96 protein-coding genes (2 of these 96 only partly in view) are annotated in these 115,343 nt (G+C 71.7%); 49 read left to right on the top strand and 47 right to left on the bottom strand.

The window, feature by feature from the left end; genetic code table 11:
* The 9 genes from PVK74_RS05655 to PVK74_RS05615 form a co-directional block, all read left to right on the top strand.
* Window positions 1-903 carry the 3' portion of a pyridoxal phosphate-dependent decarboxylase family protein gene (locus PVK74_RS05655; RefSeq protein WP_274478393.1) on the top strand. It extends 489 nt beyond the left edge of the window, so the window shows 903 of its 1,392 coding nt (coding positions 490-1,392); the start codon falls outside the window, past its left edge; its stop codon occupies window positions 901-903.
* A gap of 123 nt (window positions 904-1,026) precedes the next feature.
* Window positions 1,027-1,428: a YbaB/EbfC family nucleoid-associated protein gene (locus PVK74_RS05650; RefSeq protein WP_274478392.1), complete on the top strand. Its 402-nt coding sequence runs from the start codon at window positions 1,027-1,029 to the stop codon at window positions 1,426-1,428.
* A complete protein-coding gene (locus tag PVK74_RS05645) occupies window positions 1,415-1,735 on the top strand; it encodes a type VII secretion target (protein ID WP_274478391.1) in 321 nt (106 codons plus the stop codon). Before PVK74_RS05650 ends, PVK74_RS05645 begins: the two co-directional genes overlap by 14 nt.
* A 131-nt stretch (window positions 1,736-1,866) precedes the next feature.
* Entirely contained in the window at window positions 1,867-3,030 is a 1,164-nt protein-coding gene (locus tag PVK74_RS05640; RefSeq protein WP_274478390.1) for a WXG100-like domain-containing protein, read from the top strand.
* A 13-nt stretch (window positions 3,031-3,043) separates the two neighbouring features.
* On the top strand, window positions 3,044-3,517 hold the full coding sequence (locus tag PVK74_RS05635; RefSeq protein WP_158560004.1) for a hypothetical protein: 474 nt from the start codon (window positions 3,044-3,046) through the stop codon (window positions 3,515-3,517).
* Between the two features lie 2 nt (window positions 3,518-3,519).
* Complete coding sequence (locus PVK74_RS05630) at window positions 3,520-3,744, top strand: DUF4926 domain-containing protein (protein WP_210883055.1); 225 nt, start codon at window positions 3,520-3,522, stop codon at window positions 3,742-3,744.
* 68 nt (window positions 3,745-3,812) lie between these two features.
* Window positions 3,813-4,064, top strand: a complete 252-nt coding sequence (locus tag PVK74_RS05625; protein WP_233514759.1) for a hypothetical protein — start codon at window positions 3,813-3,815, stop codon at window positions 4,062-4,064.
* A gap of 2 nt (window positions 4,065-4,066) precedes the next feature.
* Window positions 4,067-4,315, top strand: coding sequence for a hypothetical protein (locus PVK74_RS05620; RefSeq protein WP_240638222.1), 249 nt, complete (start codon window positions 4,067-4,069; stop codon window positions 4,313-4,315).
* 37 nt (window positions 4,316-4,352) lie between these two features.
* Complete coding sequence (locus PVK74_RS05615; protein ID WP_123111791.1) at window positions 4,353-4,637, top strand: hypothetical protein; 285 nt, start codon at window positions 4,353-4,355, stop codon at window positions 4,635-4,637.
* A gap of 24 nt (window positions 4,638-4,661) precedes the next feature.
* Here PVK74_RS05615 and PVK74_RS05610 read toward each other — a convergent pair whose 3' ends face one another.
* A complete protein-coding gene (locus tag PVK74_RS05610; RefSeq protein WP_274478389.1) occupies window positions 4,662-5,453 on the bottom strand; it encodes a class I SAM-dependent methyltransferase in 792 nt (263 codons plus the stop codon).
* Between the two features lie 203 nt (window positions 5,454-5,656).
* Between PVK74_RS05610 and PVK74_RS05605 the strand changes: the two genes are divergently transcribed.
* From PVK74_RS05605 to PVK74_RS05595, 3 genes are read left to right on the top strand one after another with little or no spacing between them, the layout of a single operon-like run.
* A complete protein-coding gene (locus tag PVK74_RS05605) occupies window positions 5,657-6,493 on the top strand; it encodes a CPBP family intramembrane glutamic endopeptidase (protein ID WP_274478388.1) in 837 nt (278 codons plus the stop codon).
* A complete protein-coding gene (locus PVK74_RS05600) occupies window positions 6,493-7,647 on the top strand; it encodes a sensor histidine kinase (RefSeq protein ID WP_274478387.1) in 1,155 nt (384 codons plus the stop codon). Before PVK74_RS05605 ends, PVK74_RS05600 begins: the two co-directional genes overlap by 1 nt.
* Complete coding sequence (locus tag PVK74_RS05595) at window positions 7,644-8,303, top strand: response regulator (protein ID WP_274478385.1); 660 nt, start codon at window positions 7,644-7,646, stop codon at window positions 8,301-8,303. The genes PVK74_RS05600 and PVK74_RS05595 overlap by 4 nt, the downstream gene beginning before the upstream one ends.
* Before the next feature lie 30 nt (window positions 8,304-8,333).
* Here PVK74_RS05595 and PVK74_RS05590 read toward each other — a convergent pair whose 3' ends face one another.
* The 4 genes from PVK74_RS05590 to PVK74_RS05575 all read right to left on the bottom strand — a co-directional run bounded on the left by PVK74_RS05590 (window position 8,334) and on the right by PVK74_RS05575 (window position 20,438).
* A complete protein-coding gene (locus tag PVK74_RS05590) occupies window positions 8,334-9,557 on the bottom strand; it encodes a serine/threonine-protein kinase (protein WP_274478382.1) in 1,224 nt (407 codons plus the stop codon).
* Between the two features lie 53 nt (window positions 9,558-9,610).
* The gene (locus PVK74_RS05585; protein WP_209961800.1) at window positions 9,611-11,779 is read right to left on the bottom strand and encodes a UvrD-helicase domain-containing protein; all 2,169 of its coding nucleotides are present in this window, start codon (window positions 11,777-11,779) and stop codon (window positions 9,611-9,613) included.
* Window positions 11,779-18,204 carry a DEAD/DEAH box helicase gene (locus PVK74_RS05580; RefSeq protein ID WP_209961797.1) on the bottom strand — a complete coding sequence of 2,142 codons (6,426 nt, stop codon included), beginning with the start codon at window positions 18,202-18,204 and terminating at the stop codon, window positions 11,779-11,781. The genes PVK74_RS05585 and PVK74_RS05580 overlap by 1 nt, the downstream gene beginning before the upstream one ends.
* 161 nt (window positions 18,205-18,365) lie before the next feature.
* On the bottom strand, window positions 18,366-20,438 hold the full coding sequence (locus tag PVK74_RS05575; RefSeq protein WP_069089725.1) for a GmrSD restriction endonuclease domain-containing protein: 2,073 nt from the start codon (window positions 20,436-20,438) through the stop codon (window positions 18,366-18,368).
* A 378-nt stretch (window positions 20,439-20,816) separates the two neighbouring features.
* On the opposite strand from PVK74_RS05575, the gene PVK74_RS05570 reads away from it, so the two are divergent.
* The gene (locus PVK74_RS05570; protein WP_209961794.1) at window positions 20,817-22,229 is read left to right on the top strand and encodes a hypothetical protein; all 1,413 of its coding nucleotides are present in this window, start codon (window positions 20,817-20,819) and stop codon (window positions 22,227-22,229) included.
* A gap of 1,490 nt (window positions 22,230-23,719) precedes the next feature.
* On the top strand, window positions 23,720-24,406 hold the full coding sequence (locus PVK74_RS05565) for a hypothetical protein (RefSeq protein WP_274478379.1): 687 nt from the start codon (window positions 23,720-23,722) through the stop codon (window positions 24,404-24,406).
* Window positions 24,407-24,424: 18 nt separating this feature from the next.
* Here PVK74_RS05565 and PVK74_RS05560 read toward each other — a convergent pair whose 3' ends face one another.
* From PVK74_RS05560 to PVK74_RS05550, 3 genes are all read right to left on the bottom strand, one after another.
* Window positions 24,425-25,015 carry a hypothetical protein gene (locus tag PVK74_RS05560; RefSeq protein WP_210883105.1) on the bottom strand — a complete coding sequence of 197 codons (591 nt, stop codon included), beginning with the start codon at window positions 25,013-25,015 and terminating at the stop codon, window positions 24,425-24,427.
* Window positions 25,016-25,471: 456 nt separating this feature from the next.
* On the bottom strand, window positions 25,472-25,723 hold the full coding sequence (locus PVK74_RS05555; RefSeq protein WP_123111931.1) for a hypothetical protein: 252 nt from the start codon (window positions 25,721-25,723) through the stop codon (window positions 25,472-25,474).
* On the bottom strand, window positions 25,720-26,007 hold the full coding sequence (locus PVK74_RS05550; RefSeq protein ID WP_210883106.1) for a DivIVA domain-containing protein: 288 nt from the start codon (window positions 26,005-26,007) through the stop codon (window positions 25,720-25,722). The genes PVK74_RS05555 and PVK74_RS05550 overlap by 4 nt, the downstream gene beginning before the upstream one ends.
* 483 nt (window positions 26,008-26,490) lie before the next feature.
* Between PVK74_RS05550 and PVK74_RS05545 the strand changes: the two genes are divergently transcribed.
* Both PVK74_RS05545 and PVK74_RS05540 read left to right on the top strand, forming a co-directional pair.
* Window positions 26,491-27,372, top strand: coding sequence for a helix-turn-helix domain-containing protein (locus tag PVK74_RS05545; RefSeq protein WP_210883109.1), 882 nt, complete (start codon window positions 26,491-26,493; stop codon window positions 27,370-27,372).
* The gene (locus tag PVK74_RS05540) at window positions 27,365-27,562 is read left to right on the top strand and encodes a DUF397 domain-containing protein (protein WP_210883117.1); all 198 of its coding nucleotides are present in this window, start codon (window positions 27,365-27,367) and stop codon (window positions 27,560-27,562) included. Before PVK74_RS05545 ends, PVK74_RS05540 begins: the two co-directional genes overlap by 8 nt.
* A gap of 62 nt (window positions 27,563-27,624) precedes the next feature.
* Here PVK74_RS05540 and PVK74_RS05535 read toward each other — a convergent pair whose 3' ends face one another.
* From PVK74_RS05535 to PVK74_RS05515, 5 genes are all read right to left on the bottom strand, one after another.
* Window positions 27,625-28,068, bottom strand: coding sequence for a hypothetical protein (locus PVK74_RS05535; protein ID WP_210883119.1), 444 nt, complete (start codon window positions 28,066-28,068; stop codon window positions 27,625-27,627).
* A 29-nt stretch (window positions 28,069-28,097) separates the two neighbouring features.
* Entirely contained in the window at window positions 28,098-33,008 is a 4,911-nt protein-coding gene (locus tag PVK74_RS05530) for a class I SAM-dependent DNA methyltransferase (RefSeq protein WP_210883121.1), read from the bottom strand.
* Complete coding sequence (locus PVK74_RS05525; protein ID WP_274478375.1) at window positions 33,005-35,806, bottom strand: SNF2-related protein; 2,802 nt, start codon at window positions 35,804-35,806, stop codon at window positions 33,005-33,007. The genes PVK74_RS05530 and PVK74_RS05525 overlap by 4 nt, the downstream gene beginning before the upstream one ends.
* 13 nt (window positions 35,807-35,819) lie before the next feature.
* Window positions 35,820-36,887: a serine/threonine-protein kinase gene (locus tag PVK74_RS05520; RefSeq protein WP_274478374.1), complete on the bottom strand. Its 1,068-nt coding sequence runs from the start codon at window positions 36,885-36,887 to the stop codon at window positions 35,820-35,822.
* Window positions 36,888-36,980: 93 nt separating this feature from the next.
* Window positions 36,981-38,912, bottom strand: coding sequence for an N-6 DNA methylase (locus PVK74_RS05515; RefSeq protein WP_274478372.1), 1,932 nt, complete (start codon window positions 38,910-38,912; stop codon window positions 36,981-36,983).
* A gap of 99 nt (window positions 38,913-39,011) precedes the next feature.
* Here PVK74_RS05515 and PVK74_RS05510 point away from each other — a divergent pair, with 99 nt between their 5' ends.
* From PVK74_RS05510 to PVK74_RS05500, 3 genes are all read left to right on the top strand, one after another.
* Window positions 39,012-39,584 carry a DUF4352 domain-containing protein gene (locus tag PVK74_RS05510; RefSeq protein WP_274478371.1) on the top strand — a complete coding sequence of 191 codons (573 nt, stop codon included), beginning with the start codon at window positions 39,012-39,014 and terminating at the stop codon, window positions 39,582-39,584.
* Window positions 39,585-39,682: 98 nt separating this feature from the next.
* Window positions 39,683-41,368, top strand: a complete 1,686-nt coding sequence (locus PVK74_RS05505) for a DUF6119 family protein (RefSeq protein WP_274478370.1) — start codon at window positions 39,683-39,685, stop codon at window positions 41,366-41,368.
* A 98-nt stretch (window positions 41,369-41,466) separates the two neighbouring features.
* The gene (locus PVK74_RS05500; RefSeq protein WP_274478369.1) at window positions 41,467-41,898 is read left to right on the top strand and encodes a hypothetical protein; all 432 of its coding nucleotides are present in this window, start codon (window positions 41,467-41,469) and stop codon (window positions 41,896-41,898) included.
* Here the strand turns inward: PVK74_RS05500 and PVK74_RS05495 are convergent.
* Window positions 41,840-42,307, bottom strand: coding sequence for a hypothetical protein (locus PVK74_RS05495; RefSeq protein WP_274478368.1), 468 nt, complete (start codon window positions 42,305-42,307; stop codon window positions 41,840-41,842). The two genes, PVK74_RS05500 and PVK74_RS05495, sit on opposite strands and share 59 nt — an antisense overlap.
* A gap of 79 nt (window positions 42,308-42,386) precedes the next feature.
* On the opposite strand from PVK74_RS05495, the gene PVK74_RS05490 reads away from it, so the two are divergent.
* Window positions 42,387-43,118 (top strand): class I SAM-dependent methyltransferase, encoded by a 732-nt coding sequence (locus PVK74_RS05490; protein WP_064446040.1) that lies wholly within the window; start codon window positions 42,387-42,389, stop codon window positions 43,116-43,118.
* Window positions 43,119-43,140: 22 nt separating this feature from the next.
* On the top strand, window positions 43,141-44,037 hold the full coding sequence (locus PVK74_RS05485) for an arginase family protein (RefSeq protein WP_274478366.1): 897 nt from the start codon (window positions 43,141-43,143) through the stop codon (window positions 44,035-44,037).
* Here the strand turns inward: PVK74_RS05485 and PVK74_RS05480 are convergent.
* On the bottom strand, window positions 44,034-44,447 hold the full coding sequence (locus PVK74_RS05480; RefSeq protein WP_043324225.1) for an NUDIX hydrolase: 414 nt from the start codon (window positions 44,445-44,447) through the stop codon (window positions 44,034-44,036). The two genes, PVK74_RS05485 and PVK74_RS05480, sit on opposite strands and share 4 nt — an antisense overlap.
* Before the next feature lie 147 nt (window positions 44,448-44,594).
* On the opposite strand from PVK74_RS05480, the gene PVK74_RS05475 reads away from it, so the two are divergent.
* Entirely contained in the window at window positions 44,595-45,536 is a 942-nt protein-coding gene (locus PVK74_RS05475) for a sugar phosphate isomerase/epimerase family protein (RefSeq protein WP_274478364.1), read from the top strand.
* A gap of 73 nt (window positions 45,537-45,609) precedes the next feature.
* A complete protein-coding gene (locus tag PVK74_RS05470) occupies window positions 45,610-46,230 on the top strand; it encodes a class I SAM-dependent methyltransferase (protein WP_187693013.1) in 621 nt (206 codons plus the stop codon).
* A 23-nt stretch (window positions 46,231-46,253) separates the two neighbouring features.
* Here the strand turns inward: PVK74_RS05470 and PVK74_RS05465 are convergent, their stop codons facing one another.
* Window positions 46,254-46,763, bottom strand: a complete 510-nt coding sequence (locus PVK74_RS05465) for a pyridoxamine 5'-phosphate oxidase family protein (RefSeq protein ID WP_274478361.1) — start codon at window positions 46,761-46,763, stop codon at window positions 46,254-46,256.
* A gap of 39 nt (window positions 46,764-46,802) precedes the next feature.
* A complete protein-coding gene (locus tag PVK74_RS05460; RefSeq protein WP_064446046.1) occupies window positions 46,803-47,825 on the bottom strand; it encodes a LacI family DNA-binding transcriptional regulator in 1,023 nt (340 codons plus the stop codon).
* Between the two features lie 104 nt (window positions 47,826-47,929).
* On the opposite strand from PVK74_RS05460, the gene PVK74_RS05455 reads away from it, so the two are divergent.
* From PVK74_RS05455 to PVK74_RS05415, 9 genes are all read left to right on the top strand, one after another.
* Window positions 47,930-49,081, top strand: a complete 1,152-nt coding sequence (locus PVK74_RS05455; protein ID WP_274478358.1) for a Gfo/Idh/MocA family protein — start codon at window positions 47,930-47,932, stop codon at window positions 49,079-49,081.
* Entirely contained in the window at window positions 49,078-50,241 is a 1,164-nt protein-coding gene (locus PVK74_RS05450) for a dihydrodipicolinate synthase family protein (protein ID WP_274478357.1), read from the top strand. Before PVK74_RS05455 ends, PVK74_RS05450 begins: the two co-directional genes overlap by 4 nt.
* A complete protein-coding gene (locus PVK74_RS05445; protein ID WP_209961757.1) occupies window positions 50,238-51,077 on the top strand; it encodes a sugar phosphate isomerase/epimerase family protein in 840 nt (279 codons plus the stop codon). Before PVK74_RS05450 ends, PVK74_RS05445 begins: the two co-directional genes overlap by 4 nt.
* Before the next feature lie 74 nt (window positions 51,078-51,151).
* On the top strand, window positions 51,152-52,318 hold the full coding sequence (locus PVK74_RS05440; protein ID WP_274478355.1) for an SGNH/GDSL hydrolase family protein: 1,167 nt from the start codon (window positions 51,152-51,154) through the stop codon (window positions 52,316-52,318).
* 64 nt (window positions 52,319-52,382) lie between these two features.
* Window positions 52,383-52,967, top strand: a complete 585-nt coding sequence (locus tag PVK74_RS05435; RefSeq protein ID WP_209961753.1) for an RNA polymerase sigma factor — start codon at window positions 52,383-52,385, stop codon at window positions 52,965-52,967.
* Window positions 52,964-53,776, top strand: coding sequence for a cupin domain-containing protein (locus tag PVK74_RS05430; protein WP_209961750.1), 813 nt, complete (start codon window positions 52,964-52,966; stop codon window positions 53,774-53,776). Before PVK74_RS05435 ends, PVK74_RS05430 begins: the two co-directional genes overlap by 4 nt.
* A 74-nt stretch (window positions 53,777-53,850) precedes the next feature.
* Window positions 53,851-54,645, top strand: a complete 795-nt coding sequence (locus PVK74_RS05425; RefSeq protein WP_209961748.1) for an ABC transporter ATP-binding protein — start codon at window positions 53,851-53,853, stop codon at window positions 54,643-54,645.
* On the top strand, window positions 54,645-56,000 hold the full coding sequence (locus PVK74_RS05420) for a hypothetical protein (protein WP_209961746.1): 1,356 nt from the start codon (window positions 54,645-54,647) through the stop codon (window positions 55,998-56,000). Before PVK74_RS05425 ends, PVK74_RS05420 begins: the two co-directional genes overlap by 1 nt.
* The gene (locus tag PVK74_RS05415; protein WP_274478351.1) at window positions 55,997-56,611 is read left to right on the top strand and encodes a hypothetical protein; all 615 of its coding nucleotides are present in this window, start codon (window positions 55,997-55,999) and stop codon (window positions 56,609-56,611) included. Before PVK74_RS05420 ends, PVK74_RS05415 begins: the two co-directional genes overlap by 4 nt.
* 49 nt (window positions 56,612-56,660) lie before the next feature.
* Here PVK74_RS05415 and PVK74_RS05410 read toward each other — a convergent pair whose 3' ends face one another.
* From PVK74_RS05410 to PVK74_RS05400, 3 genes are read right to left on the bottom strand one after another with little or no spacing between them, the layout of a single operon-like run.
* Window positions 56,661-58,610 carry a beta-propeller domain-containing protein gene (locus tag PVK74_RS05410; protein WP_274478349.1) on the bottom strand — a complete coding sequence of 650 codons (1,950 nt, stop codon included), beginning with the start codon at window positions 58,608-58,610 and terminating at the stop codon, window positions 56,661-56,663.
* Between the two features lie 48 nt (window positions 58,611-58,658).
* Window positions 58,659-58,955: a MoaD/ThiS family protein gene (locus tag PVK74_RS05405; RefSeq protein WP_030502317.1), complete on the bottom strand. Its 297-nt coding sequence runs from the start codon at window positions 58,953-58,955 to the stop codon at window positions 58,659-58,661.
* Window positions 58,952-60,067 (bottom strand): WD40/YVTN/BNR-like repeat-containing protein, encoded by a 1,116-nt coding sequence (locus tag PVK74_RS05400; protein WP_104113139.1) that lies wholly within the window; start codon window positions 60,065-60,067, stop codon window positions 58,952-58,954. The genes PVK74_RS05405 and PVK74_RS05400 overlap by 4 nt, the downstream gene beginning before the upstream one ends.
* Window positions 60,068-60,229: 162 nt before the next feature.
* On the opposite strand from PVK74_RS05400, the gene PVK74_RS05395 reads away from it, so the two are divergent.
* Complete coding sequence (locus tag PVK74_RS05395) at window positions 60,230-60,640, top strand: MmcQ/YjbR family DNA-binding protein (protein WP_043324249.1); 411 nt, start codon at window positions 60,230-60,232, stop codon at window positions 60,638-60,640.
* A gap of 1 nt (window position 60,641) precedes the next feature.
* On the opposite strand, the gene PVK74_RS05390 is transcribed toward PVK74_RS05395, so the two are convergent.
* Window positions 60,642-61,178: a GNAT family N-acetyltransferase gene (locus PVK74_RS05390; RefSeq protein ID WP_064446059.1), complete on the bottom strand. Its 537-nt coding sequence runs from the start codon at window positions 61,176-61,178 to the stop codon at window positions 60,642-60,644.
* A 108-nt stretch (window positions 61,179-61,286) separates the two neighbouring features.
* Between PVK74_RS05390 and PVK74_RS05385 the strand changes: the two genes are divergently transcribed.
* Window positions 61,287-62,165, top strand: coding sequence for an alpha/beta hydrolase family protein (locus PVK74_RS05385; protein WP_274478346.1), 879 nt, complete (start codon window positions 61,287-61,289; stop codon window positions 62,163-62,165).
* Window positions 62,166-62,232: 67 nt separating this feature from the next.
* Window positions 62,233-62,649 carry an ASCH domain-containing protein gene (locus PVK74_RS05380; RefSeq protein ID WP_043324256.1) on the top strand — a complete coding sequence of 139 codons (417 nt, stop codon included), beginning with the start codon at window positions 62,233-62,235 and terminating at the stop codon, window positions 62,647-62,649.
* Window positions 62,650-62,662: 13 nt separating this feature from the next.
* Here the strand turns inward: PVK74_RS05380 and PVK74_RS05375 are convergent, their stop codons facing one another.
* A complete protein-coding gene (locus PVK74_RS05375; RefSeq protein ID WP_274478344.1) occupies window positions 62,663-63,790 on the bottom strand; it encodes a CaiB/BaiF CoA transferase family protein in 1,128 nt (375 codons plus the stop codon).
* A gap of 111 nt (window positions 63,791-63,901) precedes the next feature.
* Between PVK74_RS05375 and PVK74_RS05370 the strand changes: the two genes are divergently transcribed.
* Window positions 63,902-65,296, top strand: coding sequence for an acyl-CoA synthetase (locus PVK74_RS05370; protein WP_274478343.1), 1,395 nt, complete (start codon window positions 63,902-63,904; stop codon window positions 65,294-65,296).
* 9 nt (window positions 65,297-65,305) lie between these two features.
* Here PVK74_RS05370 and PVK74_RS05365 read toward each other — a convergent pair whose 3' ends face one another.
* The 3 genes from PVK74_RS05365 to PVK74_RS05355 are packed head-to-tail and all read right to left on the bottom strand — an operon-like array spanning window position 65,306 to window position 68,016.
* Window positions 65,306-66,406 carry an FUSC family protein gene (locus tag PVK74_RS05365; protein ID WP_209961737.1) on the bottom strand — a complete coding sequence of 367 codons (1,101 nt, stop codon included), beginning with the start codon at window positions 66,404-66,406 and terminating at the stop codon, window positions 65,306-65,308.
* Between the two features lie 33 nt (window positions 66,407-66,439).
* Entirely contained in the window at window positions 66,440-66,817 is a 378-nt protein-coding gene (locus PVK74_RS05360) for a sensory rhodopsin transducer (protein WP_030502308.1), read from the bottom strand.
* A complete protein-coding gene (locus PVK74_RS05355; protein WP_030502307.1) occupies window positions 66,814-68,016 on the bottom strand; it encodes a D-arabinono-1,4-lactone oxidase in 1,203 nt (400 codons plus the stop codon). The genes PVK74_RS05360 and PVK74_RS05355 overlap by 4 nt, the downstream gene beginning before the upstream one ends.
* Before the next feature lie 52 nt (window positions 68,017-68,068).
* On the opposite strand from PVK74_RS05355, the gene PVK74_RS05350 reads away from it, so the two are divergent.
* Both PVK74_RS05350 and PVK74_RS05345 read left to right on the top strand, forming a co-directional pair.
* Complete coding sequence (locus PVK74_RS05350) at window positions 68,069-69,895, top strand: glycoside hydrolase family 15 protein (protein WP_197494852.1); 1,827 nt, start codon at window positions 68,069-68,071, stop codon at window positions 69,893-69,895.
* Window positions 69,896-69,944: 49 nt separating this feature from the next.
* Window positions 69,945-70,682, top strand: coding sequence for a zf-HC2 domain-containing protein (locus PVK74_RS05345; RefSeq protein ID WP_043324265.1), 738 nt, complete (start codon window positions 69,945-69,947; stop codon window positions 70,680-70,682).
* A 28-nt stretch (window positions 70,683-70,710) separates the two neighbouring features.
* On the opposite strand, the gene PVK74_RS05340 is transcribed toward PVK74_RS05345, so the two are convergent.
* Complete coding sequence (locus PVK74_RS05340) at window positions 70,711-71,277, bottom strand: sigma-70 family RNA polymerase sigma factor (protein WP_043324268.1); 567 nt, start codon at window positions 71,275-71,277, stop codon at window positions 70,711-70,713.
* A gap of 153 nt (window positions 71,278-71,430) precedes the next feature.
* Window positions 71,431-71,907, bottom strand: a complete 477-nt coding sequence (locus PVK74_RS05335; protein ID WP_043324270.1) for a molybdenum cofactor biosysynthesis protein — start codon at window positions 71,905-71,907, stop codon at window positions 71,431-71,433.
* Between the two features lie 91 nt (window positions 71,908-71,998).
* On the opposite strand from PVK74_RS05335, the gene PVK74_RS05330 reads away from it, so the two are divergent.
* Window positions 71,999-73,237, top strand: a complete 1,239-nt coding sequence (locus PVK74_RS05330) for a hypothetical protein (protein WP_274478338.1) — start codon at window positions 71,999-72,001, stop codon at window positions 73,235-73,237.
* 180 nt (window positions 73,238-73,417) lie between these two features.
* On the opposite strand, the gene PVK74_RS05325 is transcribed toward PVK74_RS05330, so the two are convergent.
* The 5 genes from PVK74_RS05325 to PVK74_RS05305 all read right to left on the bottom strand — a co-directional run bounded on the left by PVK74_RS05325 (window position 73,418) and on the right by PVK74_RS05305 (window position 78,260).
* The gene (locus PVK74_RS05325; protein WP_274478336.1) at window positions 73,418-74,503 is read right to left on the bottom strand and encodes a PIN domain-containing protein; all 1,086 of its coding nucleotides are present in this window, start codon (window positions 74,501-74,503) and stop codon (window positions 73,418-73,420) included.
* 35 nt (window positions 74,504-74,538) lie between these two features.
* Window positions 74,539-74,763: a DUF3040 domain-containing protein gene (locus tag PVK74_RS05320; RefSeq protein ID WP_210869864.1), complete on the bottom strand. Its 225-nt coding sequence runs from the start codon at window positions 74,761-74,763 to the stop codon at window positions 74,539-74,541.
* A gap of 240 nt (window positions 74,764-75,003) precedes the next feature.
* Window positions 75,004-76,593, bottom strand: coding sequence for a DHA2 family efflux MFS transporter permease subunit (locus tag PVK74_RS05315; protein ID WP_043324274.1), 1,590 nt, complete (start codon window positions 76,591-76,593; stop codon window positions 75,004-75,006).
* A gap of 312 nt (window positions 76,594-76,905) precedes the next feature.
* Window positions 76,906-77,526, bottom strand: a complete 621-nt coding sequence (locus PVK74_RS05310; RefSeq protein ID WP_043324276.1) for a DUF305 domain-containing protein — start codon at window positions 77,524-77,526, stop codon at window positions 76,906-76,908.
* The gene (locus tag PVK74_RS05305; protein ID WP_043324278.1) at window positions 77,511-78,260 is read right to left on the bottom strand and encodes a lytic polysaccharide monooxygenase; all 750 of its coding nucleotides are present in this window, start codon (window positions 78,258-78,260) and stop codon (window positions 77,511-77,513) included. Before PVK74_RS05305 ends, PVK74_RS05310 begins: the two co-directional genes overlap by 16 nt.
* 244 nt (window positions 78,261-78,504) lie before the next feature.
* Between PVK74_RS05305 and PVK74_RS05300 the strand changes: the two genes are divergently transcribed.
* Window positions 78,505-80,562, top strand: coding sequence for a cellulose binding domain-containing protein (locus PVK74_RS05300; protein WP_274478334.1), 2,058 nt, complete (start codon window positions 78,505-78,507; stop codon window positions 80,560-80,562).
* Between the two features lie 7 nt (window positions 80,563-80,569).
* Here the strand turns inward: PVK74_RS05300 and PVK74_RS05295 are convergent, their stop codons facing one another.
* On the bottom strand, window positions 80,570-81,418 hold the full coding sequence (locus PVK74_RS05295) for a phosphatase PAP2 family protein (protein WP_064446065.1): 849 nt from the start codon (window positions 81,416-81,418) through the stop codon (window positions 80,570-80,572).
* Between the two features lie 74 nt (window positions 81,419-81,492).
* The gene (locus PVK74_RS05290) at window positions 81,493-83,133 is read right to left on the bottom strand and encodes an MDR family MFS transporter (RefSeq protein WP_274478333.1); all 1,641 of its coding nucleotides are present in this window, start codon (window positions 83,131-83,133) and stop codon (window positions 81,493-81,495) included.
* 121 nt (window positions 83,134-83,254) lie between these two features.
* Between PVK74_RS05290 and PVK74_RS05285 the strand changes: the two genes are divergently transcribed.
* From PVK74_RS05285 to PVK74_RS05265, 5 genes are all read left to right on the top strand, one after another.
* Entirely contained in the window at window positions 83,255-83,845 is a 591-nt protein-coding gene (locus PVK74_RS05285; RefSeq protein ID WP_274478332.1) for a TetR/AcrR family transcriptional regulator, read from the top strand.
* A gap of 87 nt (window positions 83,846-83,932) precedes the next feature.
* Window positions 83,933-85,264: a low temperature requirement protein A gene (locus PVK74_RS05280; RefSeq protein ID WP_210883226.1), complete on the top strand. Its 1,332-nt coding sequence runs from the start codon at window positions 83,933-83,935 to the stop codon at window positions 85,262-85,264.
* 21 nt (window positions 85,265-85,285) lie between these two features.
* Window positions 85,286-86,350, top strand: coding sequence for an SRPBCC domain-containing protein (locus PVK74_RS05275; protein ID WP_064446069.1), 1,065 nt, complete (start codon window positions 85,286-85,288; stop codon window positions 86,348-86,350).
* A 259-nt stretch (window positions 86,351-86,609) separates the two neighbouring features.
* Window positions 86,610-88,037 (top strand): non-reducing end alpha-L-arabinofuranosidase family hydrolase, encoded by a 1,428-nt coding sequence (locus PVK74_RS05270; RefSeq protein WP_069089767.1) that lies wholly within the window; start codon window positions 86,610-86,612, stop codon window positions 88,035-88,037.
* Between the two features lie 27 nt (window positions 88,038-88,064).
* Window positions 88,065-89,795, top strand: coding sequence for a cellulose binding domain-containing protein (locus PVK74_RS05265; RefSeq protein WP_043324291.1), 1,731 nt, complete (start codon window positions 88,065-88,067; stop codon window positions 89,793-89,795).
* 62 nt (window positions 89,796-89,857) lie between these two features.
* Here PVK74_RS05265 and PVK74_RS05260 read toward each other — a convergent pair whose 3' ends face one another.
* Window positions 89,858-91,423: a pectate lyase family protein gene (locus PVK74_RS05260; protein WP_274478331.1), complete on the bottom strand. Its 1,566-nt coding sequence runs from the start codon at window positions 91,421-91,423 to the stop codon at window positions 89,858-89,860.
* A gap of 330 nt (window positions 91,424-91,753) precedes the next feature.
* Between PVK74_RS05260 and PVK74_RS05255 the strand changes: the two genes are divergently transcribed.
* Window positions 91,754-92,965, top strand: a complete 1,212-nt coding sequence (locus tag PVK74_RS05255) for a hypothetical protein (protein WP_274478330.1) — start codon at window positions 91,754-91,756, stop codon at window positions 92,963-92,965.
* Here PVK74_RS05255 and PVK74_RS05250 read toward each other — a convergent pair.
* Window positions 92,903-93,865 carry a DMT family transporter gene (locus PVK74_RS05250; protein WP_274478329.1) on the bottom strand — a complete coding sequence of 321 codons (963 nt, stop codon included), beginning with the start codon at window positions 93,863-93,865 and terminating at the stop codon, window positions 92,903-92,905. The two genes, PVK74_RS05255 and PVK74_RS05250, sit on opposite strands and share 63 nt — an antisense overlap.
* A gap of 40 nt (window positions 93,866-93,905) precedes the next feature.
* Between PVK74_RS05250 and PVK74_RS05245 the strand changes: the two genes are divergently transcribed.
* Window positions 93,906-95,297, top strand: coding sequence for an aminotransferase-like domain-containing protein (locus PVK74_RS05245; protein WP_274478328.1), 1,392 nt, complete (start codon window positions 93,906-93,908; stop codon window positions 95,295-95,297).
* 224 nt (window positions 95,298-95,521) lie between these two features.
* Here the strand turns inward: PVK74_RS05245 and PVK74_RS05240 are convergent, their stop codons facing one another.
* From PVK74_RS05240 to PVK74_RS05210, 7 genes are all read right to left on the bottom strand, one after another.
* The gene (locus tag PVK74_RS05240) at window positions 95,522-99,808 is read right to left on the bottom strand and encodes a discoidin domain-containing protein (RefSeq protein ID WP_274478327.1); all 4,287 of its coding nucleotides are present in this window, start codon (window positions 99,806-99,808) and stop codon (window positions 95,522-95,524) included.
* Window positions 99,809-99,900: 92 nt separating this feature from the next.
* The gene (locus PVK74_RS05235; protein ID WP_274478326.1) at window positions 99,901-102,771 is read right to left on the bottom strand and encodes a discoidin domain-containing protein; all 2,871 of its coding nucleotides are present in this window, start codon (window positions 102,769-102,771) and stop codon (window positions 99,901-99,903) included.
* A 154-nt stretch (window positions 102,772-102,925) separates the two neighbouring features.
* Window positions 102,926-104,551, bottom strand: a complete 1,626-nt coding sequence (locus tag PVK74_RS05230; protein WP_113973649.1) for a glycoside hydrolase family 13 protein — start codon at window positions 104,549-104,551, stop codon at window positions 102,926-102,928.
* A 75-nt stretch (window positions 104,552-104,626) separates the two neighbouring features.
* On the bottom strand, window positions 104,627-105,514 hold the full coding sequence (locus PVK74_RS05225; RefSeq protein ID WP_187694398.1) for a carbohydrate ABC transporter permease: 888 nt from the start codon (window positions 105,512-105,514) through the stop codon (window positions 104,627-104,629).
* A 3-nt stretch (window positions 105,515-105,517) separates the two neighbouring features.
* Complete coding sequence (locus PVK74_RS05220; protein WP_043324311.1) at window positions 105,518-106,477, bottom strand: carbohydrate ABC transporter permease; 960 nt, start codon at window positions 106,475-106,477, stop codon at window positions 105,518-105,520.
* A gap of 60 nt (window positions 106,478-106,537) precedes the next feature.
* Window positions 106,538-107,914: an ABC transporter substrate-binding protein gene (locus tag PVK74_RS05215; protein ID WP_043324313.1), complete on the bottom strand. Its 1,377-nt coding sequence runs from the start codon at window positions 107,912-107,914 to the stop codon at window positions 106,538-106,540.
* A gap of 382 nt (window positions 107,915-108,296) precedes the next feature.
* Entirely contained in the window at window positions 108,297-109,298 is a 1,002-nt protein-coding gene (locus PVK74_RS05210) for a LacI family DNA-binding transcriptional regulator (protein ID WP_274478325.1), read from the bottom strand.
* A 200-nt stretch (window positions 109,299-109,498) separates the two neighbouring features.
* Here PVK74_RS05210 and PVK74_RS05205 point away from each other — a divergent pair, with 200 nt between their 5' ends.
* A complete protein-coding gene (locus PVK74_RS05205) occupies window positions 109,499-111,493 on the top strand; it encodes a glycosyl hydrolase family 28-related protein (RefSeq protein ID WP_274478324.1) in 1,995 nt (664 codons plus the stop codon).
* Window positions 111,494-111,549: 56 nt separating this feature from the next.
* Here the strand turns inward: PVK74_RS05205 and PVK74_RS05200 are convergent, their stop codons facing one another.
* The 4 genes from PVK74_RS05200 to PVK74_RS05185 form a co-directional block, all read right to left on the bottom strand.
* Window positions 111,550-112,359 (bottom strand): SigB/SigF/SigG family RNA polymerase sigma factor, encoded by an 810-nt coding sequence (locus PVK74_RS05200; protein ID WP_043324319.1) that lies wholly within the window; start codon window positions 112,357-112,359, stop codon window positions 111,550-111,552.
* Window positions 112,360-112,501: 142 nt separating this feature from the next.
* Window positions 112,502-113,065 (bottom strand): GerMN domain-containing protein, encoded by a 564-nt coding sequence (locus PVK74_RS05195; protein WP_064446082.1) that lies wholly within the window; start codon window positions 113,063-113,065, stop codon window positions 112,502-112,504.
* Window positions 113,062-114,411 carry a HAMP domain-containing sensor histidine kinase gene (locus PVK74_RS05190; protein WP_043324322.1) on the bottom strand — a complete coding sequence of 450 codons (1,350 nt, stop codon included), beginning with the start codon at window positions 114,409-114,411 and terminating at the stop codon, window positions 113,062-113,064. Before PVK74_RS05190 ends, PVK74_RS05195 begins: the two co-directional genes overlap by 4 nt.
* Window positions 114,408-115,082, bottom strand: a complete 675-nt coding sequence (locus PVK74_RS05185) for a response regulator transcription factor (RefSeq protein ID WP_043324324.1) — start codon at window positions 115,080-115,082, stop codon at window positions 114,408-114,410. The genes PVK74_RS05190 and PVK74_RS05185 overlap by 4 nt, the downstream gene beginning before the upstream one ends.
* Before the next feature lie 150 nt (window positions 115,083-115,232).
* Here PVK74_RS05185 and PVK74_RS05180 point away from each other — a divergent pair, with 150 nt between their 5' ends.
* A protein-coding gene (locus PVK74_RS05180) for an STAS domain-containing protein (protein ID WP_043324327.1) crosses the window boundary here: on the top strand, window positions 115,233-115,343 show its beginning. The gene runs 255 nt beyond the window's last position; 111 of the gene's 366 nt are visible here — the first part of the coding sequence; the start codon lies at window positions 115,233-115,235; its stop codon lies off the right edge, out of view.

Raw genomic sequence — 115,343 nt, 5'->3', positions numbered from 1 at the left:
CGCGGCCTGTCCGGCGCGCCGGCGGTGCGCGTGTTCGCCGGCGCCGAACGGCACGCCACCATCGACAGGTCGCTGCGCCTGCTCGGCCTCGGCACCGACGCGCTGCACGCGGTGCCGACCGGCCCGCAGGGCGCGATCGACCCGGACGCCCTGGCCGCGGCGCTGCGCGACGCCGGTCCCGGCCCGACCATCGTCTGCCTCCAAGCGGGCAACGTGAACACCGGCGCGTGCGACGACCTGCGCCGGGCCTGCGACCTGGTCCACCGGTACGGCGGCTGGGCGCACGTGGACGGCGCCTTCGGGCTGTGGGCGGCTGCCAGCCCGTCGACCCGGCACCTGGTCGACGGGCTGGAGAACGCCGACTCGTGGGCCTGCGACGGCCACAAGTGGCTGAACCTGCCGTACGACAGCGCGTTCGCGTTCTGCGCCCGGCCCGACGCGCACGCGGCGGCCATGTCGCTCGCGGCCGCGTACCTCGTGGGTTCCGGTGGTGTGCCCGCGGGCGCGGACCTGACCGCGGAGTCCTCCCGCCGCGCCCGGGGTTTCGCGGTCTGGGCGGGCCTGCGGGAGCTGGGCCGCGACGGCGTCGGCGCGCTGGTCGAGCGGTGCTGCGCGCTGGCGCGCCGGTTCGCCGACGGGCTCAGCGCGGCCGGGTTCGAGGTGGTGAACGACGTGGTGCTCAACCAGGTGCTCGTCGGGTTCGGCGACGACGCGCGCACCGACCGGGTGGTGGCCGCCGCGCAGGTCGACGGGACGTGCTGGGTGGGCGGGACGACGTGGCGGGGGCGGCGGCTGATGCGGATCTCGGTGTCGAACGCGACCACGACGGAGGCGGACGTGGACCGGTCGGTGGCGGCCATCATCCGGGTGGCCCACCGGGACGGCGGCGACATGGTTCGCTGAGGACGGTTACCGGCCGCGGCGGCAGTTGCCTGGCCGAACCGCTTCACATGCCTCGGCGGGGCACACACGCAGCGCGATCGGTTGGTAGCGTGGCGCTGCCGTAGTCCCCTGGGGAGGGTCGTGATGTGGGCGGACGAGGCCGCGCTGGACGCGGCGGCACGCCGGCTCGACGAGTGGGAGTCGTCCCTGGCCGATCGGGCGGCACGGGCCCGCGACCTGTCCGCCCGCGCCCAGACGCTGACCGGCATCGCGCGCAGCGCCGACGGTCTGGTCGAGGTCACCGTCGACTCGTCCGGGCTGCTCACCGGCCTGCGGCTGGACGAACGCGTCCGGCAGCACTCCGCCGCACACACCGCCCGGCAGATTCTCGCCGTCAGCCGGGACGCCCGCGCCGACCTGCTGCGACGGCTCGCCGAGGCCACCACCGCGGCACTCGGCGCGGACGACCCGGCCGGGCAGGCGATCGTCGAGTCCCACCAGCGGCGGTTCGGCCCCGACCCGGGCACGTCGGATGCCGCCCGGTGACGGCCTCCAGGTCGACCCGGACGACCTGACCGCGCACGCCGCACACCTCGGCCGCTGCGCCGACAGCATCGACACCGCCCGGCAGGCCGGCCAGCACGTCAGGCTGGGCGCCGACGCGTACGGGCAGCTCTGCGCGATCATGCCGGTCCTGCTCGACGGTCTCCAGCGGACGCTCACCGACGGCATCGGCACCGCCGCCACATCGGTCCGCGACACCGCCGGGAAGCTGCGGTCGAGCGCCGAGCGCTACCGCGCCTCCGACGCGCACGCCGCCGACCTGCTCGACCGGGTACGGCAGCGGCGGTGACCACGAACCCACTGGTCGCCGCCGCGGCGGACTCCGGTCCGAGTCCCTGGGCCGGCGTGTGGATCTGCGAGGACATCGAACTCATCGCCCAGGGCGTCCGCACCGGCAGCTGGATCGACGGCAGCCTCGGCGTGGTCAGCGCCGGCCTCGACGCGCTCGCGCTCGTGTCCGACCCGGCCGGAGCGCTCCTCCAGTACGGCATCGCCTGGCTCATCGAACACGTCAAGCCGCTCAGCGAAGCCCTCGACTGGCTCGCCGGCGACCCCGCAGAGATCACCGCGCACGCGCAGACCTGGCGTAACGTCGCCGCGTCCCTGCGCGAGGACGCCGCCGACCTGGCCCACGCCGTACGCACCGAGGTCGCCGGCTGGACCGGCGCCGCCGCCACCGGCTACCGCCGCTGGGCGAGCGAACAGCAGCAGGCCATCACCGGGCTCGCGCAGGGCGCCGAGGCGATGGCCGCGATCACCGAAGGCGCCGCCGGCCTGGTCGCGGCCGTGCGGCTGCTGGTCCGCGACGCCATCGCCGCCTGCGTGTCCCGCCTGATCGTGTACGCGGCCGAACTGGTCGCCACGGCGGGATTGGCGACGCCGCTCGTGGTGGAGCAGGTGACGACGACGGTGGCGTCGTGGGCTGCGCGGATCGGGCGGTTGTTGCGGGGGTTGCTGGCAAGTCTGCGGCGGCTGATTCCGGAGATGCGGCGGCTGAGTGAGCTGATCGGCAAGCTGAAGGAGGCGCTGCGCCGCCTCTCGTCCGCCGGACCGGAGAAGACTCCTGGCAGCGGTGGCCCCGGGCGCCATAACGGTCACACGACGAGGGCCCCGGACTTCGACCCGGGCAAGCAGCATGGTCCCCTCGGCGCCGACTTCCGGCCCGAGGTGAATGACCCTCGCGGCTTGTTCGACGACAAGGAAAGAGCGGTCGGTGACCGCCTCGCAGAGGAAGGGGACATGGTCCATCCACGGGAACGTGACGACAGCCTGTACAAGCTCAAGAATCCGGACTCGATGGTGCGGTCCGGTCCAGACGATTCCGGCGTGGTGACCGAATTCAAGACCCTCGACCGCTCCAGCAGCGAAGCCGTACGCCGTAACATCATGGCCGCCGGTAAGCAGGTCGACCAGACCGGCGGCGGCAACGCGGTCATCGACGGACGCCCGGTAAACCTGAGCGAGGAGGAGGCCCGGCGGGGTTTCGCACGAGCGCTGGGTCAGCACAGACAGCACGGCAGCGCCATGCCCGGCCAGGTCCGCATCATCCTCGGCGACAACCGAATAATCACGCTTCCCGACTAGTCTGGTGTCGCACATGTCGACTTTGGAACACATTTTTCTCCACGCTGCGGAGGAGCCGAAAGCGGTGGCCGACAGGATTGCCTCGGCGATCGGGTTGCGAGCTTCGATCGGTCCTGAGGGAGGCATTTATTTGAGCCGTCCCGCGCAGTGCGGCCCAGGCGGGGAGGTCGGCGGCGAGGTTGCCCGCAACTATCTCGCCTATCCCTCCGACGTTCCGGACGAGCAGTCGCTCCTGGACGCCTATGAGATCCTCTGGGATTTCGGGTACACGGGCAGAGACCGGGATGTCCAACTGCGTGAAGCCCGCCGCGTCTTCGAGCAGCTCTCCGCGGCGCGGCTGTGGCCGGCTGTGCTGGTGGCGGGTCTCGACACGCTGATCGCCGCCTGGGATCCGGATCTCGGGTCCACCTGGTTTCCCTCGGGGACGTCACCGGACGCGGTCGATCGGGACGCCTGGCAGGAGTATCTCGCCCGTCTCCGCCACTGATCGTGGACCCGTACGAGCTGGTAGAACTCAGGGATGCCGTGCCTGAGGAGAATCTCCCCGCCGGAGCGGTCGGTGCCATCGTGCACGTGTTCCACCGCCCCGACCTCGCCTATGAGGTGGAGTTCGCCGATCAGGACGGCCGGCCCCTCAGTGCTCTGGCCCTGACGCCGGACAAGATCCAGAAGGTCGACACCACGGGTGGCGACGGACAGTCGGCAGCACAGTAGTGGCCGGCCTCGTCGTTCTGCGGCCCGGGGTCGACTGGACAGCGACCGGAGGGTTATTCGACTGGACCGTGGAGTTCCTGATCGCTCGGCTCACTGACAGAGACGCCGCAGCGCATCTTCAAGAGATCGTCGACAACAACCTCGGTTCATTCCGGTTGGATGACCTGTCGCCGGAAGCCCAGCGCGAGGTCGTCGCCCATTTGCGCGAGGGTCTGGTCGCGGCGGGTGAACAGCATCTGCCGGAGACAGCCCAGAAATCTGTTGTGGTGGCACATCTCCGAGAACTCGTCGCCGCGACTCACAGCTTGCCCGCGGAGTAAGGATGGTCGGAAAGGGCGACATGGGAATGATGGTGGCCGCCCGTCGGATCGAGGCTCCGGCGGACGAGGTGCGGTATGCGTTTGGTTTTGAGGACAGGTTCGATCGCATCCTCGTCATCGACCCGCAGACGTTGCAGGCACGAGTCGAGGACGACGACTTCAACGCCGCTGCCAGCGCCATCACCGCCAAGATCGTCAATGCCTGGCGCGACCGGGGCGACTTCCCGGAACGCATGCTCGTCGCGAGTTAGCTGAGAAACCAACCACTCAGACCGGAGGAACCCCCTGGTGGCTTCATTCGACGAGTGGCTGGACGTCTACGAGGTCGTCTACCGCGCCCTGCCCGCCGAGTCCGACCACCAGTGCCCGAACTGCGGTCATCGAACCCTCCGGATGGTGTTCACCGGGCCCCCAGGTGCCGGTTATGGCTACGCCTCCTTCTGGTGTGACACCTGCCTGCAGGGCATCCACATCTCACGCGCTCCGGTGCCCGCCGGAGTGACGGCCCGGTCCACTGCCGCACCGGTCGATGAACGAACCAGAGGCGTTCCCAACTATCGCCTGGTGACGTAGCTGGATTCCGTTCCCGGTGATCGGCTATGAGCCGACGATCCCGTACTGCAGCCGGACGTCTACCCGCTCGGTCACCACGTCCGACTCGCCGAGGGCATCGCGGACGTCGGCGGCGAACTCCGCGCGCCGCTGCGAAGACGGCAGCCGTTCGGCCGACATAGCGGAGAAGACACCGCCGACCATGTCGTCGACAGTGAGCGGGGCGTCGTACCGCACCGACGTCTCCTCGTACCGATATCCGGCCCCCACGAGCGCCTCCCGGTTGCGCCGACGCCCATCCTCGTCGGTCTGGCATCTTCCGGTGACCGGGTGGCCGACCATCCGCTCCAGGCATCCCCGCAGCGCGATCGACCACTCGGTGTCCTGCATCCACAAGGGTTCGCCGTTGGTGACGACCGCGATTCCACCGCCGGAGCGCAACAACGGCCGTGCCGCCTCGAACAGGGCGTCGCGGTCCATGAAGTGAATGGCGACGGCGACGGTCAGCGCACCGACACTCCCCCCACCGAGCAGCCGGGACAACGCGGGCACGTCACTGTCGCCGCCGAGCACCCATGTGGCGTTGGCGGTCCCCCGGTCCAGGGCGGCACGCCGGGCGATGGCCAGCATGTCCGGTTCCGGGTCCATGCCGACGACAGCGCCCACCCGGTCGGCGAGCGGGATGCTCAACTGACCGGTGCCGCAGCCGAGGTCGACGACGGTGTCGTCAGGACCGAGACCGAAGACTGCCGCCAGCGCGTCGACCGCCTCGGGTGGATAGCCGCGCCGATGCCGTGCGTAGTAGGTCGCCACCTCACCGCCGAAGCCCGTCGCCATGCCGGCAGCCTGCCCGCCGCGACCGTCGCGAGGCCAGCCGTTCTGCTCAGGGCACGCCCTCGAAACGCCGCGACCGCCGAGCCTGTCCCCCGTGCGAGCTACCCGCAAGTGTCCACCGCACGGTGACGTTTCCCGGCCTGCGAATCCATAGCGTTCCAGGTGAACCGTGGCGCTCCGGCCGCGGACCTCTCGAAGGAAACGTCATGCGTGTGGTGAAGCAGTTCCTGGCCGTCGTCGCGGTCAGTCTCGTCGGCAGCCTTGCGGTCGTCGCGGCACAGGACAACGCCGTGCTCAGCCTGATCCTCGGCGCCGCGACCGCCGCGGCCGCGATCATGGTGTACGGGTGGGTGGTGCGCCGTACCGAGCGTCGCGAGGTCACCGAGCTGGCCCGGAACGGCGCGGCCGCCCGGCTCAACCGCGGGGTGCTGATCGGGTTCGCCATGTTCGCGGCGGTCATCGGCAACATCGCCCTCATGGGCGGCTACCACGTACACGGCATCGGCTCGGTGTCCGGCGCGGTGGGCATGGTCGGGTTCATGGCCGCCGCGGCGGTGACCGAGGAGCTGATGTTCCGCGGGCTGCTGTTCCGCCTGGTCGAGGAACGGCTCGGTACGTGGCTCTCGCTGCTGCTGACCGGCGTACTGTTCGGCCTGATGCACCTGCTGAACCCGGACGCCAGCCTGTGGGGTGCCACCGCCATCGCGATCGAGGCCGGGTTCATGCTGGCGGCCTGCTACGCCGCGACTCGAAACCTGTGGGTACCCATCGGCCTGCACTTCGGCTGGAACTTCGCCGCCGGCGGCATCTTCGGCGTCGTCGTCTCCGGCAACGGCGAATCGGAAGGGCTGCTGGACGCCACCACGTCGGGTTCGACGCTGCTCAGCGGCGGCGACTTCGGGCCGGAGGGCAGCCTCTACACGGTGGCTGCCGGGGCGGCGCTGACAGTGGTCTTCCTCTGGCTGGCGCACCGCCGTGGTCACATCGTGACGCGGCGCCGCCGCGCGGCCGAGGCCCCGGCGGAGAGCGTTACGGTCTCCTGATGATCACCCGACGGATGCTCCAGGACTCGTGGCGGCGCTGGCCCGTCACGGTCCGGGATCTCCCGCTGGCGCTGGTGATCGCGCTCGCAGCAGTGACCCCGCCGCTGCGCGGCATCGGTACGCAGCTCGGCGATCTGCCCGCCCGGCCGTTCGACGCGCTGACAGTCGTGGTGATCGCCCTGGAGTGCCTTCCGCTGGCGCTGCGCCGCAGCCGCCCGGCGCTGTCCCTCGCCCTGGTGTCACTCGGCTTCGCGCTCGACCAGGTGCGCGCGTACCACACCTTCGCGGGCGCCGCGCTCGCCGTCGCGCTGGTGAGCGCGGGCGCCAACCTGGACCGAGGCCGCCGTACGACGGTGCTCGCCGGCTCCCTCGCGTACATCGGTCTGGCGGTCGTGCTGGATCGGCAAGGGTCGACCGAGGGGGTGGTCGGGTTCACCACGTTCTACCTGCTGCTGGCGCTCGCCTGGGGCACCGGGTCGTGGCTGCGGCAGGACCGCCTCGCCGAGGCCGAACGCCGCCGGCACGTCGCCGAGACCGCCCGCGCCGCCGAACGCGCCCGCATCGCCGGTGAACTGCACGACGTGGTGACCCACCACGTGACGGCGATGGTGGTGCAGGCCGAGGCGGCCCGCTACCTGACCGCCGCGCCCGACCGCCTCGACACCACACTGACCACCATCACCGACACCGGCCGCCGCGCCATCGGCGACCTGCGGCTGCTGCTCGACGTGCTCAACCCCGACCACGGTACGGGGCCACGCGCACCATCGGTCGGCGAGCTGCACACCCTGGTGGAGCAGACCCGGCAGGCCGGGCAACCGGTGGAGTTCACCCAGCAGGGCACCCCGGCGGAGGTGACCGGCGGCGCGGAGATGGCCGCGTACCGGGTGGTGCAGGAGGCGCTGACGAACGCCCTGAAGCACGCCCACGGCCGCCCCACCGCTGTCCACGTACACCATGGAGACCGGGAGATCACGGTGGAGATCAGCACGGACGGCCCGGGCCCGCGCGCCGCGGGTCCGGGCGGAAGCGGACGCGGCCTGGCCGGGCTGCGCGAGCGCGTCTCGATGCTCGGCGGCGAGTTCGACGCGGGGCGACGGGCGGGCAACGGCTTCGTCGTCCGGGCGCGCATCCCCACCGGGAGCGCGTCGTGACCACGCCGATCCGGGTGCTGGTCTGCGACGACCAGGCGCTGATCCGTACCGGATTCACCACCATCATCGACGCGCAGCCGGACATGGAGGCGGTGGGTGAGTGCGGCGACGGCCGCGCCGCCGTCGACCTCGCCGGCCGCCTGCGGCCCGACGTGGTGGTGATGGACGTGCGCATGCCGGTGCTCGACGGCATCAAGGCCACCCGCCTGCTGGCCGGCGCGGGCATCGCCCAGCCGGTCAAGGTCCTGGTGGTGACGACGTTCAACCTCGACAAGTACGTCTACGAGGCGCTGCGCGCCGGCGCCAGCGGGTTCCTGCTCAAGGACGCCCCACCGGCGCAACTGCTGCACGGCATCCGCACCGTCGCCTCCGGCGCCGCGCTGCTCGCGCCCGAGGTGACACGGCAGCTCGTCGGCCGGTACGCGGCGCGGATCCGCCCGGCCGAGGGCGCGCCGGCGGACGTGGGGCTGACGCCGCGTGAGCTGGAGGTGCTGCGGCTGATCGCCGACGGGCTGTCGAACAGCGAGATCGCGGCGCGGTTGGTGATCAGTCAGGAGACGGTGAAGACGTACGTGTCGCGGATTCTCACGAAGCTGGACGTGCGGGACCGGGTGCAGGCGGTGGTGTACGCGTACCGCACCGGCCTGGTCACCTGAACTCTGTGGTGGAAGTCCCAGGCATCCGGGTCAACCTGCGCTGGGCTCGCCCAGCTCAGCCCGGCATACGGCCGCGTTGTTCCGGCAGTTCTCAAGGAGCTCGGGGTACCCGCCCACGCGGTTCAGGTCCTTTGCGAGATCCTCGAATGCCTGCCGCGCCTGCCGGTAGTCGCCGGCCAGCAGGTGCAGGTTGGCGAGGTCGTACCGCAATGGAACCTGCTCCTCAACCGCCGTTCCGGCGGCGAGAACCCCCTCGATGAGTTCTGCCGCCTGCACGAACCGCTCCTGCTCGGCCAGCTCCCCGATCTGCGACCGCACATCCGCGAGCGTCCTCGTGGATGGCTGCGCCACCACGGATCCCGCGGAAGCAGCGGCGACCGGCTCGATGCCGCAGGCGTCCAGCAAAGCGACTCGGCCCTCGCCTGCGAAGGGAACAAGAAGCTGCCCGACTTCCCCGGCAGAGGCCGGCCGGTCGGACGGGTCCTTGGCCAGGAGGCAGAACAGGAGATGAGCCAGGTCGTCCGGGACGTCCGCCCGGTACTCGGTGACGATCGGGATGGGCGATCGCATGTGCCTGTGCAGCATCTCCAACGAGCTGCCGGCCTCGAACGGCGGCACACCGGTGAGCATCTCGAACAGGATGCACCCGAGCGCGTAGAGGTCTGCTGCCGGGCCCACCGGCGCACCCGCGGCCTGCTCAGGTGCGATGTAGGCGGGAGTGCCGAGGGTTTGACCGGTGGCGGTCAACCGGGACTGCTCGGCCGGCCCGAGTAGCGCGGCGACCCCGAAGTCCAGGACCTTGACCACCCCCGCGGGCGTGATCATTAGATTCTGCGGCTTCAGGTCGCGGTGTACGAGTGACGCGGCATGAGCGGCCGCCAGCACGGAGGTGACCTGCACGGCGATCGATGCGGCCTCTGCCACCGGCAGCCGGTCGCGCTCCGCCACGAGATCCGCCAGCTGGCAACCACGGACGAGCTGCATGGCGATGTAAAGGTCGTCGTGGTGTCGGCCGAGGTCATGGATGACCGGCACGCCGGGATGGTCGAGGCGGGCGGTCACCCGTGCCTCCCGCCTGAACCGCTTGACCGCGACCTCGCGCTCGTCCTCGGGCACTTCGCTCGTCCGAAGGAACTTGACCGCGACCGGCCGGTCGAGACGCTCGTCGTAGCCGGCCCAGACCTGGCCCATTCCCCCACGACCGATCGGATACGTCAGCTCGTAGCGATCAGCGATACGGTCCCCCGCCTGCACGTGCCGCCTCTCTCTAGTCGTACGTCGGCCCCGGCCTCACCACCGGCAGACTGTCACGTCGCCTCTCGTTGCACGAGACGAGAGGTGAGGAACGGGCTCGGAGTGCCGTGCCAGAACACCGCCAACTCGTCGCGGGGTCGGGTGGCGGCGACGAAGAGAAGGGACCGGTCGCGCTGGCGTTCCCGCTGGTACCGCTTCGGATCGCTGTCCCGGTACCGGCTGATCACCTGCCGGGGCACCAGACCGTCACTGACCCCGGCGATGATCATGCGCTGGTATTCGAGTCCCTTGAACCTGTGCATGGTGCCGACGTGAATGCCGTCCGGCTGCTTCGGGCCATCCGGGCCGATCTCGACAGCGGGCAGGCCTTCGGCTTCCATCCGGCTCAGCACGTCGGCCGCCAGTTCCCGGGTGGGGACGCAGATGGCCAGCGATCCGTCGACCGGGTTGCCCCAGGATCGCAGGTGCGTGACGATCAAGTCCTGCTCCTGCGTCCAGGTCGCGGCACCGTGGAACACCGGCCGGGCACCCCGCAGAAGGGAACGGTAGCCCGCCAGGTCCTCCTCGCCTCCGTCCAAGTCGTCGTATACCTCCCCGGTCATGATCTGGAGCGCGTCGGCGAGGATCTGCCTGGTGGTGCGATAGCTCAGCGTGAGACGGGACGACCGGCCGCGGATGTTGATGCCGAGGCTGCCGAGCGTGACGTGGTTGTCATAGATGCGCTGATGGGTGTCACCCGTGAGGAAGAGGTCATCGGGGCCGGGGGGCACCATGGCTCGCAGCATCTTCCAGTGCGCCGCGCTGAGGTCCTGAGCCTCGTCCACCACGACATGGCGGTAGCGAGGGCGCCGGAACCCACCGGACGACTCGCCGGACTCCGCCGCCCGGTCCATCTCCAGACGCGCTGCCCGCTGAGCCACCTGGCGCCAGGTCCAGACACCGCGGGCCTCCAACCAGGAGGTGAACCGCTCAGTCAGCTGCCAGATCTGATCCCGTTCCATCCGGGTGAGGCTGCGGCCCCGGTTGGGCCGGCGCGCTTTGAAGTACTCCGCGCGCGAATTCAGCACCTGCCCGAGGATCACCTGTGTCCACTCGGCGGCGAGAAAGTCCGCGTCCCAGCCGGAGGCGCTGGTCTCAAGCAGGAACTCACCCCAGAGGTCGGGCACCTGATTGTCGCTGACGACGTTACGGTTCGCGCCCGCCTTGGCCTCGGTAACGACGCGGCTGGCCAGCCGGTCGATGTTGGTGATGTCCACCCGGGCCACCAGTTCCTGACCGCCGAGTGCCAGAAGACGGGTCCTGAGATCGGCGGCGAGGTTGCGGTTGAAGGTGGTCAGCAGGATCGGTTTGTCGGTCCCCGGCGGCAAGTGCCGGGCAAGATGGGCCACCCGGTGCAGCGCGACGATGGTCTTGCCGGTGCCCGGGCCCCCACCGACGCGGGCCGGGCCGTTGTACCTGCGTTCGACAAGCTTCCGCTGCGTCGGGTGCAGGAAGATCTGCCAGCGCTCGAATGCCTCCCCGATGATCGCTTGCAGGGCCTCGTCGTCTGACGTCACCTGCGTCGCGGGGCGCTGCACGGCCGCCGCGAAGTCCTCCAGGTCCACCGGCTCGTCCGCGCGTACCGGCTCGGTGACCTGCTGGAGCACCTCCTCGTAGGGCTTGCCGTCGAAGAGCGCGAAGAGGACATCTGTCGTGAGCTGCGGCGCACGATCGAGCAGTTCGAGCAACTCGGCCTCGGTGGTGAGTTCCCGGATCTGCGGCAGCAGCGGCTCGGACACGCCCAGTTCCAGGAGCTGGGCGTCGCTGTAGGCGTCGAAGAGCGGCTTCTGCGTCGGCGTCGGTTCGGCTTCCGGCGGGACGACCCGGCCGACGATGCTGTCTCCCACCGGTGCCAGGTCGACGACTTCGATGCCACCGGTCACCCGGTTGATCCGGTACGCGTAGCGCGACAGGTCGTCGTACACCTCGCCCCGGTGCTTGACCGCGACGAGCAGATAGTCCCGGTCGGCGATGTGCAGCAGGAGCGCCCGGTAGTCACGGTTGACCCGGGCGGACATCAGTCGCGAGTCACCGTTGAGCGACTTCAGCTTCAGCCCGGGATTGTCCGGGTTGTTGCGGAACTTGTGCATGAACTCGTACACCGCGCCGATGTCGGCGCGGGTCAACTTCATGACCTCCTTGTCCGCGCGGTCTAGGATGCGCAGCATCGCTCCGGTGCTCATCAGACCTCTCCCCCACTCGTCGCCGCGAGCTGCGCCGCCAGTTCCTCGGCCGACCATTCCCGCGCGGTACGCGCATGCCAGCCCGCTTCCGTGTACGCCCGGTCGCGGTCCTCCGTCTCCGGGTCGTCGGGCGCGCCGGTCAGTACGACGGCGATCCGCCGCTCCGGCCAGGCCAGCTCGGCCGGCCATGCCTGATCACCCAGCTCGTAGCCGACGACCGGGACGGGCAGGTTCTGCCGCGCCAACTGCTGCACCAGCAATTCCAGCGTGCTCTCCTCGCGGTCCATGTAGCGCAGGACGTCCTGCCACGGCGACTCGTCCTCGACCGGTTCCGTCACGGTGCTCGGCGGCTGCGGCGCGGTACCCAACCAGGTGGCGGTCTCGTCGTCCAGTGGCAGAGCCCGCTGCGCCGACACAAGCCCGGTGCCCTCGGTAACGGCCAGCGACATCGGGTCGAACGAATCGAGCGCGGAGACCGCGAGCTGTCCCGCGTCACCCCCGGCGGGCGTGAGGAACTGGATGACGTTGCCCCAGGTGAGCCATGCGGCCCAGCGGGCCTTGTGTGCGCCGTCGGTTATCGCGCCCGGTAGATCGTTCACCAGGGCGAGCGCTGACCACGTAGGCAGCGGCTTGGTGCGGGCATCCATCACCACGGTCATCGGGCAGCCGGCGCTGTCCTGCGCACGGGCCACCATGATGTGCCGTGCCGCAGCGGCAGCGGGCAGGGGCTCGTCCCGGAGGGAAGCGACCACTCGTTGCGCGACACCACTGGAGTCGGTGGTGGACTTGTCCCGAGCCTGCTTCAACAGGCCCGCCAGAACAGCTTCCGCGCGCCGCTGCCACCGGATGAGGTCAGGCTCGGCGAGGAACCGCATCAGCTGTTCGATCGGATTGGTCCAGATGGTCTGTTCCAACTCGTCCGGGTCGGCCCCGGGCAGGAACTGCCGGTACCGCTCGCGGGCGGTCTGCTTGGAGACGCCGCCGTACGGCGTCCACCGGCCCGACCCGTCACCGCTTCCCCACGTCTTGACGTCGTCCCAGGTGGCGGCGAAGACGAGATAGCCGTGGGCACGCAGGCGCGCGCGCTTGTCAGCGTCGTCGGCCAGTCTGTTGTACTGCGGCGAGGCGTGGTACTTGAACCCGTCGAGGTAGACCGCCACTTCTGGGGACGGCGCGTCCAGGCGCGTGAAGTGCACGTCCGGCCGGGTGCCGCGGACGGTGTTCTGCAGCTTCATCTGCCAGTGTGTGACGCTCTGCCCGCCGTCACTGACGAATCGCAGGTCGGCGACCCGGGCGCCGTCGTGATCCCGCCGCCGGTCGATGCGCAACCCCGAGCCCGGTGTCTCGCCGAGGGCCAGCAGCTTGGTGAGGAACTGCAACTCCAGCTCGCTCTCCACCTGATGGATCAGCGAGATCTCGTCGGTGCGGGTGCCCTCCTCGACACCCCAGCTGTCGAGCAGCTTGTCGAGCATACCGAGCGCCTCGTCGCGGCTCATCAGCGCGAAGTGCTCGTTGCGGGCGTAGCGCAGCAGGCACCTGTGACATACCGGCTTCGCCTCGTTGCGGCACTCGCAGTCGGCGATCTGCCGGCGGGCCAGACGCAGGACGGCCCGGAACTCTTCGGGCTCGGCAAGGCGGTGCAGGTAGCCGGTGCCCTGCGGCTGGGTGTCGTAGACGACAACGAAGTTGCGGGTGCCGTCGCTCTGGCCGTCCGGCATAGTGGCAGAGACGGTCTGCAGGTGGGCGGGCTCGCCGCCGTACTGGGCCGCGATGCCGAGCCGGACCGCCGCCGCGAAGGACAGCAACCGCTCCTGCACCATCGCGGTCGCTGCCGGGATCAGGATGCGCAGCGCCTCGGTCTCCAGTTCGTGCGCCAGGACCAGGTCGACGTGCGTGTCCGGCCCGGCGGCGGACCGCCGGTACGGGCACCAGGGTCGGTGGTGTTCAGCCCCTTGGATGACCGTGGCACCTGAGGCCTGCGCGGCGAGCTGCTGGCCGGTCACCGGAGCTCCGTCAACGGTGGTGCCGCCACAGGACGTGCAGGTGTGGAACCTGTTGATCCGCACCTCCTCGCCGGCGAATAGTTCGGCAGCCCGGTCGTAGCGCTGGGCCCCGAGGTTGAAGTGGCGGATCACCGCGTGGCGGCTGTAGTCGACGCCGAAGGTGTCGTGCGCGTGCCGCCAGGACGATCCCACCTTGGCCGGGTCGATGTCGACGGCGACGGTGGTGGCGTAGAAGCGGCGGTCCCGGTCGTCGCTGTCGTCCCGGATGCGGGCGTCGTCGCGCTTGTCCCGGCTGTAGACCCGTTTCGGCTGCAGCACGTGGAACAACCGGCCGTGATCGGCGATGCCCCGGTCCGCGCAGCGCGGGCATGCGCTGGTGTCCTCCTTGGCCAGGTGGGTACGCACGTACCCGCACTGCGCGCAGATCCGCCACTGTTCGTATGTCGGCCGGTCGGGCGGGCCGACGTCGAGCCCGGAGATCTCGTGCTTGTAGCCCCGGACGTAGTAGCTGTTGCCGGGGGCGATCTCGACGAGGGCCGGACGGGCCGGGCGTGCGTACTCGCGCAGCTCGCTGTGGAACCGGCGGTCACCGTCGACCTGCTCCTCCCAGGTCAATGTCGCTTCGAGATCGGTACGGCTGTCGATGAGCGCGTAGTTCGGGAGCAGCCCGAACTCGACCAGCGTGCCGTGGGCGGCAGCGGCGCTCACATCGCGCAGCCGACGGCGGACAGCGGCTTCCTCCGCCTTCAGCATCCGGATCTCGCGGGCGTGATCGGGGTCGCTGGGTACGAGCGTGGCACGGGCCTTGGCGATCTCCCGGAGCCGACGTCGCAGGTCCGCCAACCGGAGCTCCCAGGTCTCGTCCGCCTCCTTGACCCGGTGGACGATCCCGTCGACGGCGAACTCCCGCAGTTCCTCGACGGCGGAGGTCATGATCTTGTTGCCGAAGAGCGCCAGGAAGCCCGTAACCAGGTCGACGCCGTCGCGCCGGGCCGCTTCCGCGAGGTTGGCGAGCCAACCGCTCGGGCCGAAGAGTACGTGCGCGCGGCGTGGCATGGGCAGCACTCCGGGCAGCCGGCCGCGCGCCGCCAGGTCGATCAGGTGCGCCAGGTACTGCCGGCGCAGGATCTCCACGGCGGACAGGAAGCAGCCGGGCGGCACGATCTGCCCGGCGATCATGTCTCTCGGCTCGGTCAGGTAGTAGCGGTCCCGCTCACTGCGGCCGACGAGCGTGAGCACGAGAGCGTTGCCGCTCTTCCGGCCGGCCCGGCCGGCCCGCTGTACGTAGTTCGCCGGTCCGTGCGGGAGCGACGCGAGCACCACCGCGGACAGGGCCCCGATGTCGATGCCCATTTCCAGGGTGGGCGTGCAGGACAGGACGTTCGGGTCGGTGTACCGCCTGCCGTCGCGGAACTGCTTCTCCACGTTCTCCCGCTGGGCGCGGGTGAGCATGCCGGTGTGCTCGCCGGTGACGACCCGGAAGACCGAGCTCTCCAGGTAGAGCCGCCGGTAGTAGTCGTCCGGCGCGGTGTCGTCGTGGGCGGCCCGCAGCAGGCCGCGGCAGCGGTACTGCCGGCAGGGCTGGCCGACCCATCCGGCCACCCGGTCCGGGTGTTCCGTCTGCTGCCAGTGGCAGGTGTCGCAGGCGACCCCCGCCTGTTTGGCGGCGTCGTCATCAAGCCGGGTGACGCGCAGGTGGCCGGGCGTCAGGCCGTACACCTGGTTGCCGTCCTCGGTGTCGCCGACCGCGACGATGCCGGCGGCGGCCAACGCCGGCATCAGGCTGGACAGGTAGGCGGCTGCCGCGGCGAGATCCATGCCGAGGCATCGCGAGGTCCAGTCCTGATACCAGTTGCCCCGAGCGGTGATCGCGTCGAACTCGGACTTCGACTTCGGCGTCGCGAGCAGGAAGGCGGGCGCGGACACGCCGCGCGGGAAGGCGGGCATGCCGGCAGGCCGGCCGCCCCACACCTGCCACCGGGTGCCGCCCCGCTTGAGGTATGGCACCAGCCACTCGTGGTAGATCGCGCCACGGGTGCGCAGCCGCTCCAGCAGGCCGCGGAGGAAGGCGAGGTAGCGGGCATCGTCCGCAGGCGTGCCACCGAGCTGCCCCGGGGCGGTCCTCTGCACGTCGCGACAGATCCCGGTGGCCTTCGCGGGATCGTCGAGGGCCACCTCGACGGCGACGCTGCGGGTCAGCTCCAGGGTGCGGCCCTGACGGGAACGCAGACCGGTCTCCATCACGGTGGCGAAGACGAGCCGCTCGCTGATCAGCGACCAGGTCTCTCGGGTGCCGTTGTGCTCACCGGCGAGCAGGCTGTCGACGTCCGGCCGATCGTGCAGGTCGGGTGGTACGACAGTGGAAAGGATCTCCGGTTCGGCGGCCTTCTCGATCATCTCGACGAAGAGGTCGTCCAGCCCCACCGACTGTCCGGGCCGCAGGCGGCTGGCGAGCAGCGAGCGCAGGGAGAAGGCGTACGACCGGTTGGCGACGAACCCGGCCCGGTGCGCGGCGTCCTGCACCGAGTCGTTGAACAGCAGCGTCTTCTTCTCGTGCTCGTCGAGCTCCCCGCCGGTGAACAGCTGGGTGATGGCCACCGAGGCGAGCGTGGCCAGCCCGGCGCCGAGGAAGCGGATGCCGTGGTCCATCGAGCAGGACGGGCAACGATCCTTCTCCGCTGCGTCGATCGCACCGAGGTCGCCGAGCACGACCAGCGCGTCGGCGGACCGCACCCGGTCGCGCTGCTCGTCGAACGGGCGGACCCGCCGGCCGTACTCCAGCACCAGCAGCCCTCCGGTGCGCTGCTGGATCTCGTCGTCGGTGGCGGCGATCAGCGCGCGGACCCGGCGCTTGTCCCGTCCGACACTGGCTCGGTAAATCTTGTCCGGATCGGTCTCCAGTTCCTGCGGGTCCTTCTCCGGCGACAGCGCCATCCAGCCGGACCGTCCGCAGTGCCGGCAGTAGACAGCCGGCAGGCGCGGGTAGCGGTTGTCGGCGATGACGACGTCGGCGTCCGGCACGTACGGGTCGATTTCCCGGGGCGGCTCGCCGTACCAGCCGAAGGCAGGCTGACGGGACGTGCCGCGCAGCAGCCGCGAGACGGACCGCACCCACAGGTGCGTCTCGATGTTGAGCAGCGGACGACCCGGTACCTCCGGGTTCTCAGCGAGCGACAGCAGGCCCACGAACCGGGCGATTGCCTTGGCGGTCACCTCCGGCCGCGTCTTCATGGCGCTGCCCCAGCCGGTGGCGTTCTTCCGGGGCAGCACGTCGATGATCTCTTCGAGCGTGCAAGGCCGGGCCTGGAGCGAGTCGAGCACCGCCTTGGTGAGCGGATGCCGGCGCAGCAGCTCCCCCAGGCGCGCCGGATCGTCGGCGCAGCGCTGGCCGACCACCAGCTCGGCGACCTCGGCCATGAGCCCCGGGTTCCGGTCGTCGACTGCGGCGAGCTGTTCCGGGGTGGGCAGGGGCAGCCCGAAGTCCTGGTGGTCCATGAATTCGCCGGGCTCGTAGCGGTCCTCACCGACGAGTGAATCGGCGTCGAAGGCCACGCCGAACACCTGCTCGGCGACCTCCCGGATGGCCGTACGGCCGTCCCGGCCACCGCCCTCACCCAGGGTGGCGGAGGTGGCAACCGGGCAGATGCCACCCAGCGGACGGTCCGCCTCGGCCAGCCCGAGCGCGGCACCGAGCCGGCGCAACAGCATCGCCACGTCCGTACCCTGGGCGCCGTCGTAGGTGTGGAACTCGTCCAGCACCACGTACGCCGGTTCCGCGCCCTCCCACAGCGGCAGGTCGTCACCGCGCTGGAGCAGCAGGTCCAGCATCTTGTAGTTGGTAATCAGGATGTCCGGCGGGGTCCGCCGCATCTCCGATCGTTTTGTCATCACGTGGCGGTACTCGATGGCCGCGACGTCCCCGATGTAGAGGCCGGCCGTGATCCCGGCCAGCGCAGGATCGGTCAGCAGATCGTTGATGCGCTGCGTCTGGTCGGTCGCCAGGGCGTTCATCGGGTAGAGCAGGATCGCCTTGACACCGGCCCGCCCTTGCTGGCGCTGCCGACGGCAGTGGTCGAGCACCGGGATCAGGAACGACTCCGTCTTTCCCGAGCCGGTGCCGGTGGTGATCAGGGTCGGCTCGGCCACCTTGCCCCGGGTCGAGAGCCGGGCGAACGCCTTTGCCTGGTGCAGGTAGGGGGTGAAGTCGGCCGGCGCCCAGTCGAGGCACACGCGCCAGTCCCCCGCCGCCGGTCGGAAGGGGGTGCGGATCCGCAGGTACGGCCCGCGGAAGACGCCCTGCTGCGGGTGAGAAAGGAAGCCTTCCAGGCCTTGGCGTACGCCGTCCTCGGTCAGACCGAAGGTCGTGGTCAGGTACTGGGTGAGGGTCTGGCGCAGGGTGTCGGCGGCGATCGTCGGTCTCATGAGCGGATCACCGCCGCATGCTACTTCACCCCTTACCGGGCTCTGACCTGCCGGATGGGCTGAACCACGCACAAGTCAGATTCGCGACAGGCAGTAGTCGGGAGCGCATCTTCGCATTCCTGCCCGCCAGCATCGATCACCTCGACGCGCGGGCAGGCTCGTTATGCGGCTGCCGGCTCCTCGCCTTCCCCGTCTTCGCTGGTGTCGAGACCAACCTCGCGTGCTAGTTCGGTGGCGGTCATCCGCTGGTCAGCTGCCGCCCGACCCGCATGGTCGAAGCGCACACCCTCGGCCTCCAACACGGTCCGTGGGTCGTCTCGGCGTTGAGGGTCGGGCCAGCGGAAGTCTGCCGAGATGGCGCCGTCGATCTTCAAGACTCGATGGGCGTTCGGAACCTGGACACTGGCGAGGCGTCCGGCAACCGCGCGGTGGAATACGCCGATCACCTCCGCGATGTCCGAGTAGCTGGTCCAGCGGCCGGCAGGAATGCTGGCAAGCGCCTGGTTCATCAGGGACCAGCGTGGGCTGGGTGGAGTCACCGCGGCCGATTCGTCGGGGCCCGGCCAAATGAGCAGGACTCGGTCAGCGAGGGCTCGGCCACGCGCGAGGATCTCCGTTCGACCCCACCGGGGCGAGTCAGCGATTTCACGATTCATCGCGAGTCCGCTGTCGCGGAGGATCTTCTTCTTGGCCTCGAATCCGTCGTTGGCCAGCTTGGGGTTGTACGCGGTCAGGCTGAGATTCCCGAGAGTGTGCACCAGAGAGCTGTGTAGTTCCTCGACCGTCTCGTCGGCCTCCAGGTCGGGAGCCAGCATCTCCCGCCACTCGTCCGTCAGGGACTGCGGCAACACGTGCTCGATGGTGACCTTCGCGGTGTCGAAGTTGATGGGCTCCTTGTGCTCGAAGTCCTCCTCAATGCAGCGCAGCACGTAGCTGCGCTGCGGACCGCGCCCCAGCCAGTAGAAGCTGTTCACCAGCACGGCTTCGCGGATGTACTGGTCGGTGGGGAACTTCTTCCGGACCCCTGAAAGCGCCCGCGTGATCGCTTTGGCCGAGGGGACCTGTTCTCCCAGGTCCTTGACCAGCGACATCAAGATTCGATTGGTGTTGGCACTGGCGATGCCCGCGATCATGCGACGGACCAGGTAGCTCTCGACGACCCGTAGTGCATCAGCGGCTTCGGCCGAGCTGAGGCGGCGCGCCTCGTGCGCCAGCAGGACATAGAGAGCGATGGGGTGGACCACTGCCGCACCCCAGCGGTCGAGCCGGTCCAACGCCCGCCGCAGGATCGGATCTGCGACTTCGCCCGGCTTCAGAATCTTGCGGAACAGGCGCGCTTTGTGGTGGAGATCGATGATCCACTCCTCGATCGCAGCCTCACCGGACAATTGGCCGAGGCGCAGCTGCTGCGACTGGTAAATCGCCTCCTGGGTGGCGCGGTCGTCCCCACGGAGCACCAGGTCCAGCCAGACCAGGTCCTCAAGCTGCTTATCCGTGAGCAACTCCTGAAGCGGCAGCCAATGCCGTTCGTAGACGTGGTCACCCCGAGCGGGCAGGCGCATGAAGAGGTAGTTTCGCAGCAGGTCTGCCTGGGTTAGCGGCTGGCCGGTGTAGTTGAGTGACTCGAAGATGCGGTGGACGTTGTCATCCGGGTGCGCGGCGATTTCCACGAGGCTCAACCTCGCCGCTACCGCCTGCTCGATCCGAATCAGATCATGGTCATCGTCCGGGTCGTCGGCTTGGACGAGCGCGGCCCGAAAAAAGCGATAGGCCTCGCCGATCCGATCCTCACCACCAGCACCAGGGTCCCTTTCCACGAGCGCCAACCACGCCGCTCGGTCGGCCTTCGTGGGTAGAAGCGTGTATCGCTCCATCCCCGACGCATACTTGTTGAACAGGTACATGTCGTCGATCTTGGCCGCTAGCTGCGCATCGGACTCTTGAACGTGATCCCGAATCGCACACAGCAGAATACTCAGTGTCGTCAACCGTTGTTGCCCGTCCACGACGAGCCAGCTCTGCACGCCGGTCGGCGTGTTAGCCGGACTCGGCGCGAGGACCACCGAACCGAGGAAGTGTGTGGCGTTGTCACTCACCTCCGTCACCCGCATCACGTCAGCCCAAACCTGTGCGAGATCTTTGCGCTTCCAGCTGTAGCGGCGCTGGTAGAGCGGTACGACATACTGCTTCTCGCCTTGCAGCAGGTTTCGGACGGTCGTCTCGTTCGCCTTCAAGTAATCTCCCCGGGGACGATGCAGCTCAGCCGCGCGGGCGCGGAAGCCGTGCCCAGTACTGCTACCGGTCCATTCCGGATGGTGTCAATGAGACTGTAGGAATATCGGCTGTTCGACCTCGTCGCCGAAATCGCCACGAGCGCCGATACGGGTAGCCGCTTCCCCCTCCGTAGCGTCCCGACGCCTGCCTCGCCTGCAGCTTTGGCACCCTTCCAGCTGGGATCGTGCCGTTGCTCCTGACGTCGGCTGCCATCGCCCAGGGATGCCCGGACTCAACGGGAACCCTCCGCGCGGCAGGCCGACCACATTGACAGTGAGCACTTGATCGGCAACCCTGGGTGTCCGAGACGAACGCTGTGCCTCACCCTGGGGGTAAGCGTGAAGATCGAATCACTGGTGCGCTCTCTCGGTGCCGAGTCGACGCTCGCGGCCGAGTCCTCCGAGCAACTCGTCAGCGACGTGCTCGCGTACGCCAAGGAACGCGCCCGGGACAACGATGCCTACCGCTACGGCAAACCGCCGATACCGATCCGCATCGGTGCCGCGATTCGCACCAGTCCGGCACAGGTGCTGCACGAACTGGGCGTGGCCACCACGCTCCTGACCGCGTCGCCGCTGGCGCAGGTGGCCCGACACTGGGCTCATGTGCGCTACTGCGCGACGCTGGACGTACGCGATGGTCATCTCGCGTTGTCCCAGCATGCTGGCAACGTCGTTCATCACCACAAGGTGGCCCAGTCGGAGCAGTTGGGCATCGGCTTGGCCCTGGTAGTGGCGAAGGAGGTGCTGCGACGGCAGCATCCGCGCTGGGACTTCCACGCCGTCGACGCGGAGGTCGCGTTGAAGGCCGGCTTCCTCGACGGCGTGGGCGAGGTCGCCACCATGCCGAGGACCACGAAACGACCGGACTACATCCTGCTGGGGCACCACCGCTCCGGCCGACGCAACGGCATGAAGATCGTCGTGCTGGAGTGCAAGGGCACCCACCAGTCCCCGGGCTTCGCGCACGGACAGCTCGCCCGCGCGGCCGTCCAGGTGAACGCGCTGCGGGTGGGCGGGCGCAGCCAGCCGTCACTCATGGTGGCCTCCTACCTGTCCCGGACACGGATCACCTCGTACGTGCTTGACCCGCCGGGGGACGACGAGCTGTGGTCGGGCGCGGACGACGAGCTGGACGAGCTGCTGGGTGGTGCACCCGGCGACCAGGACTGGAGGCCGCAACCCGCACCGCCCGACGAGGGCCGCACCTGGGAGGTGCCGGCCGACGCCGATCTCCGGGCCGAGGCTTCGGACGTCTCCCCTGCTGAGGATCTGCCCCCCGGTCGCCCCGACGTGTTCGACATTCCCGCTGACCGGCGTGGCTGGTTCACCCAGATCCTGACCCGCGCCGCAGCGGCGACGGCACTCCTCTTTGCCGGGGACAACGGCACCGCGCGTGCGTACGCGACACCTCGTCAGCGTGACGAACAGCCCGATCTCGGCCAGCAGACGTTGTTCAAGATCGACCTGCCGTGGGCGTCGAGCACTGCGCGTACGCTCCGGCTGCCCAACGGTCTGCGAGCGGAGGGCACCCGCTACCGAGCACCCCTGCCGGACGGCGAGATTCTGGAGGTCTTCCGCGGTGTGGAGAGCAGCCTCTACCGGCAGCTCGCGGACGGTCAGCTCGGCGCGTATTTCCGCGCCGCACCGCAAACCTTTCGCCAGTGGGCGCGAACCCCGCTGAACGGCGGGGTGCTGTCGGTCGGCCGCGATGGCACGGTCCTCGCCGTGCGACGCGCAGAGAGGCACTGATCAGGGCGGCCGCCCCCCGACGAACCGGTTTCGTGCTAAACCGCGGGTAGGTCATTTCGCGATGTCCGTCCCGGCCGCCCGATGCCATACACCTTCTACCCACATCTCGTTGAGACCACTTCACCGGCGCGCAAAGCCAGCATCCGAGATGCGGAACAACCTACAACCGTACGCAAAAGGTTGACGCCCGTTGATCGTGATCGACCAATCACGCGGATCAGTCAGATCGCCGTACGAACGAAGGAGCCGTTCGTCAGCCGGCCAGAACGTTCGGTGAATTCCCGCCGCAGCACGTCCGCCATAGTGTCGACAGCCTCACATACGTGGTCACGCACCCGACGACATCGGAGGCCACCGTGGTCATGCGGCGCACCATCGGCGACTGGTATGCCAACGCGGAGGGCCGCGATTCGGCCGACTTCCGGCGTGACTGGGACAATGACGACCGGCCTGACCGCACTCCCGACTCCTGGCTCGACCGGTTGAAGCCGTCGGAGCGGCCGGCGGCTGTCCGCCCTTCGCGCCGTTCCGCCTCCACCTCGCGGGGCGGCCTTCGTGGCACAGTGCCCACCCAACGCGGTTTGGCGGATGCCGCCCGCGAGCTCCAGCGCCGGATGCCCGGCATCAAGGACAAGACGCTCGTCCGGCACCTCCGGCAGCGCGGCTGGCTCGACGTTTCCGAAGAACAGGTACGCAAGGCGCTGCGTGCGCACCCGGCCCGGCCGAGCTCGCAGTCACGTGGGGCCACGACGGCGACCACCCCGCCGAGCGCGAACCCGAAGCCGGCGAAGACGAGAACGATGGACGGCGGAACCGTCACGGTGATCCACCCGCCTACCAACTTTCCGCCGAAGACGAAGGCCCGAGGAACCATCGATGCGGTCTCTCCCCCTACCGCCACCCGAAAGCCGGCGAAGACCGACACATCCAGCCGTCGCGAGCGACGCACCCTGGCAGATGTGGTCCGTGCCGTCCTGGTGAGCCGCCCTGGCCTAAACACCAGGAGGTTGACCCAGGAGGTCAGAGCGTCTGGCTGGCCGAAGGCCACCGAAAGGCAGGTCAAAGCCGTTCGGAAGTCTCTCCCCCCGAGCCCACCCGCGCCCACGCCACCACCCCGAAGGATCCAGGTTCCGCCCCCGCTTCGGACCGTGCGGACTCCGCGCCCCGACGCCTGCTTTGCGTGTGGCGTCGTGCCTTCACCACTCGGGTCGTGCCGTTGTTCCTGACAACGCCAACCGTTCAGATCAGCCGCCGAACCGTTGCGCCGAGCCGATACAGCGGCCCGGCGCGACGACCGATGGGGTCAAGGTGACATCGGTGGGAGCGGATGAACATGACGTGGTCGCCGAGTGGCCTTTCGTACCGAGTGGACGGACGCTTCTGATCTATCGGCGGCCACGTGCGCCCGCGTAGCCTGACCCACTGCGGCCGAGCGCGACGTGGCTCAGACCGCCCACCCCCACGCGCCTCGACCCCAAGGAGTTCCCGGCATGACCTCGGATGCCCCCGACGGATCGGTTTCGGAAGCAGCCGTACCCGGGCAGCGGGTCCTCGACCTGTTGGACAAGGCCATCGCCGTCCAGAGCCCGCTGGTACGCAAGAACATCGCCCGGGCCCGCCAGCGGAACCCGGAGGCGACACCTGAAGAGGTGATCCGCAACCTGGAGCGGATGTACGTCAGCGCGTTGACCGGTACGGGCGCCGCGGTCGGTGGCGCTGCTGCCGCGCCCGGCGTCGGAACGGGCATCGCCCTGGCGCTGTCGGCCGGCGAGGTGCTCTCCGCCCTCGAACTGAGCGCCCTCTTCGCGCTCTCGATCGCCGAAGTCCATGGAGTCGGCATCGACGAAATCGAACGCCGCCGCACCATCGTCATGGGCATCATGCTCGGTGGATCCGGCTCCGCCACCATCACCAAGGTTGCGGAGCGCACCGGGCAACACTGGGGCCGCCAGGTCGTCGCGAAGGTGCCGCTGGAGACGTTGCGGCAGATCAACAAGATCCTGGGCAAGAACTTCATCACGAAGTACGGAACCAAGCAGGGAATCATCGTTCTCGGGCGGGTGGCGCCGTTCGGGATCGGCGCGTTGATCGGTGGCGGCGCCAACGCCGCTATGGCCACCCTCGCGGTGAAGGCCAGCCGCCGCGCGTTCGGCCCGCCCCCGCCGTCGTGGCCATAACGGGGGTACGCGCTGCCGTCAGCCACCGGCCGTCCCGTACGCGCCTCGCTCGGCAACGGAGGGCTTGGCCGGAAACTGCGCCAGGTCGGTCCAGTCCTCCAGCGCGGCGACGAGGATCTTCTTGACCTGAGTCTTGGCTTCCTCAAGCGCGAGATCGATGAAGCACTGGCATCTCGTCAGGTCGTCCCCGTTCACCACGCACAACAGCACCCCGGCCACCTGGAGCCCGCGGGCCGTAGCGACCATCTTGGCGTCCGGGGGCAGCGGGATGCGGGACGCGAGTTCGCGGGCGAACGACTGCACGACCCGGTCGCCGCCCAGAAGTGAGGCGAGCCAAGCGGCGACCGCTCCGACCAGGTCGTGCAGCTTCTTCTTGCCCGCCAGGATCGCCCCGGCCATGCGTGCCAGCAGCTTGCACCGCCTCCGCCGTCGGCGGCTGAAGAGTCGCTTCCAGGTCTCCTCGGTCACGTAATCCGTGGCGCGGTCCGACACGACCTCGACCCACCCGTCGGTGAGGACGGAGGCGCAGAAGTCGGCGGCCTTCTGGACCCGCTCCTGCTCGCGACGTTGCCTGGCACCGCCGCCGACTCCTCGGGGCGCTGCGCTCATGCCGGTGACCCGCCGCCTCGGGTGTGACGCGCGGGCACTACCCCGAGTCTTCCTCTCTTTGGGATGCCGTGGGCCCGCCTCCGGCATCCCGGGGTGCTTGTGGCAACGAATCCCCGCGATCCGTACACGGTTCTTGCAGAGGGTGTTGTCCTGGCACCGCGCGCGGCACTTCGGCATCTGACAATCATCACCACGCCCGGCCGGAATGACTGTCAGAAAATATACGGGTGCGCATTCGCGGTTTTCGGAAGTACGTCGTCTTCACGGCCCCGGCATGGGAATTGCACGAGCGCGACTAGCGCGACGTGGTCTTGCAGGGTCAGGTGTCGCAATTGTGTTGCGGTCGCGGTTGCGAAGAATAGTCATGTCAGCGGATAGGCGTTGCGGCGGCGGCTTGGCTTCTCGTGCCTTCATGGCTGCTCAATTTTCACGACACAGTCGCGTTACCTTTGCAGGTCAGCGGCGCAGGCGGCGGGAGCACTCGCCGTCGTGGCCGTCGCGGAGCACGCAGCGCCGCCCGCCCGGCATCCGCAGATCGCAGAAGACCCGGTGCCGCAGGAACTGCTCGTCCTCCTCCGAGACGGTCATCTCCCCCGGGTCCATCATCGGCAGCACGGTGATCCACCGGCCGACGACCCGGGCCAGGCGCTGAGCGGCCGGCAGGTCGGCGGCGACAACGGGCAGGTGGATCACGTACCGCCCGCTCACCGCCGACCACCCTCGGCCTGCTCGGACTGCCACCGACGCAGCGCGACCTTGATCCGCAGCGTCTCCCGCCGGCTCTGCGCCAGCGCGTCGTAGACGGCAGCCATGTCGACGGCGACCCGGTCGAGGAAGGCGTACACCTCATCAGGGTTGAGGCCGCGGCGCCCGAGCCGGGCGGGCGGGAAGCGGCGCTCACGCACCTGCCACGGCAGCAGGCCGGGGTACGCGCGGGAGCGGTACGTCGTCCCGGCGCCCTCGGGGAACGGCCTCTGGTTGCGGACGCTCATCGGTGCCTGCCTTCCTGGTCGTGGATGGGTGGGTCCACCCGCCCTCCCCGCACGGGCGGACCCACCCCGCCCGAACGCCGCAGCTTCGCTCAGCGGGTACGGCATCCGGGCTGGCCGGCGAGGGGTTGCCTGGAGAGTGCGGCGGCCGATCCGGGGGTTTCTCGGCCGCCGCACTGGCCATCCTGGGACAGTTCCCCGTGAATGAGCAACATTTGCGGCCACACTTTCCCCGGTCTGCGCCGATTTTCTTTTCCGCAGCCGCGAGACGTTCCACGGGAAGGCCTGGCAGTGTTGCGCAACGGAAGAGTCAGCCGCCCGTGGGAATTGCGCGGTGATGGCTGTTGTCGGGGGCGTCTTGTATGGTCAGACGCGTGAGTCGCTTCGTCAGCACGAAGCGCAAGACAAGCACTTCTCAGCTAATCGTTCCACGTTTCACCGATGGCGTACGGATGTAACAAAACGCAACACGGAAAGGGGTGGCCGATGGCCGACGACATGGGCTCGACAGTCCCCAGGAGACAGCTCGGGCGAGCGCTACGCGACCTGCGCACCGAAGCCCGCATGACCCTCGACGGCGCGGCCGAGGCCATGCAGTGCAGCCGCCAGAAGATGTGGCGCATCGAGACCGGCCTCGGCCCCACCCGCGCCGTCGACGTCAAGGCCATGTGCGAGCTGTACGCCGCCACCCCCGAGCTGACCACCGCCCTCGTCGCCCTCGCCAACGAGACCAAGGCCAAGGGCTGGTGGCACTCGTACGGCGACGCCATCCCCGACTGGTTCGAGCTGTACGTCGGCCTCGAATCCGCCGCCGCCCGCCTCCGCGAACATGACGACACCCTGGTCCCTGGGCTTCTCCAGACTCCGGGCTACACGCGAGGCGTCTACCAGAACCGCCCAAACATGCCGCCCGAGGAACTGGAGGAGGTCTTGGAAGTCCGCCGACGGCGTCAGGAGATCCTGGTTCGGCGACTCCCAAAGGCACCGCAGCTTGAGTGGGTCTTGTCGGAAGCGGTGCTGCTTCGATGCGTCGGTAGCCCCGCAGTCATGGCCGAGCAACTCGACCGTCTCCTTGAACGCACGACCCTGCCGAACGTGTCGATCCGCGTTCTCCCTCTGTCGGCGGGTGCCCATTATGGTGCGCTGGCCGGCGCCTTCGTCATGCTCGACTTCCCACTCGGCAACCGAATCGTCCCTGATCCGTCCGTCGTCTACAGCGAGTCAGTGACCGGTGCGCTCTACCTCGACAGGCCGGAAGAGTTCGCGGTCTACGAGAAGGTCTGGGCAAGCCTCGTCAGCCTCTCGCTCGATGAGGAACAATCAAGAAGGATGATCGGCAAGATCAAGGAAGAGGTCCATCATGGCTGACGACCTGCTCGGCGCACACTGGCGCAAGAGCACCCGCAGCGGCGACAACAACGGAAACTGCGTCGAGATCGCCGACAACCTGTCCGGCGTCGTCGCCGTACGCGACAGCAAGGACCCGGCCGGGCCTGTCCTCAGCTTCTCGCCTGACGCCTGGGTCAGCTTCGTCCGGGCTGCCAAGATCAGGCACTGAACCACTGTCAGACGGGAGCGCAACTGGCAGAGTTGCCGGAGGCGCTCCCGTCGCGCTGTTGCTCAGGCGCTTGCGTCTCCACCCGCATGCTGGGCCGCCCGGTCAAACAGCGACCAGCGGTTCCGCCACGCCTCCACCTGGGCTGGGTAGATCGCCGTGTGGCGACTGTCAGGGTTACGCGGGCGTACGCCGCCGACTCTCGACATGAACTCCTGGTGCCGCTCATCGATGCCACTGCGCAGGTCGTCTCCGGGCACGACGTAGAAGTTCCGCCGCCCATCGGTCACATCTACCAGCACGTAGAAGTCAATCGAGGCAGCCGTAGCCTTGTACACGTCTGCAATCATCCATGCGCCCTGGGCAGCGACCTGAACCGCCGCCCGCCTGCCGTTGATCTTGACGAACGTCTGCGGACCCTCAAGGCTCGCCGAATAGCCCTGCAACAGGGCTTCGGCCACTGCGAGGTGCCGCCCAGCTTGGTGCTTCTGATGGTTGCTCGGAGCCATCTGTTCTCCTACGGGGGTGAGGTGTCGGGCTACGACGATTGCCAGCCTGCGTCGATCGCATCCTGAAGCCGCTTACTGAACACGGCGTGCGCCTGCCGGTACTCGTTCTCCCGATCCGCTTTGTAGAAGGGTGCCGTGTACCCCTCAGGCACCGGATTCCGCTCCGGGTTCTCGAGGTACGCAATCAACTGCTCGTGGTGCTCCTTCGTCTGACCGAAGCCATATGAGTTGTGGCTACGCGCGATCTTCCGTCCGAGGGCATCAAACCACGTAGCCTCCTCGTAATCTCTCAGGATCGGGTACCGAGCTCGATAGACCGCAACGAGCTGATCCGCTGAGATGCCGAGCCAGGCCGCTACAAGGGCATCTATCTCCACCAGTGCGGCCCGTCGCTCCCGCTCGGCACGAAGTGGACTCGACCAATGCCAGCTAGCGTCGACATCGCCCAGCGGCGCGAACCCCTGCCACCCCACCGCCCACGCTTCCTTCTGCCACGAATCAACGAACAGTCCCGACCAGAGAGCAGCGTAGGCTCTTGTGAGACAGTTCAGGCGAAGCACTCGGAGGAGAAGAGGCGCCGCGAGGGGGTGACTTACGTCTGCCGCAGGCATTCGCTGCGCCTCCGCAACCTGCAAATCAGAACGACCGGTAATACGCAGCAGGTAATCGAGTGGTAGCGCCGAGAAAAACCCAGCCGCCAGGGCAGTCTCGCGATCCGTTTCAAGCGCGAGCGAGTAGACAGCATGAACATGAGCTGGCCCAGGCGGAATTAGCGCCGCAAAGAGGCTCCTCTCAGTATCGAAAGCGATCATCTTACGCCACGCTAACCGATAACGTGCACTAAACGGTCGCCCATTCCACTGCGATTGCGACCGCAAGTACCGATCGCGTTCGCACGACCGGACGTAGTTGGTACGATGTATTGCCGACTCGGGCAGCAACAAAAGGCTTCGCGAGGACCAGTCTCGATTTGTCCTGCAGGGGTAATTCGGCTCCTTATTGAAGGGATTTGCAATACCCAGATGAGGGCCCTGCAGAATAACTTCCTCAATGGTGTCGGGTTCGCCTGTTCGCCAACGAATTAGGCCGTCGGCCTTGCTGTTCGCCTCATGGTAACCAGAGCTCACCTGCAGCCGCCGCTCCCCAAGCCGGTGCTTCACTTTAGCTAGGGCGGAGATAGCACCTTGTTCATCCAGCGTGACCGGATAGAGCAGACTCGCTTCGAGGCTTGGAACCTCAGCACTAGACAGTTGCTGCCATTGATCAAGCAGGCACTTAGTAACCTGAACTAGGCGGCGCCGATGAGGACGGAGCTCCCACCGACCATTGTGCTTGATGCCGGGCGCCTCACCTTCTCCATCGTGCACCAAGGACGCGGAAAGGGTTCCAGGATCGAACAGCCAACTTACATGCGTGAAATTTACTGGACTCGATCGGCCGTAGATGTGAATCCCGAACTCGGTGTTGGCGTGAACCTCAGGAAATACTCCTCTGCGGTTCGAAAAGTGACCATGCAAGCGCAGATGCGCATATGCCGCAGCACGGAGGCGCCCTTCCCTGGCACCAGAAAAATGAGTATCGGGGTGTATAAGACCACTCACACCTGATTGAGTGATATTGCGCCACGTCTGACACATAAAGGCCCGATACAGATCCGGCTGCGTTCCGGTTAGGAGCGGATAAATAGCAGCGGCACCGAGCGTGCCTGCACGTCCAACGGTGGCACTGAATTCCCGCAAGTGGTCACGTCGTTCCCGACCGCTGCGAAGCAACTCGGTCTTCCGCAGCTGCCACTCCTCCGTGTTTTGCCTGCCCACGAGCGAGAACCACGGGTCACGGTCACCGAGTACGACGTCTTCCTGCCAAATAGGTCGGACCCAAGGGGGGTTTCCCACCTGGAGGTCGAAGCCGCCCTTGGCGAACGCCTGGGCGAACGTCAACTCCCAGTGGAAGAAGCCCTGCTGCTCGGCGATCCGCTCGGCGGCCAGCAGCCACGGGAATCGGTCGGCCAGCATCCACGGGGAGTCGACACCGATCACCCCGTCGAGCTTCTGCTCAAGCTCGCTCATCTCGGTTAGGCTGTCGAGCTTGCGGCCGTAGAAGCGTTCGGTGTTCTCGTCCACGTCGCTGCGCCCGACCAGCGCCTCCGCGAACGTCAGCCAGTCGTCCAGGTTGGTCAGCGGGACCTGCTTGCGGAGCTGTTCGGCCACGGTCATCCGCCGGGTGCCGGTCGCCTTGGTCGGCAGCGTCATCTGCCGCGGCTCCACGTTGCCGAAGATGTCCGGCGTCTCGTAGACCACCTGTTCCTCGTACTCCGGAACGTCCTTGACGTGCGACACCTGGACGGACTCGGCCGGGTAGGCCGCAGGGTCCGAGCCGTCGAGCAGGCCGACCTTGTCCAGGGGCCAGAACCACAGCGCGCACCAGGCGTCCATCAGCGTTTTGAGCCGCCAGTACGGCGTGCCCGGAGCGGTCAGGTCGGCGAGGATCTTGTCCCGGGCCACCGCCTCGGTCACCGGCGGGAGGTCGTCCGCTCCCCAGATTTCGATGTCGCGGCGGATCTCCCGCTCGGAGATGGCGAGCCGCTGCTGCACCAGCCCCCACAGGAACTCGACCCGCCGGGCCAGCGCCTGCAAGCGTTTGACCTGCGAGTTCTTCCCCTTGGCGGACGGCACGCGCTTCATCGCCGTACGCCAGGCTTTGAGCTTGGCGGTCTCGGCCGGCGCCAGCTCGCGGGCCTCCTTCTCCCCCGCGACCGCACCCCAGCCGTCGGCGGGGAGCAGGAAGTGGTGGATGGCGCCCTCGTCGATCGGTCCGTCCCGGAACGGCTTCTCCGCCGGGGCGGTGGTGAGCCAGGACTTGTCGGCGAGCTGCTTCGGTTCGTAGGCCTTGCGTCCGCAGCCGATGAGCGAGTTGCCGCGTTGCAGGTGCAGACCGAACCAGGGCGCCTGGAGGCCGGCGTGCATGACGTTCAGCCAGAGTGAGACTTCGGCCAGCTCGACGGCGGTGCGGTTGAGGTCGACGCCGTAGCTGTTGTGCAGCGCGATGTACGCCTTCACCCGCTGGAGTTCGAGGTGGTACTGCTCCGGGTCCAGGTCGACCTTCAGCTCGCGGGCGCGGCGGCGCAGGTATTCGGCGGCGACCTGGTTGATCGCCTCGTTGAGGAACGCGCCGGAGCCGAGCGCCGGCTCGCAGATCGTCCAGTCCAGCAGCTCCCGCGCCGGCGTGACCGTGCCGTCCTGGTCGAGGCGGTACTTCAGGGCGAGCTGGACGGTGACCTCGGTCAGCGACTGCGGGGTGTAGTAGGAGGCGCTGGTCTGCCGGTCCCGGCCGGCGAGACGGTAGACGAATGCGCCGGGGGCGTAGCTGACCCGGCTCCGTACGCCCGTGTACGGGTCCTCCTTGTAGACGAAGACGTTGTCGTCGTACTCGTCGGCCTTGGAGGCGGGGATCATCCACGAGCCGTCCTTCGGGTCGCCGTTCTTGGCGACCTCGTAGAGCTGCTCGGTGGCGACGAAACCGGTGTAGGACATCAGGCCCTCGTACACGGCACCGAGCTGGTTGATGCCGAGCTGGGCGTACGAGATGAAGCCACCCCGGCGCCTCTTCGCGCCCTTGGTGAGCATCAGCCGACGCAGCACCTGGTAGAGGACCTTGTTACGTAGCCGCGTGTCGATGGTCGCCGCGTCCGGGTCGTCCTCGTCGTCGCTGTCCGGCGCAAGGAGTCGGCCGATGAGCTTGGTCTTCTCCCGCAGGAACAGGTCCGACTTCATCGGCTCGAAGCGCAGGCCCTCGCCCTCGCTGGCCTTGTCGTCGACCTCTGCACCGGCACGCGGCCGGTGGCCGTCGTTGACCATACGGAACAGCAGGTCGAGCGACTCGTACAGGTGGAAGCCGCCCTCGGCCGAGGGGGCGAGCTTGCGGGAGACGAGGTCGCCAATGCGGGCCAGGCTGTAGCCCTCGACGTACTCGCGGTCGTTGACCGGCAGGACGCCCAGTTCGGGCCGGGCTTCGGCGTAGAGCAGGAACAGGATCCGGTAGAGGTAGCGCAACGCCTCCCGCCCGAGTGCCCTGGCCAGTTCGTCGAGCTCCATCACGTCCTGCGGCTGGTAGCCGGCCTGCCGGATGCGGTCGAGCACCTCGTTGGCGATGAGTTCGACGGAGACCTTGAGACCTTCGCGGAGTTCACCGGAGACGCCGACAGCGTGCTGGCGGGAGCCGGCGACCAGGTCGGCGAGGGGTTCGGTGCCGCCCTCGGCGGGCGGGCGCAGCGAGTCGGCGCCGAACAGCGCGGCGACGACGTCGTACTCCCGGTCGTCGTTGCGGGCGTAGGCGGTGTCCAGGCTGACGGCCAGGTAGCGGCCCTCACCCCAGGCGGTGCGGTCGGCGAGGGTCACCACGCCGCCGCTGAGGATCAGGACGTACCGGGGTTTCGGGTCGTCGGCGGCGAAGAGCCACGACGCGAGCTTCGCACCGGTGTCAATCGTCTCGGTGCCGCTCAGGGTGACCGGGGCGAGCAGGCGGCCGGCGTCGTCCGGGTCTTGCGCGGCCTCGGCGTCGACGGCCCAGCCGCAGTCGAGCGCGACGATGCCGTGCGCGGAGGTGAGTTCCGCGTGCGCGACAGTGATCTGATGCTCCTGGCCGGCGCGCTCGACGGTGATGGTCTGCGGCTGCGGCTCGAAGCCGAGCGCTTTCAGCAGCTCCTGATGCAGCTTGCGCAGCCGCTCGGGGTCGAAGAAGTCGTCGTCGGCCAGCTCCGTCTTCGCGTCGAAGTAGGGGCGGCGCAGGCCCCGCAGCCCGGTGCGCGGCGTCTGGTCGCCCGCCTTCTCCCGCTCGGCCCACTGCTTGAGCAGGCCACCCTTCAGGGTGGTGGGCAGGATCTCGGCGAGGTAGTGGGCGGAAAGGTACTCGCCGCGGTTGGTCAGCGCTTCGAAGCTCATGCGGCACTCTCCGGGGACGGGACGAGGACGGCGAGGACCCGCAGCAACGGATCACCAGCGGTTTCCAGACGGTCGAGCAGATCGTGCTGCTCGGCGACGGTGTTCCGCGCCCGCTCACGGCGCTTCGCACGGTGCGAGGCGGGCAGTTCGTCGAAGATGCTGGCCTGCTCGAAGGTCTGCAGCCGCCGCCGGTAGTGCTCCAACGGTTCGGCGTTCGCCGCGTCCCACTCGGCGCGTTCGGCCTCAAGGTGCCGGCGGGCTGCCGCGACGGCCTGCGGCAGGAGCTGACGGAACGGGTCGAGCGCCAGGGCCTCCGCGCGGTTGACCATGGCCGGGCCGACGTTGGCCTCGCGCAGCACCTCGTCCATCGGCCGGATCTCTGGCGCGGCGGGCAGGCCGGAGACGGCCATCCACTGCACCACTGTGGGCTGGCCGAGGCGGTTGGCGTAGACGCCCTGGATCAGGTAGGTCGGCTTGGTCACGTCGGCGGTTAACACCGGGGCCTGCTGGCGGCCGAGCCGGATGAGCACCTTGTCGACAAGCCAGTCGACCATCGGGTGGACGTCGCTGAGGAAGGCGATCTCCGGCCACATCGGGGTCTTGCTCTGCCGGGCCTGGTCGAGCTTGCGCTGGGCGAGTGTGCGGTCGAAGGTGACCTTCAGCCGAAGGTCCTCGCCCTCACGGTGGGCGCGCAGGTAGGAGCGGGGCAGGTCGGTGAGCCGGTGCACCAGGTCGTCGGGGGCGAGGAACGTGAGCAACTCGTCCTCCCGGCGCAGGTCGATGTGGTCCTCGGGCCGGTCCTCGTAGATCTCCCGCAGTGCCGCGTCGACGAAGTCCTCGGTGGAGTCGAAGAGCTTCGGCACCCGGGCCACGGCAACGTCCGTCATGACGGGGGCGGTGCCGACATCTCCGAAGAGGTCGGCCATCACGTCGATCTCGGCGTGGGCCGCCTCGTAGGACTCGTCGACGCTCTTGCCGGCCAGCAGGTCGCGGACCAGCCGGTCCTCCTCGGCCTTGGCGTCGTAGAGACCAGTTGCGGCTTCGACGCTGCCCAGGCTGCGATGGGCCACCGCTTCCCGGTCGAGCAGCTTCTCGGAGACCGTCCGGTCGTCCTTGGCGTCGTCCCGCTCCGAGGTGAGGATGAGCGCCCGGAACTGCGGCTGGTGCTTCTGCCCGTACCTGTCGATGCGGCCGTTGCGCTGCTCGATCCGGATCAGGCTCCAAGGGATGTCGTAGTGGATCAGGTGATGGCACTGCTGATGCAGGTTGACGCCCTCGGAGGCGACGTCGCCGGTGAACAGCAGCCGCACCTCGCTGCCGGCCAGCTCGAACTCCTGGAGGATGCGCTGTTCGTCCTGGTCGGCGACGCCGCCGTGCAGCACCCGCACGGCGTTCGGCTTGAGGCCGAGCATGCCCGGGACCGTCTCGGCCAGCCACTTGATGGTGGGAACGCGCTCGGAGAACACCACCGCCCTGGTGTCGCTGCCCCTGCCCACGCCGATCTTCTTCAACTCCTCGACAAGCTTTACGAGCTTGCTGGAGTCGTGGTCGGTCATCGCCGAAGTCAGCTCCGCGAGCCGGTCCAGCGCCGCGCGCTCGGCGCCAGTGGCCTTCTTGCGCCGGTTGGTCACCGTCTCGTGCAGCGCCCGGTGCGAGGAGAGGAAAGACTTCAACAACGTGTACGGGAAGAGCCGGTGCTGCCCGGTGACTGCCTCGTCGCTCAACTTGCCGGCCAGCCACACGTCGGTCAGCTCGTCGAAGATCTGCTCCTCGATCGCGCCGGCCGTGCAGTACACCGCCTGGGACGGACCACGGTCGGCCCAGCGGTCGCCGATCTGGTCCCGCACCTCCGGGCTGACCTTCGTACGACGGAGGTAAAGGTGGGCGATGTCCTTTGCCTCGTACTGCTTCTCGTTCGCGATCGCGGCCGGGTCGAGCAGCGAGATGAGCTGCGCGAACGACTCCTTGTCACCGTTGTGCGGAGTGGCGCTGGCGAGCAGCAGCGCGTCGGTCTTCGCGGCGAGCCGGCGGGCCAGCTCATTGCGCTTGGTGCCCTTGTTGATGAGGTTGTGCGACTCGTCGATGACCACGACGTCCCAGGTGGTGGCGTCGAGGTGGTGGCCGAACTGGCCGGCGTCCTTGAGCGTGTCGACGGAGATGATGGCCCGCCTGAAGTAGGTGAACGGATTCCGGCCAGCCGGGATCTCCTGCTGGATGCGCTGGATTCCCGTCGAGTCGAGACGCACCAGGGGAATCGCGAAGCGGGTCCAGAGTTCGCGCTGGAACTGTTCCAGCACCTGCTGCGGGGACACCACCAGGATCCGGTCACCTCGGCCCCGGCGGATCAGCTCGGCGAGGATCAGCCCGATCTCCAGGGTCTTGCCGAGGCCGACCACGTCGGCGAGCAGGATGCGCGGGCGCAGGCCGGACAGGGCCAGTTCGACCGGGCGCTGCTGGTAGGTGAGCGGATCGAGCAGGAACCGGTCGGCGAGGGCGAGGCCGCGTTCGGTGCGCGGCAGTGGCGTACGTCGCAGCACGGCCTCCAGGAACAGCCGGCTCTGCCGGAACCGCGACGAGGTGTCCACGACGAGTTCCGTCTGCTCGGGAACCAGCGGTGTGATGTCCTCGAGGCCGGTGAAGAATGTCGCCTCGACGTCCTGGACGAATTCCGACACTCCGACCGCCTTGATCATGGTGCCGTCGGCGGTGCCGGTCTTGACGCCTCGGACGAGCCACTCCTCGTCCCGGACGACGATGCGGGAGCCCGGGGCGAAGGTGGCGTCCTGGGAGGTGGTCATCGGTGGAGCCTTCCTACAGGGTCGAGCGTCGGGCGTACTGGCGGCGGATCTTCTCGACCAGCCATGTGACGTCGGGGCCGGAATCCTTCTGGCGCTCCGGGTCGACCACGGTGGGCTTCGGGTCCGGCACCGGCACTGTGTCGTCCTCAGGCTCGGCCGAGGTGTCCTCCGGGTCCCGCTGGGGATCCTGCAGATCCGCTGGGACGAGCAGTTCGGTGTCCCCGTCATAGGTCAGGCCGGCGACCTCCTGGCGCAGGCCGGACGCCGTCTTGCCGCTGCTCGCTGTGGCGACGGCGAGCAAGCGGGCGCCAGCGTCGTCCAACCCGGGCCGGGCGTCCGGGTCGTGGGCCAGCATCGCGCCGAGCAACGGCGTCAGCTCCGCGGGCACGCCCGACAGGTCGGGCAGGTCGCTGGGTTCGGTGATGCGCAGCAGCAGGTTCCACGAGTTGGTCGGCGGGTAGAGGCCGTGGCCGGTCAGGGCGAACACCAGCGTCGCCGCCAGCCCGTAGACGTCCACCGCCGCGGTCAGCTCCCGCTCACCGCGTACCTGCTCCGGCGACATGTAGGCGGGCGTGCCGACCAGGGCGCCCGGCTCGGTCAGATAGTCGCTGCGATCGATCAGGATCGCCAGCCCGAAGTCGATGAGCTTCGGACCGTCGGGACCGAGGATGATGTTCTGCGGCTTGAGATCGCGGTGGAGCAGGCCGGCCTGATGCACCTTGCCCAACCCGTCGGCGAGCATCGCCCCCACCATGGCGGCAAGCGGCAACGGAAGAGGTCCGCGGGCGTCGACGTGCTGCCGCAGCGTCGCGCCGGGCACGTACTCCACCGCCAGCCACGCCGGGTCGCCGTAGGGGTCGGCGTTCTCCAGGCGGGCGATCCGCGTGCCGAACACCAGCTTGAGACTGTCGACCTCGGCGGCGAATCGGTCCCGGATCGTCGGCTCCTCGATCAGGTGCTTCCGGATCACCTTGAGCGCGACACGGTCGGCGGTCGGGGACACGGCGAAGAACACCTCACCCATCCCGCCCGAGCCCAGCGGCTTGACCAACTCGAAGCCGCCGATGGTGCCCAGCGTCATCCCGCCCCCTCACGATGACACCCAACCGAACTGCCACCCGTCGGGTCGGAGCCCGGCGGACGCACGACCGTACAACGTTGTTCGATCAAGGAGCTAGTGCCCCTTCGGCGATTTCCGCTGGTACGGACGTCGTGCCGCCGGTACGAGCCCGCCCTGAGCCAGTCCGTCCGCAGTCAACTGGGCCAGTTCCGCGCCCAGTGAGGCGGCCTGTCGGATTGCCGACTCGAACGCGTGCAGCCGCCGGAACGCCTCCCCGTAAGCCTCTTGTTCCTCCCGCGACACCCGCCGCACCTGCGCCCGCCGCACGTCGAACCGCAGCGTCCCCGACAAACTCGACGCCTGCCGCTCATTCGTCGACGTCCGCAACTGCCCGGCCAGGAACCACGAATCCAGCGCCGCCGGATTCGGCCGCAGCAGATACAGGTTGCGCCCCAACAGCGCACCCTCCGCCGTCACCACCTGCGCGACGAGCTGCCGCGCGATCATCGGCACCACCACGTCCCCTGCGGCCAGGGCGATCTCCTGCCCGAGCCGCCCGTCGTCGCGCCCCGACGGCTCACCGCCGCCCAACACGTCCGGCACGGTCAGCACCGGCCGACCGTCGCCGGCAAGCTCACCGTCGTCGCCGGAGGCAGCGCCCCGGATCGGCCCGAGGAGCTGCAACGCGCCGGCCCGGACCAGCTCGCCGACCGTAAGGAACTCCCCCTGGCCCTCGTCGGCTGCGGGCGTGACCTGCGGCATCAACGTGGGTAGATCGGCGACGACGGCGGCGAGGCGCTCGCGTGTGCGTACCAGATGTTCGCCTGTCGCCTCGCCCACGACGGCGGGCTGGCGACGCGCGGGGGTGAGGTCGATCTCCTCGTCGAGCAGTTCGATGACCGGGACGGCGCGTGCGTAGCCCGGCTCGTCGATCTCGCCGTCATTGGCGAAGAACCGCCAGGTGTCGAGGATCCGGGTGTGGTCGCCGGTGGCGGCGTCGACGAGCAGCGTCCGCGCCGGTGGGGGCGCGTCGGCCGGTGGGCGGCGCAGCACCCACAGGTGCAGGGGTACGCCGTGCGGCGCGGCCGCCCCCGGTGGCAGCGCGATGACGGCGCGCAGCGCGCCACGGCGCAGCAGTTCGGCGCGGATGCGGCGGCCGGGGCGGCGGCCCGCCACGGCGGGCGGCATGAGGAGTACGGCGTGGCCGCCGGGCCGCAGGTGGGCCAGCGCGTGCTGGACCCAGGCCAGCTCCGGTTCGGTACGTGGGGTGGTGCCGACGATCCAGCGGGGGTCGTGGCCGAGTTCCTCGTCGCCCCAGTTGCTGGCGCCGAAGGGCGGGTGGCAGACGACCGCGTCGAACATACGTCCCTGGTAGTCGTCGGCGCGCAGCGAGTCGCCGGTGGTCACCTCGCCCGGTACGTCGCGCAGCGCCAGCCACAGCCCGGCCAGCCGGGCGAGGTCGGGATCGAGTTCCTGTCCGTACGCGGAGGTGCAGCCGGCGCGGACGGCGGCCCGCAGGGTGGCGCCGGTGCCGGCAGCGGGGTCGAGGACGGAGCCGCCGGCTACGGCGGCGAGCCCGGCCATCAGGTCGGCGACGTCGTCGGGGGTGGCGTGCGGGCGGGCCGGGCCGGGGGCGGAGAAGCGCTGCCAGAGCGCGTCGAAGGCGCCCTGCGGGCCGAGTTCGTCGGCGAGCGCATCGATGTCCGGTGCCAGCGCCTTCAGCTGCGGGTCCGCCGGACGGGCAGGGCGTTGGCCGCGTTGCCGGGTGAGAAGCCGGGCGCCGACGGCGGCAAGCCCGGCGGCCGGTGAGGTGCCGGCTGCGGCGAGGTGTCGCCAGAGCCGGTCGGCGGTGGCGAGTTCCGGGAGTTTGCCCTGGGCGTGCAGCCAGCGTTCGACCTGGGCGAGGTCGAACTCGGGGCTGGTGGCGCTGCCGCCGACTGGCTCGGGGAAGTCCCCGTGTCGTTTACGCCAGTTGCTGACGGCGGCCCGGCCGACACCGGCGAGCCGGGCGATCTCCGCTGCGGTGATTGTCGGTGTCTCCTGCACGTTCGGAGTGTGTCACAACTGTCAAGCATCATGCTTGTTGACAGCGTTCACAGATGATGCTCTTATTGACGCCGCCACGTTCACAGCAGGAGGAAAACGATGCGCAAGACCACCACGCTCGCCCTGATCGCCGGCGCCCTCGTCGCCCTGGGCTGCGGTGCCGGCACCACCGACGACACCACCGGCAGCAAGGCGGAGACCGGCACCGAGGCGACCGCCGGCGACACCGACGGCGGCAAGGCAGACGCGGGCAAGAGCGACGACAAGCCGAAGACCGCGAAGATCGGCCAGCCGGCCCGTGACGGCAAGTTCGAGTTCACCGTCAAGTCCGCCAAGTGCGGCGTCAGCAAGGTCGGCTCGTCGGCGTTCGGTGCCAAGGCGCAGGGCCAGTTCTGCCTGGTCACGCTCAACGTGAAGAACATCGGCAAGGAATCGCAGATGTTCGACGGCAGCAGCCAGAAGGCGTACGCCGCCAACGGCACCGAGTACTCCGCCGACGGCTCGGCCGCCCTCTACGCCAACAAGAACGCCGAGACGTTCCTCAACGACATCAACCCCGGCAACCAGGTCACCGGCGTGGTCGTCTTCGACATCCCGAAGAACGTCAAGCTCGCCAAGCTCGAGCTGCACGACTCGCCGTTCTCCGGCGGCGTGACCGTCTCCCTGAGCTGACCTGACCAGCGCCGGCCGGGGCGGGATCCGCGAACCCCGCCCCCGGCGCCACTCCGCCGCACCACCGCCAGCCCGATTCTCTACGCGAGGAGATCGACATGCGCAGTGCGAACAACCCGGACGACGGCCGCGACCGCCAGTCGCCGCCCGGCACCTACCCGACGACTGTCTACCGGCTCACCGTTCCGGCCACCGACGACGGCCTCTGCGCCGCGCTCAACCTGGGCTACCTGCGGCGGCACGGCTTCGAGCCCACCCCGCATCGGGTCCTCGACGCACCGGCGCTGCTGGTGCACGGCATCGCGCCCCGCGACCGGGCCGAGTGGTGCGGTGTCCTGTCCGGCCTGGTCGGCACCGACGTGACAATCGGCTACAGCAGCGGCGGCGGCGCCCTGCTGCTGGCGGTGGACGACCGGGCATACGCCCTGACCTTCGGCACCCTGGGCCGGTTCATGATCGAGCCGGAGAAGACAGACCCGACGTTCGGCGTCTCCTTCGCCGTGCGGACGCTTCAGCCCGCTGACATCCGCCAGGTTCGCCGCCGGGTGGTGGGTGCCAGCGGCCGGGTGGACCGCAGCATGGTTCCGGGTGGCCAGCCCATCTGGAGGTACGGCATCGACAAGTGGGGGGAGATCGTCGGCCAGGTGTCCGGCCGCGTCGACAACCCGAACCTGACCGCGTGCCAAGGTGCGCGCGCTGCGGTGAGGGTCGAAGGCAGCGACGCGCTGCGCATCCCTCTCGGCGTCTCCCCCGAGCGGCTGCTCGCCGATCTGCGGGAGATCGACCGGGTGTGCCGGCTGGAGTCGCCGCTCGCCGACCTGGAGTTCATCGAGCAGATCCGGCCTCTGCGCTCCAACGACCCCCGGCAAGCGGCGCTGATCGAGGTTCTCGACCGGCGGCTGGGTCTGCCCGACCCGCCGGATGTCGGTGTCGCGGTGCCGGGCAGCCTGGTGGCCGACGTCGAGCACGTCGGTTCGTACCGGGTTCGCGTGCCCCGCTCCGGGCGACGCCCGACCCTGACCACGGACCTGGACCTGTCGACCATCCTGTCGCACACCGCCCGGGCCCTGGACGGTGACCGGTGGCCCGGGCTGCGCAACGGGACGCTGACGCTCTACGCCGACGCCGCCGGTACCGAGGAGATGGCATCGACGCCGGTGTCCCGGTGGATAACCGCCGAGGTCGCCGTCGGCGGCAGCCACATGCTGCTGCACGAGGGCCAGTGGTACGAGATCGGCGACCGCCACCGCGAGTTCCTGCGCCAGGAGGTGGCTCGCATCCTGAATCGGCCGTCCAGCGTCGTGTTGCCGCCGTGGACGGAGGAGCTGGCGAACGAGGACTGCTACAACCGAGAGGCAGCAAAGAAGCACCCGGGCCTGGTGCTGCTGGACAAGAAGCTCCTCCGCACCCGGCAGCACCCGCATGGCATCGAGGCCTGCGACCTGCTCGGACCGAACGGTGAGCTGATCCACGTCAAGCGGGCGTCGGGCAGCTCGCCGCTCAGTCACCTCTTCGCGCAGGGTGTCACGTCGTTCGACGCGTTGCGCTACGACAACCAGGCGCGTAACCGGTTCCGCGACCTGGTGCGCGCGCAGCCGGGCGGGCCGGACCTGCCCGAGGACTTCCGCCCGCGCACCGTGGTCTACGCCATCGCCCTGAGTGCCGGCCGCACCGTCACCGCGGAATCGCTGTTCACGTTCGCGCAGGTCGCGCTCTACCAGGCGGTGAAGACGCTGCGCACGGAGGGCGTCGACGTCGAGGTCGTTGCCATCCCGCCCGCCTGACCGGCACCGCTTTCGGATCCGACCGCCCGGCGCACCGCGCGCCCGCCGGGCCGGTCACCCCTGCCTGCCGCCGCGCCATCGACCACCCAGGAGGAACGATGCGACCCGACGAGTTCCGCCACGCCCTGAGCCTGCTCCCCGCTGCCCTGCACGAGCGCGCGCTTCCGCTTCGCCGGTGCGTCGTCCACATCGCCTGCCCGCCGTGCCGGCGCGTCGGCGACGCGGTCACGCTCGCGCTCGCCGCGGCTCACTACGGCCGGCTCGCCTCGGCCGGGCAACTCCTCGACAACGCCGTCCGGCTCGCCGAGGAACACGGCACCATCCGTCCCCCGCAACCCGATCCGTCACCCGGCCACGGCCTGCCCGTCCAGTGGACGGCGGTGCCCGCGCCGGTCGTCGCCAGGACTGGCGCCAGGCGGCGGCGCCGTACGGGTGGCATCGGGTACGCGACCGGACGGTGGACCCGCCGGGTCACCAGTCGCGGGCCCAGTCCGGCGGCGGTACGACGGCGAGCTGCGGCTCCCCGCTGATCGGTTCGAGCGCCTGCACGATCCGCAGGTCCCCGTCGGCGGCGGCATCCTCGTCGGTCAGCACCCGGCCGCTGCTGCCGTCGACGCTCACCAGCACCCACCGGTCGGGGTGGATACCGCCGTCGTCGACGAGCGCCCGTACGCCGAACTCGCGGGCGAGGGTGACCGCGAGATCACGCTCGCCGTGGTCGGTGGCGGCGGCCAGTTCGGTGTCGCCGGTGAGGATCCAGCCGAATCCCTCGTCCGCGTCGGGCGGCGTCAGCATCGCCACCGGGCGCGGATCGTCCACGGCCCGCTCCTCGACCCGACCGACGTACACGCTCTCCGGCGCGACGCCGTACTCCGTCAGCAGGAACCGGCGGAGGGCGTCCGCCGGCAGCTCGCCCTCGAGGTGGATCCAATATCGCACCCCTGTCCCTCTCCGAAGCCGAGCCCGATCCGCCACAGTGTCTTGCCTCGGCGGCCCGCCGGGGAGTTGGCTGTCGAGTATGGCCCGCATTGCGTACCACGACGCTGACGCCGAGGCGTTCGCCGCGACCCGGCACCTCACCGACGACGGTCTCACGGCCTGGCGGGCCGCCGTCGCCCGGCATCTCACCCCGCGCTCCGGGATGCGACTGCTCGACCTGGGTGCCGGGACGGGTAGCTGGGCACGCGCGTTCACCGACTGGTTTCCCGGCGTCGAGGTGGTCGCCGTCGAGCCGTCGGCGGCGATGCGCGCCCGCTGTGTGTTCGCGCCACTCGTCGCAGGCGACGCCGGGCACCTCCCTCTGGCCGGCGGCAGTGTCGACGGCGCCTGGCTGTCCACGGTCATCCACCACGTGCCCGACCTGGCCGCGACGGCACGCGAGCTGCGCCGGGTGCTGCGTCCCGGCGCCCCGGTGCTCATCCGGTCCGCGTTCGCCGGACGGCACGAGGCGATCACGCTGTTCGACTACTTCCCGGAGGCGGTCCGCGTGCTGGACACGTACCCGAGCATCGCCGACGTCGGGGCCGCCTTCGCCGCCGCCGGCTTCGCCACCGCGGCGGTCGAGGCGGTCCCGCAGGTCACCGCACCCTCGCTGCGGGAGGCGGCGGCCGGCCTGCGCCGGGAGGCGCACACGCCGCTTCAGCTCATCACCGATGCGGAGTACGCCGCCGGCATCCAGCGGCTACGCGAGGCAGCAAGGACGGTCGACGGCCCGGTCGTCGACGCCCTCGATCTGCTCGTGCTGCGCTGAAACACGCGGTTAGGGTGGGGCGATGGATCATCGTCAGTGGATGGTCGTCGGCGCGCCGTCGAGCGCCGGCGCGCACACCCCGGGTGTCGAGCGCGCCCCGGCCGCCCTGCGCGCCGCCGGCCTGCTCGACCTGCTGCGCGACGGGGCGGACGTCGAGGACTGCGGTGACGTGCCGGGCTTCCGGTGGCGGCCCGATCCGGCGTACCCGAGGGGGCAGAACGCGGGCGCGGTGGCCGCCGTCGCGTCGGCGGTGGCCGACCGGGTCGCGGGCGCGCTGGGCCGGGGCCGCGTGCCGCTGGTGCTCGGCGGCGACTGCACCGTGACTGTCGGCCTGGTCGCCGGGTGCGCGCGGGCCGGGCTGTCGCCCGCGCTGGTGTACGTGGACGGCGGCCCGGATCTCTACACGCCGGTGACCCGCGCGAACGGCAACCTGGATGCGATGGGGCTGGCGCACATGCTGGGCCTGCCGGGGACGCTGCCTGAGGTGGCGGGCGTCGGGCCGGTGGTGCCGCTGCTGTCGCCGGAGCGCGTGGTGGTGTACGGGGATTCGCTGCCCCGGGGTGACCACGAGCGGGAGCTGGTGGCGGAGCTGGGGCTGGCGTACGTGCCCGCCGATGAGGTGCACGCCGACGCGCGGGCGGCGGCGCGCCGGGCCCGGTCGGTGGCCGAGGCCGCGGCCGAGGCGTTCGTGGTGCACTTCGACGTGGACGTGCTGCGTTTCGTGGACGCGCCGCTGGCGGACGTGCCGGAGCCGTCCGGGCTGAGCCTGGACGAGGCGGCGGTGACGCTGGCGGAGCTGGTGGCGAGCCCGCGCTTCGCCGGGTTGTCGGTCACCGAGATCAACCCGCACCATCTGCCGGACGACGAGCTGCTCCCCCGGTTCGCCGGTGTGTTCGCCGGGGCGCTGACCGAGGGCTAGGCGGTCTCCGCGAGGTGCAGCGGCAGCACCTTCGCCGCGCTCACCGCCAGGTCGCGGTCGAGCACCTCGTCGCGGGGCACGAAGACCATCGCCTGTCCCTCGCCGAGCACCACGTCCTCCTGGCGCGCGTCGGTGGTGCCGCGGAAGACGTACACGGTGACCGTGTGCGCAAAGCCGTCCTCGTGCGGGCGGGGACCGCTCCACAGCAGGTGCAGCTCCCCGGCGGTCAGCCCGGTCTCCTCCAGTAGCTCGCGCCGGGCGGCCTGCTCCGGTGTCTCGCCGGGTTCGATGCTGCCGCCGGGCAGGCTCCACTGGTACGGAGACACCGGCGCGTTGCCGTCGCGGTGCTGCATGAGGATCGCGCCGGTCCGGTCGACGAGCAGGACGAGGGCGACGTCGTATGCGGCCACTCCCCGAGCCTGCCACGCGGCACCGGCGACACGCAGCCCCCACTTTCCGCAGCATCGACCGAAAGTTCGATTCAGAGCACCAGAAGCCATAGACATATCGACATAGCTTTTGTAGCGTCAGCGCACAGGCGACGAAGGAGTGCGACCATGTGCTACGGACATGACGGACACGCCGCGCTGCAACAGTCACTTGACCGGCGTGGCCTGCTGCGCGGCTCCCTGGCGGCGCTCGCCGGGATCGGGCTCGCCACCGGGCTCGGCGCGACGGCCGCCCAGGCCGGCGGACACCACCACGGCCGGCGTCCGGTGCCGAAGGAACTGATCAGCCTCCAGCTCTGGACGGTCCGCGACGCGCTCAACGGCTCCCCCGGCTACGACGCGACGCTGGCGCACCTGGCCCGCATCGGCTACCCCCGGGTCGAGCTGGCGCTCGGCTACTTCGGCCGTACCGCCCGGGAGTTGCGCCGCTTCCTGGACGGCATCGGCATCAAGGCCAGCTCCAGCCACGACGGCATCGCCGCCGACGCCGCCGCGCTGGACCAGAAGATCGCCGACGCCCGTACGCTGGGCCAGCGGTTCATGGTGGTGCCGTACCTGAACTCCGACCGCGAGGACGACTGGAAGCGCTGGGCGGAGCAGATGAACGTCGAGGCCGCCGCGGCGCGCAAGGCGGGCCTGCGGTACGGCTACCACAACCACGCGCACGAGTTCACCATCGACTTCGGCAACGGCCGGCGGCCGTGGGACGTGCTGACCGAGGAACTCGACCCGCGACTGGTGCACCTGGAGATCGACATCTACTGGGCGGTCACCGGCGGCATCACCTCCGGCGAGGGCGTCGCCGACCCGGAGGGCTTCACGCTCGACGTGATCCGCTCGGCGCCGCAGCGGGTCCTGCAGTACCACGTCAAGGACCGCGACCCGGCCACCGGCGACATGGCCGACCTGGGCACCGGGATGATCGACTTCGCCCGGATCCTCCGTGGGCACCAGGTGCTGGAGTACATCGTGGAGAACGACACGCCGGACGTGACGCCCCAGCAGACCGCTGAGGTCGGCTACCGCTACCTGCGCCGCCTGCGGTTCTGACCCCCGGCGGGGCACTGATCGCCGCCGGGCGTGACACGCTCGGGGGTGGCCGCGCCGACCGAGGGGGTACGCGATGACCGACGAGCCGGACGACGTCCACTACGACCGCCTCTACCGGGACACCGAACGGCCGCCGTGGGAGATCGGCGGTCCGCAGCCGGCGCTCGCCGCGGTCCTCGACACCGGGGTACGCGGGCCGCGCGTGCTCGACGTCGGCTGCGGCACCGGGGAGTTGGCGCTCGCGCTTGCCCGCCGCGGTCTCGACGTGACGGGTGTCGACATCTCGGCGGTGGCGATCGATCAGGCGCGGGCCCGGGCCGCCGAGGCGGGACTGCCGGCACGCTTCGAGGTGTGCGACGCCAGGGCGATCCCGGTGCCGCCGGCGCCGTACGACTCGGTGTTCGACTCCGGGCTGCTGCACTCGCTGGACCGGCGGGGCGCCGCCGTACGCGACTACCTGGCGCTGCTGCCGCGCCTGACCGCGCCCGGCGGGGCGGTGTTCGTGCTGGCGGTGTCGCCGGAGGCGGGCCAGGGCTGGGGTCTGGACGCCGACGCCCTGCGCGCGGCGTTCCCGGAGCCGCTGTGGTCACACGTCACGGTGGAGCGGATCGACGTGCTGGCCCGGGTCGAGGGCGCGGACCTGCGGCTGGCCGGCAATCTGCTGCGCGCCACCCGCTCCCCCGTCGGTCCGTAGCGGGACTGGTCCGGCGGGCGGCGTCAGCGGTGCCAGTGCTGACGTGGGGCGTAGCCCTCGCGGCGCAGCCAGTGTTCGGTGTAGACGATCCGGTCGGCCTCGATCACGACGAGCGGGTCCTCGGGCGGCTCGGACAGCGACCGGCCGCGCTCGGCGTGTTCGCTCTCCCAGTGGAACGCGGCCCAGTGGTGGGCCCGGTCCGGATGCTCCGGCCCGAGCACCCGGGCGGTGCCGAACACCTGCGCGCCGCGGCTGCTGGCCAGCCCGACCAGCGGCGCGAAGACGCCGACCGACACGCGCGGGTCGGCGGCGATGTTGCGCATCTTCGGTGAGCGCGGCGCGGCGGTGAACATCAGCGTGAAGTCGAGCGGGTAGTAGCGCACCGGCGTGGCCAGCGGGCCGTCCGGCCCGACTGTGGCGAGCACGCACATGTTCTGCGACGACAGCAGGTTGAGGATGCGTTCGGCGAGGCGGTCCCGGTCCAGCTTCCGCGTCGGCGCCGGCCCGGTCAGCCAGGGGTTCGTCAGCGGCACGGGGCGTCCTCGATCATGACGGCACCCTACCGGCCGGGTTCAGGCGCGGGCCGGCGCGGTGCTGGCCCGCAGCACCACCTCTGCGGGCAGGCGGGTGATCCGCCGGCGGCGGCCCGGGTTCTCGGTGAGCGCCAGCTCCATCGCCTTCTCGCCGAGCTGGCGCAGCGGCAGCGCCACTGTGGTCAGCGGTGGGGTGAGGTCGCGGACGATCGGGATGTCGTCGAAGCCCGCCACCGAGATGTCGCCGGGCACGGACAGCCCGTGGTCGCGCAGCGCCGCGTACGCGCCGACGGCCATCACGTCGGTGAGCGCGAACACGCAGGTGGCGTCGAGGCCACGGCCGAGCAGCTCGGTCATCGCCTGGTAGCCGCCGTCGCGGGTGAACTCCGCCTCGGCCACCGCCGCCGGGGACAGCGTCACGCCGGCGGCGGCCAGCTCGTCGCGGAACCCGCCGAACCGGTCGGCGACGGTGGTGAGCTCGGACGGGCCGGAGAGCACGGCGAAACGGCGGTGCCCGAGGCCGAGCAGCGCGCGGGCCAGCGCGGCGGCCCCGGCCCGGTTCTCCGGCAGGACGCTGTCGACCTTCAGGTTGCGGTGCCGGCTGACCACGGCGACTCGGCCGCCGCCGTCGAGGTAGGGCGTCAGCTCGGCGGCCAGCGCGCGATCCCAGCGCGGGTCCTCGAAGCCGGAGCCGATGAGCAGGATGGCCGGGGCGCGTTCGGCGCGCAGCATCGACACGTACGCGATCTCGCGTTCCGGGTCGCGGAACGTGCTGGCGAGCATGACCAGCAGGTCGTTGTCGGCGGCGACCCGCATGACGCCACCGGCGACGGCGGCGAAGTAGGGGTCGGTGACGTCGTGGCAGATCACGCCGACGCTGCGGTGCGACGCGCCGGCCAACGCGCGGGCGTGGGCGTTCGGGGTGTACGCGAGCCGCGCGGCGGCGGCCAGGACGCGGTCGTGCAGGTGCGGGGTGACCCGCCGCCCGTTGAGCGCCCGGGAGGCGGTGGCCAGTGAGACGTCGGCCGCTCTGGCCACGTCTTCCAGCGTCACGTGCGGCATCGATGAGTCTCCCTGCGGAACGTCTTGACCCGGTGTTCCGGCGTGGCTACGGTAACACCCTGAAAGCGCTTACTGAAAGCGCATTCACCGCTGGGAGGGGCACAGTGGAGCGCACACCCGTCGGGATCATCCTCAACGGCGTCACCGGGCGGATGGGCTACCGGCAGCACCTCGTCCGGTCCCTGCTGGCCATCCGCGACCAGGGCGGCGTGCCCGCGCGCGACGGCAGCCGGATCTGGCCCGAGCTGACGCTCGTGGGCCGCGACGCGGGCCGCCTGGCCGAGATCGCCGAGCGGCACGGGCTGTCGGCGTACACGACCGACCTGGACGCGGCGCTCGCCGACGACGCCCACCAGATCTACTTCGACGCCCAGGTGACCGCCGCGCGGGAGAAGGCGATCCGGGCGGCGATCGAGGCCGGCAGGCACGTCTACACCGAGAAGCCGCTCGCCGAGGACTTCCTCGCCTCGCTGGAACTGGCCCGGCTCGCCGCCGCCAGGGGCGTCCGCAACGGCGTCGTACAGGACAAGCTGTTCCTGCCCGGCCTGCGCAAGCTCAAGCGGCTGGTCGACGGCGGCTTCTTCGGCCGGATCCTGTCGGTGCGCGGCGAGTTCGGCTACTGGGTGTTCGAAGGCGACTGGCAGGCCGCGCAGCGTCCGAGCTGGAACTACCGCGCCGAGGACGGCGGCGGCATCACGCTGGACATGTTCCCGCACTGGCACTACGTGCTGGAGCAGATCATCGCCCCGGTCACCGCCGTCACCGCCGTCACCGCCACGCACATCCCCGAGCGCGTCGACGAGAACGGCGGCCACTACCGCGCCACGGCCGACGACGCCGCGTACGGCATCTTCGAACTCGCCGGCGGCATCGTCGCGCAGATCAACTCCTCCTGGGCGGTCCGTGTGCACCGCGACGAGCTGGTCGAGTTCCAGGTCGACGGCACGCACGGCAGCGCTGTCGCCGGGCTGCGCGACTGCCGCATCCAGCACCGGGGCGTCACCCCGATGCCGGTGTGGAACCCCGACCTGCCGGTCACCGAGCCGTTCCGCGCGCAGTGGCAGACAGTGCCGGACAACGGCGAGCACGACAACGCGTTCAAGGTGCAGTGGGAGGCGTTCCTGCGGCACGTCGTCGACGACGAGCCGTTCCCGTGGGACTTCCTGGCCGGCGCGCGCGGCGTGCAACTGGCCGAGGCCGGGCTGCGCTCGGCCCGCGAGGGGCGGCGGGTGCAGATCGAGGAGATCCCCCGGTGAGCACGCGCATCACGCTGCCGGCGCCGGACGGCGGCTCCGAGAAGCTGACGCTACGGGAACCGCCCGCCTGGCGCCGGCCGTCCGGGCCGCCGGCCAGCCGGATCGCGTACGCGGCCGCGCACGTCGTCGCCGACCCGTACGCCGACAACTCCCCCGGCCGCCCGGCGGGCCTGGACTGGGACGCGACGCTCGCGGTGCGGCGCGACCTGTGGTCGTGGGGGCTCGGTGTGGCCGAGGCGATGGACACCGCGCAGCGCGGGATGGGGCTGGACTGGACGGCCACCCGCGAGCTGATCCGGCGCAGCGCCGCCGAGGCCGCCTCCTGCGGCGGGCGGATCGTCGCCGGGGTGGGCACCGACCAGCTCACCGGCGTCCCGCGCACGCTCGACGAGGTCGTCGCCGCGTACGCCGAGCAGCTCGCGGTCGTGCAGGGGTACGGCGCCACGCCGGTGCTGATGGCCAGCCGGCACCTCGCCGCGCTCGCCACCGGCCCGGAGGACTACCTGCGCGTCTACGAGCGGGTGCTGCGGGAGGCCGGCGCGCCGGTGGTGCTGCACTGGCTCGGCGACATGTTCGACCCGGCGCTGTCCGGCTACTGGGGCTCGACCGACCTGGACGAGGCCGCCGCCACGTTCGCCGCGCTGGTGCACGCCCACGCCGACCTGGTCGACGGCGTGAAGGTGTCGCTGCTCGACGCCGGGCGGGAGGTGCGGCTGCGGGAACTGCTGCCGCCGACGGTGAAGGTATACACCGGCGACGACTACCACTACCCGGAGCTGATCGAGGGCGACGGGAAGCTGTTCAGCCACGCGCTGCTCGGCGCGTTCGCGGCGATCGCTCCGGCCGCGTCGGCCGCGCTGGCCCGGCTCGACGCGGACGACAGGGCCGGGTTCCGGGCGATCCTCGACCCGACGGTGCCGCTGTCCCGGCACCTGTTCGCCCCGCCGACGCCGTACTACAAGACCGGCATCGCGTTCCTGTCCTGGCTCAACGGCCGGCAGCCCGGCTTCACCATGGTCGGCGGCCTGCACGGCGGGCGCGGCGTCCCGCACCTGGTCGAGGCGTTCCGGCTGGCCGACGCCGCCGGGCTGCTGCTCGACCCCGAGCTGGCGGCACAGCGGATGCGCGCGTACCTGGACGTGGCGGGCGTGCCCGGATGAGCGCCGATCCCCGGCTGGCCCGGCTGTCGCTCAACCAGCGCACCACGCACCGCTGGTCGGTGGCGCAGGCGGTCGACGGCTGTGTCCGCGCCGGCATCCCGGCGATCGGGCTGTGGCGCGAGCCGGTGGCCGAGATCGGCGTACCGGCCGCGGCGCGGCTCGTCACCGACGCCGGGCTGCGGGTGTCGTCGCTGTGCCGGGGCGGGTTCCTCACCGCCGCCGACGACGCCGGACGGGCCGCGGCCCTGGCGGACAACCGGCGCGCGATCGACGAGGCCGCCGCGCTGCGCGCCGCCTGCCTGGTGCTCGTCGTCGGCGGGCTGCCGCCCGGCTCCCGTGACCTCGCGGGCGCCCGGCAGCGGGTCGCCGACGCGCTGGCCGAGCTGGCCCCGTACGCGGCTGCGCGCGGGGTACGCCTCGCGCTGGAGCCACTGCACCCGATGTACTGCGCCGACCGGGCCGTGCTGTCCACGCTCGGGCAGGCCCTCGATGTGGCCGAGGCGTTCCCGGCCGAGCAGGTCGGCGTCGTGGTGGACACGTTCCACGTCTGGTGGGATCCGGACGTGTGGCGGCAGATCGCCCGCGCCGGGACGCGGATCGCGAGTTTCCAGATATGCGACTTCCTCACCCCGCTCCCGGCCGACGTGCTGCTGGGGCGCGGCATGATGGGCGACGGGCACATCGACTTCCCGCCGCTGCGCCGCGCGGTGGAGGCCGCCGGATACTCGGGCGACGTCGAGGTGGAGATCTTCAACGCCGAGGTGTGGGCCACCGACCCGGACCAGGTGCTCGCCACCATGACCGCCCGGTACGTGGATCTCGTGCTCACCGACTGACTCAGTGTCACGAGTCCGGCCTGTCGGATAAATCAGGTGGCCGGTCCCCCGGATCCGGGGGCAGGATCGGGATCATGGCATCCCCGCACCTCATCACTCCGATCACCTCCGACCTGCTGCGCGGCGCGCTCGACCTGGAACAGACCGCCGACGGGGTGCTGCCGCACCGGCTGCCCGCGTGGGCCCGGGCGCAGAACATCGACCCGCAGCTGACGACGGCGGAGGCGATGCCCTCGGGCGTACGGCTGGTGTTCCGCACCCGCGCCACGACCGTCGAGCTGGACGTGCTGCCGATGAAGATGGTCTACCGGGGCACCGGGCCACGTCCGGACGGCCGCTACGACCTGGTCGTGGACGGCCGCCTCGCCGGTCAGGCCACCGCCGGTGGCGGCAAGGTGCTCACCATCGACCTGGCCACCGGCACGTCCGGCATCGAGCCCGGGCCGGTCGGCACGGTGCGCTTCACCGACCTGCCCGCCACCGACAAGGAGGTGGTGATCTGGCTGCCGCAGCGGGAGATCACCGAGCTGGTGGCGCTGCGCACGGACGCGCCGGTCGAGCCGGCCGACACGGGTGACCGCCGGGTGTGGCTGCACCACGGCAGCTCGATCAGCCACGGCTCGGACGCGGAGAGCCCCACCGGCACCTGGCCGGCGGTGGCCGCCACGCTGGCCGGCGTGGAGCTGGTCAACCTGGGGTTCAGCGGCAGCGCGCTGCTCGATCCGTTCACCGCCCGCGCGATGCGCGACACCCCGGCCGACCTGATCAGCGTCAAGATCGGCATCAACGTGGTGAACGCCGACCTGATGCGGCTGCGCGCGTTCGGCCCGGCCGTGCACGGCTTCCTGGACACCATCCGGGAGGGGCACCCGCACACGCCGCTGCTTGTCGTGTCGTCGATCCTGTGCCCGATCCAGGAGGACACGCCCGGCCCGGGCGCTGTCGAGTTCGTCGACGGGAAGGTGCGGTTCCGGGCCACCGGCGACCCGGCCGAGGTGGCATCCGGCCGGCTCACGCTGCGCGTCATCCGCGCCGAGCTGGCCCGGATCGTGGCGTTCCGGGCCGGCGCGGACCCGAACCTGCATTACCTCGACGGGCTGGAGCTGTACGGCGAGGCCGACTACGCGGAGCTGCCGCTGCCCGACGAGCTGCACCCCGACCCGGCCGCCGACCGCCGCATCGGCGAGCGGTTCGCCGCGCTGGCGTTCGGACCGAAGGGACCGTTCGCCGCCGCGCAGTGACGGACACCCGCCCACGGCGCGGTGTGACCCAGGTCACGCCGCGCCGTGATCCGTCGGAGGGGCCGTGAACGACCATCTAGGCGTGGGAGGAAGCAAACAGGACGAGGAGCGGCTGCTGCGGCGGGTCGCGCGCGGCGACCTCGGCGCGTTCGACGAGCTGTACCGGCGTACGTCGCCGTGGCTCGCGATCCGGCTACGGCGGCGCTGCGCGGACGACGGCATCGTCGCCGAGGTCCTCCAGGACACGTACCTCACCGTGTGGCGGGCCGCCGGCTCGTTCTCCGGCATCCGGCGCTCCGGTGGATCGGACGCGCCGGGCGGTTCGGCCGCCGGCTGGATCTGGACCATCGCGGCCCGGCGCCTGGTCGACGCGCTGCGCCGCCGCGCCCGCGTCCAGGAGGTGCCCACCGACGTGCTTCCGGTACGCAGCGCGCCGGCCGCCGAGGACGAGGCGCTCGCCGGGTCGTTCGGCTCGGAGGTAGGAGCCGCGCTGGACGCGCTGGCCCCGGAACTGCGGGCGGTGCTCGCCGCGATGGTCCTGGACGGACTGACCGTCCGGGAGACATCGGTCCTGCTGGGGGTGCCGGAGGGCACCGTGAAGAGCCGGGCGCGGCGTGCCCGCAACGCGCTACGGGAGGCACTGGCATGACCGCTCACGTTCCCCCGCCGGCACTGGTCGCGTACGCGGCGGGCAGCCCCGACGACGCCGCCGCCTGGACGATCGAGGTGCACCTGGAGGGCTGCGCCGAGTGCCGCGACCGGCTCGGCGAGCTGGCCGCGCCGCCGCTGCGGGCGCTGCTCGGCGACGCCCGGGAGGCGATCCTGGCACAGGCCCGCACCGGGCCGCGACCGGTGCCCCGGCGACCGCTGCGACGGTGGTGGCTGCGCTGGACCGACTGGTCGCTGCTGGCCTGGGCGGCGATGACGTGCACGGCGATCCTCGCCGCGGTGCTGCTGGACCGCAACTACCCCGAGCAGCCCTCGACGGTGCTGCTGCTCGCGCCGGTCGCGCCGCTGGCCGGGCTCGCGGTGGCCTGGTCCCGACGCGCCAATCCGAACTGGGAGGTGGTCGCCGGCACCGCCCGCGCCGGGCTGGAACTGCTGCTGCGCCGTACCCTCGCGGTTCTGCTCCTGGTCGCGCCCGTGCTCGCGGTGGCCGGGCTGGCGGTCGGCCGCAACCCCGCGCTGTGGCTGCTGCCCTGCCTGACGTTCACCGCGGCGACGCTGCTGCTCGGCAGCCGCGTCGGGGTGCCGCTGGCCGCCGCGCTCCTCGGGGGCGGCTGGCTCGCAGCGGTCGCGGCCATGTCGTTCACCGGCGCCGCCGACGCGGCCCGCGCCGCCGCCACGACCGAGGCCCTGCTCCGGCCCGCGACCATGCCCGCCTGGGCGGCGGCCGCCGTCGTGCTCACCGTGCTGACCACGCTGCGCGCCGAACACCTGCGGCGGCCCGCCGGCTGACGCCGGCCCCCCGGAACCACGCCACGGCGCCCCGCCGGCGCCGCGGACGACCCTGCCCCGAGAAGGAGACGACATTGGTACGCGCAGTGAGCGCCGACGAGGTGGCGCCGACCCGGCACGCCTGGCGGATCGAGGCGGTGGGACTGTCGGTGAAGGCCGGACGGCACCTGGCCGTCGACAACCTCGGCCTGACGCTCGGCACCGGTGTGCACGGGCTGCTCGGCCCCAACGGCGCCGGCAAGAGCACCCTGATGCGCGCGCTCGCCACAGTGGTCAAACCGCACGGCGGCACGCTGCGGCTGCTCGGCGCGGACGCCGCCACAACCCGTGAGCTGCGGCCGATGCGCCGCCGGCTCGGCTACCTGCCGCAGCAGTTCGGCTACTACCCCCGGTTCACCGTCCGGGAGTACGTCGAGTACGTGGCCTGGCTGCGGGAGATGCCGGCCTCGGCGGTGCCGGGCGCGACCCAGCGGGCCATCGACCGGGTACGCCTCACCGACCGGGCCGACGCCAAGCTCAAGTCGCTGTCCGGCGGCATGCTGCGCCGGGCCGGCATCGCCCAGGCGATCGTGAACGAACCGGACCTGCTGCTGCTCGACGAACCGACAGTCGGCCTGGACCCGGAACAGCGGGTCGAGTTCCGTGAGCTGATCCGCGAACTCGGCGCGGACGCCTGCGTGCTGGTCTCCACCCACCTGGTGGAGGACGTGGTCGCGGCCTGCTCCGACGTCATCCTGATGGACCAGGGCACCCGCGTGTTCCAGGGCCTGCCCGCCGACCTGATCCGCCACGGCGAGACCGGCGGCGTCGGCGACAGCGCCGCCGAGCGCGGCTACTCGTACCTCCTCAAGCAGCACCGGAGCGCCTGATGATCCGACAGGTACGCGTCGAACTGCGCCGCTCCAACGCGCCGACCATGGCGGTCCTGCTCCTGATCATCGGGATCCTCGGCGCCGCCAGCATGTACAGCTTCTGGCAGGGACAGTGGCTGCGGTTGGGCTACGTCCACTCCTCCGGCATGTTCCTCCTGATGCCCCTGTCGCTGGCCGGTGGCGCGGTACTGGGCCGCCGGGACCGGCGTACCCGCGCCGACGAGCTGATGAACAGCACCGGCCGGCCCCGCTGGCAGCGCGCGCTGCCCGCGATGACCGCGCTCGGCGTCGCCGTCGCGGCCGCGCACCTGCTCGTGCTCGCCGGCGCCGGCGCGGTGGTCGCCTTCGACGGCGCCTACCTCGGCGTACGCGGACTCGCCGGGCCCCTGACCGACGTGCTGGTGCTGGTGGGCGCGGCCTGGGTGGGGGTGGCCGTCGGCCGGCTGTGGTCCTCGCCGCTGCTGCCGCCGCTGCTGGCCGCCGCCGGCCTGGTCGCGCAGGAGGGCACCGCCATGCTCGGCGGTCCGGGCAGCACCAGCCGGCTGTCGAACGCCTCCCTGATGATCTCCTGGCCGCCGGACACGCCGTGGGAGACGCTGTCCGACCGGCTGCTGCTCAGCCGCCTCGCGCTGGGCGTCGGGCTGGTCCTCGCCGGGCTGCTGCTGGCGGCGGGCCGGTCGTGGCCGGTCCGGGCCGGGGCGCTCGCGAGCCTCGCCGGGGGCGTGGCGGGTCTCCTGCTGATCGGCGTGCCCGGCCCGACCGGGATCTGGCAGCTCGATCCGGACGCACGCCGCTTCGTCTGCGCCGACGGCACGCCGCAGGTGTGCGTCACCGCCGTCAACGCGCACCTGCTGCCCGAGATCACTCCCGAGGCCCGCCGAGGGCTCAAGGCGCTGGCAAAGCTGCCGGACGCGCCGGCCCGCGCGGTGGAAGTGCGGCTGGACACCGTCGGCAGCAACGACAGCGAGCAGTGGCACCGGCCCAAGCCGGCACCCGGCACCGTGCAGTTCCTCCTGGAGGTCGACCCGGACACCGGCCGGGCCGCCGACGTGGCAGAGCGCATCGCCCTGGGCGGCGGCACCATGTGGTACGGCTGCGGGCGCAGCGGCGACGACATCGCCCCGGCGATCGCCGCGGCCTGGCTGCTCGACGCCGAGACGGTGCGGCTGTGGGACTCCTGGACCGGATACCGGTACGCCGACGAGAAGCAGGAGGAGATCCGGGACGGGGTGCGGCAGCTGCGCGCGCTGCCCGAGCCGGAGCAGCTGCGGCGCATCACCGCGCTGCGGGACGCCGCCGCGCGCTGCGAGCCGGACCTGATGCCGGCGCTCACCGGACGGGCCGCGCCGTGACCCGCTGGCTGCCGCTGTACGTGCGGTCCCGCCGGCTACCCGCCGCCCTGGCCGGATCCGCTATCGCCGTCGCCGTGATGGCCGTCGCCTGGTCCGGCTTCACCGACCGCCCCGAGGTGCCCGCCGGCCTCGCCGTGCTCACCACCGCGCTGGCGGTCGCGCCGCTCGGGCCGACGCTCGCCGGCAACGACCCGGCGCTGGAGCGCACCGCCGCGTGGCAGTGGGCGCCGCGCCGGGCCGGGCACCTGCTCGGGTACGGCGTGGTGGTGGTCGGTCTGCTGGCCGCCGCCCGCGTTCTCGGCGCCGACTTCGGGCCGCTGGACGTGCTGGCCCGCAACACGGCCGGGCTGATCGGGCTGGTCGGCCTCGGCGCGGCGCTGGCCGGCGCCCGGGCCGCCTGGCAGGCGCCGACCGCCTGGGCCGCCATGGCGTCCTTCATGGCCGCGCCGGGCGGGCCGGAATGGCGGCAGGCGGCGCTGTGGATGGCGCAGGAGCCGGGCAACCGAATCGCCGCGGTCACCGCCACGACGTTCCTCCTCGGCGGCGTCGTCGCCTACGCGCTGCGGGTGGGCCCACAGGTGGCGGCGGCCGAGGCGGCGCTGGAACAGTGACGCGCCGGGCCTCGTCGCACGCCTACCACGCGGCGAGGCCCGGCCGCTGTCAGGTCAGCGGCACCCAGGCCAGGCTGGTCATGCCGGCCAGGGCGGTCGCCTTGAGACCGGCGTCGGAGACCGTCCAGAGCACGCCGTCGATCATCAGCGAGCGGCGGATCGGCGTCCGCTCGCCGCCGTCGGCCAGGCTCCCCGGATGGTCCACCGCGCCGGCCACTGTGAATCCCTTGTCGCCGAGCCGCAACGCCAGCACGCCGCCGGACGGCGGGCGCTTCGTGCCGTCGGGCCCATCGGTGTCCACGCCCGACTGCATCACCGGGATCACCACCAGCCGCTCCGGCGGCCAGTAGAGGAACGCGTGCGGGTCGTGCTCCGCCTCCGACCAGCCACGGGCGACGTGGTGCTGGGCGATCCGGGTGGGCCGGGCCGGGTCGGCGACGTCGAACAGCGACACCTGGGTGCCGGTCACCTGCCCCTGGCCGGTCGCGTCCTGGCCGACGCCGATCAGGCGGCCGTCGCCGGCCGGGTGCAGGTACGCCGAATACCCGTTGATCTTCAGCTCGCCGGTCACCCGGGGCGCGGCCGGGTCGCGCAGGTCCACGCCGTACAGCGGGTCGGTCTGCCGGAACGTGACCACGTATCCGGTGCCGCCGACGAACCGCACCGCGAAGATCCGCTCGCCCTTGCCGAGGCCGGTGACCGTGCCGACCCGCTTGAGCGTGGGACCGTCGGCGCGCAGCACGTAGACGCCGGACTGGGAGGACCTCTCCCGCCTCCACGTGTCGCCGGTGGTGGTGGCGACCCGCAGGTGACCGTCCCACTCGGACAGCGCGTACTGGTTGATCAGCCAGCCGGGCACCGACCCGGCGGCGACGAAGCGCGGCGTGCCCGCGGCGGTGTCGAACTGATAGATCTCGGTGCTGACGTCGCGCGCCTCCGGTGACGCGGCGCGCCACGTCCGCCAGCGCTGGTCGGCGGCGACGTAGAGGCGTCGACCGTTGCTGTACACGGTGTCGCCGTCCGCGAACACGGTGACCGGGTCACCGGCGCCGAGCGCGGACGCGGCCAGGTCGAAGCTGAGCACGGTGAGCGTCGAGGCGGCGGAGAAGCCGGCCGGCCGGCTCACCCGGTCGCAGCCCACCCGACCGCTGCCGACAGTGCGGACACTGTCGCGGATCTCGTAGCGGGGCAGCCAGTCGTCGAGCGTGGCCTTGTCGACGACCCCGCGGTTCGCGGCGATCCGCTGCGCGTCGGTACGCTCCCCCGGCTGCTGCGGAAACTCGAGCCGGTGACCGGAACTGATCACGATGCGGGCGGTCGCGCCGACCTGCCGTGCGTCGACCATCCGGCCGTCGACCCGGTACTCGCCGACGACGCGCGGCGCTGCGGCGAGGTCGACCAAGACCAGCCGGGCCTGCCCGACCACGCCGGGTGCGGGACGCCGACCGGGCACCGTGGACTCTGGGACCCTTCCGGCGCGCAGCAGCACGAGCGCGCGGTCCCCGTGCAGCAGCAGGCTGCCCTCCTGCCCGGAGAACCGGTCGGCGGCCGGATCGAGCGCCAGCCGGCCGGTCTGCCGGCGGGTCGCCGGGTCGACGACCGTCAGCACGCCCCGGCCGTACGTGACGATGCGCCGGCCGTCGGTCTTGACCAGGTCCGGCTCGTCCACGCCGGCCTCGTGCACGTTCGTCCCGGAGAAGTCCGGAGTGGACGCCGGCCCGGCCGCCTTCTGGGCGCCGCTGTCGGCCCCGGCCTCCGCGCCGAACCGGAGCAGGTCGCGGCCCGGCCCGAGACCCCACGGTCCCACCGCCGCCCGAGCGGCCGCCCGGATCTGCCGTAGCGCCTCGTCGCAGGAGTCGAACGCGACGAGCCGCAACCCACCGGCCGGAACGGGCCGGCCGGTGGGCGGCGGATCGGCCGACGGTGACGCGGTGCAGCCACCGAGGGCCAGCGCGGCGGCCAGCGTCCATCCGATCGTCCGGAATCTGCGAAAGGTCATGGGCCGTCAGACGTGGCCGCGGCGAGCACGGTTCCCGGCCGAACGCGCTCAGCCGCCGGCCATCGCGCCGAGCACGATGAACGGCTCCTTGCCCTTGACGACCTCCTCGGGCAGCGGCTCGTCCGGCGACTCGTTCGACAGGTCCAGCTCACAGGCGTAGAAGCGGACGAACGGCCGGCGCTTCCCGCTGTGCCGGTCGCGGATCGTGCCGAGCAGCATCGGGTACGCGGCCTCCAGCGCGTCGAGCACCTCCCGCTGGGTCGGCGGCCCGGCCACCTCGACGCGTACCTCGCCGGTGACGTGCGCCAGGTTCTTCAGGTGCGCCGGCAGCACCACCCGGATCACGGCAGCACCTGGACCTCGACCGAGAGCACGCCCGGCAGGTCCCGCACGATCGGCGCCCAGGTGTCGCCGCCGTCGGCCGAGTGATAGACCTGACCGCCGGTGGTGCCGAAGTAGATCCCGCAGGGGTCGAGCGTGTCGACGGCCATCGCATCGCGCAGCACGTTGACGTAGCAGTGCGACTGCGGCAGCCCTTCGGTCAGCGGCTCCCAGTGCTCACCGCCGGTACGGCTGCGGTAGACGCGCAGCTTGCCCTCCGGCGGGTAGTGCAGCGAGTCGCTGGTGATCGGCACCACGTAGACCGTCTCCGGCTCGTGCGCGTGCACCGCGATCGGGAAGCCGAAGTCCGTCGGCAGGTCGCCGCTGATCTCCCGCCAGTTGCCGCCGGCGTCGTCGGTGCGCATGACGTCCCAGTGCTTCTGCATGAACAGCGTGTCCGGCCGGGACGGGTGCTGGGCGAGGCGGTGCACGCAGTGCCCCACCTCGGAGTCGGTGTCCGGGATCTCGCCGGAACGAAGTCCCTTGTTGATCGGCAGCCAGCTCGCGCCGCCGTCGTCGCTGCGGAACGCGCCCGCCGCCGAGATCGCGACGTAGATCCGGTCCCGGTCGGCCGCGTCGAGGATGATCGTGTGCAGGCACATCCCGCCCGCACCGGGCTGCCAGGACGGGCCGGTCGGATGCTGCCGCAGCGCGGTCAGCTCGGACCACTTCTGGCCGCCGTCGGTGGACAGGTAGAGCGCGGCGTCCTCACCGCCCGCGTACACGGTGTCGGGGTCGTGGCGGGACGGCTCCAGGTGCCAGATCCGCTTGAACTCCCACGGGCGCGGGGTGCCGTCGTACCAGAGGTGCTGCCCGACCTCGCCGCTGTAGGCGAAGTCGTTGCCGACTGTCGTCCAGTTCCGGCCACCGTCGTCCGAGCGCTGGATCAGCTGCCCGAACCAGCCGCCGGACTGGGACGCGTAGAGCCGGTCCGGTTCGACGGGTGAACCTGTGAGGTGGTAGATCTCCCATCCGCCGAAGTGCGGTCCGTCGACGGTCCAGTCGTCGCGCTTGCCGTCCGACGTCAGAATGAACGCGCCCTTGCGCGTGCCGACAAGTACCCGTACGCCGCTCATGTCTCGTCCTCCATCCAGGTGTCTTCCCTGCACTGACCGCGGGCCTCGCCGAAACTCATCGTCGTGGTACTCCCAGGCTTGACATTTCTCCGCCGGACGCGCGGCGGCCGGGCGCCACGCCGGTACGGCGGGAATGTCGGAGGCTGCGGCTAGCGTGCGGGCATGACCGGTCCCGGAGACGTTCCGCCCGAGCACCTCGACCGCCTGCGCCCGGTCTGCCTCGGCCTGCCCGACGCCTACGAGGAGCCGGCCTGGGTGGGTGTGCGGTGGCGGGTGCGCGGCCGCACGTTCGCCCACGTGCTCACCGTCGACCCCGGCCACCAGGCCGCGTACGCGCGGGCCGCGGCGACCGACGAGCCGGTCTGCGTGATGACGTTCCGCTCCCCCGGCGACGAGATCGCCGGGCTGCTCGCGGCCGGGCCGCACTTCTTCAAGCCGGACTGGGCCGCCGACGTGGTCGGCCTGCGACTCGACGCGGACACGGACTGGACCGAGGTCGCCGAGCTGCTCACCGAGAGCTACTGCGTGCTGGCCCCGAAGAAGCTGGTCGCCCTCGTCGACCGGCCCGGCTGAATCAGCCGAGCTTCTTGCGCAGCGTCTCGAACGCCAGGTCCGGCCGCAGCGGCACGCCGAAGCGCTCATCGCCGTACGGGAACGGGCTCAGCTCGCCGGTGCGGACGTAGCCGCGCCGCTCGTACCAGGCGATCAGGTCGTCGCGCTGGACGATCACGGTCATCCGCATCTCACCGGCGTGCCACTGCTGCGTCGCGTATCGCTCGGCCTCGGCCAGCAGCTCCCGGCCCAGGCCGCCGCCCTGCCGGCCGGGGGCCACCGCGAACATCCCGAAGTAGACGTGGTCGTCGCGGCGTTCCAGCTGGCAGCAGGCGAGCAGGTCACCGTCCTGCTCGGCGACCAGCACCACGCCGTCCGGGGCGGTGACCGCCGAGGCGACCATGTCCGGGTCGGTGCGCTGCCCGGCCAGCAGGTCCGCCTCGTGGGTCCAGCCCTGCCGGCTGCGCTCACCCCGGTACGCCGACTCGATCAGGTCGACGAGGGCGGCCACGTCGCCGGGGCGGGCGACCCGGACGGTACGGGATGCGGGGCTGGTCATGGCGGTTCTCCACGGTCGCGGCTGCGTACCTGGTCAGCGTACGCACGCGGGCGTTGCGGGCGGCGGCCGGGACCACGGGGCGGGACGGCTGGTGGTTCACTGCCCGGCATGGAGACGACGATCGGCACGGCGGGCCTGCCCGCGGTCCTCGACCTGCCGGCCGCGCCGGTACGGGGAGGCCTGGTGGTGCTGCACGGCTCGCACGCCGGGCAGCGTTCCCACTTCCTGTACGCGCACCTGGCCCGGCTGCTGCCCAGGGCCGGGATCGCGGTGCTGCGCTACGACCGCCGCCCCCGCGTCGACGGGCACGACGTGCCGCTGGCCGACCAGGCCGACGACGCCTCCGCCGCGCTCACCGAGCTGCGCCGGCACGTCGGGGCGGTCCCGGTCGGGTTGTGGGGGTTCAGCCAGGGCGCGTGGGCGGCGGCGCTGACCGCCACCCGGCACCCGGTTGACTTCCTGGTCCTGGTCGGTTGCAGCGGGGTGAGCCCCGCGAGGCAGATGCGCTACGGCACCGCTGAGCAGTTGCGCCGGCACGGGTACGGGCCGGCCGACGTGGTTGAGCTGACCCGGCTGCGCGCGCTCGCCGAGGACTACCTGCGCGGCGACGTGCCACGCGCGGTGGCGCAGGCGGAGCTGGACGTCGCCGTGCGCCACCCCTGGTTCCCACTGGCGTCCCTGCCCGAGGAACTGCCCGCCACGCCCGGCACGTGGACCGACATGGACTACGACCCGGCGCCGGTGCTGGCGCGGCTGACCTGCCCGGTGCTGCTCTGCTGGGGCGAGACGGACGCCTGGATCCCGATCGAGGACAGCCTCGAGGTGTGGCGGCGGGCGGCCCGCGACGCCGAGCTGACGGTGGCCCGGCTGGCGGGGTGCGACCACGCGCCCACGCTCGGCGAGGGTGAGGACCTGGACAGCGTCAGCCCGCAGTACGAGCGGGTGCTGTTGGACTGGCTGGACCGCCTGCTGCCGCCGGCCGGCTGAGCGGGCTGCCGGTCCCGCCTCCAATTCTCCGCGCGCCGCGCCGCCGCCGACGGCTAGCCTGCCGGGCATGGATGCCGCGCTGCCCACGTTCGAGTTCGCCTTCCCCGGCCCGCTGCGCGACCAGCTCGTCGCCGCGGTGCTCGACGGGAGCAAGAGCACCACTACCGCGCTGGTCCAGGACTACGAGATCGACGGCGAGCCACTGCCGGCCGTCGGTACCCGCTCGGCGGTGATCGACTCCGACAGCCGGCCGGTGGCGGTGATCGAGCTGGTCGAGGTCCGCGTCGCCCGCCTCGGCGACGTCGATCTCGACCACGCGCGGGACGAGGGCGAGGGCTACGAGTCGGTCGCCGCCTGGCGGGCCGGCCACGAGCGGTTCTGGCACGGCGAGGACTACCGCGGCTGGCTCGGCGACCCCACGTTCACCGTCGACGACGACACCATGGCCGTGCTGGAACGCTTCCGCCTGGTCGAGACGCTCTGACCGCGCGCCCGGCTCAGGGGGCGGCGAGCCAGGCGCGCAGCTGGTCGCCGTGCTCGTCCAGCTCCGGGGGCGGCAGCTCGTAGCGCGGCGGGGTGCCGGACAGGCCGATCGGGTTGCGGATCCCCGGCACGCCGCCGGTCGTCGCCACCGGCTCCAGGCCCAGCCCCTGCGCCAGCGCCACCCCGTCGGCCACAGAGTTGATCGGGCTGCACGGCACGCCCGCCGCGCGCAGCTCGCCGAACCACTCCGCGCTGCCGCGCCGGGACAGCGCCGCCACCAGCAGCGGCCGCAGCTCGTCGCGGTGCGCGACGCGGTCGGCGTTGCGCCGGAACCGCGCGTCGCCGGCCAGTTCCGGCACGCCCAGCACCCGGCAGAGGGTACGGAACTGCGCGTCGTTGCCGGCGATCACCACCAGTTCGCCGTCGGCGGTGGGCAGCGGCTCGTACGGCACGATGCTCGGATGCGCGTTGCCCATCCGGTGCGGCTGCGCGGCCCCGGCCACGTGCGCGCTGGTGTGGTTGACCAGCCCGGACAGCGCCGAGGAGAGCAGGTCCACCGTGACGTGCTGCCCGCGCCCGGTCTCCTCGCGGTGCCGCAGCGCGGCCAGGATCCCGACCGCCGCGTGCAGCCCGGCGATCACGTCGAACACCGCGACGCCGGCCTTGTAGGGCGGGCCGTCCGCGTCCCCGGTGAGGCTCATCAGCCCGGCGGCGGCCTGCACCATCAGGTCGTACCCGGGCAGGTCGGCGCCCCCGGCGGCGCCGAAGCCGCTGATCGAGGCGTACACCAGGCGGGCGTTGCGGGCGGTGACCGTGTCGTGGTCGAGGCCGAAGCGGCGCAGCGCGCCCGGACGGAAGTTCTGGATCAGCACGTCGGCCCGGTCGGCCAGCCGGTGCGCCAGCGTCAGGTCGCCGGGGTCGGTCAGGTCGAGCACCAGTGAGCGCTTGTTGCGGTTGACCGCCAGGTAGTAGGTGGAGACGTCGTCGCGGACCGGGGGCCGCCAGCCGCGGGTGTCGTCGCCGCCCGGTGACTCCACCTTGACCACGTCCGCGCCGAGGTCGGCCAGGAGCATCGTCGCGTACGGTCCGGCGAGGATGCGGGAGAAGTCGGCGACCAGCACCCCGTGCAACGGACCCGACATGCCGACCCCTTTCTCGCCGCCGACCACGATGACACATTCCTGACGGCCCACCCGGCCGGGGTGGGCCGTCCGGCTACGGTCGCCTCGGGGACGTACCGGAAAGGGGTGCCCGTGCCGCTGCTCAGCCGGCTCGCCGAAGCCACCGACGAGCGCCCGGGCGCGATCCGGGTGCAGGACCGCTCGCTGTCCTGGGTGGAGCTGCGCCGGGCGGCCACCGCGGTCGCCGACGACCTGCGCGGCGCGGCCCGGGTGGCGGTGCCCGCGACGGCGACCCTGGAGACGGTGGTCGGCGTGGTCGGCGGGCTGCTCGCCGGCGCGGCGGTGGTGCCGGTGCCGCCCGACGCCGGGCCGATGGAACGCGACCACATCCTGCGCGACTCCGGCGCGGAGGTGCTGCTGGCGGTGCCGGGCACACGGGAAGCCCATTCGCCGCCGCTCGTGCCGCTGGATCTGGCCCGGCGCTCGGACACCAGCCATCCCGAGCCCGACCCGGCGGCCACCGCGCTGATCCTCTACACCAGCGGCACCACCGGCGCGCCCAAGGGCGCGGTGCTGTCCCGCCGCGCGGTCGCCGCCTGCCTGGACGGGCTCGCCGACGCCTGGGCCTGGACGCCGGACGACCTGCTGGTGCACGGGCTGCCGCTGTTCCACGTGCACGGGCTGGTGCTGGGCGTGCTCGGCCCGCTGCGCGTCGGCAGCCGCCTGCGCCACGTCGGCCGTCCCCACCCCGAGCGGTACGCGGCGGCGGGCGGCTCGCTGTACTTCGGCGTACCCACGATCTGGTCGCGGATCGCGGCGCAACCCGCGGCGGCGCGGGCGCTGCGCGGCGCCCGGCTGCTCGTGTCCGGCAGCGCGGCGCTGCCCGACCCGGTCTTCGCGGCGCTGGCCGGGCTGACCGGGCACCGGCCGCTGGAGCGGTACGGCATGACCGAGACGCTCGTGACGGTGAGCGCCCGCGCGGACGTTCCCCGGCGGCCCGGCACCGTGGGTGTGCCGCTGCCCGGCGTGCACACCCGGGTGCGGGACGAGCACGGCGACCCGCTGCCCGCCGACGCGATGGGCGAGCTGCAGGTACGCGGCGGCACGCTGTTCGACGGTTACCTGAACCGGCCGGACGCCGACGCAGCTGGTCGCACCGCCGACGGCTGGTTCCGCACCGGCGACGTCGCCACGGTCGACCCGGACGGCGTCCACCGCATCGTCGGCCGGGCCGCCACCGACCTGATCAAGAGCGGCGGGTACCGGATCGGGGCCGGCGAGGTGGAGGACGCGCTGCTGGCCCACCCGGGTGTGCGGGAGGCGGCGGTGGTCGGCACGCCCCACCCCGACCTGGGGCAGCAGGTGACCGCGTACGTGGTCGGCGACGGCGTGGCCGAGGCCGAGCTGATCGACTGCGTGGCGCGGCACCTGTCCGCGCACAAGCGCCCCCGGCAGGTGCGGCTGGTCGGCGCGCTGCCCCGCAACGCGATGGGCAAGGTGCAGAAGACCCTGCTGACCGAGGCGTGAGCGGCCCTCTCAGCGGGCCGCTGCCGCGCGGCGGACCTGACGGCGGGCCTCGTCCGCCGGCACGCCTGTGGCACGCAGCAGGTCGTTGGCGACGGTCCGCAACTGCGAGACCACGATGGTGCCGGAGAAGCCGATCTCCTGCCGGCACGCCTCGCCCGCGTCGCGGACCGCGCGCAGCACCCGCTCCCGGGCGGCGACCGGCTCCTCGGCGGCCAGGAACGCCCGGTGCAGCAGCCGGATCGCCTCGCTGAAGTGCTCCAGCGCGGCGGGCAGGTGCGGCGGCACCGGCTCCCGGTCCCGTAACGCGGTGCCGATGCGGCGCACCATGCCCCGGCTGTTGCGGAACGCCCGGTCCAGGTGCTCGGCGCCGTGCCGATACGCGGCCAGGGCGCGTCGTCGCCGCCAGCGCACCGGGGAGAACCGGACCACCTCGTCGGCGGCGCCGACCATCTCGTCGATCCGGTCCAGTTCCGTCTCGGCGGCGCGCATCCGGGCCAGCACCTCGTCGGCCGCGCACACGTCGGCGTGTGCAAGCGCCTCCGCCGACGCGGTCATCTGACTGGCGAACGTGTCGAGCGCCGGGTCTGCCACGCGGCGGACCGCGCGCAGCGGGTTCAGCGGCGCGATCACCAGCACCACGAGCAGGCCGACGGCGCCGCCGACGAGCGCGTTGAGGGTCCGGGGCAGCTCCAGGTCGGGCGACACCGGGGTCAGCGTGGCGACCAGCACCGCCGTACCGCCGGCCTGGGTGACGAGCGCGCCGGTACCGCGTACGAGCACCGCCGCGGAGACCGCCAGGAACACGATCACGCCGGTCTGCCACGGCCCGGTGCCGAACAGATGCACCAGCAGGTCACCGACGACGATGCCGAGGACCACCCCGACCACCAGCTCCACGGTCCGCCGGGTGCGGTTGCCGAGCGAGGCGGCGATGACGCTGACCGCCGCGGCCGGCGCGAACGTCGGGTCGGGGTTGCCGAGCACCTCGCGGGCCACCGTCCAGGCCAGCGTGGCCGCGAGGCCGGCCTGGACCGCCACGATGAAGTACGTGCCCAGTCGCCGGCGGCTGGACCGCCCGGCGTCGCGTACCCGGTCGACGGCATCCCGCATGCGGCCGGGTACCCGCGGTCGCCCGCCCGAACCTCACCCGGGGTACGCCATCGTGCCGGTCAGCGCCACCACGCCGGGCAGCCGGGTGTCCTGGCGCAGGAACTGCACCACCACCGGGACCGGGGAACGCAGCACGCAGCCGTACGGGCGGTCCAGTCGCACCGCCTCCGGGTCGATCAGGTCGTTCACCCGTACGTGCCGGATCCGGCGGGCGCCGACCAGTAGCCGGTACGGTCCGACCGGTTCGACGTCCTGGTAGTAGAAGTCCAGCTCCAGCTCGGCGTCCTCGTCGGCGGCGTTGAGCACGCAGAGCTGGTCGAAGGCGGTGAACGCCGGTTCCGGGCCGTGCGCGGGGAACGGCACGTGCCCGCCCGGCACCACCCAGACCCGGGCGCCGACCGGCGCGCTCACGACTCCTCCAGCAGCCGGGCCAGGTCCGGGGTGAGGAACACCCCGTCCGGGTCGAGCCGGCGGCGCACCGCCTGGAAGTCGTCCCAGCGGGGATAGAGGGGACGCAGCTCCCGCGCGCCGAGCCAGTGCTTCTTGCCCCAGTGCGGGCGTCCGCCGTAGTGCCGGAACACCGCCTCCATGTCCCGGAAGTACTCGTCGTACGGCAGCGAGGTGTTCTGCAGGCAGGCGATCGTGGTGGTGGGGCGGCCGTAGGCGTTGCTGAGCCAGATGTCGTCGGCGGCGATGGTGCGGACCAGGACCCGCCAGGCGGCCACCCGGCGGTGCCGGTCGCGCACCCGGCGGCGCACCTCGGCGAAGCAGGCCGGGAACGCCTCCGACGGCAGCATGTACTCGATCTCCTCGAAGCGCAGCTCCCGGTGCCGGGGAATGGTGCGGTGGGTGGGCCCGACCTGGCTCTGCCGCGGCTCGCCGTCCGGCAGCCGGGGCTGTGCCCGGTCCGGCGCGGCGTCCGTGTCGGTGCGGTTGATCACCCGGATCTGCGTCTGGTCGCTGCGCGGGTACCAGTAGAAGTCCATGTTGCGGTTGGTGTGCTGCAGCACGGCGAGGTGGTCCAGGGTCCAGTCCAGGTGCGCGCACCAGGAGCGGCGGTGCAGTTGGTAGGTCGGCTGCACGTCGAGCGTGACCTGGGTGACCACGCCGAGCGCGCCGAGGGAGAGGCGCACCGCCGGCAGCAGCTCCGGGTTGCGCCGCGCGTCGACGTCCAGCACGTCGCCGGTGCCGGTGACCAGGCGCACGCCGGTGACCTGGGTGCTCAGGTTCCCAAATCCGATGCCGGTGCCGTGGGTGCCGGTGGCGGTCGCCCCAGCGATCGACTGGTAGTCGACGTCGCCCAGGTTGTCCATGGCCAGCCCGGCGTCGTAGAGCCCTTCGCCCAGCGCCCGCAGCTTCGTGCCGGCCCACGCGGTCGCGACCCGCCCGTCGTCGGAGATCACCCCGGCCATCCGGTCCAGGCTCAGCAGGATCCCGTCGGTACGCACCAGCGGGCTGGACGAGTGCCCCGAGCCGACCGGCCGGACGGTCGCGCGCGTGGCCCGGGCACGGCGCACCAGGTCGCACACCTCGGCCTCGTCGGCCGGCTCGGCCCGGTCCGCCGGTGTAAAGCGGAGACTGCCGGACCAGTTCACGAACTCGCGTGTCACAGCGGCCCCTCCCCGGCCCGCTTACCCGTGCCCGCGCCGGGTAGTCACCGCCGTGTCCGAGCCGCCGCTGTCGTTCCCGCCGATCGACGCGTACGCGTTCCTGTCCGACACGCACACCACGGCGCTCGTCGCACCGGACGGGGCGGTCGAGTGGTTCTGCGTACCGGACGCGGCGGGCGACGCGGTCGCGGCCCGGCTGCTCGACCGGGACACCGGCGGCCGGTTCACGCTCACCGTCGCCGGCTGCCCGGCGCCGCGGCGCCGCTACCGGCCGGACACGCTGGTGCTGGAGAACGACTGGGCCGCCCCGTCCGGCGCGGCGGCCGGCGAGGACCTGCTCGCGGTCCGGCCCGGCGCCGCCGACCGGCCGATCCACGCCGAGCGGGCGCTGGTGCGCCGGCTGCGAATCACCGACGGTGTGCTGCGGGTCCGCGCCGAGCTGACGCCCCGGCCCGGGTACGGGGCACGCCCGGTGCGCTGGCGGCGCGACGGTAACGGCTGGCACGCCGACGGCACGCCGCTGCGGCTGCGCACCGACCTGCCGGTCACCGTCGAGGACGGCACGCTCGTCGCCGAGGCGGAGCTGCGCGCCGGGCAGGACGCGACGCTGCTTCTCGGGTACGCCGACCCGGTGCCCGCCCTCGCCGACGCCGAGGAGCTGACCGAGCGGACCGCCGACAGCTGGCGGGCGTGGTCGGCGCGCGGCGACTACACGGGCTTCGCGGCCGGCGCGGTCCGGCACAGCGCCCTGGTGCTGCGCGGCCTGTCCTACGACGAGACCGGCGCGCTGCTGGCCGCCCCGACCACATCGCTGCCCGAGGAGATCGGCGGGGTCCGCAACTGGGACTACCGCTTCACCTGGCACCGGGACGCGGCGCTGCTGCTGCTCGCGCTGTTCCGCCTGGGCCACGCCGAGGAGGGCCGCCGCTATCTGCGGTTCCTGCTCGGCATCTGCGCGCGGCAGCATCCGCTCGCGCCGCTCGTCGGCATCCACGGCCACGCCACCGAGGAGCGTGAGCTGCCGCACCTGTCCGGCTACGCCGGCTCGGCGCCGGTGCGGGTCGGCAACGAGGCGGCGAACCAGATCCAGTTCGACACGTACGGGCACATCCTCGACGCGGCGCTTGCCTACCAGCTGCTCACCGGCGAGCTGACCGGCCCGCAGTGGGCGCTGCTGCGGCGGCACGTCGAGACCATGGCGGAGCGCTGGCGGGAACCGGACCACGGGGTGTGGGAGATCCGCGGCCCGTGCCGGCACTACGTCTACTCGAAGGTGATGACCTGGGTCTGCCTGGACCGGGGCATCCGCCTCGCCGGGCTGCTCGGCGACGGCGCCGCGCCGGTGGACCGGTGGCGCCGGGAACGTGACGCGCTGCACGCCGAGGTGCTCGACCGCGGGTACGACGAGCGCGCCGGCAGTTTCGTCATGGCGTACGGCGGGACCGAGCCGGACGCCTCGCTGCTGCGGATGCCGCTCGTCGGGTTCCTGCCCGGCGACGACGCCCGGGTGGTCGCCACCGTCGAACGGATCCGCGCCGACCTCGCCGTCGCGCCCGACCTGATCCGGCGCTACCGGGCCGACGACGGGCTGCCCGGCACCGAGGGGGCGTTCCTGCTCTGCTCCTTCGAGCTGGTCTCGGCGCTGGTACTGGCCGGCCGGCACGGCGAGGCGCGGGACATCTTCGACCGGCTGGCCGGCCGGGCCGGGCCGCTCGGCCTGCATCCGGAGGAACGCGCGCCCGACGGCACGGCGCTGGGCAACTTCCCGCAAGCGTTCACCCATCTGGCACTGATCGAGGCTGCGCTGAACCTGGACTCGGCGGGCGACCGGGACGCGCTGCACGCGTGGGCGGAACGGTCAGCGGCCGCGGCGGCGTGACCGGCACCCCGCCGGGAACCAGCGCGCCGGTCCGGACGACTATCCCTGTATGGCGTGTGAGCAGTGGCGGGAAATCCTGTCGGCACAGCTGGACGGTGAGGCGTCCCGCTCGGAGATCGAGGCGGCCGAGGCGCACCTGACCGGCTGCGCCGGCTGCCGGGGCTGGTTCGACTCGGCCGCGGCGGTCACCCGGCGGGCCCGTACGCAGCTCGCCCCGCGCGTACCCGACCTGGTCGACGCGGTGCTCGCCGCCGCGCCGCCGCCCCGGCCGAGCCGCCGCCAGCGGATCGCGCTCGGACTACGCGGGGCGCTCGGGTTGCTCGGCGCGGTGCAGCTCGTACTCGGGCTGGCCCAGATCGGCCGGGAGGCGGTCGTCGCGCACGCCCACACCTCCGGCCAGCACCTGTGGCACGAGTCGGCGGCGTGGAACGTAGCAGTCGGCGCCGGGTTCCTCTACGTGGCGGCACGCCGGACCACGCCGTCCGGCCTGCTGCCGATGCTCAGCGCGTTCGTCGCCACGCTGGTGCTGCTGTCGGTGAACGACCTGATCACCGGTCAGGTCGCGATGACCCGGCTGGTCAGCCACGGCTTCCTGCTGGTCGGCTGGGCCGTGATGCTGGTGCTGTCCCGGCCGGGCTGGCGCCCCGGCGACACGCCGCCCGGGCGGGGCCGGTCGAGCGGATCGCGGTGGGCGCTGCGCACCGAGGAACCGGCCGCGCCGGCGCCGCTGCGGCTGGTGCAGCCGGGCCCGTACCCCGCACAGGCCCGCAACCGGCGCGCGGCCTGAACCGCCGGACGGCCGGGGCCCGCGGGTGTCAGCGGGCGCGGCGGTCACGGACGTCGCCGGACCAGGCGGCGGCCAGGTCCTCCCGGGCGCGGGCGACCCGGGACCGGATCGTGCCGACCGGGCAGCCGCACACCTCGGCGGCCTCGGCGTAGGACAGGCCCAGCACCTGGGTGGCCACGAACGCCTCCCGGCGGTCCGGGGCGAGCGCCGCGATGAGCCCGCGCAACACCACCCCGTCGTCCCCGCCGCGGGTCACCGCCCCGGCCGCCTCGGCGGCGGCCTGCCAGTCCGCCAGCGCGGCCGTGCGGGGCCGCGCGGTCGCCGCCCGCACGTGGTCCACCGCGACCCGGCGGGCGATGGTGAAGACCCAGGTACGCGCCGACGACCGGCCCGCGAAGCCGGGCAGGCTGCGCAGCGCGCGCAGGAACGTCTCCTGGGCCAGGTCGTCGGCCTCGGCCGGCCCGGCCAGGTGGGCGAGGAACCGCCACACCGGCGCCTGGAGGGCACGGACGAACGCGGCAGCGGCCAGCCGGTCACCACGGGCGGCGCTCCGGGCCCACCCGGTCACCTGCTCGTCGTCGGCGTCCGGGCTCATCCTCGGCCGGCCCGCGGGCCCGACATCGTCATGCCCGACGGTACGGATCCGCTGCCCGCTCGGTTCATCCCTGGCGTCCCTCCTGCCACCGGGCCTGACTGTCGGCGACCTCCGGTTGGTCGGCCGGCGGGCGGGAAAAGTTCCCGAACCGGGTCAGTCGTCGTCGACGGAGACGGTGACCGGCCCGACCCGCAGGACGCCGTCGGTGAGCGGCGCGCAGCGCACACCGCCCCGGCGACGCATCGCCTTCCAGGTGCCGGGCGCGACCACCACGTCGAGCCAGGCGCACGGCGGCGCGGCCCGGTGCACCCGCAGGCGGACCGGACCGTCGCCGGAGTCGAGCGTGAGCACCCGGCCGACCAGCTCGTCCACCGGGATGCCGTCGGTCAGCACGTTACGTCGCAACTGGGTGAGGTCCGCCCCGGGCGGCAGCGACTCCCGCGCGATCAGCGTGACGCTCGCCTGGCGGTGCGCCGGGCGGCCGAAGTAGCGGTCACCGACGATGCCGAGACCGGCGCGCACCTCCACCCGCTCGACCAGTTCACCCGGCGGCGCGGGGGCGGGCCCGTCCGCGGGGCGGCCCACGTACCGGTGCACGGGCGAGGCCAGCAACTGGACGATCCGCGGCATGCCCCGAAGTGTAATCGCGGGCATACCACCGCCAAACCGGACGATAGCCGCGCTCACGTATCCGCGGCTTACGCAGGGCGTTGTACCAGGTGTGACGGCGAGGCGACCCGACGCGATCGGGGCTCATCCCCGACGGCGGCTGTCCTGGGCGCGGCGCGAGAACGAGCGCCGGCGCCAGGCGTACGAGACGGCGGCGCGGGCCTGGCGGCGGCGCGCGGAGCACCTCGACCGGCTGCGGATCGAGGCGGCCGGCTTCCACGGGTGCGTCCTGACGGGCACCCCGCTACCGGTGCCACTGGACGACGGTGAGGTCGTCTACCGCATCCTGCCCACCGTCGACCTCGTCGAGGCCACGGCCCGGCACCTACCCGGACTGCCGGTGCCGGACGGCACGCTCGCCGGATGTCTCGACCCGGCCGAGGGCCCGCTACCGGCCGGGCTGCGCGTGATCGCCAGCGGCGCCGCCGTGGTGACCGACCGGCGGGTCGCCTTCACCGGGCCCGGCGTCGGCCGGGAGTGGCCCCTGCGGACTCTGCGCGGACTCGGGCACCACCCCGGCCGTCCGGTCACCCTGCTGCACGGCACGGACAGCGGCGCACCGGCGGGTCTGCGCGTGCCGGCGCCGGGCGCGGCGAACGCCCGGTTCTACCTCACCCTGGCCCACGCCGACGCCACCGGTACGCGCACCGTGGTGGTGGAGGACGTCGAGGCGCTGTGGTCCGCCCACCGGGCCGCCCGGCCCCGCCCACCCCGGCCACTCGGGCCGTGGGACGCCCCCGCCGAACGGGCGCTCCCCCAGCGGCTGGCCGCGGCGGGCGTCGCAGCGATGGCCGTACTGCTGGGCGTCACCTCCGCCGGCACCTGGACCGCGACCGCCGGGCAGACCGACCCGGCAGCCCGAACCGCGACCCACCCGGCGACCGCGCCCCCACCGGCCGTTTCGTCAGTGCCGCCCGTGGCGACCCCGGTCAACCCGTCGTCTCCCCCCGCGTCCCGGCCGCCCCGGCCCGCGCCGCGACCTCCGGCCGCCGATTCGGGTGATCGGGTCCCCACCACCGCGCCACCTGCCGCCGGATCCCCGTCGACGCGCGTGAGCGGCCGTACGCCCGTGATCGTCGAATCGTCCGGCCCACCCGCAGGCCAGGTGACACCGGCGCCGAGCGTGAGCCCGACGGCTGATCCGGTTCCGACCGGCGAGCCCGATCCGACAACCGAGCCGAGCCCGTCCGCCGCATCCGCCGAGCCGAGCGTCCTGGACCTGGTGGGCCTGCACCTCGGCCTGGCCGTCGGTTCCGGCGCAACAGCCCAGCAAGACGCAACCCTCCCCTGACCCCGCCCCACGCTCGCCGCTCTCCCACTTCCCCGCCGTCCCGCCCTCGCGGTCACCCCGCCTCACCCTCACCGTCGATCTTGCACTTCGCGCCCTACAGATGCCGGATTCATCCCGCTTTAGGCGGGCCGCAAGTGCAAGATCGCGGGAACGAAGGGCGAGGGGCGGGTGGGGTGGGGATCAGGGGGTATGGGGGGTCAGGAGGTAGTCGCCGTCTTCGGGGCTCCAGCGCAGCTCCACCGCGCCGCCCGTCGCGGCCGCCTTGCAGAACTGCAGGAAGCTGCGATATCCGAGCTTCTTCTCGCTGAAGTCGGGCCGGGCGCGCCGGAGCTGGTCCTTCAGCCCGGACAGCGCCACCGCGCCGCCCTCGCCGGCCAGGTCCACCACCACTGACCGCAGCAGCCCGAACGCGACATCCCGGTCGCCCTGCTCGGGAAGCGACACCTCCGGGTCGCCCTTCGCCGGCCCCGCCGCCAGCTCCACCACGTTGCGCGCGGCGAGGTGGCGCAGCAGTTCGCCGAAGGTACGGAAGCCGTAGTCGGACTCGCTGAACGTCGGGTCCTTGCGCAGCAGCGCGCGCTTGAGCGCGGAGGCGGTCACGTCACCGCTCGTGCTGCCCTGCATACCGGCCACCGTCTGCACGAGCTGGACGGCGAGCGTGTCGACGTCCCGGGCCCGCCCCTCCTCGGCAGCAGCGGCCTCCGGCGCGGCCTCCGCCACCGGTTCCGCCACCGGTCCGGGCGGCGCCGTGCGGGCCGGACGCGACCGGCGGGCGGCCGGCGGCGGCACGTCGACGCCTTCGAGACGGTCGTAGTAGAGGAACTCGTCGCAGGCCGGCGGCAGCAACGCCGAGGTGGACTTCTCCACTCCCACGCCGATCACCCGCTTGTTGAGTTCGCGCAGCTTGTGGACCAGCGGCGTGAAGTCGCTGTCGCCGGTGCAGATCACGAACGTGGAGATGTAGCCGCGCTCGAACGCCAGCTCGACCGCGTCCACCGCCATCTTGATGTCGGCGGCGTTCTTGCGGGAGGCGCCCATGCGCTGCGGGATCTCGATCAGCTCGACGTGCGAGCGGGTGAGCATCCGCCGGTCCTCGTCGAAGTACGACCAGTCCGCGTACGCCCGGCGCACCACCACCCGCCCCCGCTCGGCGAGCGCGTCGGCGATCGGCCGGAAGTCGAACGCACCGCCACCGTGGTGGTCGCGTACGCCAAGGGCCAGGTTCTCGTAGTCGAGGAACAGCGCGATCCGGTCTTCGTGATCCACACTGGCAGCCTAGCCCGGCCGGGCCGCCGCGCCGGTCAGCGCCGCTCGTCGCGGTAGACCGTCTCGCGGCGGGCCAGCCGCTGAATCGCGTAGCTGCTGACCAGGAGCAGCAACGCCAGCACCACCTCGACGCCGGCGACCGTGCCGTTGGCGACGGTGAGGCCGAGCAGCAGCAGGATCAGCCCGACGACGGCGAGCAGGCCCGCCAGCAGCAGGCGGTTACGCCGTCGCGCCGGCCGCTGCGCGTCGTCTGCGCTCACGCTGCCCGCCTCTCCCCGGCTCCCTGTGCCGATCGTAGGCGCTCGTCACGGCCGCGGTGGCGGGTTGGCCCCGCCGGCACGGCCCCGGCGGCGAAAGCCACGCCGACACGGCCGGGCAGGCCGACAGCGCGAGGACACCAGCGGTGGCCGACAACGCGCCCACCCGGCACGGCGGGCGGCACCGCACCGATGTGGCGCGGGGCCGGACGCTCAGGCGTCCGGCCCCGGTCACGGCGGCGGTCAGTGGATCGGCAGCGCCATCGGCTGCTTGTCCTCGCCCGTCTCGCCGTCGAGCAGGTGCGACGGCTCACGCCGGCGCGGCAGGAAGGCGGCCGGGACGAAGGTGAGCAGCACCAGACCGAACGCGACCCAGAACGTGGTCGAGAAGGCGCCCGCGGCGTAGTCGAGCCCTCGCTCGATGAGCGACGGCGGCACCGGGAACTGCTGGATCAGCTCGGGCCGCTGCTGTGCGGCGATGGCGAGCTGGGATTCGGTCAGCGGGGCGCCGGTGCCCGGGTCGGTCACGCCGGGGATGGGCCGCGAGCCGTTCAGCTCGCTGGTGAGGATGACCGACATGATCGCGGCGCCGATCGATCCGCCGATCTGCTGGAGGATGTTGACCAGCGTGGAGCCGCGCGCCACCTCGGCGGCGCTGAGCGTCTTCAGCGCCGAGGTCATGATCGGCATCATCGTGCCGCCCATGCCGAGGCCCATCACGAACAGCGAGCCGCAGAGCAGCCAGTACGAGGTGTCGGTGCCGAGCTGCGTGAAGGTGAAGAAACCGGCCGCGATGAGCACCAGCGCGAAGGGCACCGTCCGGCCGACCGGCACCCGGTCCGCGAGCGTGCCCGCGATCGGCATGGTCAGCATGGCGCCGATGCCCTGCGGCGCGATCAGCAGGCCCGCGGCGAGCGTCGTCTCACCCCGCACCTGCAGGAAGTAGCTCGGGAACAGCAGGCCCGCGCCCATGAACGCGATGATGAACACGAACATGGTGATCGAGGCGATGGTGAGGTTGCGGTTGCGGAACAGCCGCAGGTCGAGCAACGGATGGCGGGGCCGGAACGAGTAGGCCACGAAGGCGACCACGAGCGCGCCGCCGGCCAGCATCGGCAGCCAGACCTTGGTGTCGGCGATCGTGCCGGTCTCGGGCAGCGTGGAGATGCCGTACAGGAACAGGGCCAGACCCGGCGACAGCATCAGCATGCCGAGGAAGTCGAACGCCTGGGACGGCTCGGCGTTGTCCTTCGGCAGCGCGAGCTGGGCGTAGATCAGCGCGACCACGCCGATCGGCAGGTTGATCAGGAAGATCCAGTGCCAGCTGGCGACGTCGATCAGCCAGCCGCCGAGGATCGGGCCGGTGATCGGGCCGAGCAGCATCGGGATGCCGAGCACTGCCATCAGGCGGCCGATGCGGTGCGGGCCGGCGGCCCGGGTCATGATCGTCATGCCGAGCGGCATGAGCATGCCGCCGCCGAGGCCCTGGACCACACGCCAGGCGATCAGCTCGCCGATCGAGTCGGCGGTGGCGCAGAGCCCGGAGCCGATGGTGAACAGCGCCAGCGCCACCATGTAGAGGCGTTTCGTGCCGAACCGGTCGGCGGCCCAGCCGCTGAGCGGGATCACCGTGGCCAGCGCGAGCGTGTAGCCCGTCATGGTCCACGCGACGCGCGCGTACGAGGCGTCGAACTCGCTCTGGAACGTCGGGAGCGCCACGCTGACGACTGTCACGTCGAGGATCGACATGATCGCGCCGAGCACGACGACGCCGGCCACCTTGAGCACCGCGGCGTCGAGCTTTGTCGACGTCGCGACGGGTTGCTGGGTCACTAACGGTCTCCTGGATCCGGTTCGGCTGCCGAAGGCGGTGGGGGTCGCCACGCACCGTCCGGGCGCGGGCGGAACGCGCGGCGGGGCGACGTCCGGCGGGAAGCCTAACCACGACCGGCGACAGACCGGGGCGGATTATGCCGACGGACGAGGCGTCCCGGGCCTGCGCACGGCCGCACGGCGGGCCGGCGGCTCACGGAAAAGGGCGGTTGCGCGCCGATTCGTGAACCTCGGCGGGCCGGTGGGCGCGACGTCGACGTGACGAAGGTCATGGCGCGTCCGGGCAGCTCCGGGGCGTGCGGGCGCGCCGTTTCAGCCCATCCGGCCCATCAGTTCGATCTCCGCGGTCCGGGAGCGCTCGATCCGGCGGGCCAGCTCGCGTACCCGCTCGCTGGTGCCGGCGGCGACCTGGGCGCGGGCCAGGTCGGCCGCGGTGCGCTGGTGCCGGCTCAGCACGTCGACCAGCACGCGGTCGGCGTCGGCGGGCGCGGCGGCGCGCAGCCGGGCCAGTCCGGCGGCAGCGTCGCTGTGCCCGGAGTGGTCGTGCCGGGCGGCCGCGGCGGCGGCCGACGGCCCGGCGTCGCGCAGCCATTCGCGCATGGTGGCCAGTTCGTCGGTCTCGGTGGCCCGCACGGCGGCGATCAGCGTGCGGATCCGCGTATCGGTGGCGCGGTCGAGACCGAGCCGCACGATCTCCAGCGTCTGCTCGGTGTGGGCCACCATCATGGCCAGGAACAGCGCGTCGATCCCGCTGACCGTGGTGTCCGGGGCCGAGGCCGTGGCGGACGGGACCGGCGGGGACGGATCGGCCGCGGGCGGGCCGCCGCAACCGGCCAGGGTCAGCATCACGCCGAGCAGGGCCGCGGACGCGCGGCGGAGCCGGGGACCGGCCGGCTCCGCCGCGCGGGTACGCGGGCTCAGATCTGCTGCCACAGCGCCGGCACGTTCGGCGGCTCCCAGCCGGCGATGGCGGTGTGCGCCTGGCGGCAGCGGTAGCTGCGGCCGTCGTAGGTGACCGTGTCACCGACCTGGTACGCCCGTCCGGCCGTCCACGTGCCGCCCGGCGCCGGCGTGCTGGTCCGGGTGGGCGTGGGCGAGGGCGCGGGGGTGGTCGGCGCCGCCGTCGGCGTGGGCGACGGGGTCGGGTTGCCGCCACCGCCGCCGATCTGCAGGTCGACGCAGGAGTAGAAGGCGTTGGCGGTGTCGGAGATGTTCCAGATGGCGAGCAGTTTCTGCCGGCCGGAGAAGCCGCCGAGGTTGACCGTGTGCGACACGGTCGCGCCGGGCTGACGGCCACCGCCGTCGACCACGGCGACCCGGGTGCCACCGATCCAGTACTCCCAGTTGGCGGTGGCGTGGCGGGCGGTGTTGACCCAGGTGAACGTGACGGTGCTGCCGACCGAGGTGGCCGGCCAGTTGCGGCTGTCGTCGTTGAGGACCGCGAACTGGGCGATGCCGGCGTGGCAGCTGCGCAGGCCCTTGGGGCCCTCGACGCTCTGCGGCTCGTACTTGATCTGGCCGCAGTCGGGCACCCGGTTCTGCGCGCACAGCGCCTGGCGGCTGGGCGGTGAGGAGACGTAGCCGTGGGCCTGCGCGGGCGCGGCGAGCGCCAGCGTGCCGGTCACGGCGCCTGCGGTGAGCAGCGGGAGGGTGATTCTTCGACGCATGGTGGCAACTCCTTCGGGGGGAACGGAAGGTGCCCCGAACATAAATTAAACATTGTTAACAGTAAAGACTCCTGTCTATAAATTAAGCCCTGCACTCCCCGACGCCGGGCGTATGATCCTCGTCGATGGCTCGCCGCGCGGAGCCGATCGTCGTTCCTGGGCATCCCGCCGCCGCCAGGCGTCCGGGAGGACGACGCAGACCGGGCATCGCCTCGTCGTCCCACTCCCCGGAGGACACCCCCGCATGAGGAGAACCACCGCGTTCGCGGCCAGCCTGCTCCTGCTCGCCACCGCGCTCAGCACCGTCGGCGGACCGGTCGCCGCCGCCGACCCCACCGACCCGGTCACCGTCACCGTGAACACCCGCGCCGGGCTGGCCACGGTCCCGGAGACCGCGCTCGGCGTCAACCACGCCATCTGGGACTCGCAGCTCGGCAGCGCCGAGACGTCCGACCTGCTCAAGGCCGCGGGTGTGAAGATGCTGCGCTACCCCGGCGGCTCGTACGCCGACATCTACCACTGGGAGACGCACACCGCGCCCGGCGGCTACGTCGCGCCGAACACCGACTTCGACACGTTCATGGCCGGCGCCCGCCGCGTCGGCGCCCAGCCGATGATCATCGCGAACTACGGCACCGGCACGCCCGCCGAGGCCGCCGCCTGGGTCCGGTACGCCAACGTCACAAAGGGCTACGGCGCCAGGTGGTGGACCGTCGGGAACGAGAACTACGGCAACGGCCACTACGGCTCGGCCTGGGAGGCCGACGACCACCCGGACAAGAGCGCCGCCCAGTACGCGCGGCTGGTGATCGAGTACGCCGACGCGATGAAGGCGGTCGACCCGAGCATCAAGGTCGGCGCGGTGCTCACCATGCCCGGCAACTGGCCGGACGGGATCACCGCCGGCTCCGACCCGGGCCCGTGGAACCAGACCGTGCTCTCCCTCGCCGGCCCGAAGATCGACTTCGTGGACGTGCACTGGTACCCGGGCGGCAACGCCGCCGACTCGCTGGCCCGGACCAACCATTTGCCCGACGCGGCCTGGCTGCTGCGCCAGCAGATCGCCAGGTACGCCGGCCCCGGCGCGGACCGGATCGGGATCAGCTTCACCGAGCTGAACGTGGACGCCGGCCGCACCACCGCGCCCGGCGCGCTGTTCCTGGCCGACGCCTACAGCGGCCTGCTGGAGCAGGGCGTCTTCACGGTGCAGTGGTGGAACGTGCACAACGGCATCGGCACCGTCTCCGAGGTGGCCGGGCAGACCGACTACGGCGACTTCGGGATGCTGTCCAGCGGCAACTGCACCAGCGACGGTGAGGTGTGCCAGCCGGCGTTCAACACCCCGTTCGCGCCGTACCACGCGCTGTCCATGATGAACCTGTTCGCCCGGCCCGGTGACCAGCTCGTCCGCGCCGGGACCGACGAGCCGCTGGTCGCCGCGCACGCGGTCCGGCGGCCGGACGGCAGCGTCGCGGTGCTGCTGCTCAACAAGGACCCGGACAACGCCCACCCGGTGGCGCTCGACTACGCCGGTTTCACCCCGGCCGACGAGGCGCCGACAGTGCACACGCTCGCCAACGGCGCGACCGGGATCAGCACCGGCCGCTCGGGCAGCGCCACCGTGCGCACGCTGCCGCCGTACTCGCTGACCACGCTCGTGCTGCGACCGGCCGGCAGCTCGGCCGGGCGGCCCGGCGCCCCGGGCCGGCCGACGGCGGGCGCGGTGACCGACCGTGCGGCGACCATCTCCTGGCCGGCGGCCACGCCGGGCGCGTCCCCGATCGCCAAGTACGAGGTGCACCGGCAGTACGGCGCGGTGAGCGAGCAGCTCGGTGAGACCGCCGGCACGTCGCTGACGGTGGGCAACCTGGAACCGGGCGCCCGCTACACGGTCAACGTGCTCGCCCGGGACACCGCCGGGCGGGTCTCCTGGTCGTCGCCGCCGCTGACGTTCGCCACCGGCAGCCCCGCCGAGAGCTCCTGCGCGGTGCGGTTCAACGACGACAACGACTGGGGCAACGGGTACGTGGCGAACGTCGAGGTGATCAACACCGGCGCGAAGGCCGTCGACGGCTGGACGCTCACCTGGACCTGGCCGACCGACTGGCAGCAGGTGAGCAGCGGGTGGAGCGCCACCTGGGACCAGCAGGGCCGCAACGTCCGGGTGACGCCCACCGCCGACAACCGGCGGCTCGCCGCCGACGGCGGGAGCACGACCGTCGGGTTCGTCGGCGCGTACAGCGGGCCGAACGTGCCGCCGGGCGCGTTCCGCCTCAACGGGACGGTCTGCACGCTGCGCTGACCGGCCCTCAGCCCCGCCCGGGAGGGCGCAGCCGCGCGTCGGCCGCCGCCGGGACCCGCGGGTTCCGGTGGTGGCCGGCGCGGCGCGGCGCCGGCACCACGTGCGGACGCACCGGTCCGGCTGCCTCGACGAGCGCGGGCCGGTCCGGCGCGGGCCGGGGCAGCACGGCCAGGATCGCCACGAGCAGCGCGACCGAGACGAGCCCGTCGAGCCAGTAGTGGTTGCCGGTGACCACCACCACGAGCGCCGTCGCCAGGGGGTGGAGCAGCCAGAGCCAGCGGAGGCGTCCGGTGGTGACCGCCATCAGCGCCAGCGCGATCGCCAGCGCCCAGCCCACGTGCAGCGACGGCATGGCCGCGTACTGGTTGCTGAGCTGGTCGGTGTCGGGCGGTCCGTAGACGCTCGGGCCGAACCGGGTGCCGGTGTCGACCAGACCGGTGAGCTCGGTCAGCCGGGGCGGCGCGAGCGGGACGCACACGTGCAGCACCAGCGCCACCGCGGTCAGCGCCGCCAGGGCGCGCCGCAGCCGCAGGTAGTGGGCCGGGCGGCGCAGCCAGAGCCAGACCAGGCAGAGCACGGTGGCCGGGAAGTGGACGAAGGCGTAGTAGCTGTTCGCCAGCCGCATCAGGATCTCGTGCGACAGCAGCGGCCCCTGCACCGCCGCCTCGGCGGGCAGGCGCAGCAGCCGCTCCAGCCGCCAGATCCACTCGCCGTTGGCGAGCGCCACCTCGGCGTGGTCGGCCACCACCTGCCGGCCCGCCTTGTAGGCGAGGAAGAGCACGGCGACGAGCGCCAGCTCACGCGCGGCCCGCCGCCATGCGGCCAGGCGCGGCGGCGCGGCCCGCGTGATGTCCACGACTCCTCCTTCGGTGCCTCCCGGCACGGATCAGGGCCGCCGCCGGGGTCGGCGACGGCCCTGGGGGTACGGGCTCAGCGGCGGGCGCGTTCCTCCCGCCCGGCCGAGTCCACGCTCACCTCGTCGAAGGCGGGCGCGCCGTCGACGGCGTCCGCTCCCACCGCCACCGACCGGCCGGTGTCCGGCAGGTCGAGGCTGGAACGCAGGGTGACCGGGCGCAGCAGCAGCGCCGCCACGATACCCACCACCGCGATGGCGGCCGAGATCAGGAAGATGTGCCCCGTTGCGTCCCCGTACGCGGCCCGCACGATCTGCCGGACCGGCTCGGGCAGCGCGTCGAGGTTGAGCGTGCTGCCGCCGCCTCCGCCGGTGGTGGGGATGCCGGCCGCGGCGAGGTCGTGAGTGATCCGGTCGGTGACCCGGCGGGCCAGCACCGCGCCGAGCACCGACACGCCGATGGTGCCGCCGAGCGAGCGGAAGAACGCGACGCTGGCGCTGGCCGCGCCGATGTCCTTGAGCGCGACGGTGTTCTGCACCGCGAGCACCAGGTTCTGCATGGTCATGCCGACGCCGACGCCGACGATGAACATGGCGAGGCCGACGAAGACCAGCGAGGTCTCGTGGTCGATGGTGCCGAGCATGGCGAACCCGACGACCAGCACGACCGCGCCGAACACGATGTACGGCTTGATCTTCCCGGTGGCCGTGATCATCCGGCCGGCCACGATCGAGGAGAGCAGCACGCCGACCATCATCGGGATGGTCAGCAGACCGGCCTCGGTCGGGCTGTAGCCGCGGCCGATCTGGAAGTACTGGCCGAGGAAGACCGCGCCGCCGAACATCGCCATGCCGACCGCGAGGCTGCCCAGGATCGCCAGGGCGGTGGTGCGCTCGCGGACGATGTGCAGCGGCACCACCGGCTCGGCGGCTCGCGCCTCCACCCAGACCGCGAGCGCGAGCAGCAGCACCGCGCCGCCGACCATGGCCCCGGTCTGCCAGGAGGCCCAGGCGAACGAGTCGTCGACGAACGAGATCCAGATCAGCAGCACGCTGACGCCGGCGGCGATGAGCGTGGCGCCCAGATAGTCGATCTTGACGTTCTTCCGGCGCACGGTGGGCAGGTTCAGGGTGACCTGGAGCAGGAACAGCGCGACCACCGCGACCGGTACGCCGACGAAGAAGCACCAGCGCCAGCCGAGCCAGGAGGTGTCCACGATCAGGCCGCCCAGCAGCGGGCCGCCGACGGTGGCCAGCGCCATGACGCCGCCCAGGTAGCCGTTGTAGCGGCCCCGCTCACGCGGCGGGATCATGGCCGCGATGGCGACCTGGACCAGCGCCTGGAGACCGCCGACGCCGATGCCCTGGAACGCGCGGGCGGCGATGAGCTGCCCGGCGCTCTGCGCGAAGCCGGCCGCGATCGACCCGACCAGGAACACCACGATGGCGATCTGGACCAGCAGCTTCTTGTTGAACAGGTCGGCCAGCTTGCCCCAGATCGGGGTGGTCGCGGTGGCGGTGAGCAGGGTGGCGGTGACCACCCAGGTGTACTGCGTCTGCGAGCCGTTGAGCGCTCCGATGATCTTCGGCAGGGCCGTCGAGACCACGGTGCTGCTCAGCATGGCCACGAAGAGCACGAGCAGCAGACCGCTGAGCGCCTCCAGCGTCTTCCGCTTGCTCATCGGGGCGGCCTCAGCCGTCACGGTGGGTGCGCTCATGCGCGCGTCCTCCAGATGTGTCGATGCGGGTTGGCCGCTTCGTTGCCTCAAGCAATCAACACTAAACCTTGCCCTTCGGGCAACTTTGCCCATTGAGAAATGGGTCACCTAGGCTTGTCGCATGGAGGAGTGCACCGGGCTGCGCGAGCGGAAGAAGGCGGCCACGCGGCAGGCGCTGCACGAGGCGGCGCTGTCGCTCGCCGTCGAGCACGGCCCCGACCGGATCACCGTCGAGGCGATCGCCGACGCCGCGAACGTCTCCCGGCGCACGTTCTCCAACTACTTCAGCGGCAAGGAGGAGGCCCTCTTCCACGGCGACACGCTGCGGCTGCGCCGGCTCCTCGCGCTGGTCGCGCAACAACCGCCGCAGCTGCCACCGTGGGCCGCGCTGACCCGGGCCGCCCTGGCCCAGGCCGAGGACGGTTACGACGACCCGGCCGAGCCCTGGCTCGACCGGCGCCGGCGACTGCACGGTCACCCGAGCCTGGCCGCCCACCAGGTCGCCGCGTACGCGGCGCTGGAGCGCGAGATGGCCGCGGAGCTGGCCCGCCGGGTGACCGGACCGGACGCGGCGTTGCGGGCCCGGATCATCGCCGCGACGTTCCTCGCGTCCCTGCGGATCGCCGCCCACGAGTGGCTGGAGCGCCCCGGGCGCCCGTTGCGCGACGTGCTGCGCGACGTGCTCGCCCTGGCCGCCCCGGCTGCCGGCTGAGCACTCCCCCGCCCGCCGCCCGGTCGGACCGGTGGAATGGCCGGCGAAAGCGGCACCCTGCCTGACCTGGGCTGACAGACTCGCCCGGTGGGTGGCGACCGGTGGCGCAAGGGGCTCGGGCCGGCGACCGGCGTCGCCCCCGCCACCCGGGTCGACCGGTTCGAGATCTTCTTCGACCTCGTCTTCGTGGTGTCCTTCTTCATCATCACGCGGGCCACCGCCGCCAACGTGACCCCCGGGGAACTGCTGCACGCGCTGCTGGTGCTCGCCGTGCTGTGGTGGTGCTGGGTGGTGCACAGCGCGGTGGCCGCCCGGCTGCGCCTCGGCGAGGGCTTCGTGCCGATCCTCATGGTGGTCGGCATGATCGCGCTGTTCACGTTCGCGCTCGCGTTGCCGCAGACGTTCGGCGACCTGCAACAGGGCAGCGCCGGGCCGATCCTGGTCACGATCAGCTATGTGGTGATCCGGGCCGTGCACACCGCGCTGTACTGGTACGCCACGCGCGACGACCCGCCGGCCCGGCACAAGCTGCGGCTGTTCCTGCCCGAGGCGCTGGTCACCGCCACCCTGCTGCTGGTGGCGGCGCTGCTGCCGCCGCGAGTGTCCCCGGAGGTCGGCCCGTGGCTGCGCGACGGACTGTGGATCGCCGTGGTGGCCATCCAGTACAGCAGTGGTCTGCTGGCCGGCACCGACGGCTGGAAGATCACCTCGGCCGAGCACTGGACCGAGCGGTACGACCTGATCCTGATCATCGCGCTCGGCGAGTCGGTCATCTCGGTCGGCGTGGGCGGCAACCTGCTCGGCCAGCCGGTGACCTGGCCGGCGATCCCGGCGGCGATCTTCGGCATCCTGTTCACCGCCGCGCTCTGGTGGGCGCACTTCGACATGATCGGGCCGGCCGCCCGGATCGCGCTGCACGCCACCCAGGGTCACGCGCGGGTGGCGCTTGCCCGCGACGCGTACGCCTACCTCTACCTGCCCATGATCGCCGGGGTGATCCTGTTCGCGATCGGCGCCGAGGAACTGGTCCGCATCGTCACCGACCCGGCCGGCGGCCCGATGGAGCGCGGCCACGGCCCGGCGGTGCCGCTGCTCTTCGGTGGCGTGCTCGTCTACTTCGCCGCGAACATGGCGTTCCAGTGGCGCGCGCTGCGGACGCTGTCCTGGACCCGGGTCGGCGCCGTGGTCCTGCTCGCCGTGGCGCTGCCGGTCGGGCGGCACCTGCCGGCGCTCGGCGCGCTGGGTCTGCTCACCGCGATCTGCGTGGCGCTCGTGGCGGCCGAGCTGGTGATCTTCGCCGATTCCCGGATCGCGTTGCGCCGGCTCATGCACGAGGAGAAGTCGAGCGCCGAGGAGAGCGAGGCCGCCTGGCGGGCCCGCTGGCACGACGGCGGCGACAGCGCCCCGCACCGACCTTGACACAGGCCCTAGAGTCTCCGCGTGATCGAGATCGTCACCGAGGTCGACCTGTTCCACCCGCCCGCCCGGACCTGGCGGGCGTTGACGGAACGCGCGCTGCTGGCCAAGTGGTTCACCGACAGCGCGCCCGGGTCCGACCGGTGGATCCTCGCCACCGCCGCGCTGCCCGGCTACGACACCGACACCGAGGTCGAGACCGTCGAGCTGCGCGCGCCGCACCGGCTGGTCGTCCGCTGCCGGGAGGCCGACCGGGCCACCCGCCTGGCCTGCGACCTGGCCCCCACCGCACACGGCACCCGGCTGTCCGTACGCGAGGTGCTCGAAGAGGGCGACTGGGACGCCGACGCCCGCGCCGAGCAGCACGAGCAGGCGGTCACCGGACGGCTGCCGGCCATTCTGGACTGGCTGGCGTTCCAGAACGTGGACCTGCGCCGGGCCGAGGGCGGGCTGACCGCCGAACTGCCTGTGGTCCGGCTGCTCGGCGACGAACCCCGCCGGCCCGGACGGCGCCGGGCGCTGCTCGCGGCGGGCGCGGTCACGCTGCTCGCCGCGGCAGCCGGAGCAACGGTATGGACCACCGGCGACGAGCCGCCCGCCCCGGCCGCGCCGGCCCCCACGACGTCACTCGTCATGCCGTCCACCGCGACGCCCTCCGCGCGCCCCACGACCGCGCGGCCCACGCCCAGCGCCAGCCGCCGCAGCGAGTCGCCCTCGCCGACGCCGTCACCCACCCCCAGCCGTACGCCGAGCGCGACGCCCTCGACCGTGGCGGCGACGCCGCTGAGCGCCACCTACGAGACGGTGAACGACCGGATCTTCGGCTACCGGGGCGAGGTGGTGCTGCGCAATCCCGGTCCGTCACCGCGTCCGGGCTGGACGGTCACCGTGACGCTGCACGAGGGCGCCACTGTGGGCAGTGTCAGCGGAGCCGAGGCCACCCAGGACGGCACCGTGGTCACCTTCACCGGGGGCGCGTTGCCGGGCGGCGAGTCCGCCACCATCCGCTTCGACGTACGCGACCCGGACCCCCAGCACGACGCCCCCGTCGCGTGCACCGCCGACAACACCCCCTGCACCCCCGCCTGACGCCCACCCCTCTCCCCTCCCCCTTCCACCCCGTTGATCATGAAGTTAGGCCGCGGATTTGTCCGCATTGGACGCGGTCAACTTCATGATCGTCGCGTCCGGGGCGGGCGGGTGGGGGCCGCGCTGATTCGGTGGGTGCGGAAATGGGTTGTTGAGCGCATGGGAGCGCTCCCGTAACATCCCTGACGCGGCTGTTAACGCTCACAAAACAATCGCCACCGCCAATGCCAGAGCCGCCGCCCCCGCAGGAGGTCAATTCATGTCCAGATCCAGGTCAGTCAATGCCATATTGGCGTCGGCCGGCGCCGCGCTGCTCGCGTCGGCGTCGGTCGCCGTGGCGCAGCTGCCCGCCGGGGCCGCCGCCGCGGGCTGCTCCGTGAACTACGCGATCTCGTCGCAGTGGCAGGGCGGCTTCGGCGCCAACGTCACCATCACGAACCTCGGCGACCCGGTGTCGAGCTGGACGCTGACGTGGTCGTTCGGCGCCGGGCAGACGGTGACCCAGTCGTGGAACACGAGCCTGACCCAGAGCGGGTCCGCGGTCACCGCGCGCAACGTCGACTACAACGGGTCGATCCCGACGAACGGCAACACGTCGTTCGGCTTCAACGGCTCCTGGACCAGCAGCAACCCGGTGCCGACCAGCTTCGCGCTCAACGGCGTGACCTGCACCGGCGGCACCACGCCGACCGGCGGCCCGACCGGCTCACCCACCACCGCGCCACCCACCACGGCACCGCCGACCACGGCGCCACCCACGACGCCGCCGCCGGGCAACACCTGCAGTCTCCCGTCGTCGTACCGGTGGTCCTCGACGGGCGCGTTGGCGCAGCCGCGGTCGGGTTGGGTGTCGTTGAAGGACTTCACGGTGGTGCCGTACAACGGGCAGCACCTGGTCTACGCCACCACCCACGACACCGGCACGAGGTGGGGGTCGATGAACTTCGGTCTGTTCTCGAACTGGTCGCAGATGGCGTCGGCCAGCCAGAACGCGATGTCGTCGGGGACCGTGGCGCCGACGTTGTTCTACTTCGCGCCGCGCAACATCTGGGTCCTGGCGTACCAGTGGGGACCGACCGCGTTCTCCTACCGCACCTCCAACGACCCCACCAACCCCAACGGGTGGTCGTCGGCGCAGCCGCTGTTCACCGGCAGCATCTCCGGCTCCGGCACCGGCCCGATCGACCAGACGCTGATCGCCGACGACCAGAACATGTACCTGTTCTTCGCCGGTGACAACGGCAAGATCTACCGCTCCAGCATGCCGATCGGGAACTTCCCCGGCAGCTTCGGCTCGAACTACACCACGATCATGTCCGACAGCACGAACAACCTGTTCGAGGCCGTGCAGGTCTACAAGCTGCAGGGCCAGACCCGCTACCTGATGATCGTCGAGGCCATCGGCTCGCAGGGCCGCTACTTCCGCTCGTTCACCGCCACCAGCCTGAACGGCTCCTGGACCCCGCAGGCCGCCACCGAGTCCAACCCGTTCGCCGGCAAGGCCAACAGCGGCGCCACCTGGACCAACGACATCAGCCACGGTGAACTGATCCGCACCACCGCGGACCAGACCTTCACCGTCGACCCCTGCAACCTCCAACTGCTCTACCAGGGCCGCTCCCCCAACTCCGGCGGCGACTACGGCCTCCTGCCCTACCGCCCCGGACTGCTCACCCTCCAGCGCTGAGCCGGACCGTCCAGGAAGGAAGGTCGCATGAGAAGGCACAGAACGACCCGTACCGCGGTGTTGTCGGCCGGCGCGGTCCTGCTGGCGTCCACCGCGATGGCCGCGGCGCTGCCGGCCGGAGCGGCAGCCGCCGGATGCGCGGTCACCTACGCCGTGTCGTCGCAGTGGCAGGGCGGCTTCGGCGCGAACGTGACGGTCACCAACCTCGGTGACCCGGTCAACGGCTGGACGCTCACCTGGTCCTACGCCGCCGGCCAGACCGTCACCCAGGCGTGGAACGCCACCGTCACCCAGAGCGGAGCGGCGGTGACCGCCCGCAACGTCGACTACAACGGGTCCATCCCCACGAACGGCAGCACGTCGTTCGGGTTCAACGGGGCCTGGACCAGCAGCAACCCCGCGCCGACGAGCTTCGCGCTCAACGGGGTGACCTGCACCGGCGGCACGACGCCCACGTCGCCGTCCACCTCGCCGTCCACGTCACCGACGAGTTCGCCGACCACCTCGCCCAGCACCCCGCCGCCGACCGGGGCGGCGGACATCACCGTCAACACCGCCAGCCGCTACCAGACGATCGACGGGTTCGGCGCCGCCGTGTCGATCTGGGGCGGCGCCTGGTCGACGGCCGAGACGCAGACGCTCGTCGGGCTCGGCCCCAACCAGCTCGGCCTGTCCATCGTGCGTACCGGCATCTCGCCGGTGTCCGGCGAGTGGGGCACCCAGGTCAGCGCGCTGCGCACGGCGAAGTCGTACGGGTCGAACGTGAAGATCATGGCGTCGCCGTGGACCGCCCCGGCGGCCTGGAAGACGAACAACAGCCGGATCAACGGTGGCAAGCTGCGCACCGACTACTACGACGACTACGCCAACCACCTCAACAGCTACGTCCAGTACATGCGCAACCAGGGTGTGACGATCGACGTCACGTCCGTGCAGAACGAGCCGGACTGGCACCCTGACTACGACTCGATGGACTGGAGCGGCACCGAACTCCAGACCTTCGTGCGGGAGCAGGGCGCCAAGGTGCAGAACACCAAACTGATGGTCGCCGAGGCGGTGAACCTGAACTACGGCTACACCGACCCGACGCTCAACGACGCGGCCGCCCGCAACAACATCGGCTACATCGGCGGACACCTCTACGGCACCGAGGCGTCCGGCCGGCTGAAGCCGTACACGCTGGCGCAGCAGTACAACAAGCCGGTGTGGATGACCGAGTGGAACCTGCACGAGGCCGACGGCGGCGGCTCCAACATCTGGGGCAACCCGGCCAACGCCGCCGCCTGGAACGAGACGCTCGACGACATCATGCGCACCGTGCACAAGTCGATGGAGTCGAACTGGAGCGCGTACGTCTGGTGGTACGGCAAGCGCTACTACTCGTTCATCGGTGACGGCGAGTCCGCGTACGGCACCGTGGCGGGCGCGCCGCTCAAGCGCGGGTACGCGTTCTCGCAGTACGCGAAGTACGTGCGTCCCGGCTACCAGCGGGTCGCCCTGACCAAGAGCTCCAAGGCGTCGCCGCTGGAGGTGACCGCCTATTCCGGCGACGGGAAGGTGACGCTGGTGATCCTCAACCGGTCCACCAGCGCGGTGAACAACGCGATCATCCAGGCGCCGCAGAACGTCAGCCGGGCGGAGTACGTGGCCACGTCGCAGAACGCGAGCGCGGCGAGCCAGCCGGTCGGTGTGAACGGCAACCAGGTCACCGTGAACGTCGGCGCGCGGAGCATCTCCACCGTCGTGCTCACCCTCTGACCGGGGACACGCAACAAGGGCGGGGGCGGCCGGATCGGCCGCCCCCGCTCGTGTGTGACGTGCTAGCTGGCGTACGTCTCGAACTCGCCGACTCTCGGCGTACCGCTGGAGCTGTTGATCTTGAAGTTGATCTTCTTCAGCGAGGTCGCACCGAAGGTGATCTGGCCGGCCCCGCTGCCGGAGGCCAGCACCGCGCCGGTGTCGTTGTTGACGAGCTGCCACGACCCGATCGAGCCCGAGGTGCCGGACGGCTCGCGGATGACCACGCGGGACACGGTGGTGGCCGAGCCCCACTTGATCGAGACGGTGCCGGTCGACCCCGACGGCGACCAGTAGGTGCTCAGGTTGCCGTCGCGCACGTTGCCGTAGCTGGTGCCGTCGGCCTTGCTGGACCCGTCCGCGCCGGCGCCGGAGACGAGGCTCAGGTTGGTCCCGCCGGACGGCGGCGGGGTGGTCGTCCCGGGCGGCGGCGTGGTCGGCGCCGGCGTGGTCGGCGCCGGCGTGGTCGGCGCCGGGGACTGCGGCGTGCAGTTGCCGTCGGACACCCGCAGGCCGGTGTTCGCGCCCGCCGTCTGCCGCACGATGTCCGGCACACAGCTCGCCGCGTCGAGCCGGTACGAGTACGGGACGCTCACGGTGGTCGTCGAGGTCACGTTCGGCCCCGCCGGGTAGTTGTCGCTGCCCGGCGAGGACCAGGTCACGTTGTCGAAGATGTTGCCGCTGACCTGCCAGGTGCCGCGCTCGCTGGTGTAGAACGTGCCGAGCACGTCCTTGGAGTTGCGGAAGTAGTTGCTGTCCACCTTGGCCCGCGCCCCGGCCCGGGAGTTGATGCCCGACTCGTGCAGCCCGTTGTAGTGGTTGTTGAACATGTGGGCGATGCCGCCGCGCAGCAACGGCGTACGGGAGTCGATGTTCTCGTACAGGTTGTGCTCGAACGTGATGTAGCCGTTGCCGCGGTCGCTCTCACTCGATCCGATCAGGCCACCGCGGCCGGAGTTACGCAGGATGCTGTACGACAGCGTCACGTACTGGGTGTCGTCCTTCATGTCGAACAGGCCGTCGTAGCCCTCCGACTCCCCGCCGGACGCCTCCAGCGTCACGTGGTCGACCCAGACGTTACGGACGCTGCTCTCCATGCCGATCGCGTCACCACCGTTGGAGGTGGGCGAGCCGGACTTCTTGACGTTGCGCACCGTCACGTTGCGGATGATGATGTTGCGGGAGTCGCGGATGTGGATGCCGAGCTGGTCGAAGACGGCGCCGCTGCCCACCCCGATGATCGTGACGTTGCTGATCTGCTTCAGCTCGATCACGCCGTCGGCGGTGTTGCAGCTCGATCCGGAGACCTTGCTGGTGTTGCCGTGGTTGATGGTCCCGGTCACCTCGATGATGATCGGGGTGCTGCTGCTGGCCCGGCCGCAGAGCGCGGCGTGGATGGCGGTGCCGGTGGTGGCGCGTACGGTCTGCCCGCCCGCGCCGCCGGTCGTGCCGCCGTTCTGGGTGGCGTAGCCGGTGGCGCTGCCGGCCGCCGCCGACGCCTGCGGGGACGGGAGCGCCACGGCGACGGCGATACCGACGACCGCCGTGGCCAGTGCCGCGTGGAGTCGCAGCGCGACTGGTCTTCTCATGTCGCCTCATTCCTTTTTCGAGCACGCGGGAATTGCCGCCGAGCCGCGGCAGCAACCGAATGGGAATAGTGCGGAGCCGCGACGCGATCAGGCGCGTCGCCGGCGGATGTCGTTCATCTGCGATGCCCGGGCCGCAAACGAAACATCGATGTAACGCGATCGTATGAAAGCGCTTTCGCTCAGGGCAAGAGGTAGCGTTTGCAGGTTTTTTGCACTGCTCAGGGCGGCCGGACGCCGGGGACGCCACCTTGACGGGCGGCGAGATCGATGGTTGCCTGCACCTCACCCACGCATCGACATCTGTCTAACTCCGCCCCCACGAGGAGCGCCATGTCCCGATCCCGCAGGACCCGCACCCCGGCGGTCGTCGCCGGCGCGGTCGCCGCCGTCCTGGCCGCCTCCCCGGCCCCCGCCGCGCCCCTGGCGGCACCGGCCACCGGCAACACCTGGAGCGCCGACCTGGCCGGAATCGACTCCGACGACGTCAACGTCCGCTGGACCGGCACGGAACTGCGCCTCGCCGACCCGGCGTACCGGCCCGCGGCCCGGCGCGGCATCGCGGCCGAGGGCACGCTGCTCGTCGCGCCGCATTCACTCGCCGCACCGGCCAACCGGGTCCGGGCCGACGTCGTCGCAGTCCCCGCCCGCGACGGCGCCGTCGAGGTGGCGGCGCGCGGCTGGCGATCGGGCGCGTGGACCGAATGGCGGGCCGTGGCCGGCGCCGCCGTCTTCGACCAGCCGGTCACCCGGGTGCAGATCCGGGTGGTCCTCACCGCCGACCGGCCGTCCGCCGCGCCCAGCCTGCGCACGGTCCGGCTCACCGCCGACTCGGTCGCCGCCGTCACGGCCGCCACGCCCGGCCCCACCTACCGGGTGTACGCCACCCGCGAGGGGCTGGTCGGCGGCACCACCGCCAACGGGCACGTGATCGTCTCCCGGGACCACTTCGTCGCGCTGCCCTCGTTCCGCGGACTCGCGCCGAAGAACACCGGCGACTACACCGTGCGGGTCTGCACCACGACCCGCAGCCGCTGCGAGTACGCGCCGGTCTGGGACGTCGGACCGTGGAACACCAAGGACGACTACTGGAATCCCGGCAGCACCCGGGAGATGTGGAAGGACCTGCCGCAGGGCCGGCCCGAGGCGCAGGCGGCGTACCAGAGCGGCTACAACGGCGGGCGGGACCAGTTCGGACGGGTGGTGGGCAGCCCGGCCGGCATCGACCTCGCCGACGGCACGTTCTGGGACGGCCTGCTGCTGACCGACAACGCCTGGGTCGACGTCGCCTACCTCTGGACCGGCACCGGCACGCGCGGTCGCATCGGCAGCGGGCCGCTCAACATCCGCTCCGGTCCCAGCACGAGCAACCCGGTCGTCGGGCTGGCCGCCACGTACGCCGACGTGCCGATCGAGTGCTCGGTCAGCGGCCAGTCGGTGAGCGGCCCGTACCGGACCACCACCCAGTGGAACCGCCTCGCGTCAGGACACTTCGTCAGCCACGCGTACGTCTCCAGCGTGACCGGCACCATCGCGCCCTGCTGAGGGCGACCGGCCCGGGGCGCGCGACGGTGTCGCGCCGCCCCGGGTGCGCTGGATGAGCACGACGCAGGCGAGTACCGCGCCCGCCACCACGAGCGCGCCGGGCGTGACCGCCTCGCCGAGCAGCAGTGCCGACCAGATCAGCGTGAGCACCGGCTGGACGAGCTGGATCTGGCCGACCTTGGCGATGCCGCCCCGGGCCAGCCCGGCGTACCAGGCGAAGAAGCCGAGGAACATCGACACCACTGTGAGGTAGCCGAACCCGGCCCACGCGGCGATGCCGCCGTGCGGCGGGTGGACGAAAGCGGCAACCGCCGTGACCGGCACGGTGACCGGGAGCGACAGCAGCAACGCCCAGCAGATCGTCCGGGCGCCGCCGAGTTCGCGGGCCAGCCGGCCGCCCTCGGCGTACCCGAGTCCGCAGAGCACCACGGCGGCGAGCAGGTACAGGTCGGCGGGCGCCAGCGCCCCGCGGATCGAGCCGCCGGCGGCGAGGAACGCGAGCACCAGCGCCAGTCCGGCGATGCTGGCGATCCAGAACAGCGGCGGCGGCCGTTCCCCGGCCCGCAGCACCGCGAACACCGCCGTCATGGCGGGCAGCACGGTGACCACCACCGCGCCGTGCGCCGATGTCTGCGTGGTGAGCGCCAGCGAGGTGAACAGCGGGAAGCCGACCACGACGCCGAGCGCGACGATCGACAGCCGTCGCCACTGGTCCCGGGTGGGGCGTGGGGCGGCGGTGAACCGCAGGTAGGCCCACGCGAGCAGCGCCGCGCCGACGGCCCGTCCGAACGCGACGAACCAGGGGTCGAGTGTGTGCACCGCGACGCGGGTGGCCGGCAGCGACATGCTGAAGGCCAGCACGCCCAGCGCGCCGAGGGCAACTCCGCCGCCCGCTCCCACCGTTACCGTCGTTGGTGCAGTAGCGCTACTCTGTGCTGTCATGAATGATGGTAGCGCTATCGAGCGTGTCGTCCGGCATCTGGGTGCGCTGGCGGCGGACGCCGTCCCCGGCACGCGACTGCCGTCGGTACGGGAGCTGACCGCCCACCATCACGTCTCCCCCGTCACCGTCGCCGAGGCGACCCGGCGGCTCGTCGCCGACGGCCTGATCGAGACACGGCCGGGACGTGGCGCGTACGTGGCGAACCGGCGCGCCGACCCACCACGGCCGGACCTGTCGTGGCAGACCGTCGCGCTCGGCTCACGGCGCGACGGCGAGGAGGAGATGCAGGCGCTGCTGGCGCTACCGCCGTCGGGCGCGATCCCGCTGACCGGCGGCTACCTGGACCCGGACCTCCAGCCGGCCGCCGCGCTCGGCGCGGCGCTCGCCCGCGCCGCCCGGCAACCGGCGGCGTGGCAGCGCGGCCCGGTCGAGGGACGCGCCGACCTGCGCGCCTGGTTCGCCCGAGCGGCCGGCGGGGGCCTGCGCGCCGAGGACATGGTGATCTGCCCGGGCGGGCAGGCCGCGCTCTCCACCACGCTGCGGGCGCTCACCACACCCGGCGACACGCTGCTCGTCGAATCCCCCACCTACCTGGGCGCGCTCGCCGCCGCGCGCGCCGCCGGACTGCGGGTGGTGCCGGTGCCCGCCGACACCGACGGGGTACGCCCCGACCAGCTCGCCGCCGCGTTCGCCCGCACCGGCGCCCGCCTGTTCTACTGCCAGCCGCTGCACGCCAACCCGCACGGCGCGACGCTCTCCCCCGCACGACGCACCCAGGTCGCCGAGGCGGTACGCGACGCCGGGGCGTTCCTCATCGAGGACGACTACGCCCGCGACCTCACCATCGACGGGGAGGCCCCGCCACCGCTGGCCGCCGACGACCCCGACGGACACGTCGTCTACCTGCGCTCACTGACCAAACCGGCAGCGCCCGGCCTGCGCATCGCCGCGCTCGGCGCACGCGGACCGGCCGGAGCCCGGCTGCGCGCCGCCCGCCTGCTCGACGACCTGTTCGTCGCCGGGCCGCTGCAACAAGCGGCGCTGGAGTTCCTCACCGCGCCCGCGTGGGACCGGCACCGCCGCAGCCTGCGCGTGCACCTGCGGGCCCGCCGGGAGGCGCTGCTCGCCGCACTGAACCGCCACCTGCCGCAGCTGGCGCCGCGCGACGTCCCGCGCGGCGGCCTGCACCTGTGGGTACGCCTGCCCGACAACACCGACGACGTAGCGGTGACAGCGGCGGCCGCGGCGGCGGGGGTGACAGTCTTCCCCGGCCGCCCCTGGTACGCCGCCGAACCCCCCGCCCCGCACCTGCGCCTCACGTACGCCGCCGCCCCACCCGAGCAGATGGACGAGGCCATCCGCCGCCTCTCCACCGCCCTCCCCCACTGACCGCGCAGCCTTACACCCTCCGTCGATCTTGGACTCGTGGTGCCACAGCTTGTCGGCTTCGCCCCACTATCAGAGGCGCCACAACTCCAAGATCGCCGTGCCGCCCTCGCCGCGCCGCCCCGCAGCCCCCGCGATCTTGCAGTTCGCGCCCCCTGATACCAGGAGTAATCCGGCATCACCGGGGCCGAAAGTGCAAGATCGCGGGGGTGGGAGAGGCCGCGAGGTTAGTTGCGGGTGATGGTGAACGTACTTGTGGTGTTCTTGATGTCCTGGGCGTTGTCGGTCAGGCGGAGGTTGGTGAACGTCGCCGCGCCGACCGCGGGGCCCTGACCTGCCTCGGGCATCTCGTTGACCCAGATGCCGAAGCCGGACTTCGCGTCGAACGCGTCACCGCTGCGCCGCGCGCCGGAGATCGACACGTTCGTCAGCACCGTGTCGGTGATCGGGTTCTCCGGCTGGCTGCCGTTGTACTTGGTCTGGAACATGATCCCCGAGTACGTCGGATCGACGATGTCCACGTCGCTCACCCGGATGCCACGGAACTCCTTCGACGCGGAGAACAACCACATCGCCGGGAACGTCTGCGCGCCCCAGAAGTGCCCGCCGGAACGGATCAGCGAGATGTTCTCGAACCGGGTGGGTGGGCTGGCACCGAACCCGACGAACGGGTAGCCGAAGTCCAGCGAGCTGATCGTGATGCCCGAGTACGTGAGCTGGTCGGCGATGTACAGGTTGCGGAACACGTTGTCGTAGCCGCCGTACACCGCCAGCCCGGCTGCCCGCCAGGTCAGCGTGGCGGTCAGGTTCTCGAACACGTTGCCGTGGTTGCCGCCGGAGCCGCCGGAGTCGGTGGCGGAGAACAACGCGAACGCGTCGTCGCCGTTGGAGCGGCCCTCCGAGTTGGTGACCAGGTTGTTCGTGCTGCCGTTGGTCATGTTCACGGCGTCGGCGAAGGTGTTGCGGAACCGGCTGTCCCGGATGGTCAGCCCGTCCACACTCACCCCCCAGTACGCGCAGACGGTGTGCTCCACCCAGACGCTGTCCAGCGTCAGGTCGTCCACGTCCTTCAGTTCGCCCCACACCTTGCCGGGACCGTCGATCCGGTTGGTGTAGTTGCCGAAGAACGCCAGGTGGGCGAAGGTCGAGCCGCTGGCCGAGGACTCGACCCGGAAACCGGCGTCGGTGTTCTGCTGGTTGCGCGGCGTCTGGAACCGGGTGAACCACATGCCGGCGCCGACGACGTTCACCGCCTTGCCGTACACCTGGAACTTCTGCGCCGTCTCGTACGTGCCGGCGGGCAGGTAGACGCCGACCAGCGTGCCGGTGGTGTCCATCCGTACCGCGTCGAGCGCGTTCTGCACGTCGGCGTGGCTGAACCCGGTCGGCACCTTGTAGCGGGCCGGGTCGGGGTTGGCACGCGGCGACACCAGTTCGGTGTTGACGAAGTCGATCGCGTACGTGGTGCTGTTCGCCGGGTCCTTCTGGAGCCGGATCCGGCTGCCGGCCGGGACCGTGGTGTCGAGCAGCACGTTCGCCTCGTCGTACAGGTGCCGGGGCGCGCCCGCGCTCGGCGAGTCGCTGGGACCGGCCTCGGCGCCGTAGAGCCAGATGTGCTTCGAGGTGAGGCTCATCGGCTTGTGCAGCACACCGTTGACGTAGACGTTGATCGTCGAGTCGATCCCGCCGCCGCCCGGCGCGTCCGGGATGGAGTAGCGGGCCACCAGGGCGTTCGCGGCCGAGCGGGTGGTCCACTCGACGTACGCGCCGGTGGTGTTGAGCGTGACCGCGCGGCGGCCGGACGCCTCCCCGGCGAGGTCGCCGATGGTGCGGTTCGGGCCGATCACCTGCGCGCCGCCTCCGGTCGTGCCGTCCTCGGCCTCGTACGCGTCGTACGGCAGGTTCGCCCCGCGGCCGACGAACAGCGCCCGGTCGCTGGTGTTGTTCTGCCGCTTCACCGGCAGCTCGTTGCCGTCGTCGGCGAGCACCACCCGCACCGTGTACCGGCCGTTGGCGGCGGTCCACGTGCCGAGCGACACCGGTCCGGCGGTGGCACCGGCCGCGATCGTGCCGCTGTACGAGCCGGTGAGCGTGCGGACCACCGCGCCGGACTGGTCGCGCACTGTCAGCGTGATGCCGTGCGCGCCGCTCGCCGACGCGATGGTGCCCTGGTTGCGCAGCGTCACCGCGAAGGAGACGGTGGCGCCGGCGCTCGGCGTGCCGGGTGACCAGGTGACGGCGGAGGCGACCAGGTCGGAGCTGGCGACCGGGCTGACGGTCAGCGGGGTCGGGCTGGTGTGGGAGTTGTTCGCCTCGTTCTGCTCGATCACCGCGTTCGACTCGTCGACCTTCGCGGTGACCTGGTAGCTGCCGGCGTCGCGTACGCCGATGCTCGCCGAGACGGTGCTCGACGCGCCCGCGGCGAGCGCGCCGACGGCGGCGGTGCCGACCTTCGTCGTACCCAGGTAGAGGTTGACGTCGGTGGCGGCGGAGGCCGCGGTGCCGGCGTTGCGCACGGTGGCGGACAGCGTGATCGCGTCGGTCTCCACCGGCGCGGACGGCGAGGCGGTGACCGCCGTGACGGTGAGGTCCGGGTTCGGCGCCGGGACGCCGATGACCTGGAGTTCGGCGACCTGGCCGTTGGCGGAGCCGGAGTTCGCGGTGAACTGGAGCCGGACGTCGGCTGCGGTCGCGGAGACCGGGACGGTCACCGTGTTGGCGCTGTTCGGGTTGAAGGAGTACGTGGCGGAGCCGACCAGGCTGGTGAACCCGGACGCGGACTGCTCCCGCCCGAGCACCTGGAACGTCTGGGTGCGCGCGCCCCACGCCGGGTCCGGGTTGAGCTTCACCACGACGGCGCTGATCGCGGCGTTGGCGCCGAGCGCGACGGTGAGCGTGCTCGGGTACGCGCCGGGCGCGCCCTCCCAGTACGTGGTGACGTCGTTGTCGACGGCGTTGGCGGCGGCGAACACGTGCACCATCGACGACGCGGTGGCGGGCTTGCCGACCGCCAGGTTCGTGCCGCCGGTGCTGCTGCCGGTACGGGTGACGGTGTTGCTGTTCGCCGACACGTTCCCGGCGGCGTCGCGGGCCCGCACGTGGTACGAGACGGTGGCGCTGTCCGGCTGGCTGTCCGTGTAGGTGAGCGTGGAGCCGCTGACCGTGGTGCGCAGCGAGCCGTTGGCGTACACCTCGTAGCCGGTGACGCCCACGTTGTCCGTGGACGCGGTCCAGGTCAGCCGGATCTGCCCGCTCGCCGGCTGGGTGTAGGCCAGGTTGCCGGGCGCGGTGGGCGCGACAGTGTCCCCGGTGTTGCCGGTGCGGGTGACCGTGTTGCTGTTCGCCGACACGTTTCCGGCCGCGTCCCGCGCCCGCACGTAGTAGGAGACGGTGGTCCCGGCGGGCTGGGTGTCGGTGTACGTCAGCGTGCTGCCGCCGACGGTGGTGCGCAGCACGCCGTTGGCGTACACGTCGTAGCCGGTGACGCCCACGTTGTCGGTGGACGCGGTCCAGGTCAGCCGCACCTGGTCGGTGGCGGGCTCGGTGAACGCGAGGTTGCCGGGCGCGCTCGGCGCCTGGGTGTCGCCGGTGACCGGGCCGTAGACCTCCAGCTCGCCGAGCTGCCCGGCGGGCCAGGCGCTGTTCGCGGTGAACAGCAGCCGCACGTACCGGGTGGACGCGGTGGGCACGGTGACCGTCACGGTGTTGCCGCCGCCCGGGTCGAACGCGTACGACGCGGACCCGACGAGCGTGCCGAACGCAGAACCGTTCGTGCTGCCCTGCACGGTGATCGTCTGGGTGCGTGCGCCCCAGCCGGCCGGCAGCCGCAGCACCAGCCGGTTGACGCTGGTGGCGGCGCCCAGGTCGGCCTGGATCCACTGCGGGAACGCGTTGTTCGGGCTCTCCCAGTACGTGGCCGCGTTGCCGTCGTTGGCGTTGCCCGCGCCGTACACGTCGGCGTGACCGCTCTCGGTCATGGTCCGGCCGAGCGCCAGGTTGGTCGAGGAGGTGGCCGCGCCGTACACCTCCAGCTCGGCGAGCTGCGCGGCGGCCCAGCCGGTGTTCGCGGTGATGAGGACCCGCAGGTAGCGGGCGTCGGTGGCGGTGAAGCCGAGCGTCACGGTGTTGGCGGCGGCCGGGCTGAACGTGCGGGCAGCGGACGCGACGACAGTGGTGAAGCCGCTGCCGTCGGCGCTGGCCTGCACGGACAGCGTCTGGTTGCGGGCCTCCCAGGCGGCAGGGAGCTTCAGCACGACCTGGTCGACGGCGCGGCTGGTGCCGAGGTCGACCTGGGCCCACTGGGGCAGCGCGCCGCTGCTCTCCCAGTAGCTGCCCTGGTTGCCGTCGGTCAGGTTGGCCGCGACGTAGGGGCCGTTGACGCTGCTGGCGGTGGCGGTGCGTCCGGCGGCGAGGTTCGGGCCGCCGGCGGCGAGCGCCGGTGGGGCGGGGGCCGCGGTGACGACCAGGCCGACCGCGGCGAGCGCCGCGACGATTCCGGTACGGAGTCTGGACATGGTGGACGGACACCTTCTTCCCGGGGGAGGTGGAGAGGCGTTCGGGGGTGGGGGTGCGGTGGCGCGGCGGGGATGGTCCCCGCCGCGCCGGGTCAGGAGGCGTACACCTCGAACTCGGACAGCTGGCCGGCCGGCCAGCCGGTGTTGCCGGTGAACGTCAGCCGCACGAAGCGGCGGTCACCGGCGGGCAGCGCGATCGACACGCTGTTGCCGCCCGCCGGGTCGAACGTGTAGCCCGCCGCCGCCTTCAGCGTCGAGAACGACGAGCCGTCGGTGGAGCCGAGCACCGCCACGGTCTGGGTACGGGTCTGCCAGGCCGCCGACGGGGGCAGTTTCAGCACCACCCGGGCGACCGGCCGGGCGCTGCCCAGGTCGACCGTCACCGACTGGGGGAAGGCGTTGTTGGCGCTCTCCCAGTAGGTGTTCGCGTTGCCGTCGACGGTGTTGGCGGCGCCGTACACGTCGGCGTGGCTGGTCTCCGCGACCGGCCGGCCCGCCGCCAGGTTGCCGGTCGGTGGCGCGGTGGTGGGCGGCGGGGTCGTGGTGGGCGGCGGTGTGGTGGTGCCGCCGCCGTACACCTCCAGCTCGGCGAGCTGGCCCGCCGGCCAGCCGGTGTTGCCGGTGACGGTGACCCGGACGAACCGCCGGTCGCCGGACGGCAGCGCGATCGACACGGTGTTGCCAGCGGCCGGGTCGAAGACGCGGCCCGCCGACGCGGCGAGCGTCGTGTACGAGGAACCGTCGGCGGAGCCGAGCACGGACAGCGTCTGGGTACGCCGTTCCCAGCCGGGCGGGAGCTTCAGCACCACCCGGTCGACGGTGCGGGACGCGCCGAGGTCGACGGTGAGCGACTGCGGGAACGCGTTGTTGGCGCTCTCCCAGTAGCTGGCCGGGTTGCCGTCGACGGCGTTGCCGGCGGCGTACGTCTGGGTGGTGCTGGTGGCGGTCGCCGGGCGGCCCAGGGCCAGGTTCCCGCCGGCCGGCGGCGGTGTGGTCGGCGGCGCGGTGGTCGGCGGGGCCGTCGTCGGCGCTGCCGTGGTCGGCGCCGGGCTGGTGGGCGGCGGGCTGGACGGTCCGTTGCCCCACTGCGGCTGCGGCCACGGCCCGCAGTACGGGGTGGGCGTGTACCAGCCGGAGTTGCCGGCGCCCTGGGTGATCTGGAAGCCGCTGCCGACGCAGTTGTGGATGGGGTTCGACTGCGCGATGCCGGTGGCCCGCACGTTGGTGAACCGGACCTGGCTGGGCGCCTGCACCTGGAGCGCGTACGTGCCAACGCCCTCGATGCGCACGTTGTCGAACGAGATGCCGCTGGTCTGCCCCTCGATCCAGTGCAGCGCCGCGTACGAGCTGTCCAGGATGTCGGTGTCGGTGACGTTGATCGCGGCGCCCTGGATCGGCTCGTTGAGCGCGGAGAACCAGATCGCGCCCACGCCGAACTGCCAGTTGTAGTCGGAGTTGCCGTTGCGGATCAGCGTGTTGCGGGCCACCGTGATCGTGCCGGCCACGGCGGTCGGCCCGGTGACGCCCGGATAGCGGTTCGCCACGTGGATGCCACCGCCGTTGGTGACCGAGTCGGCGGTGACGTTGTCGGCGATGGTGATGTCCCGCCCGCCGTACGTGACCAGGTGGTTGGCCAGGATCGTCACGCCGATGGTGTTGCGGGTGAAGGAGTTGCCCACGTTCGGCACGCTCTGCGCCCACATGGCCAGCGCGTCGTCACCGGTGTTGCGGACGAACGTGTTCGTCACCGTGGAGTTGGTGACGCCCCAGTGGAAGTTCACCCCATCGGCGGTCTGGTCCAGGATGCGGCTGTTGCGGATGGTGAAGTTGTCCATCGGCCCGTCCATCCAGGCGCCGACCTTGGTGTGCTGCAACCACAGGTTGTCCACCACCGAGTTGCTCATCGCGCCGCCGATGGCGTTGACCTGGTCCTCGTCGACGCGTTCCCGGATGTCGCCGATGATGGCGAAGTCCCGCAGCGTGACGTTGCGGCTGGGCCCACCGGCCTCGTGCGGGCGGATCTCGCCGGAGTAGCCGCCGCCCGGCACGTACTTGCCGTAGATGCCGGCGGCACGTTTACGGTCGGTCGGGTGCCGGCCGCCGAGCACCGAGTACCAGGGGCCGGCGCCGCGCAGCGTCACGCCGTCGACCACCACGTGGTCCCAGAGCGTGAACGTGCCGGCCGGGATCCACACCGCCCGGCCCTGCGCCTTGCCGGCGTCCACCGCGGCCTGGAACTTCGCCGTCGAGTCGGTGGTGCCGGTCGGGTCGGCGCCGAAGTCGGTCACCACGTCCAGCACGCCGGACGGCTTGGTGATCTGCGCCCCGACCAGCTCGAAGTCGGCCAGGTCGATGGTGAACGTGGGTGACTGGGCGGTCGAGGACACCTGGAGGCGGATCTTCGTGCCGGCCGGGTACGTGGTGCCGAACATGGTGCGGGTCTCGTCGTAGAAGTGGTGCGGGTTGGTGTCGCCCGGGTTGTTGTTGAACGGGTAGCCGCCGTAGTACCAGCCGTACCGGGAGGTGACCGGCACCGCCTTGACCAGCGTGCCGTTGGCGCGCAGGTCGATGGTGGCGTCGCGGCCGGTGCCGGCGGCGTTGTCCGGCAGGCTGTACCGGAACGTGACCGCGTTCGCGGGGGCGGTGAGCGTGAACTCGACGTACTCGCCGACGGCGTCGAGCGTGACCGCCTCCCGGCCGGACGCCTCGGACGGCAGCGTGCCGTAGCGCCGGTCGGGGCCGATCTTCGTGCCGTTGTGGGTGGCCTGCTCGGCTTCCTGCTCGCGGAACGGCACGGTGGCGCCGCGTCCGGTGATGTCGAACGGGGACAGTCCGGCGGCGTACGCCGGGGTGGCGGTCGTGGTGAGCGCCACGACGACGAGTGTCGAGGCGGCGAGCGCGGCGGCGGCGAGGGCGGCCACGCCGGTGCTGCGGTGGCGGTGCGCGGTGCGGTGCTCGGCCATGCGGGGTGTGCTCCCTTTCGTCGGTGGCCAGATCCCCCCGTGCGGCGTTGCCTCTCCTTCCTCCTCCCCAGGTGTGCGGCGTCTGTGGCGGCCGGGACGGGCCGCCGGGTGTTTCGGCGGCGCCGGCGGCGGGACGGGGCCGCCGGCGCCGCGGTCAGGCCGATCGGGTACGCAGCCAGACCGCGGTGTCCGGTGGCAGCCGGTCGTCGTCGAGCGGGCCGCTGGCGAGCAGCAGCTCGTCGTGCGCGGGCAGCGGCACGGCGGCGTCGCCGAGGTTGACCACGCAGGTGAAGCCGGGTTCGCGGGCGAACGCGAGCACGCCCTCCGGTGCGGGCAGCCACGCCAGGGTGCCGTCGCCGAGCGCCGGTTCGGCGCGGCGCAGCGCCAGCGCGGCCCGGTACAGCTCCAGCATCGAGTGCGGGTCACCGGTCTGGGCGCGGACCGTGCGGTCCTTCCAGTCGGCAGGTTGCGGCAGCCAGGGCGCGGCGGACGCGCCGTCGGGGCTGAACCCGAACGGCGGCGTGTCGCCCTGCCAGGGCAGCGGCACCCGGCAGCCGTCGCGGCCCGGGTCGACCCGCCCGGACCGCTCCCACATCGGGTCCTGCCGCAACTCGTACGGGATGTCCTCGACCTCCCAGAGGCCCAGCTCCTCGCCCTGGTAGACGTAGGCGGCGCCGGGCAGCGCGAGGGACAGCAGCGCGGCGGCGCGGGCCCGGCGGGTGCCCAGTTCCAGGTCGGTGGGGATGCCCTCGCGCTTGGCGGCGAAGCTGAACCGGGTGTCGGCGCGGCCGTACCGGGTGACGTGCCGGGTGACGTCGTGGTTGGACAACACCCAGGTGGCGGGCGCGCCGACCGGGGCGTGCGCGGCCAGCGTGCCGTCGATGCTCTCCCTCAGCGCGGTGGCGTCCCAGGCGCAGCCGAGGAAGTCGAAGTTGAACGCGGTGTGCAGCTCGTCCGGGCGCAGGTAGTTCGCGAACCGCTGCCGGTCGGGCAGCCACACCTCGCCGACCAGTGCCCGCCCGCCCGGGTACGAGTCGGCGATGCGCCGCCAGGCGCGGTACACGTCGTGCACGCCGTCCTGGTCGCGGAACGGGTGCGGCCGGTCCGGGTGGACCTCCGGCAGCGTGCCGTCCTTGACGAGCAGCCCGGCCGAGTCGATGCGGATGCCGTCCACGCCCCGCTCGAACCAGAACCGCAGGATGTCCTCGAACTCTTCGCGGACCCGGGGGTGGTCCCAGTTGAAGTCGGGTTGCTGCGGGGCGAACAGGTGCAGGTACCAGTCGCCGGGGGTGCCGTCCGGGTCGGTGGTGCGGGTCCAGGTCGGGCCGCCGAACTCGCCGGTCCAGTCGGTGGGCGGCAGGTCGCCGCCCGGTCCCCGGCCGGGGCGGAACCAGAACAGGTCCCGTTCGGGCGCGCCCGGCCCGCCGGCGAGCGCGGCCCGGAACCACTGGTGCGCGTCGGAGCAGTGGTTGGGCACCACGTCGACGATGCTGCGGATGCCGAGCGCGTGCGCCTCGGCGATCAGCGCCTCCACCTCGGCGAGCGTGCCGAAGACCGGGTCGATGTCGCGGTAGTCGGACACGTCGTAGCCGGCGTCGGCCATCGGCGACGGATACCAGGGGCTGAACCAGATGGCGTCGACGCCGAGCGCGGCGAGGTGATCCAGGCGGGACCGGATGCCGGCGACGTCGCCGATCCCGTCGCCGTTGCCGTCGGCGAAACTGCGCGGGTAGACCTGGTAGATCACCGCGGAGCGCCACCACGGGCTGTTGTCGGCCATGGACACGGGCACCTGCTTTCTGCGGGGTCGGTTCTGCGGCGGCGGGCGGTACGGCCGGCGGCGGGCGGCGCCCGGTCAGCCCTTGAGGCCGCCGGTGGTCAGGCCGGACATGATGTTGCGCTGGAAGATCAGGAACAGCACGACGGTGGGGATGGCGGCGATCACCGACGCGGCGATGACCACGTTCATCGGGGTGCCGCCGGCGAAGGCGTAGATGCCGACGCTGACGGTCCGCGTCTCCGGCGACGGCATGACCAGCTTCGGCCAGAGGAAGTCCTTCCAGACCGCCGTCACCGCGAAGATCGCCACCACGCCGAGGATCGGGCGGGACATCGGCAGGACGATGGACCAGAGCGTGCGCAGCGGGGTGGCGCCGTCCATCACGGCGGCGGCCATCAGGTCCTCCGGGATCGAGTCGAAGAACCGTTTCAGCAGGAAGATGTTGAACGCGTTCGCCACCAGCGGCAGCCAGATCGCGAACGGCGAGTCGAGCAGGTTGACGTGCACGATCGGCAGGTCGATCACCGTGACGTACTGCGGGACGATCAGCACCATCGCCGGGATCATCAGCGTCGCCAGCATCATGCCGAGGATCAACCCGCCCAGCACCGGACGCAGCTTCGACAGCGCGTACGCGGCGGCGGTGTCGAACACGAGCTGGAACACCACCGCCCCGGTGGCGTAGTAGAACGTGTTGAACAGCAGCTTCGCCAGATCCAGGTTGGTCCAGGCGTCGACGTAGTTGCCCGGCTGCGGGTCGCGCGGGAACAGCGTCGGCGGGGTCTGGGCGATCTCCTGGCCGGACTTCAGCGCGCCGGTGACCATCCAGTACAGCGGGCCGAGGAACACCAGCGTGAACCCGGCCACGACCACGGAGAGCACGGCCCAGTAGAGGACGCGGCCGCGACCGCGGCGCAGCTGGGCGTGGGAGATGAGGGTACGGGTGGTGCTGTCGGCGGCCATGTCCTAGTCCTGTCTCGCGGTCAGTCGCAGGTAGACGGCGGAGAACCCGGCCAGCACCACCAGCATGATCACGCCGAGCGCGGCGGCGCCGTTGAGGTCGTTCTGGAAGAACCCGTGCTGGTAGATCAGGTACGCCACGGAGGTCGCCGAGTCCTGCGTACCGGCGCCGTTGGCGAGGATCAGCGGCTCGATGAACAGCTGCATGGTGGCGACGATCTGGAGCATCGCCAGCAGCGCCAGGATCAGCCGGGTCTGCGGGACCGTCACGTGCACGATGCGCCGCCACACCCCGGCGCCGTCGATCTCGGCGGCCTCGTACAGCTCGCCGGGGATGTTCTGCAGCGCGGCCAGGTAGATCAGCACGGCGCCGCCCATGTTCATCCAGGTCGACGCGATCACCATGGCCGGCATCGTCATGGTGGGCGACTGCATCCACTCCGACGTGGGCAGTCCCAGCGCGGTGAGGACCGCGTTGAACAGCCCCGCCTCGCTCGGGTCGTAGGCGTAGAACTTGAACAGGAACAGCGCGGACGCCGGCGGCAGCATCACCGGCAGGTAGACGAGCACCCGCAGGTAGCCCTTGGCGTGGCGCAGCTCGTTGAGCAGGATCGCCACGAAGAACGGCACCAGGTAGCCGAGGACGAGCGCCAAACCGGTGAAGACGAACGTGTTCTTCCAGGCGGTCCAGAAGCTCGGATCGGCGATGATCCGGCTGTAGTTGTCCCAGCCGACCCAGGTGGTCTCGCCGCGGCGGGTGCGCTGGAAGCTCATCACGACGCCGCGGACCATCGGGTACCAGGAGAAGACGGCGAAGCAGACGACGGCGCCGATGAGGAACGTGTGCCCGGTGAGGTTGTCCCGGACCTTGCGGCCGAGACCGGCGCGGCGTCCGGCGGTACGCGACGGCGTCGACGCGGCAGGACCGGTACGGCGGGTGGCGCCGGGGGCGGTGGTGAGCGCCAAGGCGACTCCTGCGGTGCTCGGGGAGGTGGGGCCGGTGCGCCGGCCCCACCTCCGGTCGGGTCAGCTGTCGGCGGCCAGCAGCTGGTTGACCTTGTCCTCGGCGGTCTTGAGCAGCGCGTCGATGTTCGCGTTCGGGTTGGTCAGCACACCGGACATCGCCGCGTCGAGCACCGCGTAGATCGCCTGCGCGTTGCGCGGCTCACCCTTGATCGGCACCGGGTTGGCCTCGAAGACCGCGAAGTTCGTGGTGTCCACGTTCGCGTTCGCCTTGCGCAGCTCCAGTTCCTGCTTCTGCGCGTCGCTGCCGTTCGTGAACAGCAGCGGCTGGGGCAGGCCGACCGGGTAGTTCTGCGGCTTGGCGCGCACGTAGTCGAACTGGCCCTTACCCGGGGTGAGCTTCTGGTAGGCGAGCCACTTCAGGCCGGCCTTGACCTGCTCGGGGCTCAGGCCCTTCTTGAAGAAGTAGCCCTCGCCGCCGCCCAGCGTGGCCTTGGCCGGGCCGTCCTGGCCGGGCAGCGGGCCCATCGCCCAGTCCTGGTACTTGCCCTGGAACTGGCTGACGATCGCCTGGGTCGCGTCCGGCGCGCCGATGAACATGCCGACCTTGCCGGCGCCGGCGTTGGTGAGCAGGTCACCCCACTGGAGCAGCTGCCGGGCACCCATGCTGTTGTCGCCGTAGCGCATGTCCTTGAGGTTCTGCAGGACCTGCTTGCCCATCGCGTTGTTGAAGTCGGCCTTCTTGCCGTCGGCGCTGAGCACCTGCCCGCCCTGCGAGTAGAGCAGCGACGTGAAGTGCCAGCCGCCGGTGTTGCCCGCGCTGTACTCGGCGTACCCGGCGATGCCGTCGCCGAGCGCGGAGATCTTCTTGGCCGCGGCCCGCACCTCCGGCCAGGTCTTCGGCGGGTTGTTCACGTCGAGCCCGGCCCGCTGGAACAGCGCCTTGTTGTAGATCAGGCCCATCGAGTAGTTCTTCACCGGTACGGCGTAGAGCTTGCCGCCGTCGGTGAAGACCTCCTTGAGCGCCGGGTCGACGCTGTCCCAGGTGGGGATGGTGTCCTTCGTGGCGTACTGGCCGATGTCCATCGCCTGGCCGGAGTCCAGCACCTGCTGAAGGTCGGTCATGTAGCCGTAGAACACGTCGGTGACGGTGCCGCCGGCCAGGCGGGCGGTGAAGTCCGGCGGGTTGTTGCACTGCTCGCCGACGCTGACGCTCTTGACGACGATGTCCGGGTTCTGCCGCTGGAACTCGGCGACGTCGTCGTTCCAGTTCTTCAGCAGCTCCTTCTGCGCGCCGACCGGCTGACAGTCGACGGTGATGGTGACCTTGCCGCCGGCGTCGCCGCTGTCGTCGCTCTTGGTGGAGCACGCCGCAAGGCTGAGCCCGAGGCCGGTCGCGAGCGCGAGCGCCGCGACCTTCCGATACTGCGGTACGGACATCTGTCCATCCCTTCGGGAACGGGTGTATCCATGGCCTTCACTGATGTGCGGTGACCGCGCGGCTGCCTCTGGTGGTGGAACGGCAGCCGGCACGCGCCCTGCCTCCGGAAACCGCGCCCCGGGTCAGGTGTGAGTGGAGTCACTGTAGCGACGCGAACCGAACCCAGCAAGATGCCGACTGGCAAACGCAAGAATTCGACTTGGCCTCGGAAGGACGCAGCTCCAGTCGGCCGCATCCGTCGATCTTGGAGTTGTGGCGCCTCAGATACCGGCATCAGTGCCGCATTCCGGGCACCACAACTCCAAGATCGACGGATGCGGTGGGGTGGGGTGGGGTGGGGCGGCGTGGGGGAGCGGCGTGGGGGCGGCGTGGGCCCCGGGGTCAGCTGCGGGGGGCGGGGGCGGTGGAGCCGCGTACCACCAGCTCGGGCTCGAACAGCAGCTCGTCGTGCAGCACCCCGGCGCCCTCGATCTGGGTCACCAGCAGGTCCACGGCGGCCTGGCCCATGGTCTCGATCGGCTGGCGCACCGTGGTCAGCGGCGGGTCGGTGCAGGTCATGAACGCCGAGTCGTCGAAGCCGACCACCGAGACGTCGGCCGGCACCGCGCAGCCCAAACGCCGGGCGGCCCGGATGGTGCCCAGCGCGAGCACGTCGCTGGCGCAGACGATGCCGGTCGCGCCGCGCTCGATCAGCTTCGTGGCGGCGACCCGCGCGCCCTCCATGGAGAAGCTGGACCGCTCCACCATGGACCGGTCCTCGCCCCAGCCGGCGGCCCGGACCATGGCGTCGAGCTTGCGGCGCGAGGGCACGTGGTCGGCCGGGCCGAGCACCATGCCGATCCGGTCGTGGCCGAGCGAGCGCAGGTGGCCGTACGCCTGCTCGACGGCGACCGCGTCGTCGGTGGACACGCGCGGGAAACCCAGCTCCTCGACGCCGGCGTTCACCAGCACCACCGGCAGGCCCCGGTCGGTGAGGCGCCGGTAGTGCTCGTGCGAGGCGTCGGCGAGCGCGTACGAGCCGCCGGCGAAGATGACGCCGCTGACCTGGTGGTCGAGCAGCATCTCCACGTACCCGGACTCCGGTACGCCGCCGATGGTGCGGGCGCACAGCGCCGGGGTGAAGCCGCGCTGCGCGAGCGAGCCGGTGACCACCTCGGCCAGCGCCGGGAAGATCGGGTTCTGCAACTCCGGCAGCACCAGGCCGACCAGGCGGGCGCGCTCGCCGCGCAGCTTGCTCGGGCGCTCGTAGCCGAGCACGTCGAGGGCGGTCAGCACGGCGGTCCGGGTCGCCTCGGACACGCCGCCGCGGCCGTTGAGCACCCGGCTCACCGTCGCCTCGCTGACGCCCGCCTTGCGGGCCACCTCGGTCAGGCGCTTCGTCACGGCGGCAATCGTACGTCGGATTCTTGCAAGAAATGAACAGCCGGACGGGTCGGTTCTTGCCAAGACGGGCGACAAGGCGTCCGAAAGATACGAGCAGATTGATGCTTGAAAGGCATCAGAAAACCGGAATAACATGAGGACCCTTGTCGATGGCCTGCGCCGCCGAGGCCACCCCGTCCCCCGAGAAAGTGGGTGCTCCGATGTCGCGGAGCGTGCCGAGGATCCTCGCGGCGGCGCTCGCCGCCGCTCTGCTCGTACCGCCCGGCGCCGCCACGGCCGGCCCGCCGCGCGGACCGGCCCCCGTGGTGACGCGCGCCGGGCTGGACCCCGCGCTCGTCGCCGGGCGCGGTGCGACTGTGGACTACGTCGAGCAGGAGGCGGAACACGGCCGGACCACCGGCACCGTGATCGGGCCGGACCGGTCGGCGTACACACTCGCCGGTGAGGCGTCCGGCCGCCGCGCCGTGCGCCTGCTGCCCGGCCAGCACGTCGAACTCACGCTCCCCCGGCCCACGAACGCGCTGACCGTGCGCTACAGCATCCCGGACGCGCCGGGCGGCGGCGGGATCACCGCGCCGCTGCGGGTGTCCGTCGGGCACGCGCCCGCCCGCACCATGACGCTGACCTCGCAGTACGCCTGGCTCTACAACCAGTACCCGTTCACCAACGACCCCGGCGCCGACCTGCTGCACCCGGACTGGTGGATCACCGAGTGCTCCTGCGTGCCGGCGGCCACCACGCCCGCGCCGGTGATCAGCAAGCCGTTCCGGCCGCACCACTTCTACGACGAGCAGCGGCTGCTGCTCGGCCGTACCCATCGGGCCGGTGAGGTGGTCCGGCTGACCGCGCCGCGCGGCACCGCCGCCGCGTGGACGGTGATCGACCTGGTGGACGCGCACCTGGTCGCGCCGCCGCGCGTGGTCCCCCGCGCGGTGAACGCGCTGTCCTTCGGCGCCGACCCGACCGGCCGGCGGGAGTCCGCAGACGCCCTCGACCGGGCCGTCGCGTACGCCCGGCGGGTGGACCGCCCGCTCTACCTGCCGCCCGGCACCTACCAGGTCAACCGGCACATCGTCGTGGACGACGTGACGATCGCCGGTGCGGGCAGCTGGTACACGATCGTGCGGGGACGCGAGGTCACGCTGGACACGCCCGCGCCCGACGGCTCCCGGCACACCGGCGTCGGCTTCTACGGCCGCGACGCCGCCGACGGCGGCAGCAGCGACGTGCACCTGTCCGGCTTCGCGATCGAGGGCGACGTACGCGAGCGGATCGACACCGACCAGGTCAACGCCATCGGCGGGGCGCTCAACCACAGCACGATCGACGGCCTCTACCTGCACCACACGAAGGTCGGCATGTGGTTCGACGGGCCGATGACCGGCCTGCGGGTCACGAACACCGTGATCGCCGACCAGATCGCCGACGGGCTGAACTTCCACACCGGCGTCACCCGTTCCTCGGTGACGAACTCGGTGGTCCGCAACAGCGGCGACGACGCCCTCGCCATGTGGTCGGAGGGCACGGCGAACGCGTCGAACACGTTCGCGTACAACACGGTGCAGTCGCCGGTGCTCGCCAACGGCATCGCGCTGTACGGCGGCGCGGACCTGACCGTCGCGCACAACCTGGTCGCCGACCCGGTACGCGAGGGCAGCGCGATCCAGGTGGGCAGCCGGTTCGGGGCGGAGCCGTTCACCGGCCGGCTGCGGATCACCGGCAACACCACGGTCCGGGCCGGCACGTACGACCTGAACTGGAACATCGGCCTCGGCGCGATCTGGTTCTACGCGCTGGACCGCAGCATCGACGCGGACATCCTGGTCAGCGGCGACGCGTACCTGGACAGCACCTACAACGCGATCATGCTGGTCAGCGACTGGCCGGTGAAGGACAGCGTCCGTATCGACAACGTCCGCTTCCGGGACATCCGGGTCGACGGCGCCGGGACGTCGGTGGTCAGCGCGCGTACGGCGGGCGGGGCGAGCTTCGCGAACGTGGACGCCCGCAACGTGGGCGCGGTCGGCGTGAACAACTGCGGGTCGTTCCACTTCACCCCGGCCGGGTCGGAGTTCGCCCTGACCGACCTCGGCGGCAACGACGGCGGCTGGCTGGCCCCGTGGCTGCTGCCGAACACCATCACCTGCGACGACCGTCCGCCGCTGGTGCCGCCGCCACCGCCGTCGCGCTGGTGACACACGACGCGACCCCCGCCGTCACGGGCCGGCGGGGGTCGCGGTACGTGTGTGGCTCAGGCCTCGGTGAGCTGGCCGCGCAGCTTGGTCAGGGCGCGGGCGAGCAGCCGGGACACGTGCATCTGGGAGACACCGACGCGGGCCGCGATCTCGCTCTGGGTCAGGTTGCCGTAGAAGCGCAGCGTGAGGATCTTCTGCTCCCGCTCGTCGAGCGTGGCCAGCGCCGGGCCGAGGGAGGCGCGCAGCTCGGCCAGCTCGTACTCGTTGTCCTCGGCGCCGAGGGTGTCGCCCAGCTCGGTGGCGCTGTCGCCGTCGCCGATCGGGGTGGACAGCGACACCGCGTTGTAGGCGCGGGCGCCTTCCAGGCCTTCGAGCACCTCTTCCTCGGTGACGTCGAGGTGGGCGGCGATGTCGGCGACGGTCGGGGCCCGGTTGAGCGTCTGGGTCAGCGTGCTGTTCGCCTCGGAGATGCGCAGCCGCAGCTCCTGCAGGCGGCGCGGAACCCGGATGTTCCAGGTGCGGTCGCGGAAGTGCCGCTTGATCTCGCCGAGGATCGTCGGGATGGCGAAGCCGGCGAAGTCGACGCCGCGCGAGGCGTCGAACCGGTCCACCGCCTTGATCAGGCCCAGCGCGGCGGTCTGCGCGAGGTCGCCGGCCGGCTCGCCGCGCCCGCTGTAGCGGGCGGCCAGGTGGTTCGCCAGCGGCAGCCACGCCTCGATGACCTGGTTGCGCAGGGCGGCCCGCTGCGGGTGGCCGGCGGGCAGCGCGGCGAGCGCCGCGATCAGCTCGCTGGCACGGGACTCCTCACCGGTCTGCGGCGCGCGCTGCACCTCGGTCGCGGTCGATGCCATGGTCATCGTGGTCATGCTGCCCTTCCTGTCCTCGGAGAACGGGTGGCCTCCCACACCGGTCGTGCCAGCCACACTAGACCAAAGGCCATGGCCAAATCAACCGAACGGACGATGGAGATTTAGCGTCATATCCGGACATAGAGGCGAGCAACGGCGATCAGCGTGGCATCAACGGGCGGTAGTCGGCAGCGGTGAGCGGCAGCACCGAGAGGCTTCCGTCCGCGCGCGGCACCTCCAGCGGCTGCCCGCCGCGGCGGAACGCGACGCTGTACACGTCCGGTCGCTGCGTGAGGCTGCACACGATCTGCCCGAAGGCCAGCACCTCGTCGTTGCGGCCGGTCTCCTCACCGGCCTGGCGCACGTCGACTGTCGCCACGGTGCCGGCCAGCGTGGCCCCGGCCACCGCCACCGTGCCCGGCAGCGCCGTGGACAGCCCCTGGCGGCGCTCCCCCGGACCGGGACCGGCCAGCAGGTGCTGAAGGTGCGTGTCCACCCCGGGCAGCCCGTCCACCCGGCGGTTGACCACGACCAGGCCGTCGTCCCGGACGAAGCAGAACGGCTCGTCCACCCGCCCGTCCCCGTCGGCGGTCGAGGACACCGCAGGCGTCGGGAAGGCCCCGGGCGGCGTCTGCACGAGCCGGGGCTCGTCGTCCACCGGCACCCCGCAGCCGGCGAGCAGCGCCACGGCGAGCAGGGCGGGCGCGAGCCGCCGCCGGCTCACCGGAGCGCTCCGGGCAGCTCGACCCGGAAACGGGCGCCGGGCGCGCGGTCCAGCACCCGCGCCGACCCGCCGTGCGCGTCGGCGTGCTGCGCCACCAGGGCGAGGCCGAGTCCGGTGCCGTCGGTGCCGGCGCGGTCGTGCGCCGCCCGGCCCCGCACGAACCGGTCGAAGATGATCTCCCGGTCGCCCGGCGGCACGCCCGGTCCGTCGTCGTCGACCTCCAGCACGCCCACGCCGTCGCCCCCGCCCAGGCGTACGGCGACCGGGCCGCCGCCGTAGCGCTCGGCGTTCTCCACCAGGTTCAGCAGCGTCTGCGCGAACCGGCGCCGGTCGACCCACCACTCGTGCGGGACGTCGCCTGCCACCTGCACCAGGCTCTCCGGCAGCGATCGTTCCCGGCAGGCGGCCCGGGCCAGCTCCACCACGTCGACCGTCTCGCGGTGCGCCGGCTGCTCGGTGCGGGCCAGCTGGATCAGGTCGTCGACGAGGCGCTGGAACCGGGTCACCTCGTCGGCCACCAGGCCGGCGGCGGTGGCGGTGCGTTCGTCCTGGTGCTCGCGGCGGCGGTGCAGCACGCTCGCCGCCGCGGCCAGCGTCTGCAACGGCGAGCGCAGCTCGTGGCTCACGTCGGCGGCGAAGCGCCGGTCCCGCTCGATGCGATGCACCAGCTTGTCGACCATCTCGTTGAACGAGCTGGACAGGCGGGTGAGGTCGGGGTCGGTGGTCGGATCGAGCCGGGTGGCGAAGTCCCCGCCCGCGATCCGTTCCGCCGCGTCGGCGACCGCTGTCAGTGGCCGCAGGCTGTGCCGGGTGGCGTACCAGCCGAGCGCCGCGCCCGCCCCGGCCACCATGATCGCCACGGCGATCAGCGCCAGGCCCACCACCTGGAACGTCTCCTCGACCTCCCGCAGCGAGGTCAGCTCGTAGTAGCCGAGCGCGCCGGGCAGCGGCACGCCGACCAGCAGCGCGGGCTGCCCGTCGAGGCGGATCCGCTGCACCGCGGGCTTGCCGTCGGCGACCATGCGCTGCAACTCCACCGGCACGGAGCTGGCGCCCACGTCGGCGGTGCGGGCGTACCAGCCGTCGGGCAGGTGCAGCAGCGGGCGGCGGGCGCTGCCGGTGTCGAGCGAGCGCAGCACCGCCACCACGTCCGGCGTGCCGGTGTCCAGGCCGGAGCGGACCACCGCCGCGTCGTAGTAGGCGGCCCTCACCGCGGTGCGCTCCCGCTCGTCGAGCAGCGAGCGCCGGGTCAGGTCGTACGAGAAGAGGGCCATCAGCGCGGACAGCAGCAACGCGCCGACGGCGAACGCCGCGGTGACGCGGGCGCGCAGTCCGGGACGGGTCATCGCTGCAGCTTGTAGCCGAGGCCGCGGAGGGTGACCAGGTGGCGGGGGTTCGCCGGGTCCGACTCGATCTTCTGCCGCAGCCGGCCGACGTGCACGTCGACGAGCCGCTCGTCGCCGGTCTCGTAGCCCCAGACCCGGCTGAGCAGCTGCTGGCGGGACAGCACCCGGCCGGCGTGCTCGGCCAGCTCGCAGAGCAGCCGGAACTCGGTGCGGGTGACCGGGACCGGCCGTCCGGAGCGGCGCACCTCGCCGGCCTCGGCGCTGATCTCCAGCTCGCCGAAGAACTGGGCGGGGGCGGGCCCGGACACGGTGCGGACCCGCCGGCGCAGCGCCCGCAGCCGGGCCGACAGCTCCTTGATCGCGACCGGCTTCACCACGTAGTCGTCGGCGCCGGCCTCCAGCGCGGCGACGATGTCGTGGGTGTCGTCGCGGGCGCTGATCACCACGACCGGCACGTCGTCGTCGCGGCGCAGCTGGCGGATGCAGTCGAACCCGTTCATGCCGGGCAGCATCAGGTCGACGAGCACGTAGTCGGACGGCTTCTCCCGCTGCCGTCGCAGCCCGTCCTCCGCGGTCGGGGCGCCGTACGCCTCGTAGCCCTCCTCCTCCAGGGCGAGCTGCAGCGCGAGCCGGATGCGGTCGTCGTCCTCGATCACCAGTACGGCCGTCATATGGGCATCATGACCGGCCGCGCACGGGTAGCCCAACCGCGTGGGCCGTTCGTGGTTTTTGTCATCGAACCGTCATACAACCGTCCGGGGACCTCCAAGATCGCTGCGCAGAGTGGGGATCGACACTGAACCCGCCACGGAAGCGACCTGATGCCCGCTACCCTGCCGTCCCCGCCGGAGTCCGCCGTGCCGCACGTGCGGGTGGACATCACCGACGAACTGGACCTCGCCGGGCTGCCCGAGGTCGCGCACGTGCTGGAC

The sequence above is a fragment of the Micromonospora chalcea genome, from assembly GCF_028768405.1.
Classification (GTDB): domain Bacteria; phylum Actinomycetota; class Actinomycetes; order Mycobacteriales; family Micromonosporaceae; genus Micromonospora; species Micromonospora chalcea.
Note: the sequence above shows the minus strand (reverse complement) of the source record. Positions and strands in the feature narration are given on the sequence as shown.

Bases quoted from the DNA above. Each gene is read 5' to 3' on its own strand.
- PVK74_RS05650 (WP_274478392.1), top strand. From the start codon at position 1,027: ATGTGGGCGGACGAGGCCGCGCTGGACGCGGCGGCACGCCGGCTCGAC.
- PVK74_RS05645 (WP_274478391.1), top strand. From the start codon at position 1,415: ATGCCGCCCGGTGACGGCCTCCAGGTCGACCCGGACGACCTGACCGCG.
- PVK74_RS05635 (WP_158560004.1), top strand. From the start codon at position 3,044: ATGTCGACTTTGGAACACATTTTTCTCCACGCTGCGGAGGAGCCGAAA.
- PVK74_RS05620 (WP_240638222.1), top strand. From the start codon at position 4,067: ATGGTCGGAAAGGGCGACATGGGAATGATGGTGGCCGCCCGTCGGATC.
- PVK74_RS05610 (WP_274478389.1), bottom strand. From the start codon at position 5,453: ATGGCGACGGGCTTCGGCGGTGAGGTGGCGACCTACTACGCACGGCAT.
- PVK74_RS05605 (WP_274478388.1), top strand. From the start codon at position 5,657: ATGCGTGTGGTGAAGCAGTTCCTGGCCGTCGTCGCGGTCAGTCTCGTC.
- PVK74_RS05600 (WP_274478387.1), top strand. From the start codon at position 6,493: ATGATCACCCGACGGATGCTCCAGGACTCGTGGCGGCGCTGGCCCGTC.
- PVK74_RS05585 (WP_209961800.1), bottom strand. From the start codon at position 11,779: ATGAGCACCGGAGCGATGCTGCGCATCCTAGACCGCGCGGACAAGGAG.
- PVK74_RS05580 (WP_209961797.1), bottom strand. From the start codon at position 18,204: ATGAGACCGACGATCGCCGCCGACACCCTGCGCCAGACCCTCACCCAG.
- PVK74_RS05565 (WP_274478379.1), top strand. From the start codon at position 23,720: ATGACCTCGGATGCCCCCGACGGATCGGTTTCGGAAGCAGCCGTACCC.
- PVK74_RS05560 (WP_210883105.1), bottom strand. From the start codon at position 25,015: ATGAGCGCAGCGCCCCGAGGAGTCGGCGGCGGTGCCAGGCAACGTCGC.
- PVK74_RS05550 (WP_210883106.1), bottom strand. From the start codon at position 26,007: ATGAGCGTCCGCAACCAGAGGCCGTTCCCCGAGGGCGCCGGGACGACG.
- PVK74_RS05545 (WP_210883109.1), top strand. From the start codon at position 26,491: ATGGCCGACGACATGGGCTCGACAGTCCCCAGGAGACAGCTCGGGCGA.
- PVK74_RS05540 (WP_210883117.1), top strand. From the start codon at position 27,365: ATGGCTGACGACCTGCTCGGCGCACACTGGCGCAAGAGCACCCGCAGC.
- PVK74_RS05535 (WP_210883119.1), bottom strand. From the start codon at position 28,068: ATGGCTCCGAGCAACCATCAGAAGCACCAAGCTGGGCGGCACCTCGCA.
- PVK74_RS05530 (WP_210883121.1), bottom strand. From the start codon at position 33,008: ATGAGCTTCGAAGCGCTGACCAACCGCGGCGAGTACCTTTCCGCCCAC.
- PVK74_RS05525 (WP_274478375.1), bottom strand. From the start codon at position 35,806: ATGACCACCTCCCAGGACGCCACCTTCGCCCCGGGCTCCCGCATCGTC.
- PVK74_RS05520 (WP_274478374.1), bottom strand. From the start codon at position 36,887: ATGACGCTGGGCACCATCGGCGGCTTCGAGTTGGTCAAGCCGCTGGGC.
- PVK74_RS05510 (WP_274478371.1), top strand. From the start codon at position 39,012: ATGCGCAAGACCACCACGCTCGCCCTGATCGCCGGCGCCCTCGTCGCC.
- PVK74_RS05505 (WP_274478370.1), top strand. From the start codon at position 39,683: ATGCGCAGTGCGAACAACCCGGACGACGGCCGCGACCGCCAGTCGCCG.
- PVK74_RS05500 (WP_274478369.1), top strand. From the start codon at position 41,467: ATGCGACCCGACGAGTTCCGCCACGCCCTGAGCCTGCTCCCCGCTGCC.
- PVK74_RS05490 (WP_064446040.1), top strand. From the start codon at position 42,387: ATGGCCCGCATTGCGTACCACGACGCTGACGCCGAGGCGTTCGCCGCG.
- PVK74_RS05485 (WP_274478366.1), top strand. From the start codon at position 43,141: ATGGATCATCGTCAGTGGATGGTCGTCGGCGCGCCGTCGAGCGCCGGC.
- PVK74_RS05475 (WP_274478364.1), top strand. From the start codon at position 44,595: ATGTGCTACGGACATGACGGACACGCCGCGCTGCAACAGTCACTTGAC.
- PVK74_RS05470 (WP_187693013.1), top strand. From the start codon at position 45,610: ATGACCGACGAGCCGGACGACGTCCACTACGACCGCCTCTACCGGGAC.
- PVK74_RS05460 (WP_064446046.1), bottom strand. From the start codon at position 47,825: ATGCCGCACGTGACGCTGGAAGACGTGGCCAGAGCGGCCGACGTCTCA.
- PVK74_RS05445 (WP_209961757.1), top strand. From the start codon at position 50,238: ATGAGCGCCGATCCCCGGCTGGCCCGGCTGTCGCTCAACCAGCGCACC.
- PVK74_RS05440 (WP_274478355.1), top strand. From the start codon at position 51,152: ATGGCATCCCCGCACCTCATCACTCCGATCACCTCCGACCTGCTGCGC.
- PVK74_RS05430 (WP_209961750.1), top strand. From the start codon at position 52,964: ATGACCGCTCACGTTCCCCCGCCGGCACTGGTCGCGTACGCGGCGGGC.
- PVK74_RS05420 (WP_209961746.1), top strand. From the start codon at position 54,645: ATGATCCGACAGGTACGCGTCGAACTGCGCCGCTCCAACGCGCCGACC.
- PVK74_RS05410 (WP_274478349.1), bottom strand. From the start codon at position 58,610: ATGACCTTTCGCAGATTCCGGACGATCGGATGGACGCTGGCCGCCGCG.
- PVK74_RS05400 (WP_104113139.1), bottom strand. From the start codon at position 60,067: ATGAGCGGCGTACGGGTACTTGTCGGCACGCGCAAGGGCGCGTTCATT.
- PVK74_RS05395 (WP_043324249.1), top strand. From the start codon at position 60,230: ATGACCGGTCCCGGAGACGTTCCGCCCGAGCACCTCGACCGCCTGCGC.
- PVK74_RS05390 (WP_064446059.1), bottom strand. From the start codon at position 61,178: ATGACCAGCCCCGCATCCCGTACCGTCCGGGTCGCCCGCCCCGGCGAC.
- PVK74_RS05385 (WP_274478346.1), top strand. From the start codon at position 61,287: ATGGAGACGACGATCGGCACGGCGGGCCTGCCCGCGGTCCTCGACCTG.
- PVK74_RS05380 (WP_043324256.1), top strand. From the start codon at position 62,233: ATGGATGCCGCGCTGCCCACGTTCGAGTTCGCCTTCCCCGGCCCGCTG.
- PVK74_RS05375 (WP_274478344.1), bottom strand. From the start codon at position 63,790: ATGTCGGGTCCGTTGCACGGGGTGCTGGTCGCCGACTTCTCCCGCATC.
- PVK74_RS05365 (WP_209961737.1), bottom strand. From the start codon at position 66,406: ATGCGGGATGCCGTCGACCGGGTACGCGACGCCGGGCGGTCCAGCCGC.
- PVK74_RS05345 (WP_043324265.1), top strand. From the start codon at position 69,945: ATGGCGTGTGAGCAGTGGCGGGAAATCCTGTCGGCACAGCTGGACGGT.
- PVK74_RS05340 (WP_043324268.1), bottom strand. From the start codon at position 71,277: ATGAGCCCGGACGCCGACGACGAGCAGGTGACCGGGTGGGCCCGGAGC.
- PVK74_RS05335 (WP_043324270.1), bottom strand. From the start codon at position 71,907: ATGCCGCGGATCGTCCAGTTGCTGGCCTCGCCCGTGCACCGGTACGTG.
- PVK74_RS05305 (WP_043324278.1), bottom strand. From the start codon at position 78,260: ATGCGTCGAAGAATCACCCTCCCGCTGCTCACCGCAGGCGCCGTGACC.
- PVK74_RS05300 (WP_274478334.1), top strand. From the start codon at position 78,505: ATGAGGAGAACCACCGCGTTCGCGGCCAGCCTGCTCCTGCTCGCCACC.
- PVK74_RS05290 (WP_274478333.1), bottom strand. From the start codon at position 83,133: ATGAGCGCACCCACCGTGACGGCTGAGGCCGCCCCGATGAGCAAGCGG.
- PVK74_RS05285 (WP_274478332.1), top strand. From the start codon at position 83,255: ATGGAGGAGTGCACCGGGCTGCGCGAGCGGAAGAAGGCGGCCACGCGG.
- PVK74_RS05270 (WP_069089767.1), top strand. From the start codon at position 86,610: ATGTCCAGATCCAGGTCAGTCAATGCCATATTGGCGTCGGCCGGCGCC.
- PVK74_RS05265 (WP_043324291.1), top strand. From the start codon at position 88,065: ATGAGAAGGCACAGAACGACCCGTACCGCGGTGTTGTCGGCCGGCGCG.
- PVK74_RS05260 (WP_274478331.1), bottom strand. From the start codon at position 91,423: ATGAGAAGACCAGTCGCGCTGCGACTCCACGCGGCACTGGCCACGGCG.
- PVK74_RS05255 (WP_274478330.1), top strand. From the start codon at position 91,754: ATGTCCCGATCCCGCAGGACCCGCACCCCGGCGGTCGTCGCCGGCGCG.
- PVK74_RS05245 (WP_274478328.1), top strand. From the start codon at position 93,906: ATGAATGATGGTAGCGCTATCGAGCGTGTCGTCCGGCATCTGGGTGCG.
- PVK74_RS05240 (WP_274478327.1), bottom strand. From the start codon at position 99,808: ATGTCCAGACTCCGTACCGGAATCGTCGCGGCGCTCGCCGCGGTCGGC.
- PVK74_RS05235 (WP_274478326.1), bottom strand. From the start codon at position 102,771: ATGGCCGAGCACCGCACCGCGCACCGCCACCGCAGCACCGGCGTGGCC.
- PVK74_RS05230 (WP_113973649.1), bottom strand. From the start codon at position 104,551: ATGGCCGACAACAGCCCGTGGTGGCGCTCCGCGGTGATCTACCAGGTC.
- PVK74_RS05225 (WP_187694398.1), bottom strand. From the start codon at position 105,514: ATGGCCGCCGACAGCACCACCCGTACCCTCATCTCCCACGCCCAGCTG.
- PVK74_RS05215 (WP_043324313.1), bottom strand. From the start codon at position 107,914: ATGTCCGTACCGCAGTATCGGAAGGTCGCGGCGCTCGCGCTCGCGACC.
- PVK74_RS05205 (WP_274478324.1), top strand. From the start codon at position 109,499: ATGTCGCGGAGCGTGCCGAGGATCCTCGCGGCGGCGCTCGCCGCCGCT.
- PVK74_RS05200 (WP_043324319.1), bottom strand. From the start codon at position 112,359: ATGACCACGATGACCATGGCATCGACCGCGACCGAGGTGCAGCGCGCG.
- PVK74_RS05190 (WP_043324322.1), bottom strand. From the start codon at position 114,411: ATGACCCGTCCCGGACTGCGCGCCCGCGTCACCGCGGCGTTCGCCGTC.
- PVK74_RS05185 (WP_043324324.1), bottom strand. From the start codon at position 115,082: ATGACGGCCGTACTGGTGATCGAGGACGACGACCGCATCCGGCTCGCG.